81 protein-coding genes, 1 other RNA gene and 1 other annotated feature are annotated in these 88,443 nt (G+C 38.9%); of the genes, 48 read left to right on the plus strand and 34 right to left on the minus strand.

The window, feature by feature from the left end:
- Positions 1-18: 18 nt before the first annotated feature.
- Entirely contained in the window at positions 19-783 is a 765-nt protein-coding gene (locus tag CXF76_RS14960) for an outer membrane protein assembly factor BamD (RefSeq protein ID WP_007581382.1), read from the minus strand.
- A gap of 141 nt (positions 784-924) precedes the next feature.
- On the opposite strand from CXF76_RS14960, the gene rluD reads away from it, so the two are divergent.
- The 3 genes from rluD (at position 925) to clpB (ending at position 5,306) form a co-directional block, all read left to right on the plus strand.
- On the plus strand, positions 925-1,902 hold the full coding sequence (rluD, locus tag CXF76_RS14965) for a 23S rRNA pseudouridine(1911/1915/1917) synthase RluD (protein WP_002962209.1): 978 nt from the start codon (positions 925-927) through the stop codon (positions 1,900-1,902).
- Entirely contained in the window at positions 1,902-2,633 is a 732-nt protein-coding gene (gene pgeF / locus CXF76_RS14970; protein ID WP_024589414.1) for a peptidoglycan editing factor PgeF, read from the plus strand. The genes rluD and pgeF overlap by 1 nt, the downstream gene beginning before the upstream one ends.
- Positions 2,634-2,729: 96 nt before the next feature.
- A complete protein-coding gene (gene clpB / locus CXF76_RS14975; RefSeq protein WP_101164058.1) occupies positions 2,730-5,306 on the plus strand; it encodes an ATP-dependent chaperone ClpB in 2,577 nt (858 codons plus the stop codon).
- Positions 5,307-5,358: 52 nt separating this feature from the next.
- On the opposite strand, the gene CXF76_RS14980 is transcribed toward clpB, so the two are convergent.
- Positions 5,359-6,906, minus strand: coding sequence for a methyl-accepting chemotaxis protein (locus CXF76_RS14980; protein WP_101164059.1), 1,548 nt, complete (start codon positions 6,904-6,906; stop codon positions 5,359-5,361).
- Between the two features lie 588 nt (positions 6,907-7,494).
- On the opposite strand from CXF76_RS14980, the gene gshA reads away from it, so the two are divergent.
- Complete coding sequence (gshA, locus tag CXF76_RS14985; RefSeq protein ID WP_024589412.1) at positions 7,495-9,072, plus strand: glutamate--cysteine ligase; 1,578 nt, start codon at positions 7,495-7,497, stop codon at positions 9,070-9,072.
- A 145-nt stretch (positions 9,073-9,217) separates the two neighbouring features.
- Positions 9,218-9,829 carry a transglycosylase SLT domain-containing protein gene (locus CXF76_RS14990; protein ID WP_101164060.1) on the plus strand — a complete coding sequence of 204 codons (612 nt, stop codon included), beginning with the start codon at positions 9,218-9,220 and terminating at the stop codon, positions 9,827-9,829.
- 48 nt (positions 9,830-9,877) lie between these two features.
- Here the strand turns inward: CXF76_RS14990 and CXF76_RS14995 are convergent, their stop codons facing one another.
- Positions 9,878-11,146, minus strand: coding sequence for an HlyC/CorC family transporter (locus tag CXF76_RS14995; protein ID WP_007581396.1), 1,269 nt, complete (start codon positions 11,144-11,146; stop codon positions 9,878-9,880).
- A gap of 61 nt (positions 11,147-11,207) precedes the next feature.
- Positions 11,208-12,014, minus strand: coding sequence for a cytochrome C assembly family protein (locus CXF76_RS15000; protein WP_007581398.1), 807 nt, complete (start codon positions 12,012-12,014; stop codon positions 11,208-11,210).
- A gap of 253 nt (positions 12,015-12,267) precedes the next feature.
- Between CXF76_RS15000 and ffh the strand changes: the two genes are divergently transcribed.
- The 6 genes from ffh to tyrA all read left to right on the plus strand — a co-directional run bounded on the left by ffh (position 12,268) and on the right by tyrA (position 17,245).
- Positions 12,268-13,647: a signal recognition particle protein gene (gene ffh / locus CXF76_RS15005; RefSeq protein WP_101164061.1), complete on the plus strand. Its 1,380-nt coding sequence runs from the start codon at positions 12,268-12,270 to the stop codon at positions 13,645-13,647.
- Between the two features lie 260 nt (positions 13,648-13,907).
- The gene (rpsP, locus tag CXF76_RS15010; protein WP_002962192.1) at positions 13,908-14,156 is read left to right on the plus strand and encodes a 30S ribosomal protein S16; all 249 of its coding nucleotides are present in this window, start codon (positions 13,908-13,910) and stop codon (positions 14,154-14,156) included.
- 17 nt (positions 14,157-14,173) lie between these two features.
- Complete coding sequence (gene rimM, locus CXF76_RS15015; protein WP_010554631.1) at positions 14,174-14,710, plus strand: ribosome maturation factor RimM; 537 nt, start codon at positions 14,174-14,176, stop codon at positions 14,708-14,710.
- A complete protein-coding gene (gene trmD, locus CXF76_RS15020) occupies positions 14,710-15,477 on the plus strand; it encodes a tRNA (guanosine(37)-N1)-methyltransferase TrmD (protein WP_101164062.1) in 768 nt (255 codons plus the stop codon). The genes rimM and trmD overlap by 1 nt, the downstream gene beginning before the upstream one ends.
- 33 nt (positions 15,478-15,510) lie before the next feature.
- The gene (rplS, locus tag CXF76_RS15025) at positions 15,511-15,870 is read left to right on the plus strand and encodes a 50S ribosomal protein L19 (protein ID WP_007581406.1); all 360 of its coding nucleotides are present in this window, start codon (positions 15,511-15,513) and stop codon (positions 15,868-15,870) included.
- A gap of 241 nt (positions 15,871-16,111) precedes the next feature.
- Positions 16,112-17,245 carry a bifunctional chorismate mutase/prephenate dehydrogenase gene (gene tyrA, locus CXF76_RS15030; RefSeq protein ID WP_101164063.1) on the plus strand — a complete coding sequence of 378 codons (1,134 nt, stop codon included), beginning with the start codon at positions 16,112-16,114 and terminating at the stop codon, positions 17,243-17,245.
- Positions 17,246-17,373: 128 nt separating this feature from the next.
- Here the strand turns inward: tyrA and CXF76_RS15035 are convergent, their stop codons facing one another.
- Positions 17,374-18,531 (minus strand): chorismate mutase, encoded by a 1,158-nt coding sequence (locus CXF76_RS15035; protein WP_101164064.1) that lies wholly within the window; start codon positions 18,529-18,531, stop codon positions 17,374-17,376.
- 44 nt (positions 18,532-18,575) lie between these two features.
- Positions 18,576-18,693, minus strand: a sequence feature (Phe leader region).
- Between the two features lie 192 nt (positions 18,694-18,885).
- Here CXF76_RS15035 and CXF76_RS15040 point away from each other — a divergent pair.
- Positions 18,886-21,900 carry a bifunctional diguanylate cyclase/phosphodiesterase gene (locus tag CXF76_RS15040; protein ID WP_024589409.1) on the plus strand — a complete coding sequence of 1,005 codons (3,015 nt, stop codon included), beginning with the start codon at positions 18,886-18,888 and terminating at the stop codon, positions 21,898-21,900.
- 12 nt (positions 21,901-21,912) lie between these two features.
- Here CXF76_RS15040 and CXF76_RS15045 read toward each other — a convergent pair whose 3' ends face one another.
- Positions 21,913-22,242 (minus strand): translation initiation factor, encoded by a 330-nt coding sequence (locus CXF76_RS15045; RefSeq protein WP_007581414.1) that lies wholly within the window; start codon positions 22,240-22,242, stop codon positions 21,913-21,915.
- Positions 22,243-22,377: 135 nt separating this feature from the next.
- On the opposite strand from CXF76_RS15045, the gene CXF76_RS15050 reads away from it, so the two are divergent.
- The 4 genes from CXF76_RS15050 (at position 22,378) to CXF76_RS15065 (ending at position 26,319) form a co-directional block, all read left to right on the plus strand.
- Positions 22,378-22,683 carry an STAS domain-containing protein gene (locus tag CXF76_RS15050; RefSeq protein WP_002962948.1) on the plus strand — a complete coding sequence of 102 codons (306 nt, stop codon included), beginning with the start codon at positions 22,378-22,380 and terminating at the stop codon, positions 22,681-22,683.
- Positions 22,683-24,332 (plus strand): SpoIIE family protein phosphatase, encoded by a 1,650-nt coding sequence (locus CXF76_RS15055; RefSeq protein WP_024589408.1) that lies wholly within the window; start codon positions 22,683-22,685, stop codon positions 24,330-24,332. The genes CXF76_RS15050 and CXF76_RS15055 overlap by 1 nt, the downstream gene beginning before the upstream one ends.
- A 56-nt stretch (positions 24,333-24,388) precedes the next feature.
- Entirely contained in the window at positions 24,389-25,048 is a 660-nt protein-coding gene (locus CXF76_RS15060) for a GAF domain-containing protein (RefSeq protein WP_024608928.1), read from the plus strand.
- Between the two features lie 80 nt (positions 25,049-25,128).
- The gene (locus tag CXF76_RS15065; protein WP_010554636.1) at positions 25,129-26,319 is read left to right on the plus strand and encodes an amino acid aminotransferase; all 1,191 of its coding nucleotides are present in this window, start codon (positions 25,129-25,131) and stop codon (positions 26,317-26,319) included.
- Between the two features lie 84 nt (positions 26,320-26,403).
- On the opposite strand, the gene CXF76_RS15070 is transcribed toward CXF76_RS15065, so the two are convergent.
- A complete protein-coding gene (locus CXF76_RS15070) occupies positions 26,404-27,606 on the minus strand; it encodes an aromatic amino acid transport family protein (RefSeq protein WP_024608927.1) in 1,203 nt (400 codons plus the stop codon).
- Between the two features lie 215 nt (positions 27,607-27,821).
- Here CXF76_RS15070 and CXF76_RS15075 point away from each other — a divergent pair, with 215 nt between their 5' ends.
- The gene (locus CXF76_RS15075) at positions 27,822-28,715 is read left to right on the plus strand and encodes a DMT family transporter (RefSeq protein ID WP_101164065.1); all 894 of its coding nucleotides are present in this window, start codon (positions 27,822-27,824) and stop codon (positions 28,713-28,715) included.
- Between the two features lie 69 nt (positions 28,716-28,784).
- On the opposite strand, the gene CXF76_RS15080 is transcribed toward CXF76_RS15075, so the two are convergent.
- Complete coding sequence (locus CXF76_RS15080) at positions 28,785-29,663, minus strand: flagellar protein MotY (protein ID WP_024608925.1); 879 nt, start codon at positions 29,661-29,663, stop codon at positions 28,785-28,787.
- A 202-nt stretch (positions 29,664-29,865) separates the two neighbouring features.
- Between CXF76_RS15080 and rnt the strand changes: the two genes are divergently transcribed.
- Positions 29,866-30,558: a ribonuclease T gene (gene rnt, locus CXF76_RS15085; protein WP_024608924.1), complete on the plus strand. Its 693-nt coding sequence runs from the start codon at positions 29,866-29,868 to the stop codon at positions 30,556-30,558.
- Here the strand turns inward: rnt and CXF76_RS15090 are convergent.
- A complete protein-coding gene (locus CXF76_RS15090) occupies positions 30,542-32,167 on the minus strand; it encodes a DUF342 domain-containing protein (protein ID WP_101164066.1) in 1,626 nt (541 codons plus the stop codon). The two genes, rnt and CXF76_RS15090, sit on opposite strands and share 17 nt — an antisense overlap.
- A 263-nt stretch (positions 32,168-32,430) precedes the next feature.
- Here CXF76_RS15090 and ssrA point away from each other — a divergent pair.
- Positions 32,431-32,787: a transfer-messenger RNA gene (gene ssrA, locus CXF76_RS15095) on the plus strand.
- Between the two features lie 98 nt (positions 32,788-32,885).
- On the opposite strand, the gene CXF76_RS15100 is transcribed toward ssrA, so the two are convergent.
- The 3 genes from CXF76_RS15100 to CXF76_RS15110 all read right to left on the minus strand — a co-directional run bounded on the left by CXF76_RS15100 (position 32,886) and on the right by CXF76_RS15110 (position 35,488).
- Positions 32,886-33,995: a hypothetical protein gene (locus CXF76_RS15100; protein ID WP_232785130.1), complete on the minus strand. Its 1,110-nt coding sequence runs from the start codon at positions 33,993-33,995 to the stop codon at positions 32,886-32,888.
- A 156-nt stretch (positions 33,996-34,151) separates the two neighbouring features.
- Complete coding sequence (locus CXF76_RS15105) at positions 34,152-34,448, minus strand: hypothetical protein (protein WP_007581994.1); 297 nt, start codon at positions 34,446-34,448, stop codon at positions 34,152-34,154.
- A 35-nt stretch (positions 34,449-34,483) separates the two neighbouring features.
- Entirely contained in the window at positions 34,484-35,488 is a 1,005-nt protein-coding gene (locus CXF76_RS15110) for a YHYH protein (RefSeq protein ID WP_101164068.1), read from the minus strand.
- 186 nt (positions 35,489-35,674) lie between these two features.
- On the opposite strand from CXF76_RS15110, the gene CXF76_RS15115 reads away from it, so the two are divergent.
- On the plus strand, positions 35,675-36,433 hold the full coding sequence (locus tag CXF76_RS15115) for a sulfite exporter TauE/SafE family protein (RefSeq protein WP_101164069.1): 759 nt from the start codon (positions 35,675-35,677) through the stop codon (positions 36,431-36,433).
- 179 nt (positions 36,434-36,612) lie between these two features.
- On the opposite strand, the gene CXF76_RS15120 is transcribed toward CXF76_RS15115, so the two are convergent.
- The 3 genes from CXF76_RS15120 to mnmC form a co-directional block, all read right to left on the minus strand.
- A complete protein-coding gene (locus CXF76_RS15120) occupies positions 36,613-37,248 on the minus strand; it encodes an NAD(P)-binding oxidoreductase (RefSeq protein ID WP_101164070.1) in 636 nt (211 codons plus the stop codon).
- A gap of 183 nt (positions 37,249-37,431) precedes the next feature.
- The gene (locus CXF76_RS15125; protein WP_101164071.1) at positions 37,432-37,755 is read right to left on the minus strand and encodes a hypothetical protein; all 324 of its coding nucleotides are present in this window, start codon (positions 37,753-37,755) and stop codon (positions 37,432-37,434) included.
- 67 nt (positions 37,756-37,822) lie between these two features.
- Positions 37,823-39,832, minus strand: a complete 2,010-nt coding sequence (gene mnmC, locus CXF76_RS15130; protein ID WP_101164072.1) for a bifunctional tRNA (5-methylaminomethyl-2-thiouridine)(34)-methyltransferase MnmD/FAD-dependent 5-carboxymethylaminomethyl-2-thiouridine(34) oxidoreductase MnmC — start codon at positions 39,830-39,832, stop codon at positions 37,823-37,825.
- 178 nt (positions 39,833-40,010) lie between these two features.
- Here mnmC and fabB point away from each other — a divergent pair, with 178 nt between their 5' ends.
- A complete protein-coding gene (gene fabB / locus CXF76_RS15135) occupies positions 40,011-41,222 on the plus strand; it encodes a beta-ketoacyl-ACP synthase I (RefSeq protein WP_007582000.1) in 1,212 nt (403 codons plus the stop codon).
- A gap of 103 nt (positions 41,223-41,325) precedes the next feature.
- On the opposite strand, the gene CXF76_RS15140 is transcribed toward fabB, so the two are convergent.
- Positions 41,326-41,691 carry a hypothetical protein gene (locus CXF76_RS15140; protein WP_008169794.1) on the minus strand — a complete coding sequence of 122 codons (366 nt, stop codon included), beginning with the start codon at positions 41,689-41,691 and terminating at the stop codon, positions 41,326-41,328.
- Positions 41,692-41,742: 51 nt separating this feature from the next.
- Here CXF76_RS15140 and CXF76_RS15145 point away from each other — a divergent pair, with 51 nt between their 5' ends.
- A complete protein-coding gene (locus CXF76_RS15145; RefSeq protein WP_101164073.1) occupies positions 41,743-42,285 on the plus strand; it encodes a GNAT family N-acetyltransferase in 543 nt (180 codons plus the stop codon).
- 92 nt (positions 42,286-42,377) lie between these two features.
- Positions 42,378-44,051, plus strand: coding sequence for a gamma-glutamyltransferase (gene ggt / locus CXF76_RS15150; RefSeq protein WP_101164074.1), 1,674 nt, complete (start codon positions 42,378-42,380; stop codon positions 44,049-44,051).
- Between the two features lie 47 nt (positions 44,052-44,098).
- Here ggt and CXF76_RS15155 read toward each other — a convergent pair whose 3' ends face one another.
- From CXF76_RS15155 to CXF76_RS15195, 9 genes are all read right to left on the minus strand, one after another.
- A complete protein-coding gene (locus CXF76_RS15155; RefSeq protein ID WP_101164075.1) occupies positions 44,099-44,959 on the minus strand; it encodes a Tim44 domain-containing protein in 861 nt (286 codons plus the stop codon).
- Between the two features lie 164 nt (positions 44,960-45,123).
- Positions 45,124-45,876 carry a DUF3379 family protein gene (locus CXF76_RS15160; protein ID WP_007582005.1) on the minus strand — a complete coding sequence of 251 codons (753 nt, stop codon included), beginning with the start codon at positions 45,874-45,876 and terminating at the stop codon, positions 45,124-45,126.
- Complete coding sequence (locus tag CXF76_RS15165) at positions 45,876-46,433, minus strand: sigma-70 family RNA polymerase sigma factor (RefSeq protein WP_032827217.1); 558 nt, start codon at positions 46,431-46,433, stop codon at positions 45,876-45,878. The genes CXF76_RS15160 and CXF76_RS15165 overlap by 1 nt, the downstream gene beginning before the upstream one ends.
- A gap of 60 nt (positions 46,434-46,493) precedes the next feature.
- On the minus strand, positions 46,494-48,152 hold the full coding sequence (locus CXF76_RS15170) for a BatD family protein (RefSeq protein WP_101164076.1): 1,659 nt from the start codon (positions 48,150-48,152) through the stop codon (positions 46,494-46,496).
- Entirely contained in the window at positions 48,146-50,086 is a 1,941-nt protein-coding gene (locus CXF76_RS15175) for a VWA domain-containing protein (RefSeq protein WP_101164077.1), read from the minus strand. Before CXF76_RS15175 ends, CXF76_RS15170 begins: the two co-directional genes overlap by 7 nt.
- The gene (locus CXF76_RS15180; RefSeq protein ID WP_101164078.1) at positions 50,086-51,072 is read right to left on the minus strand and encodes a vWA domain-containing protein; all 987 of its coding nucleotides are present in this window, start codon (positions 51,070-51,072) and stop codon (positions 50,086-50,088) included. The genes CXF76_RS15175 and CXF76_RS15180 overlap by 1 nt, the downstream gene beginning before the upstream one ends.
- Positions 51,065-51,499, minus strand: coding sequence for a DUF4381 domain-containing protein (locus CXF76_RS15185; RefSeq protein ID WP_004335624.1), 435 nt, complete (start codon positions 51,497-51,499; stop codon positions 51,065-51,067). Before CXF76_RS15185 ends, CXF76_RS15180 begins: the two co-directional genes overlap by 8 nt.
- Positions 51,500-51,501: 2 nt before the next feature.
- Positions 51,502-52,446, minus strand: a complete 945-nt coding sequence (locus CXF76_RS15190) for a DUF58 domain-containing protein (RefSeq protein WP_010554656.1) — start codon at positions 52,444-52,446, stop codon at positions 51,502-51,504.
- A gap of 3 nt (positions 52,447-52,449) precedes the next feature.
- Positions 52,450-53,406 (minus strand): AAA family ATPase, encoded by a 957-nt coding sequence (locus CXF76_RS15195; protein WP_004335627.1) that lies wholly within the window; start codon positions 53,404-53,406, stop codon positions 52,450-52,452.
- Positions 53,407-53,712: 306 nt separating this feature from the next.
- On the opposite strand from CXF76_RS15195, the gene fadI reads away from it, so the two are divergent.
- From fadI to CXF76_RS15210, 3 genes are all read left to right on the plus strand, one after another.
- Positions 53,713-55,023, plus strand: coding sequence for an acetyl-CoA C-acyltransferase FadI (gene fadI, locus CXF76_RS15200; protein ID WP_004335629.1), 1,311 nt, complete (start codon positions 53,713-53,715; stop codon positions 55,021-55,023).
- Positions 55,023-57,230: a fatty acid oxidation complex subunit alpha FadJ gene (fadJ, locus tag CXF76_RS15205; protein ID WP_101164079.1), complete on the plus strand. Its 2,208-nt coding sequence runs from the start codon at positions 55,023-55,025 to the stop codon at positions 57,228-57,230. Before fadI ends, fadJ begins: the two co-directional genes overlap by 1 nt.
- Before the next feature lie 73 nt (positions 57,231-57,303).
- Entirely contained in the window at positions 57,304-57,813 is a 510-nt protein-coding gene (locus CXF76_RS15210) for a GNAT family N-acetyltransferase (RefSeq protein ID WP_007580595.1), read from the plus strand.
- Between the two features lie 36 nt (positions 57,814-57,849).
- Here CXF76_RS15210 and CXF76_RS15215 read toward each other — a convergent pair whose 3' ends face one another.
- Entirely contained in the window at positions 57,850-58,236 is a 387-nt protein-coding gene (locus tag CXF76_RS15215) for an MmcQ/YjbR family DNA-binding protein (RefSeq protein WP_007580596.1), read from the minus strand.
- 194 nt (positions 58,237-58,430) lie between these two features.
- On the opposite strand from CXF76_RS15215, the gene efpL reads away from it, so the two are divergent.
- Together efpL and CXF76_RS15225 are read left to right on the plus strand one after the other, a co-directional pair.
- A complete protein-coding gene (efpL, locus tag CXF76_RS15220; protein ID WP_007580599.1) occupies positions 58,431-59,003 on the plus strand; it encodes an elongation factor P-like protein EfpL in 573 nt (190 codons plus the stop codon).
- Between the two features lie 304 nt (positions 59,004-59,307).
- A complete protein-coding gene (locus CXF76_RS15225) occupies positions 59,308-59,502 on the plus strand; it encodes a hypothetical protein (protein WP_007580601.1) in 195 nt (64 codons plus the stop codon).
- Here CXF76_RS15225 and CXF76_RS15230 read toward each other — a convergent pair.
- Both CXF76_RS15230 and CXF76_RS15235 read right to left on the minus strand, forming a co-directional pair.
- Positions 59,499-61,751: a sensor domain-containing protein gene (locus CXF76_RS15230; RefSeq protein ID WP_007580604.1), complete on the minus strand. Its 2,253-nt coding sequence runs from the start codon at positions 61,749-61,751 to the stop codon at positions 59,499-59,501. The two genes, CXF76_RS15225 and CXF76_RS15230, sit on opposite strands and share 4 nt — an antisense overlap.
- A 54-nt stretch (positions 61,752-61,805) precedes the next feature.
- On the minus strand, positions 61,806-64,529 hold the full coding sequence (locus tag CXF76_RS15235) for an insulinase family protein (protein ID WP_010554661.1): 2,724 nt from the start codon (positions 64,527-64,529) through the stop codon (positions 61,806-61,808).
- Between the two features lie 192 nt (positions 64,530-64,721).
- On the opposite strand from CXF76_RS15235, the gene sixA reads away from it, so the two are divergent.
- From sixA to CXF76_RS15250, 3 genes are read left to right on the plus strand one after another with little or no spacing between them, the layout of a single operon-like run.
- A complete protein-coding gene (gene sixA, locus CXF76_RS15240) occupies positions 64,722-65,192 on the plus strand; it encodes a phosphohistidine phosphatase SixA (RefSeq protein WP_024591643.1) in 471 nt (156 codons plus the stop codon).
- 24 nt (positions 65,193-65,216) lie between these two features.
- Positions 65,217-65,570: a RidA family protein gene (locus CXF76_RS15245; protein WP_024591642.1), complete on the plus strand. Its 354-nt coding sequence runs from the start codon at positions 65,217-65,219 to the stop codon at positions 65,568-65,570.
- Positions 65,571-65,578: 8 nt separating this feature from the next.
- Positions 65,579-66,316 (plus strand): SDR family oxidoreductase, encoded by a 738-nt coding sequence (locus CXF76_RS15250; protein ID WP_024591641.1) that lies wholly within the window; start codon positions 65,579-65,581, stop codon positions 66,314-66,316.
- Position 66,317: 1 nt separating this feature from the next.
- On the opposite strand, the gene CXF76_RS15255 is transcribed toward CXF76_RS15250, so the two are convergent.
- Together CXF76_RS15255 and smrB are read right to left on the minus strand one after the other, a co-directional pair.
- On the minus strand, positions 66,318-67,247 hold the full coding sequence (locus CXF76_RS15255; protein ID WP_024591640.1) for an AEC family transporter: 930 nt from the start codon (positions 67,245-67,247) through the stop codon (positions 66,318-66,320).
- Positions 67,248-67,274: 27 nt separating this feature from the next.
- The gene (gene smrB, locus CXF76_RS15260; protein WP_007377742.1) at positions 67,275-67,832 is read right to left on the minus strand and encodes an endonuclease SmrB; all 558 of its coding nucleotides are present in this window, start codon (positions 67,830-67,832) and stop codon (positions 67,275-67,277) included.
- A 152-nt stretch (positions 67,833-67,984) separates the two neighbouring features.
- Between smrB and prmB the strand changes: the two genes are divergently transcribed.
- The 9 genes from prmB (at position 67,985) to CXF76_RS15305 (ending at position 75,652) form a co-directional block, all read left to right on the plus strand.
- On the plus strand, positions 67,985-68,920 hold the full coding sequence (gene prmB, locus CXF76_RS15265; RefSeq protein ID WP_101164080.1) for a 50S ribosomal protein L3 N(5)-glutamine methyltransferase: 936 nt from the start codon (positions 67,985-67,987) through the stop codon (positions 68,918-68,920).
- 64 nt (positions 68,921-68,984) lie between these two features.
- A complete protein-coding gene (gene aroC / locus CXF76_RS15270; protein ID WP_024591639.1) occupies positions 68,985-70,082 on the plus strand; it encodes a chorismate synthase in 1,098 nt (365 codons plus the stop codon).
- Between the two features lie 120 nt (positions 70,083-70,202).
- Entirely contained in the window at positions 70,203-70,580 is a 378-nt protein-coding gene (locus tag CXF76_RS15275) for a DUF4112 domain-containing protein (protein WP_024591638.1), read from the plus strand.
- A gap of 106 nt (positions 70,581-70,686) precedes the next feature.
- The gene (locus CXF76_RS15280; RefSeq protein WP_024591637.1) at positions 70,687-71,334 is read left to right on the plus strand and encodes a glutathione S-transferase family protein; all 648 of its coding nucleotides are present in this window, start codon (positions 70,687-70,689) and stop codon (positions 71,332-71,334) included.
- 62 nt (positions 71,335-71,396) lie between these two features.
- The gene (locus CXF76_RS15285; RefSeq protein WP_029769945.1) at positions 71,397-71,858 is read left to right on the plus strand and encodes a zinc-ribbon domain containing protein; all 462 of its coding nucleotides are present in this window, start codon (positions 71,397-71,399) and stop codon (positions 71,856-71,858) included.
- Between the two features lie 117 nt (positions 71,859-71,975).
- Complete coding sequence (locus tag CXF76_RS15290) at positions 71,976-72,530, plus strand: elongation factor P hydroxylase (RefSeq protein WP_024591636.1); 555 nt, start codon at positions 71,976-71,978, stop codon at positions 72,528-72,530.
- On the plus strand, positions 72,520-73,683 hold the full coding sequence (locus CXF76_RS15295) for an ATP-NAD kinase family protein (RefSeq protein ID WP_024591635.1): 1,164 nt from the start codon (positions 72,520-72,522) through the stop codon (positions 73,681-73,683). The genes CXF76_RS15290 and CXF76_RS15295 overlap by 11 nt, the downstream gene beginning before the upstream one ends.
- On the plus strand, positions 73,680-73,955 hold the full coding sequence (locus CXF76_RS15300) for a YfcL family protein (protein ID WP_002962183.1): 276 nt from the start codon (positions 73,680-73,682) through the stop codon (positions 73,953-73,955). The genes CXF76_RS15295 and CXF76_RS15300 overlap by 4 nt, the downstream gene beginning before the upstream one ends.
- 143 nt (positions 73,956-74,098) lie before the next feature.
- Positions 74,099-75,652, plus strand: coding sequence for an AbgT family transporter (locus tag CXF76_RS15305; RefSeq protein WP_024591634.1), 1,554 nt, complete (start codon positions 74,099-74,101; stop codon positions 75,650-75,652).
- Between the two features lie 89 nt (positions 75,653-75,741).
- On the opposite strand, the gene CXF76_RS15310 is transcribed toward CXF76_RS15305, so the two are convergent.
- From CXF76_RS15310 to CXF76_RS15325, 4 genes are all read right to left on the minus strand, one after another.
- A complete protein-coding gene (locus tag CXF76_RS15310) occupies positions 75,742-76,332 on the minus strand; it encodes a hypothetical protein (protein ID WP_024591633.1) in 591 nt (196 codons plus the stop codon).
- Between the two features lie 26 nt (positions 76,333-76,358).
- Positions 76,359-76,775 (minus strand): hypothetical protein, encoded by a 417-nt coding sequence (locus CXF76_RS15315; protein WP_101164081.1) that lies wholly within the window; start codon positions 76,773-76,775, stop codon positions 76,359-76,361.
- A gap of 213 nt (positions 76,776-76,988) precedes the next feature.
- Positions 76,989-78,854: a DEAD/DEAH box helicase gene (locus tag CXF76_RS15320; protein WP_007585469.1), complete on the minus strand. Its 1,866-nt coding sequence runs from the start codon at positions 78,852-78,854 to the stop codon at positions 76,989-76,991.
- Positions 78,855-79,014: 160 nt separating this feature from the next.
- Positions 79,015-79,278, minus strand: coding sequence for a GrxA family glutaredoxin (locus tag CXF76_RS15325; protein WP_007585470.1), 264 nt, complete (start codon positions 79,276-79,278; stop codon positions 79,015-79,017).
- A gap of 257 nt (positions 79,279-79,535) precedes the next feature.
- On the opposite strand from CXF76_RS15325, the gene CXF76_RS15330 reads away from it, so the two are divergent.
- From CXF76_RS15330 to CXF76_RS15365, 8 genes are all read left to right on the plus strand, one after another.
- Positions 79,536-80,573: a response regulator gene (locus CXF76_RS15330; protein WP_010554674.1), complete on the plus strand. Its 1,038-nt coding sequence runs from the start codon at positions 79,536-79,538 to the stop codon at positions 80,571-80,573.
- Positions 80,574-80,595: 22 nt separating this feature from the next.
- Entirely contained in the window at positions 80,596-81,204 is a 609-nt protein-coding gene (locus tag CXF76_RS15335) for a cysteine hydrolase family protein (protein ID WP_024591631.1), read from the plus strand.
- Positions 81,197-84,007 (plus strand): PAS domain-containing hybrid sensor histidine kinase/response regulator, encoded by a 2,811-nt coding sequence (locus CXF76_RS15340; protein ID WP_101164082.1) that lies wholly within the window; start codon positions 81,197-81,199, stop codon positions 84,005-84,007. Before CXF76_RS15335 ends, CXF76_RS15340 begins: the two co-directional genes overlap by 8 nt.
- Positions 84,008-84,343: 336 nt before the next feature.
- Complete coding sequence (locus CXF76_RS15345; protein WP_024591629.1) at positions 84,344-84,634, plus strand: hypothetical protein; 291 nt, start codon at positions 84,344-84,346, stop codon at positions 84,632-84,634.
- A gap of 427 nt (positions 84,635-85,061) precedes the next feature.
- A complete protein-coding gene (locus CXF76_RS15350) occupies positions 85,062-85,874 on the plus strand; it encodes a putative bifunctional diguanylate cyclase/phosphodiesterase (protein ID WP_225305785.1) in 813 nt (270 codons plus the stop codon).
- Between the two features lie 108 nt (positions 85,875-85,982).
- Positions 85,983-86,357: an Hpt domain-containing protein gene (locus tag CXF76_RS15355; protein ID WP_101164083.1), complete on the plus strand. Its 375-nt coding sequence runs from the start codon at positions 85,983-85,985 to the stop codon at positions 86,355-86,357.
- A 9-nt stretch (positions 86,358-86,366) separates the two neighbouring features.
- Positions 86,367-87,764, plus strand: coding sequence for a sigma-54-dependent transcriptional regulator (locus CXF76_RS15360; RefSeq protein ID WP_101164084.1), 1,398 nt, complete (start codon positions 86,367-86,369; stop codon positions 87,762-87,764).
- Between the two features lie 112 nt (positions 87,765-87,876).
- Positions 87,877-88,407: a redoxin domain-containing protein gene (locus CXF76_RS15365; protein ID WP_101164085.1), complete on the plus strand. Its 531-nt coding sequence runs from the start codon at positions 87,877-87,879 to the stop codon at positions 88,405-88,407.
- Positions 88,408-88,443: the final 36 nt, after the last annotated feature.

Raw genomic sequence — 88,443 nt, forward strand, 5'->3', positions numbered from 1 at the left:
TACTAAGCGCCTTTTTGTTTATTTAGTTCTTTTATTTAGTCTTCGTGTTTGCTTTGCGTGCTCACTAAGCTCAGTTAAACCTAATTGGTCGTAACTTTTTTCCATCATTTCAAGCGCGGGATCTAAGTAACTGCTTTGTGAGTAGTGTTCAACAACAAACTTACCTCTATTAGCAGCAGCTAAATAAGCTTCACGCTCATAATAGTAAGTGGCTACTTTTAATTCATAACGTGCCATACGGTTTAAAAGCCATACTAAACGACGCTTAGCTTCAGGCGCGTAATCACTTTTCGGAAAGCGTTTTACTAGTGTCGATAAATCGGTAAATGCAACACGTGTACGGTTAGCATCACGGTCGGCTCTATCTACACCAAAGTACTCTTGGAACGCATTTTTATCTGCTTTAATGTTTACTAAACCACGCATGTAATACATGTAATCTAGGTCTTTATGGTTTGGATTTAAGCGGATAAAGCGGTCAATGGTTGCAAGTGCTTGTTCAGTATTACCTGATTGGTAATGTGCATACACTAAGTCCATTTGTACTTGTTTAGAGAATGGGCCAAACGGGTAGCGAGAATCTATTGCACTCAAAAGTTCAATTGCGCGAGCATATAAACCAGAATCTAGTGTTTCTTTTGCATCTTCATATAAAGCGTGTGCAGATTTATTCGGTACACGTTGAATGTCTTCTTGGTCTGGAGCAGACGAACAAGCGCCTAAACTAAGTACAGAAACTGAAAAAACAATGGCAAATGCACGTTTCCCTATTTTATTTATCATTTTATTTGTTACCTTCGATGTCTTCGGCTAGGCCAAGTCGGTAAAACCGAGTAAACTATGCGTATTATATTATGCTTTTATTAAAAGCGATTCTAACCCAGTCGAGCAAAGCTTGCACTGGTAAATTGGGTAAAGTTACTAATGTCAGAGCAAATTTCTCTTCAAGCCGACGTTCCAACCGAATTAGGTGGTAAACGTCTAGACCAAGTATTGGCACAATTGTTCCCTGATTATTCACGTTCTCGTATAAAAACGTGGATATTGGATGATAAAATCACCGTAGACGGTGAAATTTTCAACACTCCACGCGAAAAGCTACTAGGTGGTGAAGTTGTAAGTGTTGAGACAACAATTGAAGCACCACGCGAATACGAAGCACAAGATATCAAATTAAACATTGTTTATGAAGATGATGATATTTTGGTAATTAATAAACCAATGGGCCTAGTGGTTCACCCTGGTGCGGGTAATCCTAATGGAACAGTGCTAAACGCATTACTACATTACTACCCTGAAATAATTAACGTACCACGCGCGGGTATTGTGCATCGTTTAGATAAAGACACGACCGGTTTAATGGTTGTAGCTAAAACGATTCCAGCACAAACGCATTTAGTAACAGCGCTACAAAAGCGTGAAAACTTCACGCGTGAATATGAAGCACTGTGTAATGGTACTATGACCGCAGGTGGTATGGTTGAAAAAGCAATTGGCCGCCATCCGACTCAGCGTACGCATATGGCAGTACATGAACTGGGTAAACCGGCAATTACACATTACCGTGTTGCTGAAAAATTCCGTGCTCATACTCGTTTACGCCTGCGCTTAGAAACAGGTCGTACGCATCAAATTCGCGTGCACATGGCACATTTAAATCATCCACTAATTGGCGATCAATCTTATGGCGGCCGTCCGCGTCCACCTAAAGGTGCAACACCTGAGTTATTTGAGTTACTTCGTAGCTTTAGACGCCAAGCACTACATGCTGTAAAATTGAGCATTGCGCACCCAATCACCGGTGAAATGATGACATGGCAAGCACCTATCCCTGATGATATGGTTGCTATGACACATGCACTACGTGAAGATACTAAAGCTAATCCTGATATCGATAGATAATGCACTTATTGTCAGCGACATGGCAAAACCTTCATAAAGTAGGAACGTTAAGTACTACTTGTGGAGGTGGTGTTTCAAAAATCCCATTTAAAAGTTTTAATTTGGGATTCCATGTTGGTGATAATCAAAATCATGTATCAAAAAACCGCTCATTATTAACAAACCTTCTACCTAAACCTGCCGTGTGGCTAAATCAAATTCATAGCTCTAATGTTGTTATTGTTGATGAATATTTTGATTTTGATGAGTTACACGATGCTGATGCGCTTTATACTCAGTTATTAAATCAGCCTTTGGCTATAATGACCGCCGATTGCTTACCTATTTTATTAGTGAGTGATGATGAAAAAGAAATTGCAGCTATACATGGCGGCTGGCGAGGACTTGAGCAGGGAGTTATTGAAAATACATTAGAGTGCTTTAGTACCAAATATGAAAATATAAGTGCGTGGCTAGGGCCTGCAATTGGACCAAACCGATTTGAGGTTGGGGCTGAGGTGTTTGAGTTATTTCAAAAAAGGTCCCCTTCATTTATTCAAGCATTTACACTACAAACTAATGGCAAATATCTTGCTGATATTTATGGTATTGCGCGTACTCTACTTACCCAGCTAGGCGTTAAAAATATTAAAGGCGGCGACTATTGTACCGTCTCCCAAAGTGACTTATTTTTTTCTTATCGACGAGATGGACAAACTGGACGTATGGCAAGTTTGATCTGGCGCAAGTAATTAGTATCTTTAATCATTATATTTCCCCCTACACCTTGAACAAACACCTAAACATACCCATTAATTAAGCAATTAGATTATTTAATAGGTAACACCATGCGTTTAGATAGATTTACAAGTAAATTTCAATCTGCGCTTTCTGATGCGCAATCGCTAGCCCTTGGTCGCGATCATCAATTTATTGAACCCGTACATTTAATGTATTCATTGCTAAAGCAAAGTGGCTCTAGTGTACGTGCATTATTTGCACAAACGGGTGTCAGCGCTGACGAACTCAACACCAAGCTTTCACAAGAAATAGAAAAATTATTTAAAGTAGAAGGTGTAGGTGGCGATGTCCAGCTATCAAACAATATGGCATCACTTATTAATCTATGTGATAAGTACGCGCAAAAACGCAAAGACAAATATATTTCAAGTGAATTATTTGTACTGGCGGCATGCGATGATAAAGGTCCACTTGGCGATATATTTAGGTCGTTAAATATTACCGCAACTAAAATTGAAACTGCAATTAAAGCGATTCGCGGCGGTCAAAAAGTTGATGACCCAAATGCTGAAGAAACACGTCAAGCGCTTGAAAAATTCACGATTGATCTAACTGAGCGAGCAGAGCAAGGTAAGCTTGACCCCGTTATTGGTCGCGATGACGAAATTCGCCGCACGATTCAGGTACTACAACGTCGTACTAAAAATAATCCTGTATTAATCGGTGAACCAGGTGTTGGTAAAACAGCAATTGCCGAGGGGTTAGCACAGCGTATTATTAATGGTGAAGTACCTGAAGGATTAAAAAATAAACGCGTACTATCACTTGATTTAGGGGCGTTAGTTGCGGGTGCTAAATACCGTGGCGAATTTGAAGAACGTTTAAAATCAGTATTAAACGAATTGGCTAAAGAAGAAGGCCAAGTCATTTTATTTATTGATGAAATACATACTATTGTAGGTGCAGGAAAAAGTGACGGCGCCATGGATGCAGGCAATATGTTAAAGCCAGCATTAGCACGCGGTGAATTACACTGTGTTGGCGCAACCACGCTTGATGAATACCGTAAATATATAGAAAAAGACGCAGCTCTTGAGCGTCGATTCCAAAAGGTACTTATTGAAGAGCCATCTGTTGAAGATACCATTGCAATATTACGTGGCTTAAAAGAGCGATATGAGTTACATCATTCAGTAGAAATTACTGATCCCGCGATTGTTGCTGCGGCGCAGTTATCTCATCGTTACATTAGCGATCGTCAGTTACCCGATAAAGCGATTGATTTAATAGATGAAGCGGGTTCTTCAATTCGATTACAAATTGACTCCAAACCAGAATCGTTAGACAAGCTTGAACGCCGTATCATCCAGCTAAAGTTAGAAGATAATGCGCTAGCGAAAGAAAAAGACGAAGCAAGTCAAAAACGCCGAGCTGAAATGCAAGAGTTGATCACCGACCTTGATGGGCAATATCGTGAGCTAGACGAGATATGGAATGCTGAAAAAGCATCACTTCAAGGCACGCAAGTAATTAAAGCCGAGCTTGAACAAGCAAGATTAGATTTAGATGTAGCGCGAAGAGCAAGTGATTTACAGCGTATGTCAGAGCTGCAATATGGGCGAATTCCAGAGCTTGAACGAAAACTTGATTTAGCCTCACAAGCCGAAATGCAAGAAATGACCCTGCTTAAAAACCAAGTAGGTGAGGATGAAATTGCTGAAATACTGTCTCGCTGGACAGGTATTCCTGTTGCAAGAATGCTACAAGGTGAGCGTGAAAAGCTGCTGCAAATGGAAGATAAGTTACACAGTAAAGTAATAGGGCAAGATGAAGCGGTTGTTGCTGTTTCTAACGCAATACGACGCTCACGTGCCGGGCTTGCAGATCCTAATCGTCCTATTGGTTCTTTCTTATTTTTAGGTCCAACTGGTGTGGGTAAAACAGAGCTGACAAAAGCACTGGCTGGTTTTATGTTTGATACCGAAGATGCCATGGTGCGTATCGACATGTCTGAGTTTATGGAAAAACATTCAGTCGCACGTCTAGTAGGGGCTCCTCCAGGTTACGTGGGTTACGAAGAGGGCGGTTATTTAACAGAAGCTGTTCGTCGTAAACCTTACTCAGTGATATTGCTTGATGAAATAGAAAAGGCACATCCGGATGTGTTTAATATTTTACTGCAAGTATTAGATGATGGCCGATTAACTGACGGGCAGGGTAGAACCGTTGATTTTAAAAATACCGTTATTATCATGACCTCAAATCTAGGCTCAGATATTATCCAAGAGCAAGCGGGTAATAATGATTACACGACCCTTAAAGCTAAAGTAATGGAAGTATTAATTAATGAGTTTAGGCCTGAATTTATTAACCGTATAGACGAGACTGTCGTGTTCCACCCGTTAGCAAACGAGCATATAAAAGAAATAGCTGATATTCAGTTAATGAAATTACGTGAGCGTTTAACTGAGATGGGATATCTGCTTGAAATAAGCGATGCTGCTCTTGAGCGAATTGCAGAAAGTGGGTTTGATCCTGTGTACGGTGCACGTCCGCTTAAGCGTGCTATTCAACAAACGATTGAAAACCCGCTGGCACAAAAGTTACTCAATGGAGACTACTTACCAGGTTGCGTGATCGTTATTGATGCAAATGACGACTCTCTGGTATTTTCCAAGCGTTAATTGTAAATAATTAAACTCAAAAGCCGCTAAAATAGCGGCTTTTTTATGTTTGTTAAACTTTAAAAGTTAGTAATAAATCGTTCACCCTACGTGAACCTTCAACAAGTTCAGCTGCTCCTTTTGCCACATTAAAGCTTAAGCTTAAGTTGTTATCTCCAAAGTCTTTAATTTGCGAAACATTATTACTAATATCATTACTAACCATTTGTTGCTCTTCTGCAGCAGATGATATTTGTATTGCTAAATGAGATATTTCACTGATTTGGATAAAAATCCCCTCTAATTCAACTTGAGTTTTATCGGTTGTCAGCACACAATTATCGGCTTGTGCTTTAGTGCTTTGCATTACTTTAGACCAGCTAAATAAAGTATCTTGTATTTCTTTAATAGAACTATGGATTTGTGTCGTAGCATTTTGAGTACGTGACGAAAGGGTCCTTACCTCGTCGGCTACTACAGCAAAGCCTCGACCATGCTCTCCCGCTCTAGCTGCTTCAATCGCTGCATTAAGAGCAAGTAAGTTAGTTTGATCGGCAATTCCTTCTATTTCACTCATTACTTTACCAATCTTATCTGCTTCAGAGGCTAAGCTGGTGGCTGTGGTTGCAGCCTTTTCTACTTGAAAAGCTAAATCAGATACCATTTTACTATTATCTGCAATATGGTCTTTTATTTCAGAGCAACTTTGATGGGTGTTATTCACTTTATCAGCTGTTTGAGCGGTATTTACTGATATTTCACCAATGGTAGAGCTCATTTGAGTCATCGCTGATGCAATTTGTTCTAAACGCTCACCTTGCGAAAAAATGCCTTTTTCAGTAAGCGTAGATTGTTTATCTAGATCAGTTGCGATGCCATTAAAGCTTAATGTGGAGTCTTTCATACGGCCAAGAACCGTGCGCAATTTTGCGCTTAGCATTTGCTCTCTATAATCACTTACGCTATGCGGTGTGTGGCCGCTGTAAATATAGCGAGAGATTGAATCGGCTTTTGCTTTTTGTTCGCGCAATATTTTAGGGGTAACAATCAGTTCGTCATAATTTAGCGTAATAACTAAGGCGCACATCAATAGGCTAATTACAGCTAAAGAGATTGATCCCGTAACAGCAATAAAAATCAGCCAAAGTAATAGGCATATAAAAGTAATGCCTTGTCTTATTGTGGTGTGTTCTCGCAGATTAAATGATGACTTATTGGTATTTATTTTGTTGTAAAGAGCGTGTGCACGTTGCTTAAGTTGAGAGCTTGCTTTGGTTCTTACTGATTGATAACCAACAAGTCGGCTATGCTCAAAAATAGGGGTTACAAAGGCATCTACCCAATAATAACGGCCATCTTTACAACGGTTTTTAACCATACCGCGCCACGAGTGTTCTTGTTTTAATGTTGCCCACATTTCTTTAAAGGCCGCTTTTGGCATATCAGGGTGACGAACAATATTATGATGCCGACCGATAAGCTCTTGTGCGCTATAACCTGCTACAGAGCAAAACTCTTGATTGACGTATGTTATTACACCTTTGAGGTCGGTAGTAGAAACAAGCTCTTGTGACTCATCAAAGTATACTTCTTCATTTTTTAAGCTTTTATCATTGTGCATTATGTTTATTATCATCCTTTATTGTTGCTGTCATTATATTGGTTACACACTACAAAGCAAAAAATAGCGTCTTTCCTTTTATGCTCATAAGGCAAATAATTGTTTTTATTGATCTAGATCAAATTTAAATATCGAGTAGCTAAATTGAACTCATTTTAAATAAGTTCCGGTCTATTATTTTGGGCTTATATTTTGCGTATTTAATTTATACTTAAATACGCATTTAAAGCATTTGTATAATGCCCAGAGCAATGGCAATATTACGACTTAATATAATGATGTTGGTCATATTAAGCGCATGTATAGAGTGGGTAAATAATTATTAACTTAGAGAAATTATATTGTTCTTAGCAATTTATACCAGTTGCATTAAATAAGTGATCTATTATAGCGCTAAGAAAATAGCGCAATAACAAGGCAAAAATTATGACATATAGTTGTTCTATATGAATAATTTTTAACGCAGTGAGTGCGCTATTTAATGCGATAGAATGATCATATTTTCAATAAAATTGGTATTAATCTTGAGTCTAAGTAATTAGCCCCCATAACCTTATGATTAAGCCACGTGGCCCGAGGAAAGATTTTTTGACAACACATGATTTAGCTAACGCACTTGAAGCGTTATCAGTAAATGAGCACCAACATGCAGTTAAAGGCATTAAACGTGGCATAGAGCGAGAGTCGCTAAGAATACAAGATAATGGTGTTATATCACCTCAAGGTCACCCAAAAGGTGTGGGCAGTGCGTTAACTAACGGCCATATTACAACTGATTTTTCTGAGTCTTTACTTGAATTTATTACTCCAGTTAGTGAATCGTCAACGCAAACGCTTAAGCAATTAAAAGACCTTCAAAAGTTCACTCTAGAAAAAATGGGCGATGAACTACTTTGGCCCATTAGTATGCCGTGTTTTATTGAGCACCAAGACGATATAGTGCTAGCTCAATTTGGTAGTTCAAATACTGGTCAAATGAAAACACTATACCGTGAAGGATTAAAAAATCGCTACGGTAGTATGATGCAAGCAATTGCGGGTGTTCACTTTAATATTTCATTCCCAGATACGCTTTGGCAGTCACTTCATTCGTTACAACAAAGTAATGCAAGCCTTCAAGATTTTATTTCAGAAGGTTACTTATCCCTTATTCGTAACTTTAAACGCGAACTATGGCTAATAAGTTACATGTTTGGCGCATCGCCAGCATTGTGTAACTCATTTTTGCAAGGTCGAAAAACCGACTTACCATTTAAAAAACTAGGTAAAGGCACGCTTTACTTAGAAGTTGGTACAGCACTGCGTTTAGGTAATTTAGGTTATACAAATAGCGCTCAGTCGTCACTACGCGTAATGTATAACTCGTTAGATGAATATGTAGCGGGCCTTAAAAAAGCAATCAACACACCATCAGAAATTTATGGTGATCTTGATGACTACAAGAGTGAAAACCCTAAGCAGTTAAATAAAAATATTCTGCAGATTGAAAACGAATTTTACTCGCCAATTCGTCCTAAGCGCAATGCGAAAAGTGGCGAAACGCCAACGGATGCATTGCTTCGAGCAGGCATTGAATACGTAGAAATTCGCGCATTAGACGTTAACCCGTTTAGCGAAGTTGGTATTGATATTGAGCAAATTCACTTTTTAGATGTGTTTTTAACGTATTGTTTATTAAAAGATTCAGCACCAATGGATTGGAAAGAACAAGCGCGTAGTACTGAAAATCTCGACACAGTAGTAAACCAAGGTCGAGAAGAAGGGCTAATGCTTAACTTTAATAACACACAGCGTAGCCTTCAGTCGTGGGGCGATGAAATATTTACCCAGCTTACAGATGTCGCTAAATGGATGGATAATGCTTATGGTGTTAACTATTACTCAGATACTATAAAGCGCATGGCAACGTGGATACATAATCCAGAGCTTACTTACTCTGGACGTTACGTGTCACAATTAAAAGAGTCTGGTTTAGACAACGGCCACTTTGCACTAGCATTGGCTAGTAAATATAAGCAAAGCCACGCAGACACTGACTATAGCGAGTTTTTAAAGCCTTGGCTGGAACAACAAGTTGTAGAGTCTAACGAAGCACAAGCTGCAATTGAGCAAGCAGATACCCAGTCATTTACCGCGTTTTTAGATGCGTATTTTGACGGTAAATAACCTTGGTATTTAGCAAAATTTAAGCAAAAAAAACGCAGCCTAAGTTGGCTGCGTAAATATATTCAGGGATGAATTAATGCTGTACTGCTGCATTCATTGAGTCAGACCCACACTTTTTAAAAAAGTTCTGTGAGATCTTAGAAAAATGAAAAAAAATGCAATTATCCTATCTCTCGCCATTACTTTAGCCGGTTGTGCTACAGCGCCCCCAAAGCAACCTAACGATTTATGTAAAATCTTTGAAGAAAAGCCAGATTGGTATTTCGACGCAAAAGATGCACAAGAAAAATGGGGTTCTCCCAAGCATGTACTCATGAGTATGATGTACCAAGAAAGCTCATTTAAGCATGATGCCGCTCCGCCTGTGGAGTACTTCTTATGGATAATTCCTACTGGTCGCGCAAGTGATGCCTATGGTTACTCGCAAGCTAAAACACCAACATGGTCTGATTATATTCGTGAAACAGGCAACAACGGTGCTGATAGAGACGACTTTGACGATGCAATCGACTTTATGGCGTGGTTTGTTTATAAAACGCATAAAGTAAATAAAATCTCTAAATGGGATGCTTACGCACAATACCTTAATTATCATGAAGGTTGGGGTGGGTATAAGCGTGGCACGTACAAAAAGAAAAAGTGGCTAATGGGTGTTGCGAACAAAGTTAAGCACAGAGCTAGCCGTTATGGTGCGCAATTAAAACACTGCGAAGAAGAGCTTGATAAAGGTTGGTTTGAACGTCTTATATTTGGTTAGATAGTTATTAATGGATATAAAAAAGGAGCCAATTGGCTCCTTTTTTATTTAGCGAGAACGCTTATTCGGCAGTATCTTCACTTGTTTTATCATATTTTCTTTAACTTCGAGTACTTCAATAGGATATCCCGCGATACGCAAACTAATATTTGCATCAGGAATATTCTCCAAGTATTCAACAATTAAACCACTCAAAGTTTTAGGTCCATCGAGCGGGAAATCCCAACCCATTTCTTTATTTAAATCGCGTACGTTAGCGCCGCCATCCACAATACATGAGCCATCAGTTTGTGTTTCTACTTCTTCGCTCGGCGTACGAGTTTGCGTAGTTGTGAAATCGCCAACAACTTCTTCTAAAATATCTTCTAGGGTCACTAGGCCTTGGATGTCGCCATACTCATCTACCACTAAGCCTATGCGTTCTTTAGATTGCTGAAACTTTAATAGCTGAGTATTTAGTGAGGTTCCTTCAGGGATAAAGTAAATTTCACGTACAGCTCGTAGCAAAGATGGTTTATCAAATTGCTCTTTTGTAAGTAGACGAAGCGCATCACGTGAGTGAATAAAACCTACTGCATCATCTATATTATCGCGATACAACAACACACGAGTATGTTGTGCATGGGTAAGTTGGCGACTAATTAGCTTCCAATCGTCATTAATATCAATGGCCACAATTTCGTTTCGTGGGATCATAATATCTTCAACGGTTACTTGTTCTAAATCTAAAATTGAAGTCAGCATACTTTGATGACGAGCAGGAATAAGTGCGCCTGACTCATTGAGTACTGTTTTTAATTCTTCTTTACTCATGCTGTGTTCGTCGATTTGTGCGGCACTAATACCAAATAATCGCAATATTCCGTTGGTCATCCAGTTAATAACAACCACAAAAGGGAACATTATTTTAAGTAGCCCTTTTAAAATAATAGAGCTTGGAAAGGCAACTTTTTCAGGATAAAGAGCAGCAAGGGTTTTAGGGGTTACTTCAGCAAATATAAGCACGACTAAAGTTAACACACCTGTAGCTATTGCAATACCGAGGTCACCGTAAAGGCGAATACCTATAATGGTTGCAACTTGGGCTGCTGCAATATTAACAAGGTTATTACCGATTAAGATTAAACCGATGAGCCTATCTGGACGGCTAAGTAATTTACTGACTCGTTTAGCTGCACGATGATCCTCTTTAGCAAGGTGTCGCAGGCGTATACGATTGATTGACATAATTCCGGTTTCTGAACCAGAAAAATAAGCAGAAAAAAGCACCAAAAAACCTAAAATGATAAATAGGGTACTTGTCGATATGTCGTCCAACGATGGATCCTTTTCTTATAAATCAATGCGTATTAAGCTAGAGTGAGCAAGCAGAGTCAAGTTAAAACTTATTTAGTATCACTTCTTGTATGAAACGGCTGCCAAAATAAGCGAGTGTGAGGACAAATGCAGCGACCATGATTGTAATAACCACCGGTTTACCGCGCCAACCCTTTTTCATATGACCAATAGCAACAACGGCAAAAATAGCCCACGCAACTAACGACAATATTGTTTTATGAATGAACTCTTTAGCGAACATTCCATCAAGAAATACAAACCCTGAAAGTAATGCAAATGTGAGTAATATAGTGCCTAAATTAAGAAGTTGGTAAAGCTGGCGCTCCACAACCATTAAAGGCGGAAGATGGCTATGCACAATTGCTAAATCTTTACGTTTTAAACGTTTATCAATAAAGTAAAACTGTACACCATATAAAGTAGCGATAATTAAAATACAGTAGGCTAACAAAGATAAAGAGATGTGCGTTACTAAACCCACCTCAATATTAATACTTTGCAATAAAATATGATGAGGTATAAATAAACTGGCAATGGTTAGTAAGGCACCAAAACCATAAACAACGGGCAACAATAAAGTAGCAGGGAATTTTAGCGAGACAGTCGTCACCGAGACCACAATCACCCAGCACGTCAAAAGAGCGACGTTTACGATACTTAAATCTTGACCGTCGGCTCTAAAAACAGAGTTAACTAACAGCAGCATGTGCGCCACTATAGCAACCGTGCTTAAAATAACGGTTACTTTTTGGCTTGGGCCTTGTTGATGAAACAGGCGTGAAAGCACGTGAGACGTTGCTAACACATAAAATAAACTGGCAATAATAGTTAAACTAATAATCAGCATTGTGCTTGGGCCACTTAATTTGAGACAAAATAATCCTTGTTGTTATATAGCCATTGTATTTTATAGCAAAGCAAATGCATAGACCTTAAAAAAAGAAACTCATCAAGGTGCACTTGAACACTATATTGTAAGACGCCATATACGGTATACTACTTTTAATTGAAACTTAATAAGTCAATCTAGGTTAATTGAAAAATCAAATTAATCGTAAAATTTAAATGGATTGATATAAACGTCTTATCGGAACCGTTACATGTTTGAGAACCTCCAAGAACGATTAGGTAAAACCTTAAAAAATATCAGTGGCCGTGGCCGTCTGACGGAAGACAACATAAAAGACACACTTCGCGAAGTGCGTATGGCATTTTTAGAAGCCGATGTGGCATTGCCTGTTGTTCGCGACTTTGTAAAACAAGTTAAAGAACGTGCAGTTGGGGTTGAAGTTACAAAAAGCTTAAGCCCAGGCCAAGTATTTATAAAAATAGTGCGTGAAGAACTAGAAAAAGCAATGGGCGAGGCTAATGAAGAGCTAAGTCTAAATGCGCAACCGCCAGCCGTTGTAATGGTAGCGGGTCTACAAGGTGCGGGTAAAACCACCAGTGTAGCTAAGCTTGCTAAGTTTTTAAAAGAGCGAAAAAAGAAATCAGTACTTGTAGTAAGTGCCGATGTTTATCGCCCTGCGGCGATTAAACAGCTAGAAACGCTTGCAGCAGAAGTTGATGTTGATTTCTTCCCAAGTGATATTTCGCAAAAGCCTGTTGATATTGCAACCGCTGCAATTTCTCATGCTAAAAAGAAATTTATAGATGTAGTACTTGTTGATACTGCAGGTCGTCTACATGTTGATAGCAACATGATGGATGAAATTAAAGATCTTCATAAAGCAATCAATCCAATTGAAACCTTGTTCGTTGTTGATGCAATGACAGGTCAAGATGCGGCGAATACAGCTAAAGCATTCGACGAAGCATTACCACTTACCGGTGTTATATTAACAAAAACTGATGGTGATGCGCGTGGTGGTGCTGCTTTATCTATTCGTCACATCACTGGCAAGCCTATTAAGTTTATGGGTGTGGGTGAGCGCACTGACGCACTTGAACCTTTCCACCCAGACCGTATAGCGTCGCGTATTTTAGGCATGGGTGACGTACTTTCATTAATCGAAGAAGTCGAGATGAAAGTAGATAAAGAGCAAGCTGCTAGAGTTGCTGAAAAAGTATTTAAAGGCGCAGGTTTTACTCTTGATGATTTTGCTGACCAATTAAAGCAAATGAAAAGCATGGGTGGCATGATGTCAATGCTTGATAAGCTCCCTGGTATGTCTAACTTACCAGATGCTGTTAAAGGTCAAATGGGTGATAAAACATTTATTCGAATGGAAGCTATTATTAGCTCTATGACTAAAAAAGAGCGTGCACGCCCAGAAATCATTAAAGGTTCGCGTAAAAAACGCATAGCAGCTGGCTCTGGTACACAAGTACAAGAGATTAATAAGTTGCTTAAGCAGTTTACGCAAATGCAAAAAATGATGAAAAAAATGAAAGGTAAAGGCGGCATGACTAAAATGATGCGCGGTATGAAAGGCATGTTACCACCTGGAATGATGGGCGGCGGCGGTCCTAAATTTTAAAAAGTACCATTAAGTTACTTTTTAAAATAATAGCGAATCATATTTAAAGGAGCAAATAGCTCCTTTTTTGTTGAATAAATTATGCATGTAATACACCTTTAGCTCTTATTTGTCGTTGAGATCACGGTTTAACCTACTAAACTGCCTTTTTGGTTCACTTCTTACTTGCGTTATTGCCAAAAACTCGTACAATTCCCCAGCTCCCCATTCTGGGGAGTAAATCTTATTAATGAAAACAGTCAATCTTTATAGAGGACGGTATGGTAACTATTCGTTTGCAACGTGGTGGCGCTAAAAAACGCCCTTTCTATCAAATTGTGGTTGCGGATAGCCGTTTCTCGCGTGACGGTCGCTTCATCGAGAAAGTAGGCTTTTTTAACCCAATTGCTTCAGGTCAAGAAGAAAAAATTCGTTTAGATTTACCACGTGTTGAACACTGGGTAGGTCAGGGCGCATCTCTTTCAGATCGCGTAGCTAAGTTAGTAAAAGACGCTCGTAAAGCGGCTTAATAGGCGTAAGTGTAACCATGAGTCAAGAGAACACCTCATCAATAATTGTCGTAGGAAAGCTCGGTGCCCCATATGGTATAAAGGGCTGGCTTAAGGTACATTCATTTACTGATGATCCCGTAGGGATCTTCGATTTCAGCCCGTGGTTGATAGGGCAGCAAGGTAAATGGCAGTCCTTAGAAGTGGTCGACTGGCGTCGCCACAACAAAGGCTTTATCGCTAAATTTGCGCAGGTAAACGACCGAGACGAAGCAATGGCTTATACCCATGCAGAAATCTCAATGGATGCAGCGCATTTACCAGAACTCCCGCAAGGTGAGTTCTATTGGCGAGATCTCATTGGCATGTCTGTTGTAACCGATAAAGGTTATAGCTTAGGCATTGTTGATGACCTGATGGAGACAGGATCAAATGACGTACTGGTTGTTAAAGCAAACAGTAAAGACGCATTTGGTCAAGCTGAGCGTTTGATTCCTTTTTTAACTGATTCAGTTATTAAAGAAGTTAAATACGACGCAAGAGAAATTACCGTAGACTGGGATCCTGGTTTTTAATGACGCAAACTAGTTCATTATGGGTAGGGGTGATAAGCCTTTTTCCAGACATGTTTGACGCTATTACAGACCAAGGTGTTACCGGTCGCGCAGTAAAAAATGGCTTAATTGATTTTAACTGCTTTAATCCGCGAGACTACGCTTTAGATAAGCATAGAACCGTAGATGACCGTCCTTACGGGGGCGGACCTGGTATGTTAATGATGGTTGAGCCATTAAAAAAAGCGATTGCCGAAGCTAAAAAAGCAGCTGGTGATGGTGCTAAAGTAATTTATATGTCCCCGCAAGGGCGCAAACTTGATCAGCAAGGTGCTAGCGAACTCGCTAACTCTAAAAAACTGATTTTGATTGCCGGTCGCTATGAAGGTATAGATGAGAGAATAATAGAATCATATGTTGACGAAGAATGGTCAATTGGTGATTTTATTTTGAGTGGTGGTGAACTACCTGCCATGACATTAATTGACGCAGTAGCGCGATTAGTGCCAGGTGTGTTAGGTCATAACCAGTCAGCAGAACAAGATTCGTTTTCGGATGGCTTGTTAGATTGTCCACACTATACACGACCAGAAACATTGGACGACAAACAGGTTCCTGCTGTATTACTCAGTGGTAACCACCAAGAGATAGCAAAATGGCGGCTTATGCAGTCATTAGGCAGAACTTGGTTACGACGTCCTGACTTGTTGCATAACCTAGCTCTGACTGAGGAGCAAGCGGTATTACTCGCGAAATTTCAGCAAGAGTACCAAAAAGCTTGTGGCTAGAAGACAGTTACACCTAGGAAAGTGAGAAACATAATGGCAAAAGTAAACCAAAATATTATTAAAGCGCTTGAAGATGAGCAGCTTAAAACAGACGTACCTGCATTTGGCCCTGGTGATACAGTGGTTGTACAGGTAAAAGTAAAAGAAGGTGCTAAAGAGCGTCTACAGGCCTTTGAAGGTGTTGTAATCGCTAAGCGTAATCGTGGTCTTCACTCAGCATTCACAGTTCGTAAAATCTCGAACGGTGAAGGCGTTGAGCGTGTATTCCAAACGCACAGCCCTCTTATTGATAGCGTAACAGTTAAGCGTCGCGGTGCAGTTCGCCGTGCTAAGCTTTACTATCTACGTGAGCGTTCTGGTAAATCTGCACGTATTAGAGAAAAACTTAACTAATACGCGCTGTTTATCAACGCAAAAAAACGGGTTGCATCCTTCGGGTTGCAACCCGTTTTGGTTTTAGAATATTATTTCTCAATTCTCAATTCTCAATTCTCAATTCTCAATTCCTCATTAGTAAAATTTCCGCTTTAGCCTTTTCTCAGTTAGCTGATCCTGTTAGTATTTATCGTATTGATTAGTTTACTTTTATGTAAATTTATATTTACGTTATTTGGTTTTTTAAGGTGGGACGAACGTGGCTGACATAAGTGATTTAGCACAGCTAAGAGAAGGTATAGATGAATGCGATGCACAACTTGTTGCCTTACTCGCTAAACGTAATGGTATTACGCAAAAAATTGGTGAGATAAAACAACAAACAGGCGCACCTTTACATGCACCTGCCCGTGAAGCAGAGCTATTAGCGGCAAGACGACAAGAAGCAATAAATCAAAATGTAAGCCCAGATCTCGTTGAAGATATACTAAGACGTATGATGCGAGAAGCCTATCAAAACCAACAAGCAAAACTTGCATGCGCAGCGCCAGAGCTTTCGCCAATTGTGATTGTGGGTGGTCAAGGCGCCATGGGCCAGTTATTTGCACAGCAGTTTATTCGCTCAGGTTACGAAGTTAAAATTTTAGATAAAGATCAGCAAAACGATGCGAAAAGTATTTTAAAAGGTGCCAAGCTGGTAATGATTAGCGTACCTATTAATGCATTGGACGTTGTCGTTGCTAAGTTACCTAAACTAGATGATGACTGTTTACTAGTTGATATTACATCGGTAAAGCAATCGCCTATTAAAGCACTAAAAGCTGCGCACAGTGGCCCTGTGGTTGGTTTACATCCTATGTTTGGGCCTGATATATCACACTGGGTAAAACAAACAGTCGTTGTATGTGAAGGACGAGAGCACCAAGCGGCAAAAGGCTTGTTACAGCAGTTACAAGTATGGGGTTGTCAGCTTGTTGAGCTTGATGCTAAAAAGCATGATGAAGCAATGCAAATTATTCAGGTAATGCGCCATTTAACGACATTTGTGTACGGACAATTTTTAGCAAAACAAAGTCATACACTAGAAGAATTACGTAGCTGCTCGTCACCTATATATCAATTAGAACTGATGATGGTAGGGCGTTTATTTGCACAGTCGCCTGAGCTTTACTCAGATATTATGCTAGCACAATTCGATGATGTAGAAACCTTACTTGCACAGTACCAAGATACCTTCGCAAGTACATTAGCAAAATTAAAAGCGGGAGATAAAGCCGCGCTTATTGATTCTTTTGCTGAAGCTAAAGTTTACTTTTCTGACTCGACAGAACACTTTTTAACGCAAAGCAGAAGCTTATTAAATAAAGCGAATGATTCAAAAGTTTTAGATTAATATTTGTTATACCGTTTGCTTAAGTATGGGGATTTAATTCGTTAAATTGCTAAAATATTTATGCAGACTGGTACCAGTTAACGAAAAAGGGCCGATATCGGCCCTTTTTTGATTTGTAAAATTGCTTATTAAGTATTAACGCTTACTGCCTGTAGTGACTCGCTTTGGTAGCATCCTAAAATACGTACATATTGGGTGTGCTCTTTAAGTTCTTCTAGCGCTTCTTTTACTTGGCTTTCAGCTAAGTTTGCTTCTAGGTCAACATAAAAAACTTCTTCCCACGGATTGCCCGGAGTAGGGCGAGATTCAAGTTTTACTAAATTAATCTTATGCTGCTTAAAAATCATTAACGCATCGGCTAGTGAGCCCGCTTGTTGTTTTGTCGACATGATCAAACTAGTTTTAGTTGGAATTTGGTTAGACACTTGTAGAGGCTTACGTGCAACAACAATAAAGCGGCTATGGTTTTCGCTTTGATTAGCTAGGTTTGATTTAATAACCTCAAGCCCTACGTTTTTCCCCGCTTGTGCAGAGCCAATTGCAGCACTGTATGGTGTGTTCAGAGCTGATTGTAGCGCGCTTGATGTTGAGTCACATGTTTCGTGTTGTAAATCACCTAAGCCCTGTAAAAAGCGGCTGCACTGCGCAAATGGTTGTGGGTGTGCAAATATTTTTGTTAGTTGGCTAAGTTCAGTATCAGGGTTGGCGAGTAAGCAATGCTCTACACTGTGAGTTACTTCTCCAACAATAGACACTTGCGCGTGCTGTAATAAGTCAAACACCTCGTTAATACTGCCAGAGCTTGTGTTTTCAATGGGTAATAAACCAAAATCAGCTTGGCCGTTCTCTACTTTACCTGTTATTTCGTCAAACGATGTACAGCCAATTTCAACTAATTTACCCGGGCGGCGGCTAAAATATTTATGGCATGCTAGTTGGCTATAAGAACCCTGACCACCTAAGTAAGTTACACGGTGTGTTTCACTAAGGGCATCTGGATTCAGGTTTTTTTGTAGCATTGCTTGTTGATGTAAAACAGAGTCTTCCAAAATAGTTTGAAAAACATTATTCACGTAGTAAGCATCTAAACCTAGTGATTTACCATAACCAATCAGTTTCTCTAAAAGTGCGAGTTCACGTGCTTCATCGCGAATTGGTTTGTTGTTAGCAATTTTGTACTCAACCACACCGTGGCTAATACGACGACGTTTAGCTAATAACACGAGTAAATCGGAGTCTATTTCATTTATATCGTGTCTTAGGGTATTTAAAACATCACTTGTCATTTTGGTATCCTCATTCCAAAAGTAAGCTGTTATTACACAGCAAAAACAAAAAAGCCTCCCGGTTGGGAGGCTTTACTATTCGATTGATTTTATCTCACAAACAGGGAAGCCTCTTCTATATAAAGAAGCTAAAAAACGAAAAAAAAGTGCGAGAGATAAATATGTTCATGCAGTTAATGTATGGAGAGTTGCTAACAATGTCAATAAAGATCTAAATAAGCTTGGAGTACTATTTATTTCACTATATTAGTTTTTATAGAAAGTTTACAAATAATTTATAAATATGAATCCGGATCTGGTATATTTCGTTAACTGGTTCAAATAATAACAATTATTAATAATTAAGGTTGACCCGTGGTTTACAGACGCCCTCCATCGCGTTTTGGATTGAATTCTTTAAGTGTAAAACTATCGCTACTCATATCCGCTATTTGCTTAATAGCTGGGGTATGTGCGGCTGCCTTAATGCTTAAATCTGAAGAGAAACAACTCGTTTTTGAAGAACACGAAGTTTTAAAAAGCTCGACAGACTTATTAGTAAAGCAATTTAATGAGCGCATTAAAACAAAAGTAAATATTGCTCAGCAAGCTAATAACGTAGTAACACAACAACTTTTTCAACCCAATTCACCAATTAATTTAAGCAATAAATCACAGTTACAATTTAATAGTGACGGTACGATTCGAAGTGCCTCGGCTGATGGTTTATCAGCAGCATTTTTACCACAGCAAAATTACTCTCCTTTTTATAAACGCCTATTTAATGATTCTGAGATGCTGTGGCGTATAATTTCTCCTACACTGGTACACGACTTTTTTAACTTTTATCTAATAACAGATGATGATTTTATTCGTGTTTCTCCTCCAAATTGGGCATTAAACGCACCTGCCGACTTTAGAGCAACGAATGGCTCAACTTATAAATCGATTAAAAGTACGCTTGAAACAGTAAGAGAGCCTGCATGGTCAAAAGTCTATTACGATACAGTATGGCGCAAATGGGTTATTAGCTTACTAGTGCCTGTTTATGTCGATAATGAGTTTTTAGGTGTGACGGGGAGCGATATTTCCCTCAACAAACTTATTTCGTTTTTACCTGTTGGTGATAAAGAAAAACACCTACTTGTGTTTGATAGTAAAGGGCAATTGTTAGCACACCCAGATTTAAATCCGACCTTACTAGCTGACTATGGTAGCGATAATAAAGCACTTGCTACTAACGAATTTGTAAACCCAGCGCTGCAGTCGATTATTGACGATGTAATTGCGGTGAAGTTACCTGAATACGCAAATTCGTTTGAAAAAAATGACGAAGCTCATATTATCAATATTCGTAAGATTGATGACTTAGATTGGTACATAGGGGTATATAAAAAGCGTTCATCGACGTTATCTGCATTACAAGATTTAAAACTGAAGTTTTTTGGTCTCTTTATTTTATACGCAATATTAGTTGCCTTATTGCTGCATCAAGCGCTTTATCAACTAGTCCTTCGCCGTTTACATACTTTGGTTTATGCAGTTACAAGTTTTGGCAAAGGTCAATTAACTACAGAATTCCCACCAGAAAACAAAGATGAAATTGGCACGCTTAATGGCTCATTTAGAGACATGACGGTAGAAATTCGCAAACTTATCGATGGCTTAAACCAGAGAATTACAGAAAAAGAAATTGCTGAAAAAGCAGCTAACCGTTTATCTAAAGCGGTAGCATTCTCGGGCACTGGGGTTGTGATCACCGATGAGAAATTTGTAATTGAATACGTAAATCCAAAAATGCTCGAAATGACAGGCTACCCAGAAAGTCATTTTAATAGAGCACCATTACTTAATATTATTGCCTCAGAAATGTCTATTTTAGTTGAAGATATAGACATAGATCTACGCAGCCGTAATTACTGGCGCGGTGATACATTAATTCAAGGCTTGAATAAAGAGCCAATTTGGGTATCTTTAAGTGTTTCGCCAATTCGTGAAGAGGGCGGTGAAATAACCAGCTATGTAGCATCTGCACAAGACATTTCGTTTGTCAAAGAAAGCCAGCGTAAAATGGAGCAGCTTGCTTACTTTGACACCCTTACTGGTCTTGCCAACAGAACGTTTTTTAGAATGCAATTACGTAAATCAATGGCATTAGCAGAACGCGGGCATTATGCATTTGCTTTGTTTTACTTTGATTTAGACGAATTTAAACGTATTAACGATACATTAGGCCACGATGCCGGCGATCAATTATTAATTGAAGTGGCAAACAGACTTAAAAAACGTTTACGAGCCGAGGACACCATAGCGCGCTTAGGTGGTGATGAATTTGCAGTGTTGCTCAGTGGTATAGAAAGCCAAGCTCACGCGACTGATGTTGCCAATACAATTCAAAAAACACTGAATGTGCCTATAAAGCTAGGTAGTAATGAAGTTATTGTGAGCGCTAGTATTGGTATTACAATGGCTCCGTACGATAGCCTAGAAGAAGATCAGTTATTAAAACATGCTGACTTAGCAATGTATGAAGCAAAAGCAAAAGGGCGTAATACATTCCATTTTTATAGCCAAGAATTGAACGCAGCCGCTAATGAGCGTTTATTTATTGAAAATGAGCTACGTATAGGTCTAAAAGAAAAACAGTTTGTAGTTTACTACCAACCTCAAGTTGATAGTCGTACTCATCAGGTCATTGGCTATGAAGCGTTATTAAGATGGTTCCACCCAACCGAAGGCGCAATCCCTCCAGATAAATTTATTCCTATTGCAGAAGCGACAGGCCTTATAGTTGAATTAGGCGAATGGGTGCTTCAAGAGTCTTGTGATTTTGCTGTAAGATTAACAAAGCAAGGTCTAGAAAATAATATATCGATAAACTTATCGGCTCGCCAGTTCAAAGACTCAAGCTTAGTCTCAACACTGAGTAAAATGATAATTAGGACGGGTGTTTCGGCTAAGCGCCTTCATTTAGAGCTTACCGAAAGTATGCTAATGGGAAATGTAGAAGCTGCAATTACACAACTCCACGAGCTTAAAGCCTTAGGTATATCTATTTCTATTGATGATTTTGGTACTGGCTATTCGTCACTCAGTTACTTAAAACGATTCCCGGTTGATATATTGAAAATTGATCGTTCATTTGTAAAAGATATTCCTGAGGATACAAATGATATGGAGATCACTGCAGCTATTATTGCCATGGCGCAAAAGTTAAAGCTAGACGTGGTCGCAGAAGGGGTTGAGACAATAGAGCAGATGCAGTTTTTACAAAATAATAACTGCTTCATTGTACAAGGCTATTATTTTAGTAAACCAATTGCTGAACACGAACTGCCAAAATTGTATGAAAGGTTAAATGAACTCTCGAATAGCGAAGTAAGTAGTTAATAAAATTGCGGGTTAACCACCCGCAATTTTAACTTTAAATTTTAACGCTTCTAAAATGGCTTTTAGTTTATCGCGGTCATCACCTTGCACTTCAATAATGCCTTCTTTTACTGCGCCGCCTTGGCCCATTTTGCTTTTTATAGTTTTAGCTAACTTTTTTAAATCATGATCTTTTGGATCAATGCCTACAACTAACATTACGCCTTTGCCTTTACGTCCTTTTGTTTGACGCTCAATGCGAATAAAACCATCTTTAAAAAGCTTAGCTTCTAACTCTTTTTCTGGTTTTGGCTGGTCAATGCGCCCCGTACTTGTTGAATATACTAAGTGACTATCACTCATACCTTACCTTTATGGATAAAAATTAATTAAATATTGGCGTAAATGATAGCAAATTTGAAGTTGTGTGTTTTTCTTTTTGCTAAATACTTTTAACAGGTTATATTTAGTTCAAAGGAAATATTATTGGAGTTTAATATGAGTTTAACTAAGAATGAATCAGTCGATGGCACTACATTAACAATACAAATCAAAGGTAAATTTGACTTTAATTTAGTGCAATCTTTTCGCCAAGCTTATGCCCAAATGAGCGAAAAAACAGTAAAGGTTATTATTGATTTAAGAGAGACTGACTACATGGATAGCTCAGCACTTGGCATGTTACTTAACATGAAAAAAACCATTGATAGCCAAGTGAAAACTATTGAAATAAGCAATTGCCAACCTCAGCTTAGAAAAATTCTACAAATTTCACGTTTTGATAAAAAGTTTGATATTAGCTAATGATACATGTGTTAATTGTGGATGATCAGGCGCTCAATCGCATTTTACTAAGTAAAATGCTTGAGCAAGAGGGTTATAAAATATCAGTGGCTTATAACGGGCTAGATGCGCTTAATGTACTTAAAGGAGAGCAAATAGACGTTGTTTTACTCGATGTTTTAATGCCTGTAATGGATGGTTTTGAAGCCGCTGAAAAAATAAAGCAGCAATATAGTGAAGTTTACTTACCAATTATTTTTATAACCTCCTTAGACGATCAAGCAAGTTTTGAGCACTGCCTCGAGGTAGGCGGTGATGACTTTATTCATAAACCATTTGAAAAAGTTATTCTGCATGCAAAAATTAAAGCACATATTCGCACCAGAGAGCTGAGTAAAAAAGCAAACCAGCAAAAAAAATTGCTTGAATATCATCACAATCAAATTGAACGTGAACACGAAATAATTGAGCATATTTTTAATAACTCATTAGAAAACCAAGGTAAGTTTAAAGAGTATTTAGATTTTAATTTATCACCTGCCTCTATGTTTAATGGCGATATGTTTTTAGTAGCGCAAAGTCCAATCGGTAATTTGTATTGCATGCTGGGAGATTTTACGGGGCACGGCCTAGCTGCAGCTATTGGTGCATTACCAACTTCTCGTGTGTTTTATACTATGGTACAAAAAGGCATGGCGGTTAACGATATTGCCAGCGAGCTAAATACACTACTGTACAACCTCCTACCTGGGCATATGTTTTGTGCTGCAACCATTATAGAGCTTAGTGCATCAGGTAAAAGTGTTTCTGCATGGATGGGCGGCCTGCCAGATGCGTACCTAATAGATAAAGACGGTAATGTAAAACAAACATTAGAATCGCAGCATATGGCGCTGGGGATTTTAGATGAACAAGAATTTGAATATGAAGTTATCCATTTTGAAACAAATAGTAATACACGCCTAGTATTAGCAACCGACGGTATTATAGAAACGGCAAACAAAGAGGATATATTTTTTGGGGAAGAGCGATTTTTACAAACCTTAAAAAATAAATCGATGATTAGTAGTGAAGACATAGTTGCTAATGTTACTAAGTTTGCTGATGGTACGAAACAGCAAGACGATTTAAGCATTGTTTTACTAAACTGCTTGCCTTTAATTCCTGTGGAACAAGAGCGAGAAGCATTTTCTACTTTAGCTTTTAATTTGTCTTTGAGCTTAAACTCAGAGCAAATAAAAAAAACAGACCCCGTTTACGACGTCGTTAATATTTTAAGCAGTGTGGAGGGGTTAAATACCCATCGCTCTAATATATTTTTACTGTTGTCTGAGGCTTACAACAATGCGCTTGATCATGGTGTATTAGGACTTAACTCAGAAATTAAAAAACAAGAGGACGGCTTTTTTCGATATTACGAGTTGAGAGAGGCTGCCCTTGCTAAACTTACAGATGCCATGATTATTATTGATATGCGCTATTGCCCCGACACGCTCAGTTTATATTTTATTATTTGTGATTCAGGTCGAGGGTTTAGTAGTAAGCACGATGAGTTGGCAAAGGCTAATAACGAATTTGGCAGAGGGGTGTCTTTATTAGAAGAAATAGCCGAAAAAGTCACTTATAACGCCAGTGGTAACCAAGTTGAAATGTGCTACAAGTTGAGCTAGCTCTGTAAAAATATCCATGCTATTATTCTCGAAACTTTAGATGTATGGATGGCCAAATGATTTCTTCTTACTTAAAACAAGCACAACTTAGTGCTAATCCAGCTTTGATTTCAACAGAGCTTGAAAAGCTTGATCTACATTTAGCAAACACTGCTTTGCCTGATGTGTGTTGGGAGTATCAAATACCTGAGCTTGGCGAGGGCGGTGCATGTAGTTTATTTGGTTACTTACAAGATGAGCCATTCAAATTAACTGACTATATTAAAAATGATGAGCAAACACAGTTTAAGCTGGCTACTTTACAAAGTATTGTAAGCTACATTGAGCAGCAAACGGGCGTTGATTGGTATGGTATTTATCAATCAACTAATACCCCTGAAGGTAATCAACTATTAAAATTGGCTTATCATGGTGCGCCTAGTCGTCCGTTGTTTCCTTTAACGCAAGCATTTGCGGCTGGCAGTAACAACGTACAGGTTGCGCTATCCCACGAGGGCCGCATTATTAATAACGTTGAAGAGTATCTATCACAAGGTGGTGAATACTACACATGTGATCCTAAAGTTAAATCAGAAACCTGCCTACCTTTATTTAATACACAAAATGAATGCGTTGGTATTGTAGATGCAGAAGCCTTTAAAAATGATTTTTTTGATGAAAAGACGCTTGCCGTTTTAATTGCATGTTGTATTAAAATTCCTCACTTTCTAGTGTAAATAACGCTAGTCAATATGATGTGCTTTTATGTTAAGCTTAGCTTAACAGCTAACCCCTAAATAACGATAAGAGATAGCCAATGTTCTCAGTATTAAAACCATTACCAACAGATCCTATTCTTGGCCTTATGGCGGCCTATAAACAAGATACAAACCCTAATAAAATTGATTTAGGTGTAGGTGTCTACAAAGATGAGCAAGGCAATACACCGGTTCTTAAAGCGGTTAAAAAGGCTGAAGCGTTTCGTCTTGAAAACGAAATGAGCAAATCTTACATTGGTTTAGCGGGTAATTTAGATTACTGCCAAAAAATGGAGCAGTTACTATTAGGTGAGCATCAAGTATTACTAGCTAACCGCGTACGTACCGCGCAAGCTCCTGGTGGTACGGGTGCACTTCGTGTTGCAGCTGAATTTATTAAGCGTTGTAATACAGACGCGACTGTTTGGGTAACTAACCCAACATGGGCTAACCATATTAGCTTGTTTGAAGCTGCAGGCTTAACAGTAAAAGAATACCCATATTACGATTACGAAAATAAAGATTTATTGTTTGATGAAATGATCAACACACTTAAACAAGTGCCTAAAGGTGATGTGGTTTTACTGCATGCATGTTGTCATAACCCAAGCGGTATGGATTTAAACGAAACACAGTGGAACACGGTTGCCGAACTGGCAAAAGAAGTTGGCTTTACACCACTTGTTGATATTGCATACCAAGGCTTTGGTGCTTCACTTGAAGAAGATGCACGTGGCTTACGTATTTTAGCCGATGCAGTAGAAGAGCTAATTATTTGTTCTTCATGTTCTAAAAACTTTGGCTTATACCGCGAGCGTATTGGTGCATGTTCACTAATTGCAAAAGACAGCGCAACAGCAGATATTTCAAACTCTGTAATGCTAAGCGTTGTACGTAGTATTTACTCAATGCCGCCAGCGCATGGTGCTGACATTGTTAATACTATTTTAAGCAGTACAGAGCTTACACAATTGTGGCACTCTGAGCTTGATGAAATGCGTAGTCGTATAAATGGCTTACGTAGCTTAATTAAAGAAAGCTTAGCAACTAAAGATATTGCTCAAGACTTCTCATTTATTGAACGCCAAAACGGTATGTTTTCTTTCTTAGGTATTAATAAAGAGCAAATTGCTCGCCTACAAAAAGAATACGGCATTTACATAGTTGGCTCTAGCCGCGTAAATGTTGCAGGTGTTAGTCATTCAAATATTGAATACTTTTCAAATGCTGTAGCTGACGTTTGTAAATAAACGCAGTTAATATAAAAAACCGCACATCATTACTAATGATGTGCGGTTTTTTATTATCTAAATTTAAACAATTAGCAGCAACCTTTAACCGATAGCAGGAATAAGCCCCGCCATTTGCATAAACTGCGCAGCAATAATAGTTATGCCACATATAGCTGCTATACCAAGCCCAACATTCCCACTTTTAACTTGGTAGCCTGTTTTATTTGATGTTGTACGCTGTTTATAAACCATTGCTACAGGCAAAAATATTGCCAGTACAACAAGTGCTATTGCTGCGTACCCTAAGGCCATAATAAAGCCTTGAGGATAAAACAATGCAAAGCCAAGTGGCGGAATAAACGTAATTAAAGCCGTTTTAATTCGGTCTGTTTTATTGTCACCCTTTTTAAATGCATCAGCAAAAAAATCAAATAACCCTAAACTCACCCCTAAAAATGATGTCGCAAGTGCTAAATCAGCAAATAACTTAACGGCCGTTGCCACACTTGGGTTATGCGCAATACTTGCCACGCTAGATACAAACCCATTAAGACCTTGGCTGTTGAGTAAATCAGCTTGGCTCATAATACCTTGGCTAAGTAGTTGCCAAAAAATATAAATGACTAAAGGTAGGGCGGCTCCAGCAATCATTACTTTGCGCAGTACTTTTATTTCAACACCAACATATTTAACAATAGAGGGGATAGATCCATGAAAGCCAAACGAAGTAAATATAACCGGTATAGCTGAAAGGATTAACCCTTGCTCCACAGGCATCTCTAATAAATGCTTACCTTGCACATAAGGGGTAAGCATATAAAACAAACTAGCTAATACAATAATTTTTATTGTAAATAACACTCTATTTAGTTTATCTACCTTGCTAGTGCCTAGCGTTACTACACTTGCAATAATAACAGCAAGAATCACAGAGCCAAACTGTGGGGCTATATCTACATCAAAGCCTATATTTATACGCGCTTGAAGTTGTGCACCACCACCTGCAATATAAGCAGCGCATAAAGCGTAAAATAAAAAAACCATCGAAAAATTCGCAATATATTGTCCGCGCTTTCCAAGCCATAATTTAGCCAATGTATTTAATGTTGCATCGCGTGGTGCATATTGGTGTAGCTCTAACATGAGTAGTGCGGTGTAGGTCATTAGTAACCAGCTAGCAATTATTAATGCAAGTGCAGTACTAAACCCAAGCCCGGCAGATGCAATTGGCAATGCCAACATACCCGCACCAATAGTGGTGCCTGCAACAATTAACATGCTTCCAGTTGTTTTATTTTTAAGCACTTAATTACCTTAATTATTATTAATATTGATGCACCATATAACTAGTTGCTCAAATCTCAAATAGTTTTGTAATAAAAGAGCGGTATTAAAATGTAACTTACAATTTACAACTGTATTTATTAAGGACTTTAGTGTTTAAAAAGTACTAAAACACAGTAGTGAGCGTATAATTTATTCTTTGTTTTATTCATTCATATAAAGCGTAGGGATGGCACGTGCCAGTTAAAGTATCGTATTTTTTCATGGTTCTTATATGGTCTACTACACCACTGGGTATAGTGTGGAGTAGTGAAACTGTATCGCCAACACTTGCAGTGTTAATGCGAATGCTGGTGGGGCTATTGTTAGGCGGCTTAATTGTTGCCATTACAAATATTAGAGTGCCTTGGAGCAAAAATGCATGCTTACTTTATTTTTATTCGAGTATAGGTATTTTTGGCGGTATGTTGTTGAGCTATATGGCAGCTAAAACAGTCCCTTCTGGTATTATTTCGCTTATGTTTGGCCTTGCACCTATTTTGTCGGGGTTGCTTGCTCAGCAATTATTAAATGAACCTAAATTTAGCCCGATTAAATTAGTTGCGTTAGCGTGCGCCTTAATTGGCTTATATTTTGTTAGTTATAACCAAGTACAAAACTCGCAAACTCAAGGGCTTGGGTTGCTTTATGTGTTTATGGCTGTCTGCTTTTTTAGTTTAAGTGGTGTGATGATCAAGCGTGTACAGATTGCGATTCACCCTATGGCAACAACATTTGGTGCCTTAGTTTTTGTAACCCCACTCTTTTTTATTGCTTGGTGGTTATTAGATGGTGAGTTGCATATACAAAACTGGAGTGCAAAATCATTGTGGGCTATTGGTTATCTAGGAATATTTGGATCTTTAGTAGGGGCTTTGGCGTATTTTCATGTGCTGCAAAACCTAAATGCAAGTACGGTATCACTTACTACACTTATAACTCCTAGCTTTGCGTTAGCCTTGGGAGCTTGGCTAAATAATGAGTCATTAAGCCAAGAACTAATAATTGGTGCGGTTATTATTTTAATTAGTCTAGGTTTTTTCCAATTTGGTGATAAGTTTTTAAGGCGAAAGAAAGTAAACACAAATTAGCTTTACTACATTTTTTCAATTTAGTGATAAGTTTTTAAGGCTAAAGAAAGTAAGCGCAAATTAGCGTTACTACATTTTTTCAATTTGAATAATTAAACGACGGTTTTTGTCTCGGCTTAAAATGTTATCGTTATTATCAACAAAGCGTTTTTCGCCTAAACCGGTGGTTTGTACTTTTGTTTCATCAACACCCAAGCTCACCATATAATCTTTTATAGTTTTGGCGCGCTTGCGCGATAAATCTAAGTTATTCCAGCGTCCGCCATAACTATCGGTGTATGAGTCAATACTAATGGACTCTATGCTTGCATCATTTTTTAAATACTCAGCAATCTTATCAAGACGTTGTTGCGACGATTTAGTTAATTTACTGCTGTTAGATTGATAGTTCATTACAGTAAACGAAATATCTTCAAAGCTGTAAGGGAGTAGCTCATCACGGCATTGTAAAAAAGCCCAGTAAGCTTGTTTAAAGTTTACGCTCGATATACCAACGGCAATTTTATCGGCACTGTTTTGCCAGTCTTGATAATAAAAAGTAGGGTAGTAGCCTTTTTCAAGCTCAGTAAGCATTTCCCATGCGGTTTTATTGCCTAGCTCGCCATCAAACTTTTTAAGTAATTTCATATTTGCAATATCGCGAGCGGGCAATCCTGCACGCCATGTAGGTGGCACTGCTTTTAAACCTGCAATTGCGTAGTTATCTGGGCGTACAACCATATCTAAATTAAATGTTAAGTTTTTACTTTTACTTGCAGAAGCTTTAAATATAGCTTCACCGTAATAAGGAACCTCATGATTTAATTGGCATTGTAAGCGCGTTGTTTTAACTACTTCCCAGTTGGAGTTGTCTTGGGTTGCTGTGTATTGGCGCATAGCAGCTTGCGAGTGAGTACTGCAAAACACCGCACTTATACTAAGGCTAATAAATAACAACTTATACTTCATGGTGCTCTCCAGCTATCCGGGAATGCCAATAATTTGGCAAATTAACGACTGCAATGATTAGTTTGCTCTCTACGTAACTAACTTATAAGTTAAAGCAAGTTATGTGCCTACAATTTTAAAGCAATAAATACTTAAATCCCCTAGCCTAGGGGGCATCAATTTTGACATAATAGTCAGCTTACACGTATAAACAAAGAAGACTATGGCAAATACTGAGCAAACACCTTTCGCAAAACGCTTTCGTGGATTTTTTCCTGTTGTTATTGATGTTGAAACTGCAGGTTTTAACAAAGAAACAGATGCCTTGTTAGAAATAGCAGCCTCTGTTTTAAAAATGGATGACGAAGGACTGCTCAGCATAGATCATACTGTTCATTTTCATGTTCAGCCATTCGAAGGCGCTAATATAGAACAAGCAGCCATCGACTTTAACGGTATAGACCCGTTTTCACCATTACGTGGCGCAGTACCTGAAGATGAAGTAATTAAAGAAATATGTAAAGTAGTACGCAAAGCGCAAAAGGCTGCTGGGTGCCAACGCTCAGTTATTGTGGCGCATAATGCCGCATTCGATCATGGCTTTTTAAATGCAGCAATAGAGCGTAATAACATTAAGCGTACGCCATTTCACCCGTTCGTAAGCTTTGATACAACATCTTTAGCGGGTTTAGCGTTAGGGCAAACTGTATTAGCAAAAGCATGTAGAGCGGCTGGTATAGAGTTTGATAACAGCCAAGCGCACTCAGCGCTTTACGACACAGAACGTACAGCCGAGCTTTATTGTTTAATAGTAAACCGCTGGCAGCAATTAGGTGGTTGGCCATTAGCGCCAGTAGATGACGCTGATGCTGAAGTTGAAACTGAAAATGACGAAGAAACTAAAACGTCTGAGTAATTTTACCCTCAGTTAGCTTAACTAGGTGGGGCGGGTAAATACGCGAAAATTGTTTAGAATCTTTCGCTATTTTAAGCTCCACACCAGGGTGCATTAATTCATTTACTTTTAAACGGCTACTGGCAAGTAATTGCACTATTCTTTGCTTAATAAGTAGTTTTTGACGATGAATATGCGCAGAGCGTATTTTTATATGCTTTTCATTTTCAGTTATCTTATTCATGAATTGCTGGCGCTGAGCAGCCCCCGCAATTTTACTCGCTTTTTCGCGAGCTTGTTGTAAAGCGGTTACTTTAGTCGCAAGTACTTTTTCAAAATCGGTGATTTGTATTTGCTTTTGGCGAAGCTCAAACCAGAGTTGCGCTAAAAACACGCGCGTTTTAGTACCGGCTGGCGCGCCTAGTTCACCTGTTTCAATGCGCATAGCATCTAAAATATTACCGCCAATAATTTTACCTCGCGGGTCATTTGCTTTACCTACACGTATTAATCGCCTAGCACTTAAATCACAATGCAGAGCTTGGCGTTCAATAAATAAATCTTGTTCGGATTTAATGTTGCAGTACTGGGCATAACCAATCGAAATAGTTCGTTGAGCGGTTATACAGCACGTAAATGCTTCCTCGCCTTCACGTTTTCGGCCAATTGCGCCAAGCATAATGGTTACCGCACTTTTACTTTCAACAGTTCCTGATTCTACAAAACCAAGTACCGTAATATCACCATTGGCTTTTACGCGCATACCGTCTTTAATATCGCCAGTAATAATTACGCTACCATCAAAATCAACATGGCCTGTACTTACATCTACGTTATCAAAGCATAAAACATCATCTACACGCATACCACGGGGTAGGGCAACGGGCACACCTTTGCAGTCGGCAATAAGCATATTAGGATTATTAGGATCTACTTTTGTACCTTCGAAAGGCTGGAGTTGGTGATCTTTACCTGGTTTTGCACTAATTGAATCGCCAAATACCGTATAGCCTTCTTCTCCAGGGGTAGCTGCAATACGCTGCATTAAGGGAGTGCCAGGTTTTACGGTGATAATAGCGCCAAGGTTTTTCATATCAACCTTACCGCCTTCTTTAGCTTGTGGGCTGAGTACTCGGTCTTGAGCTGTTGAGCATAAACGCACAAATTTAGCATCGCTGCCTTCTTTTGGATTGCGCCCATGTGCAATTATGGCACTGTAAGAGCTTCCTGCTGGTTGCTCAAACTGCTGGCCTAAAAAGGTATCAAGCGCACGAGGACTTATTCCTTTTTTAACACCTGCATCAGCAAGTGCTTTTTGCGCGCCTTCCATAGACAAAAGTGCGCCACCTTTAGCGGTAGTTAATGTTGCTTCTGCGACCATGTTTTTTTCATCAATATTAATGATAAGCGACGCATCTACAGCTCTAGCAACGACAAGCGATACTTCCTGATAATTTTTAGTTGACGCAAAAAGCTTTCCAATATTGGCAATTACAGCTTCGTACTCACTAAACTCAGATTGCTCTAGCATTTGCGTTAACTGAGTACTTGTAACAGGAAAACCACTATCAATAGGGTGACTTTCTAAAGAGACAAACCCTGTACTTTTATCAAATGAAAAAACCGACATTTATTAATTCCCTACTCTATGCCTGTTATTATTTTTATTTTTTACAACTAAAGGTTTAGAAATAGCAAAAACCTTAACTCCTCATTTGAACACAGGTTAAACACATTGTTAAGTAAATGTTTATATAGGCTTGCATAAACTAAATTTTGGTTACTTAACACGCGATTGGCACATACAATTAAAATAAAGCGTTACTAGGCCTTGAGTATCAGTACTTTACTCAGTTATACTGTTTGCACGCTCTGAATTGAGTTACTAATTCAGGGGCTGATTAGGATTCGACGGAATTCAAGAAGCCCAAGGTGCATGTCGAGGTGCGGTTTGCCTCGTTAAACAGCCGCAACCTAAAGTAATCGCAAACGACGATAACTACTCTCTAGCAGCTTAGGCTGGCTAGCGCTCCTTCCATGTATTCTTGTGGACTGGATTTTGGAGTGTCACCCTAACACCTGATCGCGACGGAAACCCTGGCCGGGGTTGAAGCGCTAAAACTAAGCGGCCTCGCCTTTATTTACCGTGTTTGTCCGGGACTTAAAGGTTAATTAAATGACAATACTAAACATGTAGTACCGACGGTCGAGGCTTTTCGGACGGGGGTTCAAATCCCCCCAGCTCCACCAATAAAGGTTTTTGAACTCGTTATTCGAAAACCATAAGAAACCCGCAAATTTGTTAATCCAAATTTGCGGGTTTTTTTATGGAATTTATAAAATAAAGTTTAAGTATTTATAATTGCGCGTAACTTCATTTTTATCGCAATTATAAAAATACTGAATAACGACAACATACTTATTAACAACGTTAGATTAAGTATTGGGTTGCTGCTTTGCTCATCCGCATTGGCTGGGGAGGTGTTTGTAGTTTGCGAGTTTTGATGTTGCCTAATATAGCTTTGGCTGATCCAATCTACCGCGTTTATCCATTGTACTTTGGCGGGGTCAGTATTGTTTAGCATCCCTATTGCGTGCTTATCGTTATCTAAGCTTTTTGAAAGTTGTATCAGTTGCTGCCAAAATTCATTTTTAGGGCCTAGGTCATCTATTTCTTGTAGGTGCTGTTGTAATTTATCACCCCCCATCGTTTTTATATCAGCTTGTCCTGTACTTTGCGCGTAGCTATTTATTAGTGATGAAAAGCGACTAAAGTACTCATTACTTTTTTGCTGTGTAGGGTTAGCTGTTCGCTCGTTTGTTATTTTTTGTGTTGGTTGATTTAGGCTATTTTGATCAATCAAATATTGTTTATAGTTTTGGTAACTTAAGTTGTTTGTAGTTGTGTTATTTGTAGTTGTGTTATTTAGAGTGCCAAAGTTGTTTTTAAGTGCATTAACACTGATCACTACACCTACTAAGGTAAGAATACAAAGTGCGCAATAGCAAAAGTACAATGCGCTTTTTAAAGTGTTACGCAGTAGTTTATATTTATTATAACTTTGCTTAATAGCTGCAGTTGTATTTGGGGCTTCGTCTGTATCTAGGCGTTCATTTTGTATTGAAATACTTTTGTCGTTAGTACTTTCACTAATGTGTTTATCTGTATTTTTACTGTGCTCAGTGAGTGCTATTTGATTATTTTGAGATTGAGAGATTACAGTAATGAGTTGAGGTTCTACTTTAGTAATCAAACCTAGCTTTTTAAGTGAGGATTCTGTTTTAACAGCATCAATACTCGATAAGTCTTTTTTTAAAGCGTAAGCTTTTCCATCAAATAACTGAACAACAATATTATGAGGAATATTAAGAAGTTGACTGAGTTGTTCTTGGGCAGAGGTAAGGTCAGTATTTTGATATAACTGACCATTAAAAACAATTTTAAATGTAGCGCTCACGTTAGTACCTTGCTTGTGTAATTCCATTTTTGGAATTTTATTTTTATTATTTGATACACAAAGCTAACTTAACAGATAAAGGGTATGCTTTCTAATGATTTGCGATTAAAAAAGCCTTAACAAACAGCGTTAAGGCTTTGGCGTGTAGCTGTTACTTTATCGTTTAGCGAGTGATTTTACAGATTGCTTTTGATCACTTGCTGGTTGGGTTGCTTTGTCTATTAATGTTTCAAGTGGTTTATTTCGAACGCACATAAGTACTTTGTTCATTGCTTGGCATGTGCCTGTCGCTTTTTTATCATGGCTTGTGTAGCTGCAATCTTCATTAATGGCTTTTGCTTCACATGCTTCCCAAGGCGCATTTGAGCCGTGGCCTGCATGACTTAGCGCTGAGCATGAGGCAGCAAGTAAAAAGCCAGTGGTTAGTGCTTTTATCACGTTAAATATTTTCATTAGTATCTCAGTTAATTATTTGGCCAGAATGCGAGTTATCTTGCGGTAGCACCTTTAAAACAACCAATAAACATGTTTTCAGATACATCGGCTGCATGGTAGTGGTATCCGCGTGTATCGTCGGTGTGGCCTCTACATTCGTCTAAATCAGTGGGTTCTAATCCATCTTCGTTAAGCATGCCAAATATACCAAATCCATCGAGTGCATAACCCATCATGGCGGCATGACCGTCTGATTGAATTTGTGTTTGGCTACAACCTGCTTCACCGTGGTAGTGATAGCCTGCTACTAAGTTAATATGGCCAGCGCAATCATCAAAGGCTGCAATAGTGTATGCGCCTAAAATAGCCTCAACAGGCACGGGTGCAGCAAGTACAACACCATTGAGAGCAACACCTACATTAGCGTTACCAATACTGCTATTTTGAGTGGTTGCAACAGGCGTTATTGGAATTAAAAATGATTCTGATATACCGCCATCAACATAATCAATAGAGCATTCTACGCAGTGGTTTTGGTATTGTTCTTCTACGTTTGGACGTGCAGCGCCATCACACGATTCTTGTGTGTCGGTTACATTTACAAGGCCTGTACCTTCGTCGTATAGCTGCCAATGACTATCGTTATATAATGTAGGTAGATTTAAAATAAAGTCTCCGGTTATATCGTAAACCTCACCGGTGCCATCAAACCAAATACCGGCTTCGTCAGCTGTTGAGGTGATATTTTGAGGGCAAAATACACCAATCTCGTAATTTGAAGGCGCACCGGCAATATCAATTTTGTAGCATGAGGCTTCATCGCCATTACTTAGCGTACATGTTTGAGTGGTAATTGATGAAATGAGCGCATCGCTTTCAAAGTTAAAAGGGTCGACTTCTACAACAAAATCGGTTGAAGTATCTGTTGTAGTTCCCTCATCGGTGGTTGTTTCAGTTACAACTGTACTTTCAGCATCGCTACCGTTACAGGCAGCTAAACCCAGTGCGAGTATGCACACTGCAAGCGGTGTCAAAATTGGTGTGTTAAATCTTCTCATCAAAAATATCCGGTAATGAAGTTGAATGTATAATATTTGTTAAATGTGCAAACAAAGTGCAAAAACAACGCAACATAGTACATAGCACGAGATAGAAGCTGATAAAGTTTCTCTAAATGTGTTTAGTACCTTTTTTACTATTTAAATACTGCGACTTAAAAGTACTTAAATAGGCAGTGGAGTTTTATGGATTTTTTATTTCCCGACAGCATGTCTTTATTTTTGTTTTTATTGTTAATGATCACCGCTGGCTTTACTTCTTTTATATCTGCTGCATTTGGTGCTGGTGGCGGATTAATGCTGCTTGTTGTTATGGCGTCGTTTATGCCAATGGCAGTTGTTGTGCCTGTGCATGGTTTAGTACAGCTTGGCTCTAATGCAAATAGGTTTTTACTCAGCTTTAAGCATATTGATAAAAGCATGTTTGTATATTTTGCGTTAGGCGGCTTAGTAGGGGCGGGGTTATCAAGTTTTGTTATTGATGATATATCGCTTGATGCTATGAAGTTAGTGGTCGCTATTTTTGTTATTTATTTACTGTGGGGTAAAACGCCACCTATAAAATTAACCTCTAGGGTGTGGCGTATGGTCGCCGGTGGAATAACTACTTTTATTTCTATGTTTGTGGGGGCAAGTGGCCCATTAGTTGGTAGCTGTTTATATATAAATAATTACGAAAAGTTAAAATTTACGGCAACGTTTTCGAGCATTATGAGTGTGCAGCATTTATTAAAAGCGATAATTTATGGCGCTGTTGGTTTTAGTTTTTGGCAATGGATACCGCTTGTAATTGCCATGGTAATAAGTGGCGCTGTAGGAACTTGGTTCGGAATTAAATTACTTAAAAGGATGTCTGGGGATAAATTTAAGCATATTTTTAGGATAGTTTTAACGTTATTAACGCTACAACTTGGTTGGCAAGGTATAAAAATATTACTCCACTAATTTGCTTAGTGGAGTAAATTTAATTTTATTAAACATAAATTATTTAAGAGGATTAAATAATTCATTGCGCCAAAAAGTTACTGATATAGAGCGACTATACTGTAATTTTTTGCCTTATCGATGAATTACATATTCTTTGTAATAATTGTTCATACGTTTAATTAAATTGGTATTAAAGCTTATTTAACAGCGGCTTTAATTGGTTTGTCGCCATCAAACAACTTAAAAATGCGGTTACTAATAAATGAGTTGGTCGCAATATGTAATAATGCATTGGCTACGTTTTCGCGGCTAATTTTAGCTTCTGAACGATCACTTGGTTGTTGCGTAGTTACTTGCATTGAAGCACTATCGTCAGTCAATGTACCAGGGCGAACAATGGTATAATTTAAACCACTATTTATTAGGTGCTCGTCAGCCATGTGCTTAGCAACTAAGTAAGGTTTTAAATCACCTTGAATCGAATCTGGATCGTCAGCACCAATTGAACTGACCATAATAAAGTGGTTAACGCCGTGCTCTTTAGCGAATGTAGCTGCTTTTGCTGCAGCCCATAAATCAATGAGTACAGTTTTATCATCGCCTGTACTTCCACCAGAACCAGCAGCAAAAATCACTTGGTCACAGCCTTTCATTGCATCACCAAAATCGCCTTCAAGATCTTGCTCAACAATAGTTAAAAAAGAGCTGTTTAAATCGCTTAACTTATTTTTGTCACGCACTAATGCCACAACATTTTGCTCATTTTCTAAAAGTAGCTCAGTTGTCATTTTACCTATTTGTCCGCTTGCGCCAATAATTAGGGTCTTACTCATAATTAACTCCTTCCAATAAATAGTAAAAGTAATGTGCTTACAAACAGACCTTGGGGTAGGGGATTATTTTTAAAGGGTAAAAAAGAGTTTAAATGAGCTAATTTCAAAAAATACTTTAATTAAAGTGCGATGCTTAACTGAGTATTAAAATTAGCTGCTTTTGGTGTGTTTTTTTAGACCTTTTTATTCAACCATTATACTCACTTCGGTCACATAACTACGGCGGTATAGACTAATACGGACTTTACGTTCTTGGTAATTATAAAACAAAGTGCGGTATGTACTATTGCCATTTGTTTTTAAAGGTTCACCTAATTTTTGCTGATAAAAGCGAGTGATATCAGAAATTGAATCGGTTAAATAACCAGTGCGTACCATTGGGTATTCGCTTGCTACATCCATCGTTGTAACAAATTCTTCAGGAAGTGGGATTTCAGTGACGTTTTGGCTGAGTGCGTTAAACGATAGAGTGCATAGCAATATTATTAAAAATGCTAAAGTTTTCATTAGAGTCCTTTGAGTAATAAATTCCTTTTATTGGTACTTATTTTACCCCAATAAGCACCTTTGTCATTTAAATTTTATTACGAATTAAGTCTCGCACTATAAATCGTGCAGGATGAATAGCTTGGCTTACACGTTCGCTTAATGGGCGGGGTTCGTTATTTAAACAACTTACGAGGTGGTCTGCACTTAGCGGTGCGCTGCATAAAGCGCGTGCGCCAAAACCGGTGAAAATATGTAGGCCTTGTTGTGGTTTATTAAGTTGCTCATATTGGTAGCGTTTACCTAAACGTAGATTAGCAAAAGCCATTATATAATCACTTTGCTCGCACCATTGCCCTGCCATTGGTAGGTGATCTATAAATGTGCAGCGAACAGCCGCTTTTGCCGAGGTTATATTGCCAAGGGTAGAGGCAAATTCACTTTGGTCGTAAAAACTAAGTAACTGTTCTTTGTTAGTTAGGTTGTCTTGCTCGGTAACTTGGCGGCTTTTAGTGTTTTTTTCAAATGTGGCACCCATGCAGTGATGATCTAAATAAGCCGGGGTAAAATACCCTTTATGGCATAGCACTGTTTTAAGTTTGCGTGATTGCTCACTTGCCTCAATATGTGAAACCTGACCGCGTACGCCCACTATAGGTAGCGCTTTTGTTTGCTCAAATGCATCGCTGTGCTCACCTGCACAAATAATTACATCGCTAAAAGGGCCTAGCTGCTCATCATTCGTTAATAAAAACCAACCGCTATCAGTTTTTTTAAGCTGCTTTATATTGCAGTTAAATAGGCTTTTAAATGGGCTTATGCTATTTGCAGCGCTTAGCATAGCGTTTACTAATTGTGGCGGGTTAACCCAGCCGCCTTGTTCAAAAAACACGCCTGAATAACCTGTTGTTACGCCGGCTATTTCATCGCCTTGCTCTGCGGTTACGTTACGCATTAGCTGGGTTGGCCACAGTTGCTTTTGTGCTAAGTTTTCGTGCTTATCAGCGAGAGGTTTTTTCACTGCGTGTTGTAATACGCCGCACCAATCGTAATCAAAATTAAAACCACTGCTAAGTAAGTTGTTATATAGGCGTTTGGCGTATAAAAAGCTATGTGCAAACAATTCGCTGTGCGGCGAGTTTTTAGCTTGTAGGTGAGGGTAAATAGCGCCTTGCACATTGTGCGAAGCCCCCATTGCAGGCTTTTCATCTTGGCAAAATAATTGGCTGGTTATGCCACGTTTAGCCAAGCTGTATAAAATACAGCTACTGGCAATACCACCGCCAATGACCGCTACATTTTTTAAAGTACTGCTATCTTGATTAAAATAAGCGGGGGTTGATTGAGCGTTATTAACATGTTTAAGTTGGCCAGTAAGCATATCTTCTTTTTGATTAAAATCTTTGGCTTTTTTAGTACTAAAACCAGCCTCTATTAATCCTCGTTGAACAAAGTCAGCGGCAGTAAAAGTCGATAAGGTTGCATTAGCTCTTGTTATATCAGCCATGGAGTTAAATAAACTTTGCTGCCACATATCAGGATTTTCACTTGGCTCAAGCCCATTTAAATACCAAGCATCAACAATTCCTGTTTGCGGGTAGCTCATTGCTTGTATTGATTCAAGCGCATCACCAAAGTATAAATCGAGAACAACACTGCCATTATTAAATTCGAGCCGGTGGCATCCTTCTAAATTAATTGGGTAGTTTACTGTTAATTGCTCACTAAAATAACTTAAGGTAGGCCAAGCGGTTAATGCTTGTTTTAAGTCTGTTAATGTTAAGGGATACTTTTCAAACGAAATATAGTGTAGGCGTTTTACGCTTTTTTCACATTCATTTTGAACTTGCATCCGCTCAAGGTGGTCTTTAAAGCGTTGCCACGTATTTAAAAAGTTTAAACCGGTACCAAAACCGGTTTCGGCAATAACAAAATGTGATTGGTCATGATTTTGTAATCGTACATCTATATTATTTTGCTCATAGTACACATAATGCGATTGAGCTAAGCCATCGTCATTAGAAAAATAAATATCACCGGAGTCATTAGTCAAAGGTGTACCTAAATTATTAATGTGACTATGTGCGTTTTTAATCATAATTTCTTAAATTTATAGATATATTTTTAATTATTTTACGGGTTTTCTTTGTAATAGTCTGGCGTTATTTATAAGCTAGCAGTTCAGAGTACAAGTGTACGCTAGAAAGCTGACCACTTAGGTGATTAAATTCGCGTAAAATAGAATGCAATTAAGTATTAAGCTAAGGGAATTACCCATGAGAAGAGCTGTAATTACAGGTATCGGTGTTGTATCAAGCATTGGTAACAACAAAGAAGAAGTATTAGAATCGTTAAAAACGGGCAAAAGCGGCATCGCTTTTAACCAAGAATTTGCCGATTACAAGTTACGTAGTAACGTATCGGGTAAAATTGATATTGACGTTAAAGCACATGTTGACCGCAAAGCAATGCGCTTTATGGGTGATGCTGCTGCATATTCTTATATTTCGATGACTCAAGCAATTGAAGACTCAGGTTTGTCTGACGACCAAGTATCAAATGAGCGCACGGGTATTATTGTTGGCTCTGGCGGTGGTTCGTCTAAATGGCAGGTAGAAGCTGCTGATATTTTACGTGAAAAAGGCGTAAAACGTGTAGGGCCTTATATGGTTCCACGTACTATGGCGAGCACTACATCTGCTTGTTTAGCAACACCCTTTAAAATTAAAGGTGTTAACTACTCAATTAGCTCTGCATGTGCAACATCTGCGCATTGTATTGGTAATGCAGTAGAACAAATTCAATTAGGTAAGCAAGATGTTGTATTTGCTGGTGGCGGTGAAGAACTACACTGGACATTGGCAATGGAATTTGACGCTATGGGCGCACTTTCTACTAAGTACAACGAAACACCAGAAAAAGCGTCTCGTACATACGATGCAAACCGCGATGGTTTTGTTATATCTGGCGGCGGCGGTATTGTTGTAGTTGAAGAACTTGAACATGCACTTGCACGTGGCGCGCACATTTACGCTGAAATTGTTGGTTACGGTGCAACATCAGATGGCTACGACATGGTTGCTCCATCTGGCGAAGGTGCAGCACGTTGTATGCGCCAAGCTATGCAAGATGTAGACAGTATTGATTACTTAAACACGCATGGTACATCTACACCTGTAGGCGACGTTAAAGAGCTTGGTGCGATTCAAGAAGTGTTTGGTGGTAAGTCACCAATGATCAGCGCAACTAAAGCAATGACGGGTCATGCCCTAGGTGCTGCAGGTGTTCACGAAGCTATCTTCTCATTATTGATGCTAGAGCACAGCTTTGTAGCGCCTTCAATTAATATTGATGAGCTAGATGAGCAAGCGGCAGGTTTAGATATTATTACTGAACGTCGTGACGTTGAGTTAAATACTGTAATGTCTAATAGCTTTGGCTTTGGTGGTACAAACGCTACTTTAGTTATGAGTAAGTACAAAGGTTAATTTGAGCTTATAAGCCCTAAATATGTAAACACATGTCAGGGCTAAACTGCTTAAAACAAAAAAGGAAAGCCGAGGCTTTCCTTTTTTATTATCGAAAGTTAAATTAACCTTCGTTATGTTCTTTACGCGCTTGCTCAATTTCGTCAGCAATTTCTTGCGCTTTCTGCTTAGTTTTTTCAGTTAACTCGCCAGCAGCTTCTTTGCTTTTAATCCATGCATCAACCGCAATCTCTTTGCCGTCGTCGTACATGTCTAAGCCCATTGTTTTACTTTGCTCTAATAGCTCGTTTAAAGACTCATCATTTTTAAGATCGTTAGTTGTCTCTTTAACGTCGTTCCATGCATCACCAAGCTTTTCTTGCATTTGTGCGCTTTTATCTTTTGCATCTTCTTTTACTTCGTTGGCATCTTCACAACCAGTTAATGTAATTAAAGTGCCTAATAAAGCTAAACCTGCTAATTTATTCATGTGCTATCTCCTTTAGAGACTGATAATTAATTCGAGGCAGACTATACAACAATGAAAATGAACGCCCCCGTAACAAAACGATTAAATTTTAAATTAATGAATGAGCACGATTGGCCTCAATTATTTGAACTCGACCAAGACCCCGCCGTAATGCAGTATTTAACGCGAGGTGTACCTACCTCTTTAGAGCAAATAAAAAATGAGGGAGTGCCTCGTATGCTCGCATATAGAAATGAGCTAAAAGGCTGGGGGCTGTGGAGTATCACTCTAAAGCAAACCAATACATTTATTGGCTGGGTATTAATAAGACCTATGGATTTCTTTAGTGATGCACCAAATTACAGCGATATTGAAATAGGTTGGCGCTTTAAACAAGCGAGTTGGGGGCATGGTTATGCAACCGAGGCGGCTTTAGCATTATGTGATGAACTCATTAAGCAAGATGACGTTAAGGCGATAAGCGCAACTGCACTAAAAGATAATACGGCCTCTATAACAATAATGAAAAAGTTAGGCCTGCAATTTATAAAAAATTATACACATACAGATGAGCAAGGCGACTTACCCGCGGTACTTTATTCAAAAAACGTTTGAAGATGATTAAATATCAACAGCATAAAGATTGACCTGTCCTTAAGTGACGTGCATTAATATGGGCAACAAAAATAATAAATTAAGGATGTTGTATGGGATTGTTTTTTTCACCACGTAAATTAATCGTCAAAAGTGTACTGGTTTTACAGTTCACTACTTTTAGTGTTTTGGCGCAGCCTTTAGCGCAAAGCGCGGTCGCAATGCCAGACTCGTTCAGTGCGGATGCTGCTCAAAGTATATTAGAGCAAGGCGGTAATGCTGTTGATGCAGCTATTACGGCACAATTTGTACTTGCAGTGACGCTTCCTGAAGCTGGAAATATTGGCGGCGGGGGATTTATGCTTATTCAAAAAGATGGCAAAGGCGATTTTATAGATTATCGCGAAACAGCGCCAACAGCGGCTCATCGTGATATGTATTTAGATGAGCAAGGTAATGTTATTGCAAACAAATCAATATATGGCATTCACGCAAGCGGTGTACCTGGCAGTGTAGCGGGTATGTGGCTTGCCCATCAAAAGCATGGCACTTTAAAGTGGGAAACACTAGTACAGCCTGCTGTAACGTTGGCTGAGCAAGGGTTTATAGTTCCGCCTAAGTTAGCAAAAGGTGTTAGCCATTATATAGCCCATCTAAAAGAGCAAAAAATAAATGTAAACTTCGAAAAATACTTTGCTGATGTAAAAGCCAATAAAGTCTTTAAGCAACCCGAGCTAGCGGCAACGCTAAAGCGTATTCGTGATAACGGTCAAGATGGATTTTATAAAGGCGAGACTGCAAATATTATTGCTAAATTTATGCACCAGCATGGTGGTATTATTAATCAAGATGATTTAAAAAATTATACCGCTAAATCACGTACACCCATTAAAGCAAGTTGGAATGGTTATGAAGTACTTACTTCGCCACCGCCGAGTTCAGGTGGTATTGCTATTTTACAGTGGCTCAAAATGTATGAGTTACAAAAACCAGATGCAGGCTTAGCGCATAACTCGACTCAGTATGTGCACTTACTTTCTGAAATAGGTAAACGTGTATTTGCAGATAGAGCAGAGTATTTAGGCGACCCTGATTTTTTTGATGTTCCAGTAAACGCGTTAACTAATATTAACTACCTCAAAGAGCGCAGTAATGGCATTTCGTTAACCGCTATCTCGACTACCGAAAATATTAAACCGGGCCTTAAAGAAAGTGAGCAAACTACGCACTTTTCAATCGTTGATAAAATGGGTAACGCTGTAGCAAATACCACCACAATAAACTTAGGGTTTGGTAGCGGTGTCGTTGTTGAAGGTGCGGGGTTTATTTTAAATGATGAAATGGACGACTTTAGCGCCAAACCAGGCGTTATGAATGTGTTTGGTGCAATAGGCGGTAAAGCTAATGAAATACAGCCACACAAGCGTATGTTGAGTTCTATGACACCGACAATATTACTTAAAGACAACACCGTTAAAATGGTGACAGGTTCGCCTGGTGGCACAACCATTATTAGCTCTGTGTACGAATCTATCTTAAATGCGATAGAGTTTGATATGAGTGCAGAGCAGGTTGTAAATAGCCCTCGTTTTCATCATCAATTGTGGCCTAAAAATATAATTAGAACGCACATTGGTTTAACCGATAGCGTAAAAGCAGAGCTTACAAAAATGGGTTACACCATAGACGAGAGACACTTTGGTGACTTACACGTTATTATTAATAAAGAGGGTCAATTAGATGCCGCTTCTGAAGCATCAGGGCGCGGTAAATCAATTGTTTTTTAAATAAAAAACACCGCGCTAAAAAGCGCGGTGTTTAAAATAATAAAAACTTATTGAGTATCAATTAAATCTTCAACACCCACTATTAGCCATGGAGCATCGTCTGAAATTAGGCGCTCTAAGTGCCAAATTTCTAAAATAGGCTGTTCTTTTTTATCGCCTAAATCACGGTACTTACCTTTAAAGCGAACACTAACCAGCCACGATTGCGCGTTTGTATCTGCGCGCACAAGTTCGGCATCAATAAACATTACTTCAGTGTCTACGCTTTGTATAGCTTCACGCTCAGCTTTAAATTCGGCAACAAGTGCAGGGCTTAAGTATTCAGCCATTGTGGTGTAATCGGCATTATTCCATGCAGTTTGTAGCGTATGGTAATGACTACGGGCACCTTGCAAAAAGCCATTAACGTCAAAGTTAGGTGGTAAATTAAAAGGGACACTTTCACCTTGTGGGGCGCTGTTAGCAAAGCCTGTACTCATTGGCTGCTCGATTGGTGCTTGTTTAAAAGCATTTTGCTGAGCACTTGTATCCGCACTGGCATTTGCAAGTTGTGGGGCACGATTAGCACGTAAAAAGCCTGTTACTAGCTTAAATAAAATAAATAGTCCGCCAGCTAATAAAATCATTTCTAATAGCTGAAAACCTTCAAAATCGTCGCCTAACATCGCTGCAATTAAGCCACCCGCTAAAAGACCACCCAAAACGCCAGCCATAATGCCTTTTTTATTTGATGTGGCTTTAGGTGCTGCTGTTGGGGTTGTTGTATCTGCTTTTTGTTTTTGTGCTGTTTGTTGTGTTGCAGGAGTTTGTCCACGTTTGCTACTGCCAAACTTTTTACGTGCGTGTGCATCAAAACTGGCAGTACATAATAATGCCAATAGTGAAAAAATAACGATGATGTTCTTCATGAAATTCCCTAATTAAAATCGAGCCGCGATTATAATTTACTTTCTTAAGGAATTTAATTAATTACTTTAAAAATCAGAGGTTTTGAGTATAAAAGAAAAGGTTTATTGGTAGGTATATAATCAAAAAACCGCTTAGTAGGGACTAAGCGGTAAATTTGTTTATTTTAAAGCCAACGAATAGCGCCAGTAACGCGTTCGTTATAAGTATTTAGAGGTGCTCCAACACTTGCCACTAAAATAGTATCTGCTTGTGAGCCTCGGTTAATATGACCTTCAAAGCGCTCGTCTTTGAAATTATCATCGCCAAAACCAAATGATTTATTTTCAGAAGGCACTATAAATACCGTCATAGGACCAAAGTCAGACTCAAATATCAAATGTAGCCCTTTTTCGCCTTTAAAATCACAAAACATAGCGTAAGTTACATCACCAGGAAGCTCATCAAGATGACCACCTAATACTGCAAGCTTGTCGTTAACGCTTTGTAGGCTAATGGGCTCTTTTTTATCAAGCGCACTAATTTCGTAGTACACATGGGCAAGCGCATGCTCACCCGCTTCGTGTGCAATATTTTGCTCTGTACTAAAAAAGAAGGCACTAATAGCCACTACAAAAGATGCAGCTAATGCAAGATGCACGCGGTCAAGCTTAAAACGCGAGCGGGCATCAACTACATTTTTTCCTGTTGCTTGCTCTTCTTGTAGTGCTTTTTCTTTTAACGATGTGTTTAAAAGAATGCGATCTGCAAGGTTTTCAGGCACAGGTATATCTAAAGAGTCTTGAATAAATTTATCAAAATCTTTCATATCATTAATAAAACTTTGTCGCTCTGGGTTATTGTTAGCAAACTCCATGAGCTCCTTGTCAATGTCGTTTGGCTGCGCAATAGTGCGGCGACGAAACTCAAGTTCATCCATTATTTTGATGCCCCTTTAAGTTGTTCATCATCACGGCTTAAAGCCTCTTTAAGTTGATTTCGGGCACGGTATAAACGAGTCATTACCGTGTTTTTATTTAAATTAAGTATGCCTGCGATCTCTTCGCCAGAGCAGCCCATTACAACTTGTAGTAATAATGGCTCTCGGTATTCATCAGATAGCAGGGCAATCTGGCGTTGGATAACCGTTTGCTCCATTTCATCATCTAATGAGTGGCTGGTTTCATCAACAAGCGTATCGTTTTCTACGTCGCTGTAATCAAACTGTTTACGTTCAAATCGGCGCGCATTTTCTCTTCGTAATATAGTAAGCAGCCAAGGTTTAGCTGCCTTTTGATCAAGTAAAGAGTCGAGAGAACGCCACGCGCGTAAAAACGTTTCTTGTACTAAATCATCTGCTATGTGCGGATCACGGCATAACCAATAAGCAAAGCGATAAAGCTCTTTATTGTAAACGTGGACCAAGGCTTCATAACGCTTTTGTTTCTCTGCCATATCGATTAAGACCTGATTGTTTGATTTTTTCTTTCCAAGCATAAGCACTTTTTTAATTAAAAATTATTATTTATTGCAAAAAAGACCTGAGTATCGTAATTATTAATCATAAAGGTCTTTTAATACAGCTTGTTGCGACTTTGATGCTTGAGTTTGATAGTTCTCAAGAATTTTAATAATAGCATTAAGATCCGTGTTTGCGCCTTTATTACTATAAAGTTGTGCCTGCAATTGGCTAATGAGGCCATTAAGCTCGCTGCTGTTTACGCGGATGCAAAGCTCATCAATCGCGCCAACATTTTTATGGGTCACCTTTACAGAAAAGTTATTTAATGCGGTGTAAAAAGCTTTCACATCGTTCGTTTTAGCGAGCGTTTTAAGCTCATTTAAGCTCGGCTGAGAAATATCACGGTTGTTTAGTTGTAATTTCTCAGTCGTATTTTTAGTAGAACGGGTCATTAAGTAAAAAATTACAGTACCAATCCATAAAATATACCCTAAAGCGGCAACAACTATTAACCAAAGAGGAGTATCACTTTTAGTTTCAATACGTTGTGTGCCTGTCGTTTCATTCGAAATATTTTCAATAGCAGGTAAATTGTTTGGGTTTGATTGTGGGTTTACCACGGCGGTATTAGGTGCGGTACTACTTGGCGTTACCGTTATAGTGCGCTTTGGTAATGTAGCTACGCTAATACGGTTCATTTTAGTATTAAACCAAGGCAGCTGTATTTTAGGTAAAGTGTAAGTACCTGGTTTTTGCGGCAGTAATGCATACGATGCAGTTTGCTGTGATACAACACGTCCGTCACGTACTGCATTGTTATTTTCTTTTTTATCAGGGTAGCTGCGTATGCCATCAATGGTAGGCATAGAGATTTCAGGTAATTGCTCTTTTGTAACCCCAAGCGCTGTAAGTGTAATAGTACGTGTTATAGGCGTACCTACTTCTACGGTGTTGTCGTTAGGTTGCCATTCTTCATCAAGACTAACCAGCTCGCTTGGTAACCATGCACCTTTATAGTCACTCGGAATTGGTTTGATTTCTACTTGCTGATCGTCGCCAAGAGCTGATACTTCTAATTGACGATAATTTTGTTGTACTCGCCCTTGAAAAGCGGGGCCTGCAATAGTGTACGCACCACTTTTTTGTGGCTGAATCAAATACTCGCGAGTAATAACAAGGTAGCGTTTACCATCAACAAGCTCATAGCTTTCAGTTTGCTTACCCAATTGGGTTAGCTGAGCATCTTCCATACTTGGTGTGCTTAAGCTGCCATCAAGCAGTTCTTTCGCAAGGTAAAGCTTAATAGTGTAAACACCGGCTTCTTGGACAAACAATGAATTACTCGAGAGCGACGTTTTTAAAAATATTTCGTTATTTTTATCTGCATCAACTGAGCGTTTTGCCACTTTTAATTTAATAGGCTGTGAGGTTAACCCTGCAACGCTAAATGCCGGAATAGTGTAATCACCCTCTGCACGGGTCATTAATTTAACTGACCACGTGGTTTGTTTATTAATGCTGCCATTAATAATGTTGGTACGAGAACTTAAGCTTGTTGGGCCTACCACAAAGTCTTTTAACAGCGATGAGGTGTCTGGTTGCTCGCCCTTAACTGTATCGTCTACGGATATATTAAGCATAAAAAATTCACCCGCTAAAACAGGGTTTTTATCTACGCTGGCTTCTAATTTGGTGGCAGCCCACGAAGGCATCGCACTTAATAGCAATAAACAGCAAAATAATCGCATTACCATGATTTTTCGACTCCTGTAGGGCGACGTTTATATTGTCTTTTTTGGGCTTCTAATTGCATTTTATTCCGTAATAAAATAGCCGGATCGTCCGGGACTTTTCTAAGTAGTTGATTAAGCTGTTGTGCTTTTTCTTTTTCTTCATTAGTGAGCTCACTTGCTTGGGCTTGCATAGCTTGTTGCTGAGCACTTTGTTTTTGCTCATCAGTAGCAGGTTGCTCACTCATTGTTTGTGGCTTACTTTGTTGCTGCTCGTCTTGAGGCTGGTCAGCGTCTTTATTTTGCCCTTGCTCACTTTGTGGCTGAGCTTGCATATCAGGTTCATTTTGCTTGTCTGATTGCTCACCAGGCTCACCTTGTTGATCTTTTGATTGTTCAGACTCTTTATCTGATTCTTTATCAGATTTTTCATCGCTTGAGCTTTGACTTTCGTTTTCGCCTTTTTCAGAATCGCTTTTATCACCATTTTGTTGCTTATCCTGTTTTGACTCATCAGAATTTTGCCCTTGGTTTTGCTCATCTTTTTTCTGGCTATCATCTTGGTCTTGAGAGTCGTCGCCGTCGCTTTGCTGATCTTGCTGGTTTTGTTGCTCTTGTTGATTGAGTAATTGTTCAACTAAAGCTTGGTTGTCAGTTGCTTGTGTAAAGTCGTCTTGTAAGGTTTGGGCTTGTTTGTAGGCTTCAATGGCGTCCTCAAGCTTGCCAGCTTTGGCGAGGGCATTACCGTAGTTGTATAAACCGGTAGCCGACTTATCATTACTAAACTCATTAAGTGCAGCATCAAAATTACCTTGCTGGTAAAGCGCCGCGCCTTTTAACTCACTCGATTGCGCCTGTGTTGCTGCATCGTATTCTTTATTATTGTAAGCCTCTAATGCACGTTGATCTGCATTTTGCAAAAGAGTAGGGAGCTCTACGGCATACGCATTTTGCTGCGGTAAAAAACCAAAAGCTAAAAATGCGCCTAACAAGGCAGCGCGTCTAAATAAATACAAACCAAATGGCAGTAATAACAAGAGTCCGTATATACCTGCATCTATTCGCCAAAGTGCGTGGCTTTGTTTTTCGTCTTTCAATAATTCACTCTGTGCATTTGGGGCAAACGTATTTATGTCGTTATTACTAGGCTGGTAACTAGCAAATTTACCACCACTGCTCGATGCTAAATTTTTAAGCTGACTGGCATTGAGAGTAGGTACTACAATTTGGCCGTATCTGTCTTTCAAAAAACCACCTTCAGGTAACTTAATTGGAGCGCCTTGAGCGGTACCCACGCCATATATATTTAATCTATATTGGGTGTTACTGGTAAAGCTACTCACGTCGCTTTGTTCTTGCTGGTCAATACCGTCGGTCACTAAAATAATGTCGCCATCAATATAACCCGCTTGCGTTAATAGCTCTTTGGCCATATCAAGACCGGCTAAAACGTTTGAGCCTTTGTCTGGCATTATTTCAGGGCTTAAGCTTGGAATTAAATTACTGAGTGTTGTGGCGTCGTTTGTTAGCGGCGATATTATATAGGCTGTGCCTGCGTAAGCTACAAGCGCGGTATCACCTTCTCTAAATAGCTCAATCATATCAAGCGCTTTAAAGCGTGATTGCATTAAACGATTTGGTAAAATATCGGTGCTGTACATTGAGTACGACATATCCATAACAATTACACGGGCACTTTTACTTTGAAATACAGGAACTTGTTTTTTCTCAAAGCTAGGCCCAGCACTAAATAAAATGCCAAGGCTGCAAAACAAAGCAACTAACCAAAGTGGCTGGCTGGCTTTAGTGTTTGCTTCGCTCATTATAAATTGTGCTAAATGCGGTGCAATTAGCTGCTCACTGGTGGTTTTTTTATGCTTAATTAAGGCGACAAAAAATAATGCCACAGCAGGTATGAGTAACCATAAAAGAGCGGGGCGAATAAATTCAAAATCCATTAGTTTGGCTCCTTTAATGCACGCAGTGTACTCAGCATTACTTTTAAGCTAATAAGTAAAATAGCGATAAGTAACGGGTAGTAAAATAATGAGCTTTGTGGGCGAAATGTTTGTTCATCAGCGCTAATAGGTTCAAGTTTATCAAGCTCTGCATAAATTTGTTGAAGGCCTGCTACATCTTTGGCCCTAAAGTATAATCCGCCAGTTTGCTCGGCAATCTTTTTAAGTAAGCTTTCATCTAAACTACTGCCACTAGAGCCACCCATATTAAAGAGGCTAAAGCCGCGCGGATTATCTGAGCCAACGCCAATGGTGTACACTTTAATACCTTCCTCGCGGGCTAGCAGTAGTGCATCTTCTGGGTTTAAATTGCCCGCGGTATTTTGTCCGTCGGTTAATAGCACCACAATACGGTTACTCTCATCTTTATTGGCAAAGCGTTTTACCGAAAGACCCAATGCATCACCAATGGCTGTTGCGCGTCCTACTAAACCAATTTGCGCTTCACTGAGCATTTTACTTACTGTTTTAACGTCGCGCGTGAGCGGGGTTTGTAAAAACGCGGTGTCGCCAAATAATATCAGCCCAAGCCTGTCGCCTTGACGCTGCTCTATAAAATCACTGAGTACGGCTTTTACCATGGTAAGGCGGTCAACATATTGGCCATTGTAAGCCATGTCTTGTTCGGTCATTGAGCCTGATAAGTCAACTGCTAACATTATATCGCGCCCTTCATTTGGTAATGAGATTGGCTCATCTAACCATGTTGGATTGGCAGCGGCAGTAACAAGTAATAACCAAATTACCCACTCGAAAGGATTTAAACGTCGTGCGTGTGGCTCAATGCTTTGACTGGTTAAATTGTGCTTTGCAAAACTGGGTATACGTAAACGCATACTGGCATTACTTGCTGCGGGTTTTAATAGTAAAAGTAATAAAGGTAAGGGTATTAATAAAAATAACCATGGCCAGCTAAATTCAAACATTTACTGACTCCTTTATTTTAAATTGCTTAATACCTTGGCGAAATTTTTCGCACAGTGTTGTATCTTTTTGGCTGGGGTTATACAAGCTTAGTATTTCTTGTTCTGTAAAGCTCAAACCGGTGAGTGTATTAAGTGTTGTGCACCATTTAGAGGTAGATTGCGCAGCAAGGCGCTTGTCGTAATATTCAATCACTAAACGTTTTAAAATAATATGCAGTTGCTGAGGATTTTGCTCACTTTGGCTCAATTGTATTGCGTAGCGTTTAGGCTTTTTAAATTTATGTTTTTTGTAAAATATATAAATAGCTGCGCACAGTGCTAAAAACAGCAGTGCAATAATAACCCACCAAGCAGGGGCGAGTGGCCACCAATTAACTTGGCTTGGCGCTATTATATCGTGCAGGCCATCGAGTGGATTGGTTTGCATGGTTATTTTCTCACTAATTGCAGCTCAAGCGGTGTTGCTGCATTGAATGATATTAAATTAAGACCCGATTTAGTTAAGCGATTAAAGCGCGTACTAAATGCTTGCTCAGCATTTTTAGCAAAGCGTTCTCTAAAGCTGTTATCCATTAATGGTAGGGCAAAGTCTTGACCATTTGCATTAACAGTAACGGCTTGCTTAAACGCAGGTAACTGATGCTCAAATGGATCGCTTATATGGCAACCAATCAGCTCGCAGTGGCGGCTTAATATTTCGAGTTGCTTAAAGCTGGCATCATCCAGAGCATTAAAATCAGACACCAAATACACTAAGCTGCCTGGTTTTGCTAAATGATTAAGGCGCTTTAGGTTATCGCTAAAGTTGTTAGGGGCTGTTTTATCAATATTGTTGAGCGCTTGCTGGTGGTTGTCGCATAAATTATGACAAAGCTTAAGGACTGCTTTTTCACGGGCGCTGGGCTTTAGCTCCAAATGCGAGTGCTGATTAAACACAATACCGCCAATTCTATCGCCGCGCTGACACGCCGACCATGCAACAAGAGCGCTTATATGCGCAGCTTGCACCGACTTTAATAGTAACTTTGAACCAAACAGCATTGAGTTTGAAAAATCAGTAAATACAAACACAGGGCGCTCTTTTTCTTCTTGAAAGAGCTTTGTGTGAGTCTCGCCGGTACGCGCAGTAACTCGCCAATCAATAGAACGAATATCGTCACCTTGCTGATAATGTCGCACTTCGGCAAATTCCATTCCTCGACCTTTGTGCGGTGCAAGGTATTGCCCTGTTAAGGTGTTTTTTATTTTTACCTTAGGGGCAAGTTCGAGCAATTGCGCTTTGGCTTTGTAATACATCAGCTCTTTGAGTGCTAAATTAACACCGTGGCTATGGCTCTGTTTGAGCCATGCTTGGGATTCTAATTGTTTTTGCATAACTTATGGTACGGCTACAAGTTCAACTATACGGCTTATTACTTGATCTTTAGTAATGCCATCGGCTTGGGCTTCGTAACTTAAAATAATGCGGTGACGCAGTACGTTATGCACAACAGCTTGAATGTCATCAGGTGCTACAAAGTCACGGCCTTGAAGCCATGCATGAGCACGAGCACATTTATCAAGTGCTATTGTTGCACGCGGACTTGCACCAAATTCAATCCAGCTACCTAGTTGCGCATCTAATTTAGCGCCTTCACGAGTGGCAATAATAAGTTGTACTAAATATTGCTCAAGCGGCTCTGCTAAATAAAGGCCTAATATTTCTTTACGAGCTGCAAATAAATCGCTTTGACTAATTTTTTGCATTACTGGTTGTTGCTCGTTAAGCGCTTCGCCACGTGTTAAACGTAGTATATCAAGCTCATGCTCTGCGCCAGGGTAGCCAATACTTAGGTGCAGTAAAAAGCGATCCAGCTGGGCTTCTGGTAACGGGTAAGTCCCTTCTTGCTCTAGCGGGTTTTGTGTTGCCATAACTAAAAATAGTTCGCTAAGCGGATAAGTGTTTTTACCCACGGTCACTTGTCGCTCTGCCATGGCTTCTAATAGTGCTGATTGTACTTTGGCTGGTGCACGGTTAATTTCGTCAGCTAAAATTAGGTTGTGAAAAAGAGGGCCTTTTTCAAATACAAACTCGCTAGTTTGTTGGCGGTAAATATCGGTACCTGTTACATCAGCCGGTAATAAGTCTGGCGTAAACTGTACGCGCTGAAACGATCCTTCAATACCTTTAGCAAGTGCATTAACTGCACGTGTTTTTGCAAGCCCAGGAGGGCCTTCTACTAATAAGTGACCATCAGCTAAAATAGCAATAAGTAGCGCTTGTGTAAGCTCTGGCTGGCCAATGATTTGTGTATCTAAGTACGTTTTTAATTGTGAAAATGCGTTAGCTGCCATAATAAGTGGACTGTCCTCGTCAGCTGGGTTTGTACCTAATAGTGTTAGGTGATAAATACTGACCTATTTATAAGGTTTATAATTGGGTAACTCAAGAGTTAGACTGTATTTTTTAAAATAGTTCGTTATTTTTTAACGATTTTTAGCGTACCACAAAACTTTGTAAATGCGTCTAAAAAAGCCTATTGTGATAGTCGTAATTAAACACTATTTATATAAATTTGTGTTTATCTATTGGCTTTAGTACACGGGTTGTTTAGAATCGAGGAAAACAAACAGGTCAGACCTGTCAGCGGGAGAGCATAAATGTCTGAGCAAAACATACTAAAAACACCAAAGGGCGACCGTATTGCCATAGTCAGCGGCTTACGTACACCTTTTGCAAAGCAAGCAACAGCGTTTCACCATGTACCAGCACTTGATATGGGTAAATTGGTGGTTAACGAAATGCTTGAACGATTAAATTTCAACAAGTCAGAAATTGATCAACTTGTATTTGGTCAAGTAGTACAAATGCCAGAAGCGCCAAATATTGCACGTGAAATTGTATTGGGCACAGGTATGCCGGTATCGGTTGATGCATATTCTGTATCGCGCGCATGTGCTACCAGCTTTCAGGCTATTGCTAATGTAGCTGAGTCTATTATGGCGGGATCTGTAAGTGTAGGTATTGCAGGCGGCGCAGATTCGTCATCAGTATTGCCAATTGGTGTTAGTAAAAAGCTAGCAGGCAGCTTAGTTGATTTAAATAAAGCGCGTACGCTTGGTCAACGTTTAAAAATATTTTCAAAACTGCGCTTAAAAGATTTATTACCAGTGCCTCCTGCAGTTGCAGAGTACTCAACAGGCCTTTCAATGGGGCAAACTGCTGAGCAAATGGCTAAAACACATAATATTAGCCGTGAAGATCAAGATGCGTTAGCGCATCGTTCTCACTCACTTGCAACGCAAGCATGGGCTGATGGAAAGTTAAAAGATGAAGTAATGACGGCACATTTACCGCCATATAAAAGCTTTATTTCAGAAGATAATAACATTCGTAAAAACTCAACTGTTGAAGGCTACGCCAAGCTTAAACCTGTTTTTGACCGTCAGCACGGTACTGTTACCGCCGCAAATGCAACACCATTAACTGATGGTGCAGCGGCCGTACTTATGATGAGCGAAAGCAAAGCAAAAGCACTAGGTTATGAAATACTAGGTTACGTACGTAGCTTTGCATTTTCGGCAATTGGCGTAGAAAAAGACATGTTAATGGGCCCAGCTCATTCAACGCCTATTGCACTAGATAGAGCGGGTATTACGCTTGCTGATTTAGATTTAATTGAAATGCACGAAGCGTTTGCATCGCAAACACTTGCCAATATGAAAATGTTTGCTTCAGACAAATTTGCACAAGAGCATTTAGGTCGCAGCAAAGCAATTGGCGAAATTAACATGGATAAGTTTAACGTTAACGGCGGCTCTTTAGCATATGGTCACCCATTTGCAGCGACAGGTGCACGCTTAATTACGCAAAGCTTACACGAGCTTAAACGTCGTGGTGGCGGTTTAGCATTAACAACAGCGTGTGCTGCTGGTGGTTTAGGTGCAGCCTTTGTATTGGAGAGCGCGTAATGACAGATTCAGTATTTAATTTAGCGGTAGATGAAAATAAAATCGCCGTGGTAACGATTGATGTGCCGGGTGAGAAAATGAATACCCTGCGCAGCAGTTTTGCCGATGATTTAAAAGCGTTACTAGAAGACGCTAAGTCGCAAAATGTAAAAGGCATGGTATTTATAAGCGGAAAAAGCGATAACTTTATTGCTGGCGCCGATGTAAAAATGCTCGATAGCGTTCAAAAGCGTGAAGATGCTTTAGCTATTAGCGAGCTATGTCATCAAGCGTTTTTTGATATGACAAAATTGCCATACACAACAGTAAGTGCGATTCATGGCGCTGCATTAGGTGGTGGTTTAGAGTTTGCTTTAGCATGTGATTACCGTGTTGGTACCGACAGTGATTTAACAAAAATTGGCTTACCAGAAGTGCAACTTGGTTTACTTCCTGGTGGCGGCGGCACCCAACGCTTAACTAAAATTGTTGGTATTCAAAAAGCACTAGAGTGGATGCTAACAGGTAAACAGATTCGCCCTAAGCAAGCTAAAAAAGCAGGTGTGCTTGATGACTGTGTACCGCACAGTGTGCTGCTAAAAGTTGCAAAAGAATTTGCGACTAAGAAAAAGCCACAAGCAAAAGAGCCAAAGCTCGACAATATTAGTAAATTACTAGAGTCAAACCCGTTTGGTCGTAACTTTATCTTTAAAAAAGCAAAAGAAAACGTACTTAAAAAAACGGGCGGGCACTACCCAGCACCACTCGCTATTATTAAAGCAGTGCGAGCTAGTGTAGAGCTTGATGAGCTAAAAGCGTATAAAACAGAAGCTGAAAGCTTTGCAACACTTGTAATGAGTGACGAATCGAAAGCGCTTCGCGGTATTTTCTTTGCAACCACTGAAATGAAAAAAGAGTGGCGCAATGATGACGCACCCGCAATAAGCAAAACTGCTGTTTTAGGTGGTGGACTAATGGGCGCAGGCATTGCGCACGTAAGTGCTGTTAAAGCTAAAGTACCGGTACGTATTAAAGATGTAGCAGAGCAGGGCATTAGTAATGCAATGAGCTACACCTATAAAATTTTAGATAAGCGTCTTAAGCGTCGTATTATGTCTAAAGCTGATGTGCAGTTAACGATGAACCGTATTACAGGTACAACTGACTACAGTGGCTTTAAACACATTGATTTAGTAATAGAAGCGGTGTTTGAAGATCTTGCACTTAAGCAAGGTATGGTTGCAGACGTAGAGCAGCAATGCCAAGCAAATACAATTTTTGCAAGTAACACGTCATCATTACCAATATCGCAAATTGCAGCGCAGGCAGCACGTCCTGAAAATGTAATTGGCTTGCATTACTTTTCACCAGTGGAAAAAATGCCATTAGTGGAAATTATTCCACACGAAGGTACGTCTCAAGAGACCATTGCCCGCGTTGTTAACTTTGCACGTAAGCAAGGTAAAACGCCAATTGTTGTAAAAGACATGGCCGGTTTTTACGTCAACCGTATTTTAGCGCCTTACTTAAACGAAGCTGCTAACTTAATGTTAGCAGGCGAGCCAATTGAAAAGATTGATGCGGCGCTTGTTGAGTTTGGTTTTCCGGTAGGCCCGCTGGCTCTACTTGATGAAGTAGGTATTGATATTGGCTCTAAAATTGCCCCAATTCTTGAAAAAGAATTAGGCGAGCGTTTTAAAGGCCCTGATGCATTTATGCGTATGATTGATTCAAAACGCCTTGGCCGTAAGTCTGGTCGTGGTTTTTATGAATACGATAAAAAAGGCAAAAAGGTTGATGAGTCAGTTTACGAACTATTGGGTGTTACCCCGGCTCCACGTTTAAACAAGAGCGAAATTGCTAAGCGTTGTGTATCGCAAATGCTTAACGAAGCAGTACGCTGTTTAGATGATGGCATTATTGCCAGCCCACGTGATGGCGATATCGGTGCAATATTTGGTATTGGTTTTCCACCATTTTTAGGTGGCCCGTTTAGCTATATGGATAAATTAGGCGCAAGTAAAATAAGCTCTGATATGTCTACATTAGCTAACAGCGATGCTAACTTTGCACCATGTGAATCACTGGTAACAATGGCAAGCTCTGGTGCTACTTTTTATAACGCAACACATGTTGAGGTTGTAGCTCCTGAAGTACAAAGCACTGAGTCACAAGAGCAAAGTGTAACTGAGCCTGAAGTTACCAAAGAGATTGAAACGAAAGAATAAAGTTTCTGCTATCTAAAAAAACCGCATTTAAATGCGGTTTTTTTATAGTTTTTATAAATAAATGAGGAGCTTAATGACATTATTTACACAAAGATTGAGCATATACCAAATGGAAGAATCTGATTGGCCTCTTTTTCTTGCGCTTCATCGCGATCCTCAAGTCCTCAAGTATTGTTTTGATATGCCAATGGAGTCACTGGTAAGAAACCGCTTTGAGATACGCTTGCCTAAGTGGAATGCTAAATCACGTCATCCCCTGTGTTTACTCATTATTAATAATCAAACAAAACAACCTGTGGGTGTTACAGGTTTTGCCTATGACGGAGAAACCGCAGAGCTTGGTTATTTATTATTGCCAGAGTATTTTAATAAAGGCTACGCGACAGAATCCCTAAGAGCTGTGATTGACTGGGCTTGGAAAGAATGTGGTATTAGGCAGTTTAAAGCAGTCGTAACGCGTGGCAATATTGGTTCTGAAAAGGTGCTTGGTAAGTGCGGTTTAACCCATACCGATACACTTTTTAAAGTGCATACAATAGGCGAAAAGTTATATGACGATTTAATTTATACGCTTAAGGTGTAGGGTTTTAATGGGCTAGTAGCCTAGCCCAAAAAGTGTTTACAAGTGAAGTGAAATAGCTTTTCGGTCTTTTTCTGGCATGTTTTCTACGACTAAATTAAATGAGTTATCAATCATTCTCTCAATTTCACCTTGTGGAATTGTGCCGTCTAAAATTACTGTGTTCCATAAGCGTTTATTCATATGGTAACCAGGGATCACTGCCGGGAAAATATCACGCAATGATATTGCTTCATCAGGATCGCACTTTAAGTTAAGCCACCAAATAACCTCACCATCATCATTAGTTTGACCGTCATTGCCAATAGCAAGAGTCGCAAACATTTTATGATTCACTTTATATACATCAACCTCTTGCGCAAATGGTTTTGTAACCTGAACAAGTGGTTTTTTAACTAAATACTCATGTACTTTTTTCTGGTCCATGATCCATTCCTTGAAGTCATACTCGGTAAAGCTACCATAGCAGTTTTTTTCACATTTGATTATATGTATTTTAGTATAAATTAAAATTTTACAAGCTAATACAACATGTAGCGTAAAACCAACGTAATTTTAGTTGAACAAAATCCAGTTCGTGGTATGTTTCTGGCAATCAAAAAAATAATAGGAATTCACACATGCCAAAGGCGAGTGATGTTAAAAAAGGTACTGCTATTGACTTCAATGGCCGCGTTTTAGTTGTAAAAGATATTGTGCGCTCTGTGCCGCAAGGTCGTGCTGGTGGTAGTTTATACCGTATGCGTTTATACGATGTGGTAACCGGTGGTAAAGTTGACGAAACATTCAAAGACAGTGACATGCTAACGCTGGCTGATTTAACACGCCGTGAAGTAATGCTATCGTACATTGATGGTGACGAGTATGTGTTCATGGATAATGAAGATTACACGCCTTATAACTTAAGCAAAGATGCTATTAGCGAAGAAATTTTATTTGTTAATGAAGAAACACAAGGCGTACACGTAATTGTTATTGATGGCGCGCCAGTAGGGCTTGATTTACCGTCAAGTGTTGAACTTGTTGTTGAAGAAACAGACCCATCTATCAAAGGTGCATCTGCGAGTGCTCGTTCAAAACCTGCACGTATGTCTACTGGCTTAAATATTTCTGTGCCAGAGCATATTTCAACAGGTGACCGTATCCGTATTAATACTGTTGAACACAAATTTATGGGTCGTGCTGAAAAGTAACTTGCAATACCAACCTGCATAAATCCTTGATCAATTTAACGAATTAAATTGCACTATAACGTCGTTAAAAGTTTTTTATTTAGAACAACTAGATATAAAAACTTTTGCCTAGTTCTAGCGTAATTTTCTTAACGTTAAATAGACCCCATATATAAGCAGATTGGTATAAATTATAATTTTAAAAGCCGAACCTGTGTTTAACAGGTTCGGCTTTTTTGTGCGCGCGGGGGATTTGTTGCTTTAAATTTAATCACGTTAGCGTTAGAATAACCGCCGTATTTTTGAGCAACTTTAAAGGGTAATTTTGTTTATAGTTTTACTAAGCAGTGCATTTATAGCTTTAATGTATTTAGAAGCCATTAAAAAAGGTATGCCAATTAAGCGATGGCTTATTTTAGGCGGTTTACTTGGGCCTGTGGCCTGGTGCTTGTTTAATCTACATTATCGTCGTGCTTTAGTAAGAAATGTAGGTATAAATGCGTGCATATGGCGCCCTTAATTTATCGACGCCACATTTTTATTTTTTCTAATTAAGCTTGGGGCTGCTTTAGTTTGTTGCTGCTTTAAAAATTCAGTAAATTCACTTTTTGATAGTGGCTTAGAATAGTAATAACCTTGTACTGTTTCGCAATTAAGCTTTTTAAGTATATCAATTTGATGAGCTTGTTCTACACCTTCAGCAACTACATGCAAATCAAGGTTATGCGCAATAGTGACTATTGAGTCGACCATATTACGCCCACGTTCGTTGGTCATGTCATCTATAAATGCTTTATCTACTTTAAGTGTATTAAGCGGAAATTGCTTTAAATACGCTAATGATGAATAACCAGTACCAAAATCATCCATTGCTAAATGAATACCTCGGGCACTTAACGAACGCATAATTGCAATGGCTTCTTTAGGGTCGTCCATTACAGTACCTTCTGTTATTTCAAGCTCTAAAAAGTAAGAAGGTAATTCGTTTTTTTGCAAAATAACGTCAATACGAGAAGTTAAATCGGGGAGGCTAAATTGCTTTGCTGATAAGTTGACAGCTACTCGGCCGCTAAATAAACCGCTATCTAGCCATTCTTTTACGTCTCTGCAGGCTTTGTTTAATACAACTTCGCCAATTTCAATTATTTGGCCCGTTTCCTCGGCTATGGGTATAAACACGCCTGGGCTAATAATACCTTTTTTGGGTGTAATAAAGCGTACTAATGCTTCCATGCCCGTTAGCTTGCCTGTGCGAATATTCATTTTTGGTTGGTAGTACACTTCAAAATGATCTTCTTTTAAACCAAAGCGCATAAGGTTTTCTATTTGCAGTCGTTTAACGGCTTGACGGTTCATCGTGTCGTTAAAAAATAGGTAGCTATTACCTTTCTTTTTAGCATGATACATCGCGGTATCTGCATTTTTTAGGAGCAGTTCAGGCGTATTACCGTCTTCTGGAAATAATACAATGCCTACACTTGAGGTGATTGCCAGTTCGTGGCCAGCCATTTTAAATGGTGTAGCAATGGCTGCTAAAAACTGTTTTGCCATACGTGTAATTACATGTATGTCGTTAGTGTCAGACATTACAAGAGCAAACTCATCGCCGCCTAAACGATAAAATACATCATTTTCGCGGGTTAGTTTATTTAAGCGCATTGCTAGTTTAGCTAATAAGCTGTCACCTAGTTGATGCCCTAACGAGTCATTTATTTTTTTAAAGTTATCTAAATCGAATACAAGCAAGGCGTGATGCGAGTTGAGCTTTACTAGCTTTTGCAAATCAGTAAAAAATAAATTTCGGTTAGGTAGACTAGTTGTGCGATCTCGATTCGATAAGTTATGTAACTGCGATTCGGCTTTTTTACGCTCTGTTAAATCTGAATAAACAACGACATAATTAGTTATTTGATTTTGATCGTTTTTAATTTCATCTATCGATATTTCTATAGGCAATAAAACACGCTCACTATTACGAAGCTTCACTTCTTGTTGGATATGTTCGCGCTCTTTTACTATTTCAATAATTCTGTTTGTGTAGCTTGGCTCATACCCAGATAGGTTGAAATCTTTTCCTAAGTATTGCTCGCGTACGCCACCAAACAAGGTTAAAAAACTCGGGTTTATATCAACCAGTTTAAAGTTTTTATCGTAAATTGCTAAGGCGTCAGTGAGAGATTCAACACATTTAGCAAAAAGGTTTAAGCGTTCTTCCGTTGATTTTAACTGTGATATATCGCGAACGGTACCTGTCATTCTAAGGGGTGATAAGTTGGCGTCTTTTTCAATTATTTTTCCGCGATCGAGTACCCAATGCCAACGACCAAATGTATCTTTGATTCGGTAGGTGGCTTCAAAAAAAGCAGACTGCTCTGCAAAGTGTACTTTTAACAAGTGCTCAACGTTATTAATATCGTGAGGGTGAATAAGGCCTTTGTTTGGCGGAAACCCCATTAAGGTAGTCGAATCCATTAAGTACTTATCGTTAATACGAATAACTTCGCCTGTTTTTATGTTCCAGTCCCAAAGTGTATCGCCGCTACCTTCTACAGTACTTTTAAGGCGTTTTTCCGAAAGACGGAGTTGACGGCGTGAGCGTCTAAGTTTGTGGATTACAAATAACAGGTAGGGCAAAGCAAGCGCTATAATGGCGCTTGCTAGTATAAGTATATTGTCGGAGTTGTAATTAAATGATGACTCAAAGGCAAAAAGCTCAAATGAGTAAGCAAGTACTACAAGCATGCTTAGTTTTATTATTATTTTTATCATTTTTTTATTACTTCTAATTTACAAATGATAATTTAAAACAAGCTAAACCTAGTGTCAAAGAGATTGAGAGTAAACGGGCATATTTTGAGATTTATTGACTTTTGCCGAGCTTAAAAGCTCATATCTTGGTCTATTATCATCAAATAGGCTTAGTGCATAAACTTTTAGTTCTTTTAGGGTTAGCGCATTTAAGGCATCTAAAAGTCGTTGTTGCATATGAAATTCATGATCTCTGTTACCAATAGCAAGCCATAACCGTTGTGAGCGTAGGCGCAGGTTTTTATCTTTTTCTGCAATATGAGTACTAAGGCCGTGTTTTTGCTGTTGCCAATCGTTTTCATCAAGTGCATCAATATTATCAAGGTAGTTTTTAATAAAACGGTTATGTCGATGCAATAAAGTTTTTGCATCAAACTTAGGTGACTGCACATAAAATGCTATACCAGCACGCGTGTTAAATGGTGCATAACCTGCGCCTACTAAATAACCAAGTTGCTGTGTAGTTCGTAATTCATTAAAGTAATCTTGATTAATTAAATGATTTAACGCCATCATTTTTACTTTTTCGGCCACGCAATCCGTTTGCGCTTGATAGTAAATAACCATTGCATGGTCGTTACAAGGAAGCTCTAACTCGTAGCGAGTTACTTTTTTAATTTCAAAAAGAGGGCGTCTTAAATCTTCAATTATGGTTGCGTTTTTTAAGTGATTTGCGACCTTTTTTTGAAAGGCTATTGCATCACTTTGCTGCCAGTTACCATGTAAAAATGATTCAACATGTAGTGCTTTAAAAAAGTCTGTTCTGAACTCATTAAATTGCTGAAAACAGGTGTTTTTTAATGCCGATGCAAGCTCCCCAGGTTGTGGGTTCCAAGGCATTATTTTTGCGCCTAAAATGCTAAATAACTCACTGACTGGTTTGTTTTGGTTGCTATTGCGCCAATGCCTTACAAGCTGTTTTTTATATTCAGCAAAGCGTTTTGCACAGATCTCTACATTAAATAAAGCATCTATTAATTGATCAACAAGCTCTAACTGGCTAGATGAAAGCCCCGCGGTATGTAGAGTTAATCCACCTTGATGCGAGGTTAAGTGGTAGCTAAGTCCCGCAAGTTCTGCTGGATAAAATTGCTCGCCGACACTATCCATAAATAAATCTGTAAATAAGCGGGTGAGTGCCATATGTTTTACATCTTTTACGGCAAAATCAGAATCCATGGCCAAATAAAAATGGCCTTTAGCAACGCGAAATGTATTGTCTTGTTTAAACCAAAAATCAAAACCGGGTTCTTTTACTAATAATTCGGGTTTTGTTTGTGGTTTTACGACATCAAATAACACCACTTCTTTTGTTAAATAAGGATTAGCTGTAGGTAGCAGCATTTCGCTCAACGGCTTATTTATCTCGCTAAGGGCATCAAGCCAACTAGGTGAAATATGTTCTACTTTATATGGTGTGTTGTACCATGCCGTTTTATGTTCAGGCTCTACATCTGGATGTATAAGTACGATGCGCATATTATGTGGCGTTAACCACTGCATGGCCATTTCGTGGGTCGCTTTTTTAAAGCCTTCCATTAAATAGTCGCCTTGCACGTAATTTGCTTCGTCGTAATGCTGCATATTAATGCTTAAATTACTGACCCAATCAATTAAGCGTGATTTTTCTTGGTTATCGAATGCTATTTGTAATAGATTTTTTTTATCTTGATATAAGCGCGGCAATTTTTCGGTGTTATCGTTAATTAAACAAATGTATTCAAACACCATTTCAATAATGTCTTCAAAGTATTCAATACCCTCATCGGTAAGCGCTAAGCTAATATTAAAATCTTTGAAGTTGCTGCCATTAATACCACCGCCAGCAGAAAGTGCATTGATCCAGCCTTGTTCTTTTAAAATAGAATAAAGAGAACCCGCGCCTTCATAGCCAAGTAAATGGGCAATAAAACTTACTGTTTTATGGCGATAAAAGTCGTCAATATTAGGCATAGCAAAACTTATAATAAGTTTTTGCATATGCTTATGGGGCTCAATATGGAGTATTTTCCCTATGTCTTGTTTGCGATAAAGTGGCTCACTGATCTCTGGCTTTTTAAGGTTTTTGTTGCCGTTAATTGCGCCAAAGTAAGTTTGAGTCCAGCTTTGTAGTGTATCTAGTGTTTCGTTTGCGCAAATAACTAAAGTCATCCACTGAGCTTGGTACTGGCTATTAAAAAAGTCACGAAGCTCATCACTAATACAGCGCTCTCTGTCAGCTAAGGTTTGTAGGTTTCCTACAGAAAATTTAGCAAATGGATGAGCTGGGTTTACCGTTTCTTTATGGGCTTGATAAATACGGCGACCGTCGTCTTTTATTTTTAGTTTAAACTCGGCTTCAATTGCGTTGCGTTCTTTTTCTGTTTCGGCTGAATTTAAAAGTGGCGCAATAAAAAAACGGCTAAATTGGGTAAGTGCTTGTTCAAATTCTTGATTGTTAATATCAAAAAAGTAACAGGTATGCTCAGTGCCGGTCCACGCATTGGTGTTGCCGCCAGCTTGCGAAACAAAATTATTAAAACTGCCTGAATCTGGGTATTGGTCAGTGCCTAAAAAAAGCATGTGCTCTAAAAAGTGTGCTAGGCCTTGCCTATCAAGAGGGTCGTCAAAATGTCCGGCGTTAACTGCCATTGATGCTGCCGCTTTTGTAGAATCTTTATCTTGCACTAATAGTACTTTTAGACCATTGTCCAGTGTAAAGGCGCGGTATGCTCTGTTATCATTGCGGCTGATATTCAAATGATGCTCCTGAAACTAAACGTTTACTTGTTAACAACAGATGATGGCTTCAGGAAAGCGAAGTACAGCTTAAAGATTTACCTGAATCTCATGAAAGAACTATTTTAGAAATAAATAGATTTATATTGTTAATATAGCTGACAAACGGGCAAACTGGCTACTGTTTTATATTCTTTAATCGGTTGATTTTTTATGAAAACAATCCTAATAATGCGCCACGGCGAAGCAACACCCATGCAGGCTGATGATGCAGGTAGAAATTTAACCCAAGCAGGGCATGATGAAGCTGAAAAAATGGGCCTTTGGCTCAGTAAAGCACATTACCCTGATGCACTGTTAGTTAGTCCTTACATTCGAGCACAGCAAACAGCTGCAGGTGTGGCTAAAAATAACGTATTTAAATTTAGCGAAACCACGTCTGATATAATTCCCGAAGGCAAACCTCAAATTGCTGCTGACTACATCGAAACACTTATTGCTACGAACCCCCAATGCAATACATGGCTTATAGTGGCACACATGCCTATTGTAAGTTACTTAGTGGACCAATTAAGCCCTGGCAATATGCCCATTTTTAATACGGGTGCTGTTGCTGTTATTAGTTACGATGAGCAAACCCAGCGTAGTAGTTATTTAAGTATAAATGCCCCAGAAAACGTTTAAATATAAATAATTGAGTAAAGTAAAATGACAATAGAACGTTTACAAACAGGTGCGCGCATGAGCCGCATTGTAAAACATAACGGCACTGTGTATTTATGTGGGCAGGTATGCGCCGACGCGCAAAAAGATATCAAAGAACAAACTCAAACTATGCTTGATAAAGTAGAGGCATTGCTTGATGAAGCGGGAAGTTCAAAAGAACATATGCTTAGCGCGACTATTTATGTAAAGAGCATGGAATACTTTGCTGATATGAATGCAGTATGGGATGCGTGGGTAACCGAGGGTTATGCACCAGCACGTGCCTGCGTAGAAGCTAAAATGGCACGTGATGCACTGCTTGTTGAAATTTCAGTCGTTGCAGCTTTAAAAGAATAATAGCTTTAATGACTTGCTCCCCCGTTGTACTCATCACTGGCTCTAGTCGAGGTATTGGCGCAGCTACCGCATTATATTTTGCAAAGCACGGTTATAATGTTTGCATTAATTATAAAGCAGATTTAGCTAGTGCAATATTGGTGGCAGAAAAAGTAAAGCAATTAGGCGTTGAGGCTGAAGTAATTCAAGGTGACGTGTCACTAGAGGCTGACGTTTTAGCTTTATTTATGCATATAGATAAAGTCTTTGGTCGACTTGATGTACTAATAAATAACGCCGGTATTTTAAAACCACAAATGCCTTTGTTAGAAATGAGTGCTGAGCGCATAAACGAAGTTTTGACTACAAATATTACCAGTGCTTTTTTATGTAGCCGTGAGGCAATAAAGCGAATGGGAAATGGCGGTAGTATTGTTAATGTATCATCGGGGGCCGCTAAAACGGGCTCTCCTAATGAGTACATTGATTATGCAGCATCTAAAGGTGCAATGGACACATTTACTATTGGCTTGGCAAAAGAGGTGGCAAGTAAAGGTATTAGAGTTAACTCGGTTAGACCTGGGCTTATTTACACTGATATGCATAGCGATGGCGGCGAAAAAAATCGAGTCGATCGTCTTAAAAGTAAATTACCCCTTGGCAGAGGCGGTACACCCGAGGAAGTTGCTGCAGCAATTTACTTTTTAGCTTCAGAGCACGCTTCTTTTACAACGGGTAGCTTTGTTGATGTAGCCGGCGGTTTGTAAGCTAAAGTAATAAAGCTAGCCAAAACGTAAAGCTAATAACACTTAAGATAGTAGAAAGTACGACAGCCCCAGCAAGAGTAGCTTCATGCTGCTTTATTTGACTCGCAATAAGATAAGCATTTACGCCAACAGGGGACGCACTTAAAAGTACTAATACATTGAGTATTTGCGTGTCTAGTTTAAATACATAAGTGCCTACCAATAAAACTAGCGCAGGCAATAAAAATATTTTTAAAATTGATGCTATTAACGCGGGTTGCCAATTTGCTGCTATTTTATAAAAAGCTAAATTTGCACCAAGTACAAATAGCGCACAGGCAATTGCTGGTTTAGCTAATAGCTCCAAACTATTTGCTAAGTCGGTGAACAGTGTTACTCCTAATATGTTTAATATAAGCCCGCACCCAATACTCAGTACTATTGGATTTAACACCATACTTTTCCCAAAATGCGACCACGAAAATTTATCGCTACTGCCTTTAGCGCCTATTAAAAAAGTAAGTGCAAATAACAATGTGCTATGAAAAGTAATGATCATAAACGCAATGGCTATCATCTCTTTGCCAAGCGATGCAATAACAATAGGAATACCCACTAACACCATATTTGAATAGCTAGAAGCAAGTCCAAAGACGCCGTGTTGTTGGTAATTTTTTAAATACTTTTTATTTAAATAAAAGCGATCAATTAAAATACCCACCCCAAACACGCTCAGAACGGGTATGTAAAAACTCAAAAATGCAAAAAGGCTAATGCTTTGCTGTAAGTTAATTTGCGACATATTTAACAATAAAAAAGCAGGCAAACTAATATAAAAAGTAAATTTACTTAAGCCTGCAATATGCTGCTTTTCGAAAAATTTTAATCGGCAACAGCTATAACCAAACGCAACAATAAAAATGAGTGGAAAAATAATCGAAAAAATATGCACGAAGTTACATCCTAGTAATAGCTAAAGTTAGCGTCTAAATTCATCACTTTGCGGTAAATTAATTAGTATGAGTACAGCGCCTCTACCACCATATTCGAGAGGGGCTTGGTGCATCGCTATTACGTCAGGGTGCTGTACTAAGTACTGAGGCACTTTGTGCTTTAGTACGCCGCCGCCAATACCGTGCACTACACATGCACAATAGTAATGCTGCTTTTTACATTCGTGAATGAGTCCAGCGAGTTCATCTTTAGCAAGTTCTTTATTTAAGCCATGTAAATCTAGCGTCAAATCGGGTGCAAAGTCACCACGGCGAAGCTGTTTAGCTAGGAAGGTATCTTGGCCTGGTTTTACATATTTAACCGTGCCGTGGGTGTCTATATCGGGAATATAAACGTCTGAGAAGAAAAATTCAGATTGAGCCTGCTTTTTTTGCTGGGCAAATTGCTTAGCTTGTGACACCTTAGGCTTTGTATCAAAACGATGAGTATCTTGTTTAAATACTTTGGCGCCTGTGATCGTTTGACGAAATAAGCTTATGTCGTCATTGCTTAGGGACGAATGTGATGGAGTGTCTTTTTTCATAACTATTACCTAAACAAAAAAACGTAAAAACGCAGCGCAAAAGGCGGTACAATACTTAAATGAGAGGCAATTGTAATTTGCCCAGCGCAGATAGGCAATGCAATCGTCTTAAAGACTCAAAACAGTCAGTAAGCTAATACAGGTAAAAATATATGAGCGATTTACAAATAGAAGAAGCAACACTCGAAGAAGCCGTTGCAGAACTGTCAACTTTACATGACTGGTTACGTTGGACTACAAGCCAATTTGCAAGTAGTAGTATATTTTTTGGACACGGTACAGATAACGCATGGGATGAAGCTGTAAGCTTATTACTGCCTGCGCTTAGCTTGCCTGTTGATGCGCCAAAAGAATTAATGCACGCGCGTTTAACAAGCACAGAAAAAAACCGACTTGCGGGTCTTATTGCAGAACGTATTAACGACTGCACACCAGTACCTTACTTAACAAACATTGCATGGTTTGCGGGTATGCCATTTTATGTGGATGAACGTGTACTTATACCTCGCTCACCGTTTGCTGAGCTTATCAGCAACCGCTTTACACCCTGGCTTGAAGAGCCACAATCGGTTAACCGCATATTAGATTTATGTACGGGGTCGGGTTGTATAGCAATTGCACTTGCTCAAGTTTTTGAGGAAGCACAAGTTGATGCGGTAGATATATCGTATGAAGCGCTTGAAGTGACAGACATTAACATTAACGATTACATGTTAAGTGATCGTGTGTTACCCATTCAGTCTGATGTATTTAGCGGTGTACCAGGTCAAAAATACGACCTAATAGTTGCAAACCCACCGTATGTTGATGCAGAAGATATGGCTGACCTGCCACGTGAGTTTCATCATGAACCAGAGCTTGGGCTTGCATCAGGCCACGATGGTTTAGATGTAACCCGTACTATTTTAAGTGAAGCGAGTGAACACCTAACTGATAACGGTTTGTTATTTGTAGAAGTTGGTAACTCTATGGTACATATGGATGCACTTTATCCGGGCGCGCCGTTTGAATGGATTGAATTTGAACAAGGCGGCTTAGGTGTATTTGTAATTAGCAAAAAGCAGCTAGATGAGTATTTTGCAAAATAAGTAAAAAATGAATAGCCAAGCCGTGTGCTTGGCTATTGGTAGTCATTAGGAATGAGGAAAGTTAATGGCAGGTAATAGCATTGGACAGTTATTTAAAGTGTCCACCTTTGGTGAGAGCCACGGCGTTGCATTAGGCGGCGTTGTTGATGGTACTCCCGCAGGTCTTGAAATCACAGAGGCCGACTTACAAATTGATTTAGATCGCCGAAAACCAGGCCAAAGCCGTTATACAACGCAGCGCCGTGAAAGCGATCAAATAAAAATATTAGCAGGCGTTTTTGAAGGTAAAACCACAGGTACCAGCATTGGTTTATTGATTGAAAATACCGATCAACGCTCGCAAGATTACGGCAAAATTAAAGATGTATTTCGCCCAGGTCATGGCGATTACACGTATTGGCATAAGTACGGCTTGCGCGACTATCGCGGTGGCGGTCGTTCATCTGCACGCGAAACCGCAATACGCGTAGCGGCAGGTGCTATTGCTAAAAAATACTTAAAGCAATTTCATGGTATTGAAGTTAAAGCATGTTTAAGTCAGCTTGGCCCTATTAAGGCGGAAATGTTTGACTGGGACGAAGTTGAAAATAACTTATTCTTCTTCCCTGATGCAAGTAAGCTTGAAGCGCTTGACGAATATATGCGTGACCTTAAAAAGCAAGGTGACTCAGTTGGCGCTAAAGTAAAAGTAGTGGCAAGCAATGTACCTGTTGGTCTTGGTGAGCCAGTATTTGACCGCCTTGATGCCGAACTTGCACACTCATTAATGAGTATTAATGCAGTTAAAGGCGTTGAAATTGGTGATGGCTTTGACGTAGTTGAGCAAAAAGGCTCTGAGCATCGCGACGAGCTAACCCCTGAAGGTTTTACATCAAACCATGCGGGTGGCGTACTTGCCGGTATTTCGACAGGGCAAGACATTATTGCTTCTATTGCGCTAAAACCAACGTCGAGTATTACCATCCCAGGTAACAGCATTAATACAAGCAACGAAGCGGTAGAGATGATCACCAAAGGTCGTCACGATCCGTGTGTGGGTATTCGTGCAATCCCGATTGCGGAGGCAATGATGGCTATTACCTTAATGGACCACTTACTGCGTCAACGCGGACAAAATCCGCATGTAAATCATCAGCACGGGCCAATTAACGGCTCTGTGTAAGTATTTATAATTATAAAAAAACGCGGATTACCGCGTTTTTTTATGTCTGTAATTTAGTTTAAAGCCTTTCAGGAGTTGTTCAAGTAGGCCCTATATACTGCAAGAAGGAGGGTAGTAATCATGAACGATAATATTAATGAACACTCACAAATAAAAGCCCAAGCTGCAATAGCCCGCTTAGAGCGATTCAGTAAGTTAACTGATAGCAGCATTGGCATTCCTTTTACTAAATTTAATATAGGTTTGGAGGCTGTGATTGGTTTAATTCCCGTTATAGGTGATGCCGCAGGGCTAATTTTATCAAGTTATGTGCTGATAGAAGCGCAGCGTTTAGGTGTGAGTAAACGTATAAAGACTAAGATGATTATCAATATGCTCATAGACTTTGTGGGCGGTTTAGTGCCATTTTTTGGTGATATTTTTGATGCCTTTTTTAAAGCTAACACGCGTAATACACAACTATTAAAAAAGCATTTAAACAAGCAGTTAAGTGAGTAATTAATAGCTTTAAGTAACAGTTAGCAAAGAGACTTTAAACAAAATGTTGTTGGTTGTTAAATCACCTAGTAAGGTAGGAGCGTCTATTCACTTTGGTATCTACAATATGCAATTATTTATCGGTAATAAAAACTACTCTAGCTGGTCATTACGCGCATGGTATTTAATGAGTAAATTTGATGTTGAGTTTAGTGAAACCCAGCTGGTACTCGACACCCCCGACTTTTACAATGAACTAAAAAAGACCTTTGCTGTGCAAAAAGTTCCAGCGTTAATTGATGGCGATTTACAGGTATGGGATTCACTAGCAATTTGTGAATATATTAACGATGCTTACTTATCGGGCGCTGCATGGCCAAAATATATTACCCAAAGAGCTAAAGCGCGTGCGCTAAGCGCTGAAATGCATTCAGGCTTTATGGCGCTGCGCAGCGAAATGCCAATGAATATAAGAACTACCCGTAAAGTAGACCTATCGAGCGAAGCACTAAAAGACATAGCCCGTATAGACGAGATATTTGCACAGCAACAAGATGTGTTTCCAAATGAGTGGTTTTTTGGTGACTTTAGTATTGCTGATGCCATGTATGTGCCTGTTGTACTGCGCTTAAAAACCTATCAAATTACGTTATCGCCAGAGGCGCAGCAATATTGTGACTTTGTTATGCGCTGCCCAGTATTGCAAGGATGGATCACTCAGGCATTAACCGAGACCGATATTGTAGAGTGTGATGAAGCAGGAACGCCTGTATAATTATTGTTTTCTTATATGGCATGTTTTATGCCTTAAAATCATAAGTTTAAACTAGGCAGCTCATGTATCTAAATCACCCAAGGTATGGCAATACACCAATAACTACCAATACCCCAGTGACAATAGAGGCGATAGAGAATGCGCACTGGCGTTACTCGAGCCTTAAATACTTCCCTAATACGGTAATATTGGCTGATATAAAAAAGCAAAACTATGCCATTTATCCTCGGGCACTTTATGTTGATATTGAAGAGAAGTGCGGGACTTGCTCTAAGGCATTTATTTTTTTTGCTCAAGAGCAGCAATATTGGTTTGAAACATTAAGATTTTGGGTCGATTCACACTGTACTCATTGCTTTGAATGCCGTAGACATGCCAGATATATACTAATTCTACGTAAACGGTACGATATGTTAACTAGCTTAGCCAATAAAACCTCAGGTGAAAAAACACAGTGTAAAGAACTTGGTAATACTCTTTACTGTTTAGGTATTATTAAAAATATCAATAAAGTGAAAGATTAGTCCGCTTATATTTTACTATCACGCCTTATTTTTACTTTAGTTGTAAAAGCCCGTACAATTCGTCTCGTTTTTAATGCGCAAAATAGCGCTATAACCGAGACTAATTAGCCTAATTTTATGCATCAAATAGCTGATCTAATTTCAATTTTTGAGCGCACTTTTTATCAAAATTATAATACCCGATTGATAAAAGGCGATTGCGAACCTATTTATATTCCAGCTAATAATACAACGCCTTTTCATCAGGTTGTATTCGCTCATGGTTTTTATGCGAGTGCACTGCATGAAATTGCGCATTGGCTAGTAGCAGGCGATGCACGTCGTTTATTAGAAGATTATGGTTATTGGTATTGCCCCGATGGGCGCGACAAACAAAAACAAGCTGAGTTTGAAAGCGTAGAAGTAAAGCCTCAAGCTATAGAGTGGTTATTAAGCACTGCAGCAGGGTTTACTTTTAATGTGTCGGTGGATAACTTAAACGGCGAGCAAACATGTCGGTTTGATTTTCAGCAGCGAGTACATGCACGTGTATTATCGTTAATCGAAAATGGCTTTAACTCTCGTACAGAGTCACTTTTAAAAGCACTCTCTGATTTTTATAATACACAGTGGCCATTAACAGCGCAGCAATTTAATTGGCAACATCCGAAGGAGCTTTGTAATGGCGTTTAAATTAGGTTTAATTGTAAACCCAGTAGCGGGTTTAGGCGGAACAGTTGCTTTAAAAGGTAGTGATGGCGCACACACAGCCGCTAAAGCAATCGAATTAGGTGCAGAACCCAAAGCAAATAGCCGCACAAAAGCAGCGCTTGAAGTGCTATTGCCTTATAAAGAGCGCTTAACCATTTACACCGTTAACGGTGACATGGGTGAGCAAACAGCAAAAGCCTTGGGCTTTAATGTAGAGGTTGTATATAACTCTGAAGTAATAACAACCCCAGATGACACAGAACAAGCAGCAAAAGTACTTAAAGACTTTGGTGTTGATTTAGTTTTATTTGCTGGAGGCGATGGTACAGCGCGTAATATTTGCCATGCAATCGAAGATACCATTCCTGTACTTGGTATTCCTGCAGGCTGTAAAATTCATTCTGGTGTATACGCCATTACACCCAAAGCAGCAGGGCGCGTAGTCGAAATGCTGGTTAAAGGTGAGTTAGTTACCTTAGCTGACGCAGATGTAATGGATATAGATGAAGATGCCTTTAGACAAGGCACAGTAAAAGCAAAGCGCTACGGCGAAATGCAAACACCTAGCGAAGTACGCTATATGCAAGCGGTTAAAAATGGCGGCAAAGAAACCGACGAACTCGTACTTGCCGACATTGCTGCGCATGTTGTATCGCAAATGGATGAAGACACATTTTATATAATGGGTAGCGGCTCAACCGTTGAGGCCATAATGGAAGAAATGGGACTTGAGAATACGTTGCTTGGCGTTGATTTAATAAAAGATCAAACCTTAGTTGCTCAAGATTTAACGGCGAAGCAATTACTTGAGCTTACACATGATCAAAGTACTAAGTTAGTCATTACGCTCATTGGCGGGCAAGGGCATATATTTGGCCGTGGTAATCAGCAATTGAGCCCTGCGCTTATACGTGCAATTGGCAAAGAAAACATTATTGTAGTAGCAACAAAAACAAAACTACAAGCGCTTAATAGCCGCCCCCTTATTTGTGACACCGGCGATGGCGAATTAGATGATGAATTAACGGGTTATATTAAAGTAACCACCGGATTTAACGACCATATTATGTATGCAGTAGGGCACCAAAACCTTGAAAATACAGGTGCTTTGCAAAACCAGGAGATTAATAAATGAGTTTAGTGAACTATATCGATGCAGCCCAGCAGTACTTCGATGATTTAGTAATAAAAGCAACTGACGATGAGTTATTTGCAGGCGGCTATTTACGAGGTCATTTTGATCTTGCAGTTGGTTATGCCGAAGTAGAAAAGCTGACAATCAGTATAGATGAGCTAAACGAAACTGTAGAGCAGAGCTTAGTTAAAGCGTATCGTAATGGTGAGCTTAACGAAGAGGACAAGACATTAGTTGCACGCTTGTGGGAAGAAGTTAAAGCCCTCGCTTAAAAGTAAGTGATACAAAAAACACGATTTGTTTATCACTATCGTGTTTTTTTGTGTCCAAAACTTTTAAAGCAGATTTTTATGTTAATTTACTGTTTTGTTTTTATGCGATATTGTTACTAAAATAAATTTTAGGAACAATAAAAATGAATAATAATCACGACGCTTTACCTTCAGGGGTTGTTGCGCGTTTTTTAAATTTTGTTGAGCGGGTTGGCAATAAGCTTCCAGATCCAGCCGTAATATTTCTGTTTGCAATGTTATTAATTTGGTTTTTGTCGTGGTGGTTTTCAGGTGTAAGCTTTGATGCAATAGATCCACGTACCGGTGAAGCGATTATTATTAATAATATGCTGGCAAGTGATTCGCTCGCTACCTTTTTATCCTCTATGGTAAAAACCTTTACCGGCTTCGCTCCCTTAGGTGTCGTTTTAGTAGCTATGTTAGGTGTAGGTGTTGCTGAGCATTCGGGCTTTATTAATACTGGCCTTAAGTTAATGCTTAAAGTTACTCCTAAAAAGCTATTAACGCCTTCAATCATCTTAGTGGCCATTGTGAGCCATACCGCTACTGACGCAGGTTATGTATTAGTTATTCCACTTGCCGGTGTTATATTTTATGCTGCAGGACGCCATCCGCTTGCGGGTATTGCAGCGGCATTTGCAGGAGTCAGTGGTGGTTTTGGGGCTAACTTTATTCCATCAGGGATTGATCCATTACTACAAAGCTTTACCCAAAGTGCGGCGCAAATAATTAATCCTGCAATGACAATTAACCCGTTAAATAACTGGGCATTTGCTTCAGCATCTAGCTTATTTATTGTGGCATTGGGCTGGTACATCACCGATAAAATTATTGAACCACGTTTACAAAAAACAGCGGTTGATGGTGCGAAAGAGGATTTACCTGTATTTGAAGATGCACGTAGTGATGAAAAACGTGCCTTTTATATAGCCAGTACCGTGATGATTGCAGGGCTTGCGTTATTAGCATTTATCTCTGCTCCAGACGATTCTGCAATGCGCAGTAGTGACGGATCCCTTACTAATTTTAGCTCTCCTTTAATGCAATCTATTGTACCATTAATATTTTTACTTTTTTGGCTACCTGGCACTGTATATGGTTTTACGGTAGGTACCTTTAAAACTTCAAAAGATATGATTGATGCTATGAGTAAAGCGATGAGCGGCATGGCATATTATATCGTCATGGCGTTTTTCTGTTCGCTATTTATTGCTGCATTTAGTAAATCAAATTTAGGTGCATTACTCGCAATCGAAGGTGCGCAGTTATTAAAGGCAATGGAATTGCCAAGTGCAGTAACGGTTGTGGGCATTATCTTTTTAACTGGCTTTGTTAACTTGTTTGTAGGTTCAAGTTCAGCAAAATGGGCGTTACTTGGCCCTATTTTTGTACCGATGTTAATGCAACTTGGCATTTCGCCAGACTTAACTCAAGCCGCTTATCGTGTAGGTGACTCAAGTTCTAATATTATTACACCGTTAATGCCATACTTCCCATTAGTGGTGGTGTACTGTCAAAAGTATGTGAAAGGCACAGGTATAGGTACTTTAATTGCTATTATGCTACCGTACTCAATCGCCTTTATGATTGGCTGGAGTATCTTTTTATTAGGTTACTGGGCACTTGGTATTCCACTAGGGCTTGATGCTAGCTACGTTTACCCAGCTTTGCCTTAATAAAGTATAAATATTAAGAGCTTATATTAGCCTTGCCACGAAAATGACAGGGCTTTTTTATAAGCTTTAACTTTGTAAGCCAATGATGGCTATCTTTCTAGCCCTCTGACAATATAACCAAAATAGCTAGCTTCACCGATTACATAAACATAGTGCCCTTTACTATTGATAATGGATGATTTCTCTTCATACCACCGAAGCTCGTGTATTTGCTTAGTTTTAGGATCTAAAAAAGATAAACGTGTACAACTATTTTCATAATCACTGCCGCACTCTTCAACGTCTGTCAGGATATATTCTTTATACCAATAATCACTTTCAGTGAAATAAGCAAACAGCTTTATTGGAAGGGCTAAATAGATATAAAATATTGCGTATATTAAAAATGGAGCTGCCAAATAGCCTAAAATAAATGAAGCTAGGTTCTTTATTCCTGAAATATTATGCTTAAATGATTCTCTATATTTACTGCATTGCTTATATTTTTTGAATACAAGCATATTCAAATAGATAAATAGTGCACCTGAAATAATAGGGATAATCCAAAAAATAGTAATGTCATATTTTTTATTTGCAATAAATGGAGGGTCTGTAAAGTCTATTACAATTGGAATAGCCATGAATAAAATAAGAGGGCTTAGTAGCGCTATGATTGGTAGGTATTCATATAATTTTTTCATATCAGTGATCCTTACTGTCAAAAATATTATTTTTTTACAAAGCCTGGCGCATTATTTAGTAAAGGTTGATGACTAGCTTGGTAGTCTGCATAAAAAATGACTGCTTCATCCTCAGCTAGTGAGTTAACAACAGTTGAGTACCAATCTATGTATTGAAGTTGCTCTTTTGTAGGAGAATATTTTTCAAGTTTGAAGTAGTTAATAAAGTCATTGCATAAATCTTTAGTTGTATTCTTCTCAGACCATGTCAGTTTGCTGCTAGAGTTGATGCTACCATAAGTAATTAGATCGTTAGTTGGCCACTTCCCATCTTTAGTGTGACCAATTATATAGCGCCAATCACAACCGCTGGGCGATAATCCAGCATATAAGTATATGTGAAAAAAACCTTTATTATGAAGTAGGGCTACCATTCGGGTTATTTGGCTTGTTAAAAGTTTCATTTATTTACATCTCTCCCTGAAAGTAATACAGCTGCTTATTCCTATTACGGCAGCCATTTTAATAGCGAGCTTCTGAATTTTTCCTCTAACTAACCTGAACTCTGGTTAAGAGATTTATTATTCAGAGTTCAGGTTAACTAGTTTTCTCATGTTACAGACACAAAAAAACCTTGTCACTTTCGTGGCAAGGTTTTTTTATTAAAGAGTCGTTGCTTATTTAGCTGTGAAGCTTACTGGGCGACGTTCTTTACGAGGGCCAGTACGCTTATCACCGCGTTGGCTATCGTCTTTATCTTTACTAAAGGTGCGCTTTTTGTCACCAGCTGGACGCTCAGAGCGTTCTGCACGTGGCTCAGCAGGGCCTTGATCTTGTGTAATTGTTAAGCCCATAGGACGTTTACAAATAAACACTTTTTGGAAATGATCAAGTACATCTTTAGGCATGTTTTGCGGCAATTGAACCGTACTGTGATTGTCGTGTAAACGAATATCACCAATAAACTTGCTTGAGATGTCAGCTTCGTTAGCGATAGCGCCAACAATGTTCTTAACCTGAACACCGTGTTCACGACCTACTTCGATACGGTAAGTATCCATAGGGCCTGCATCACGGCTGTTACGTTCGCGAGGTTTACGCTCAGCGCGTTCACCACCACGTTCGCCGCCACGTTCGTTACGACGTCCACGGTCACCACCGCGATCATTGCGGTCGTTACTACGTGGGTTGCGATCGTTACGCTCGTTACGTTCACGAGGTTGAATCTTAACTTCTTCAACTTTAATTGGAGACTGTTGCTGTGCTAAACACAGTAACGCACCCGCTAAGCTTTCAAGAGGAAGTTCAAGTTTTTCAGCCATATTAGTAGCTATCTCGTTAAAGAATGTAATATCTTTGTTTTCAAGCGCAATAGTTAATTTTGCTTGTAACGCTTCAATACGTTTTTCTTCAACGATTTTTGCAGTTGGTAATTCAACTTGTGCAATTTCAGACTTCGTATGACGAATGATATTTTTAAGTAAATAACGTTCGTTATGTTTTACGAATAAGATTGCTTTACCAGTACGACCAGCACGACCTGTACGGCCGATACGGTGAACGTAGGCTTCAGAATCTTGTGGGATATCGTAGTTGATAACTAAGCTTAAGCGGTCAACATCTAGACCACGAGCAGCAACGTCTGTTGCAATAACAACATTTAGCATGCCGCTTTTTAAGCGTTCTACAGTGCGTTCACGTGCTTGCTGGTTCATATCACCATTAAGTGGAGCAGCAGAGAAACCTTCGCGCTCTAATAACTCAGCAAGTTGTACTGTATCGTTACGCGTACGTACGAAAACAATAGCACCTTCATACTGTTCAGCTTCTAAGAAGCGAACAATAGCTTTATTTTTATGTACGCTTGCATTCCAAAACACTTGCTCAACAGATGATACTGTAGAGTTACGCGCAGAAATATGAACCTGTTCAGGATTGTTCATATACTTGCTGCTGATGTTTTGAATTTGCTTAGGCATAGTCGCAGAGAAAAGACATGTTTGCTTTTCGCGCGGTGTTTTTTCCATGATGCTTTCTACATCATCGATAAAGCCCATACGTAACATTTCATCGGCTTCATCAAGTACAAGTGCTTGTAGAGCATCAAACTTGATAGTGCCACGGTTAATGTGATCGATTAAACGACCTGGAGTTGCAACAATAACCTGAGCGCCACGACGAAGTGCGCTTAATTGGATACTGTAGCTTTGGCCACCATATAGTGCCAATACTTCAATACCACGAACATGTTTAGCATATTGTTCGAATGCCTCAGCAACTTGGATCGCAAGCTCACGTGTTGGTGTGAGTACAAGGATCTGTGGCTGTTTCACAGACGGGTCAATATTATTTAGTAATGGCAGTGCAAATGCTGCGGTTTTACCTGTACCCGTTTGAGCTAGTCCCAGTACGTCCTTTCTTTCTAGCAATAACGGTATACATTGAGCTTGGATTTCAGATGGTGTCTTGTAACCCAACTCTTCAACTGCCTTCAAAATTGCAGGAGAAAGATTTAGAGATTCAAACGTGACTGGTTCTGACATTAATACGCCTCAACGAATTTAAAGAGGCGCGCATTATATAGGATTCGCGAGGCAAATGCTTGTATAAATTGAAACTAATTTGTATGTGTTTGATGTTGGTCGAAATTTAACCAGCTCAATGTAGGGTTTATTAAACTGGTTAACATATTTAATACAAAGCTTATTTATACAAGCCTAGGTTTTCTTTTGCGTAAGCTTCAAATTCTGTAAATCCACCAATGTGATTTTGGTCTACAAAAATTTGTGGAACAGTAGGGCAAGGCTTACCCGCTGACTTTTCAAGGTCGGCTTTACTTATACCTTCTTTAATTATGTCGATGTAACGAAATTTAAAGTCATCACGTTCGTTTGATAATTGCTCAGCAACATCTTTCGCACGAACACAAAATGGACAACCTTCACGGCCAAAAATTACGGTTAACATAGCTTTCTCCTCAATTTGATTAATATCAGTTTAAATGAATGGAAAATTATTTAAAGAGAAAAAAATTGATTGCACCATTCTAATAAAAGCATAAATCATATTATGCATAGCAATATGATTTGCAAAATGCGAATGAAAAACCAGAGCCCTGTTTGTCTAATACTTAAGTCTATGAATGCAAGTGTGTTTACAAGAATTAATTTATGGCACATAACTTGATGATATAGAGCTATACATTGGGTTAACGAGAATGCTTTATGAATATTAATAGTCACGTTTTAGAAATTATCCAAGGAGTAATAGGTAAATATTGTGAAACCCAAAGTCAAAAATTCTCTATTACCTTAATCAATAAGTTGCAATGTAACTACGTCTGTTTGCAAATTCCGCCAGAGCAAATGATTGCACAATGCGAGGCGTTTCTTACTCCGGCGCTAGCAGCAGTAAAGCAGTGCTTTTTACTTAACCTCGAAGCAAATATTCAGGGAGTTAGTATTCACTATCAGATTGATGATTCTGAACAAGTAAACACGTTGGATTTTCACGGGCTCTTAGCAACTAAAGAGTCTGTTAGTTTAGCGCTTGATGTTAGACAAAATGTAGACGTTTTAACTGATTGCGAAGCGTTACTCAAAAGCTGTTTAAAAATGTCAGCTAATACTCACGATCGTTTTGGTTTAAATTTTAAATTATTTAATAGCACGCTTAGAGAGTCTGCACAGCTAGAGGATTTACGCCATCTTAGTGGTAACGCATTAATTGATAAATTAAATAGTGACAGCTTAAATACACACATAAAGTTGTGCTCTATTAACGACATTTACGAGCTGAGCCAAGCTCATAAACTATCTAAAAAAATATTAGGCTGGCCATTTTTTGATACCGACTTAATTACTATTTTAACAACATTTCACACACAAACACGTTTATCGGTATTAGTAGCAGACGACAGCTTACCGAGCCAAATTGCTACAAAAGTAATGCTTGAAATGCTGGGCTGCTTAGTAACGTGTGCAGAAAATGGTGCCAGTGCATTAACACTTGCTCAAAATGAACCATTTGACTTGCTACTTTTAGATGAGCGTATGCCAGGAATGTTTGGTAGCGATGTGGCGCAGCAATTAGTTAGGCAAAATACACCTAATAACAATACTCCTAAAGTTATTTTAACGGGGTTAACAGGCGATGAGCAAATAGCTGAGTTGTTTGATAAAGGAATTACTCACTATTTACAGAAGCCAGTGACAAAAGCGGTACTTGAGAAATTTATTAAACCTTGGCAGTTAGCCTCTTAAATTGATTAATAAGGAGAGAGTTATGGATGATTTCTCTAAGACAGCACCTATTTTAATTGGTTTTCAAAACAATTACTTTTTGCCAAAAGGTATTTTGTATGACGAGGTTGAAGAGTCATCAAGAATTACTGGCGTGGGGGAAAATACACTCTATTTATTGACCTTCTGGGCAGAGCAATTTGCTTTAGTTATTAATACACCCATTCACTTTACGCAAAACTATAGCGAGCTTAAAAATCCGATTGGTATATTAAAAGTCATTGCGGTGGGGGCATTTAAAGCGGGTTCGTACGGTGCTCAAACCATTAAGCAGCTAGACCTTTTTAGTAATATTATAGAGGTGGTATTTGGGAAAAGAAGTTTAAATGCTTTTACACATATAGATTTAGCCGAAAACATCAAAAAACATGGGGCCACTAATATAATTTTAGCGGGTACTGTGTCTTCTATCTGTATTGATTCAACTGTGCGCACTGCTGTTGCACGTGGTTCTAATGCCACTATTTTAAGTGACTGCACACCGAGACGCACTCCTTTTGAACAAGCATTCTACTGTGAAAAGGTTTCCCTTCTTTATGCACGAGTTTGTGAGAGTAATACTTTTATAAAGTATTGGAGAGATCATGAATAATAATGATGAGCTACAAGTTCAAATCCAATATGCACTAGTTGAAAAACTTTCCAATAGTAATCGACGTCAAGCAAAGCTATTAGCTATTTTAGATGAGTGTATTTTTGAGTGTGATAAACATTTGAATTTTACTTATATTAATGAAGCTTGGGAGAAGAAGTTAGGTTACTCAACCGATTCATTAATTGGCTCCAATATTACTAAGTTAATGAATTGCGATGATATTATGCATTTTGTCGCATACAGCTGTTGTTTACTAGAAGGGAAGCAGGCTCCCAGTGTAGAAATACAAATTAAAAGCAGCATCGGGCTCATGAACTGGTTTGAGTTAAGGTTAGTTTATGATGAAAAAAGCGGCTTTATAGGCTCGTTCTATGACATTCAACGTCATAAAGATTCTCAATTATTGCTCACACAACAACAAAAATATGTAAAACGCTTATCGCTTGTTGCAAGCCATACAAATAACTTAGTAATAATTACAGATAAATTTGGCGTAATTGAGTGGGTTAACAATAGTTTTGAAGTACTTACAGGTTACACCTGTGATGAGGTTATAGGCACTAGCCCAGGTCAATTACTGCAAGGGCCAAAAACATGTGAAAAAAGTCGTAAGGTTATGTCTCACGCTGTAAAAAATGGGCTTCCTTTTCAAGTTGAAACCACAAATTACGATAAAAATGGTAACGTTTATTGGGTTGCTATTGATGCAAATCCAGTGCGAGATGATGAAGGTAAAGTAAAGCATTTTATCGCTATAGAAACTAATATTACGCAGCGAGTTAAAGCTGAACAAGCAATGGCAGAGATAGAATATAACTACCACTCTGTCGTCGATAATATTCCTGATATTGTTTTACGCCTTGATACATTTGGCAATTTATTATTTATAAATCAAGCATGGCAACGCGTCTTACACAGCAGTGTAGATGAGAGTCTTGGCTTACCTATAATTAAGTTTATAGCAAAAGAAGATGTAGAAAAAATTAGTAGCACTTTGCTTGATTATAAACAAGGTAAGCGTGATATACGTCGCTTTGATATACGTTTGATTAATGCACAAGGCATAAATAATTGGGTTGAAATGACACTTACTCCCATTGTGGGTGGCTACGAAAGCGATTTGTTATCTATTGCCGCAACACTTGTTGATATACAAGAACGTATTGAAAGCGAGCAAATATTGCTTGAAGCTAAACATCAGGCAGAAACATTAGCTGAGTCTAAAAGCCGATTTATGGCAAATATTAGCCATGAAATTCGCACGCCATTAAATGCCGTTATTGGCTCTGCAGATATTTTGCATCATACCGGTTTAACTTCTGAGCAAATGCGTTACACACAAATGATTAAAACAAGCTCTGATGCATTACTGAGTGTATTGGATGATGTATTAACGTATTCGCGTTTTGAAGCACAAGCTATAACACTCGATAATCAGCCATTTAGTATTGATACGTGTATTGAAGAAGCAATAGATATAATTTCCCAAAGCGCTTTGCAAAAAGGGCTTGAGGTTGTTTTTGATTTTTATCCTGATGTCCCCGCTCAAGTAATTGGTGATCATGCACGTATAAGGCAAATAGCCATTAATTTATTAGCCAATGCGATTAAGTTTACTCAGCAAGGCGTAATAACGGTGACCGTTAGATGTACTTACATTGGAGCCAATAATTTAAATCTTCATTTATCAGTAAAAGACACTGGAATGGGAATCGCAAAAAATAAAATAGAAAGTATGTTTATGCCTTTTATTCAATCAGATAATTCAATTACCCGAAAACATGGTGGTAGTGGCTTAGGCCTTGCTATATGTAAGCAAATTTGTGATGTAGTAGGGGGAGATATTTCGGTTAACTCTGAGCTCAATAAAGGGAGTGAGTTTATCGTTAATTACCCGTTACAAATAGACACAACCGACTCAATATTGCGAGAGGGGTTTGCAGCACGAAGTAAAAAGCCAAGAGTATGGATTGTAGGACATAACCAAATTTTAAAAACCGCGTTGGAGCACACACTCACTCGGTTTTCTATCGCTTTTGAGCACTATGAAATATGCCCAGATATCCCTGAGTATGATAGTTTTCCTGATGCAATTGTATTAACTGATCCTCCAACGCTAGCCCAAACACGCGAGTGTATAAATACATATAACTCCCTTAATTCACCGTGTTTACTTATCCTAGACTTACTAGGTGAAAACTTATTACCGCAAAATCTTAACGACAGAGAGCTTAGGTTAAATGGCCCTTTTAAAGTATCGCATGTACCGCGAGCAATTAGTTTATTGGAAGAGCAGTTATTTCATTTAGATATTATATTTACTAATCGTGAACAAAAAGAAGCCTTAGAAAGCCCTTCAGGGTTAACTCAGTTGAATGGGACCAATGTATTGGTTGCTGAAGATAATACTAATAATCAAATAGTAATAAGGCAGTTTTTAGAGCAAAAAGGCTGTCGGGTACATATTGCTAGTGATGGGCAAGAGGCAATAACCAAGGCTAAAAACAATAAACTTGATATTATTTTTATGGATATCCAAATGCCAATACTCGATGGGATTTCTGCAACTAAAGCAATCAGAAAGTTAGGTATAGTCACCCCTATAATAGCGCTCACAGCAAATGCAATTCATGGTGATAAAGAGCGATTTATAGAAGCGGGGATGAATGATTACTTAGCTAAGCCAATTGTAAGTGAGACACTTTATTTATTGCTTGATAAATATGCCCCAGAGCAGGTTATTGAATCTAAACATTTAAAGCTCTCTCGTTTAGCGCAAGTGTGGGAAAAGCTGAGCTGAGCAATGAAGAACAATATAAAAAGTGGGTTTGTGTTGCATAAAACTTGATAAACGAAGAAATTAACCTAGTATTTTAGGAGTAAGTTAAATTTATTTTTTAGTATTTAATGAGTGTTTTTATTATGGTTTTTCAATTTGATTCGCAAATTGCAATTCAAAATAAAAATACAACGTTACGAATTATTTTTGGATTCTAAATTACATTTTTAATTTTTTTAATACTTTGATTTTGTTGTTTATTTTATCTTTCGTTTGTTTTTGTTTAGTTGGCACGGCTTTCGCAACATATTAAATATCAAATCAAGACGAATTTAGTTAAATTTTAAGGGGTGCAAAATGCAAACAAACACAAAAGCTAAACAACAGCCTAAAGGTAACAATTGGGTACTAACACCTGAAATTATGGTTTTGTCTATTTTGCTTGTTGCCACTTTAATAATAGGTATTACAGTTTTACGAGGTAGCGATTCGATTGAACCGTTGGCAGATATACAGCCAATTACTTTTACACAAGCTGATGTTGAAAACGCACAGTTGATGAGTAATACATTTGACTCGCAAAATACTAACTATGCACAACATGTAACTGCTCCTAAAAACGAAAATAATGACACTCTTTCAAACTAGAGACTTTTGCGCAGGTAACTATTTATAGTTGCCTGCGTTTTTTTATGTTCCTACCACCGTTTTAACTTTCTATCCCTCCCTATAAAATTAGCTATATGCTTTTAAATTTAGATTGTGCTTAACTTAGACAGAGTTTTATCAAAGCTTTCTCTTTTCTCACCTACAATTGCTAACACTAGCTTTAGTAGCAGCTATTAACTGGCTTATCTGTGCTTTATAGGCTCGATTAAGCGCTCATTTGCCAATTTAGGTGCATAGCAAACTGAATTGCAAAATGCGAATAAAGTGGGAGAACTAAAATCTTTTAACCTTCCAATTTAACCGCCTGAATCTATTGGTTTTTATTTCTATTTTTCCACATTTAAAATGGCCTGTAAATTGCTACTCATTATAATAAGTCACTAAGAGTGAAAAACGGAGCAAAATCATGAGTGCGTTTAAATACCTAGAATCGGAAAGCCCAGTCAATCTCGCAAGATGGCATGAGTTAGAAAGAATCATGTCTGATTCAATGCAAAATAATTATTTTAAAATGGTTTATCAACCGCTTGTATCATTAGGAACGGGAAAGTTGGTCGGCTTTGAGTCGCTAGTAAGGTGCCAATCACCGCGCTTTGGCATTGTTGGCCCTGATGAGTTTATCCCGCATGTAGAGCAATCGGGAATGATTTTAGAATTAGGTGACTGGATTTTTGAGCAATGTTTGTCTGATCTAAAACAGATGCGACATTTTGGTATGACAGATATTGCTGTTTCTTTAAATATTTCACCGGTACAAATTTTAGATGGTGATGTGTTTTCAAAAGTAATGGCTTTGCTAGAAAAGCACCAAATACCACCAGAGGCCATCAAAGTAGAACTAACGGAAACAGCGCTCATTCATAGTCCTGATAAAATAGCTAAGGCGTTTGAAAACTTCCATAAAGAAGGCGTAAAGGTGTGGATTGATGATTTTGGCACTGGGTACGCGTCTTTAGGTCTACTTCGTCAATTTGATATTGATGGTTTAAAAATTGATCGCAGTTTTGTAAGTGGTATTGCAACTAATAATGAAGACTTTACGTTATGTAGTGCAATTATTGCGATGGCTCAGCGATTGGGCTTACAAACTGTAGCAGAAGGCATTGAAGAGAATGAGCAATTACAAATATTAGAACAACTTGGTTGTGATATTGCTCAGGGGTACTTGCTCGATAAACCGCAAACATTAACAAAAAGTATTGATACCTGGGCTCTGTAATTGTTTATATTCATTTTGATTTGCAAAATGCAAAAAATAAATTACTCTTAAACTACAACTCTTACATTTTATTAGTGTACGAAGCTTTAACTTACACAAAGGTTATCTATGCCTATATCAGAGCAGTTTATCGATAAAAGTATTACTGAGCTAAACGTTTTAATTCAACTTGAAAAGGATGTTGGAATAAGCGTTTTAGCTCGATTAGTAAACTTATTTATCGATGAATTAGCTACTATGGCTAACCAATTAGATACGGCAATTAGTAATGCAGATATTATAAAAATTAGAGAAATAATGCATGTTTTGAAAAACTCGGCTGCTTTATATGGAGCCGCTCCTTTAGCTGCATTGGCAACACAGTTACACGATTCACCACCACCAACCACAGAAGAAAATTTGCACGCAGCGCTTGTTATTAAGCATAACTTGGATAAAACCCGAGATGCATATCAAATAATGAGTAAGAGTATAGCTATCTAGGAGAAAGCCGTGTCAGATATAATGGGTAAAGGTCTTGTTTATATAGTTGAAGATAGCATCGCAAGTGGTGCTTTGTACGCAAGTCAGCTAGAGCAAGTAGGTTTTGAATGTAAGCATTTCGCAGATGGGTATTCTGCGTTGGTCGGTATTAAAGAAAAAATGCCTGCGGTGATAGTACAAGACGTATGTTTGCCTGATATAAGTGGGCTTGAAGTTTTACAATTTGTAAATAAACAAAAAAATCCTGCTAATGTAGTCATGATCACCTCAAATAGTTCTATTGATATTGCAGTGGAAGCTATGCGTTTAGGTGGCTTTGATTTTTTAGAAAAACCCTTCACAAGTCAGCGACTTATTAGCTCAGTAGAAAGTGCGTTAACACCCAAAGAGCAAACTAAAGTACAACCTTTGGTTGAAAGCAGTGATAAAAGCCAAGATTTTGTTGGTGAATCACTCGCAATGAAAACCGTTTTTAGATTGCTAGATAGCGCAGCTAGAAGCAAAGCATGCGTATTTATTACAGGTGAAAGTGGAACCGGTAAAGAAGTATGCGCACAAACCCTTCATGATTCGAGCCCTCGCAGCCAAGGTCCTTTTATTGCAATAAACTGCGCCGCTATACCAACCGAATTATTTGAGTCTGAATTTTTTGGTCATGTTAAAGGTGCGTTTAGTGGGGCGTTAAGCGATCGAAAGGGCGCTGTTGAAGTGGCCAACGGCGGTACGTTATTTCTAGATGAACTATGTGAAATGGAGCTTAACTTACAAGCTAAGTTATTACGCTTTTTACAAACCGGCATATTTAGCAAGGTTGGTAGCAGCGAGGTATTACACAGCGATGTTCGCTTGGTATGTGCAACCAACAGAAATCCAATAATAGAGGTAGCAGAAGGGCGCTTTAGAGAAGATTTATATTATCGTTTAAATGTTATCCCCGTAAAGCTCCCGCCTTTAAGGGAGCGCGGAAACGATATTTTACTGCTCGCTGAGTATATTTTAAAACAAAAAAGCGATAGCAACGCTAAACATTTTATTGGCTTTTCTGATGAAGTTAAGGCGCTTTTTTGTAATTACGATTGGCCAGGAAATATACGCGAACTGCAAAATGTAATTGAAAATACAGTCGTTATTAATGATGGCGATGTAATAGAAAGAGATATGCTACCAAATTCATTTGGTCTAGGCGCTGTAAAACACTCAAGCTCAACTAAGTCAATTCACAATACAAACGATCAGAGTGTTCAATTATCTCCTATGTCGGTTCACGATATAGAACCATTATGGCAAGTTGAAAAAAGGGCTATTGAAAACGCAATCAAAAGCTGCGAAGACAACATTCCTCTTGCTGCTGCTTATTTAGGGGTAAGTGCATCTACCATTTATAGAAAAATAAAGGGATGGTCTTAAAGCTTTAATAGATTTTAATTGCAATTTTAGGTTGAATTAATAAAAGTTACCCTAAACTCTATGTGTAAGAGCAAAATTAATTTTTAATCTGAAATAGTAAAAGGAGATCGCAATGAGTAACACTAGTTTAAAACCTGCGGATATTATGCCATCACTAGTAGTGAGTGATGTTGATGAGAAAAAGGTAGATTTAGTTGACAGAATAAGTGACTCTCCGTGGAAAATGATTGTTGTTTATCGAGGCCAGCACTGCCCTAAATGTACTGCGCAACTCAACGAGCTTGCTAAAGTTCATAAAGACTTTAAAGAGACTGGAGTTGAAGTGGTTGCAGTAAGTGGTGATAGCCATGAGCAGCTTAATAAACATCTTGAAAAAATAGATATTAACTTCCCAATTTACTATGGTTTAACAATCGAACAAATGACTGATTTAGGGCTACATATTAGCGAGCCTCGCAGTGGTGCAGAAACTGATCATCCATTTGCTGAACCAGGGATTTATGTGCTTAATGAAAAAAATCAGCTTCAAATGGTCGATATATCAAACAGCCCGTTTGTTCGTCCTGATTTAGAGCAACTGCTAGGTGGAATTAAGTTTTCAAGAGAAAACGACTATCCAATCCGGGGCACATTTATTAAATAGTATTCATTTTACATGGTTTCAAAAAAGGCACTCTTC

The organism is Pseudoalteromonas sp. 78C3, assembly GCF_002836695.1.
In the GTDB taxonomy this organism is placed as follows: domain Bacteria; phylum Pseudomonadota; class Gammaproteobacteria; order Enterobacterales; family Alteromonadaceae; genus Pseudoalteromonas; species Pseudoalteromonas arctica.

Coding starts and splice junctions, on each gene's coding strand:
- CXF76_RS15335 (WP_024591631.1), top strand. CDS start 80,596: ATGGATGATTTCTCTAAGACAGCACCTATTTTAATTGGTTTTCAAAAC.
- CXF76_RS15245 (WP_024591642.1), top strand. CDS start 65,217: ATGACAATAGAACGTTTACAAACAGGTGCGCGCATGAGCCGCATTGTA.
- CXF76_RS15305 (WP_024591634.1), top strand. CDS start 74,099: ATGAATAATAATCACGACGCTTTACCTTCAGGGGTTGTTGCGCGTTTT.
- CXF76_RS15105 (WP_007581994.1), bottom strand. CDS start 34,448: ATGAAAATATTTAACGTGATAAAAGCACTAACCACTGGCTTTTTACTT.
- CXF76_RS14990 (WP_101164060.1), top strand. CDS start 9,218: ATGAAAAAAAATGCAATTATCCTATCTCTCGCCATTACTTTAGCCGGT.
- fabB (WP_007582000.1), top strand. CDS start 40,011: ATGAGAAGAGCTGTAATTACAGGTATCGGTGTTGTATCAAGCATTGGT.
- CXF76_RS15145 (WP_101164073.1), top strand. CDS start 41,743: ATGAAAATGAACGCCCCCGTAACAAAACGATTAAATTTTAAATTAATG.
- CXF76_RS15120 (WP_101164070.1), bottom strand. CDS start 37,248: ATGAGTAAGACCCTAATTATTGGCGCAAGCGGACAAATAGGTAAAATG.
- CXF76_RS15355 (WP_101164083.1), top strand. CDS start 85,983: ATGCCTATATCAGAGCAGTTTATCGATAAAAGTATTACTGAGCTAAAC.
- rplS (WP_007581406.1), top strand. CDS start 15,511: ATGGCAAAAGTAAACCAAAATATTATTAAAGCGCTTGAAGATGAGCAG.
- ggt (WP_101164074.1), top strand. CDS start 42,378: ATGGGATTGTTTTTTTCACCACGTAAATTAATCGTCAAAAGTGTACTG.
- CXF76_RS15285 (WP_029769945.1), top strand. CDS start 71,397: ATGTATCTAAATCACCCAAGGTATGGCAATACACCAATAACTACCAAT.
- CXF76_RS15140 (WP_008169794.1), bottom strand. CDS start 41,691: ATGAATAAATTAGCAGGTTTAGCTTTATTAGGCACTTTAATTACATTA.
- CXF76_RS15125 (WP_101164071.1), bottom strand. CDS start 37,755: ATGAAAACTTTAGCATTTTTAATAATATTGCTATGCACTCTATCGTTT.
- aroC (WP_024591639.1), top strand. CDS start 68,985: ATGGCAGGTAATAGCATTGGACAGTTATTTAAAGTGTCCACCTTTGGT.
- CXF76_RS15155 (WP_101164075.1), bottom strand. CDS start 44,959: ATGAAGAACATCATCGTTATTTTTTCACTATTGGCATTATTATGTACT.
- CXF76_RS15000 (WP_007581398.1), bottom strand. CDS start 12,014: ATGCTGATTATTAGTTTAACTATTATTGCCAGTTTATTTTATGTGTTA.
- CXF76_RS15180 (WP_101164078.1), bottom strand. CDS start 51,072: ATGTTTGAATTTAGCTGGCCATGGTTATTTTTATTAATACCCTTACCT.
- CXF76_RS15330 (WP_010554674.1), top strand. CDS start 79,536: ATGAATATTAATAGTCACGTTTTAGAAATTATCCAAGGAGTAATAGGT.
- CXF76_RS15050 (WP_002962948.1), top strand. CDS start 22,378: ATGAGTTTAACTAAGAATGAATCAGTCGATGGCACTACATTAACAATA.
- CXF76_RS15065 (WP_010554636.1), top strand. CDS start 25,129: ATGTTCTCAGTATTAAAACCATTACCAACAGATCCTATTCTTGGCCTT.
- CXF76_RS15310 (WP_024591633.1), bottom strand. CDS start 76,332: ATGAAAAAATTATATGAATACCTACCAATCATAGCGCTACTAAGCCCT.
- CXF76_RS15185 (WP_004335624.1), bottom strand. CDS start 51,499: ATGCAAACCAATCCACTCGATGGCCTGCACGATATAATAGCGCCAAGC.
- CXF76_RS15090 (WP_101164066.1), bottom strand. CDS start 32,167: ATGTCGGTTTTTTCATTTGATAAAAGTACAGGGTTTGTCTCTTTAGAA.
- mnmC (WP_101164072.1), bottom strand. CDS start 39,832: ATGATTAAAAACGCACATAGTCACATTAATAATTTAGGTACACCTTTG.
- rimM (WP_010554631.1), top strand. CDS start 14,174: ATGAGTCAAGAGAACACCTCATCAATAATTGTCGTAGGAAAGCTCGGT.
- sixA (WP_024591643.1), top strand. CDS start 64,722: ATGAAAACAATCCTAATAATGCGCCACGGCGAAGCAACACCCATGCAG.
- rpsP (WP_002962192.1), top strand. CDS start 13,908: ATGGTAACTATTCGTTTGCAACGTGGTGGCGCTAAAAAACGCCCTTTC.
- CXF76_RS15280 (WP_024591637.1), top strand. CDS start 70,687: ATGCAATTATTTATCGGTAATAAAAACTACTCTAGCTGGTCATTACGC.
- CXF76_RS15365 (WP_101164085.1), top strand. CDS start 87,877: ATGAGTAACACTAGTTTAAAACCTGCGGATATTATGCCATCACTAGTA.
- CXF76_RS15055 (WP_024589408.1), top strand. CDS start 22,683: ATGATACATGTGTTAATTGTGGATGATCAGGCGCTCAATCGCATTTTA.
- trmD (WP_101164062.1), top strand. CDS start 14,710: ATGACGCAAACTAGTTCATTATGGGTAGGGGTGATAAGCCTTTTTCCA.
- fadJ (WP_101164079.1), top strand. CDS start 55,023: ATGACAGATTCAGTATTTAATTTAGCGGTAGATGAAAATAAAATCGCC.
- CXF76_RS15340 (WP_101164082.1), top strand. CDS start 81,197: ATGAATAATAATGATGAGCTACAAGTTCAAATCCAATATGCACTAGTT.
- CXF76_RS15295 (WP_024591635.1), top strand. CDS start 72,520: ATGGCGTTTAAATTAGGTTTAATTGTAAACCCAGTAGCGGGTTTAGGC.
- CXF76_RS15320 (WP_007585469.1), bottom strand. CDS start 78,854: ATGTCAGAACCAGTCACGTTTGAATCTCTAAATCTTTCTCCTGCAATT.
- CXF76_RS14960 (WP_007581382.1), bottom strand. CDS start 783: ATGATAAATAAAATAGGGAAACGTGCATTTGCCATTGTTTTTTCAGTT.
- CXF76_RS15250 (WP_024591641.1), top strand. CDS start 65,579: ATGACTTGCTCCCCCGTTGTACTCATCACTGGCTCTAGTCGAGGTATT.
- CXF76_RS15345 (WP_024591629.1), top strand. CDS start 84,344: ATGCAAACAAACACAAAAGCTAAACAACAGCCTAAAGGTAACAATTGG.
- CXF76_RS15210 (WP_007580595.1), top strand. CDS start 57,304: ATGACATTATTTACACAAAGATTGAGCATATACCAAATGGAAGAATCT.
- clpB (WP_101164058.1), top strand. CDS start 2,730: ATGCGTTTAGATAGATTTACAAGTAAATTTCAATCTGCGCTTTCTGAT.
- efpL (WP_007580599.1), top strand. CDS start 58,431: ATGCCAAAGGCGAGTGATGTTAAAAAAGGTACTGCTATTGACTTCAAT.
- CXF76_RS15315 (WP_101164081.1), bottom strand. CDS start 76,775: ATGAAACTTTTAACAAGCCAAATAACCCGAATGGTAGCCCTACTTCAT.
- CXF76_RS15060 (WP_024608928.1), top strand. CDS start 24,389: ATGATTTCTTCTTACTTAAAACAAGCACAACTTAGTGCTAATCCAGCT.
- CXF76_RS15195 (WP_004335627.1), bottom strand. CDS start 53,406: ATGGCAGCTAACGCATTTTCACAATTAAAAACGTACTTAGATACACAA.
- CXF76_RS15230 (WP_007580604.1), bottom strand. CDS start 61,751: ATGATAAAAATAATAATAAAACTAAGCATGCTTGTAGTACTTGCTTAC.
- CXF76_RS15170 (WP_101164076.1), bottom strand. CDS start 48,152: ATGGTAATGCGATTATTTTGCTGTTTATTGCTATTAAGTGCGATGCCT.
- CXF76_RS15165 (WP_032827217.1), bottom strand. CDS start 46,433: ATGCTTGGAAAGAAAAAATCAAACAATCAGGTCTTAATCGATATGGCA.
- CXF76_RS15080 (WP_024608925.1), bottom strand. CDS start 29,663: ATGAAGTATAAGTTGTTATTTATTAGCCTTAGTATAAGTGCGGTGTTT.
- CXF76_RS15325 (WP_007585470.1), bottom strand. CDS start 79,278: ATGTTAACCGTAATTTTTGGCCGTGAAGGTTGTCCATTTTGTGTTCGT.
- CXF76_RS14980 (WP_101164059.1), bottom strand. CDS start 6,906: ATGCACAATGATAAAAGCTTAAAAAATGAAGAAGTATACTTTGATGAG.
- CXF76_RS15115 (WP_101164069.1), top strand. CDS start 35,675: ATGGATTTTTTATTTCCCGACAGCATGTCTTTATTTTTGTTTTTATTG.
- ffh (WP_101164061.1), top strand. CDS start 12,268: ATGTTTGAGAACCTCCAAGAACGATTAGGTAAAACCTTAAAAAATATC.
- pgeF (WP_024589414.1), top strand. CDS start 1,902: ATGCACTTATTGTCAGCGACATGGCAAAACCTTCATAAAGTAGGAACG.
- CXF76_RS15175 (WP_101164077.1), bottom strand. CDS start 50,086: ATGGATTTTGAATTTATTCGCCCCGCTCTTTTATGGTTACTCATACCT.
- rnt (WP_024608924.1), top strand. CDS start 29,866: ATGGCAAATACTGAGCAAACACCTTTCGCAAAACGCTTTCGTGGATTT.
- CXF76_RS15215 (WP_007580596.1), bottom strand. CDS start 58,236: ATGGACCAGAAAAAAGTACATGAGTATTTAGTTAAAAAACCACTTGTT.
- CXF76_RS15300 (WP_002962183.1), top strand. CDS start 73,680: ATGAGTTTAGTGAACTATATCGATGCAGCCCAGCAGTACTTCGATGAT.
- CXF76_RS15160 (WP_007582005.1), bottom strand. CDS start 45,876: ATGGATGAACTTGAGTTTCGTCGCCGCACTATTGCGCAGCCAAACGAC.
- CXF76_RS15110 (WP_101164068.1), bottom strand. CDS start 35,488: ATGAGAAGATTTAACACACCAATTTTGACACCGCTTGCAGTGTGCATA.
- prmB (WP_101164080.1), top strand. CDS start 67,985: ATGAGCGATTTACAAATAGAAGAAGCAACACTCGAAGAAGCCGTTGCA.
- CXF76_RS15035 (WP_101164064.1), bottom strand. CDS start 18,531: ATGACAAGTGATGTTTTAAATACCCTAAGACACGATATAAATGAAATA.
- CXF76_RS15190 (WP_010554656.1), bottom strand. CDS start 52,446: ATGCAAAAACAATTAGAATCCCAAGCATGGCTCAAACAGAGCCATAGC.
- fadI (WP_004335629.1), top strand. CDS start 53,713: ATGTCTGAGCAAAACATACTAAAAACACCAAAGGGCGACCGTATTGCC.
- rluD (WP_002962209.1), top strand. CDS start 925: ATGTCAGAGCAAATTTCTCTTCAAGCCGACGTTCCAACCGAATTAGGT.
- CXF76_RS15350 (WP_225305785.1), top strand. CDS start 85,062: ATGAGTGCGTTTAAATACCTAGAATCGGAAAGCCCAGTCAATCTCGCA.
- CXF76_RS15045 (WP_007581414.1), bottom strand. CDS start 22,242: ATGAGTGATAGTCACTTAGTATATTCAACAAGTACGGGGCGCATTGAC.
- CXF76_RS15275 (WP_024591638.1), top strand. CDS start 70,203: ATGAACGATAATATTAATGAACACTCACAAATAAAAGCCCAAGCTGCA.
- smrB (WP_007377742.1), bottom strand. CDS start 67,832: ATGAAAAAAGACACTCCATCACATTCGTCCCTAAGCAATGACGACATA.
- CXF76_RS15290 (WP_024591636.1), top strand. CDS start 71,976: ATGCATCAAATAGCTGATCTAATTTCAATTTTTGAGCGCACTTTTTAT.